We start from the raw sequence: 113581 nt of genomic DNA on the forward strand, positions 1-113581 counted from the left end.
GATGCTGGGGCACACTGATTCCATGGCCTCGTCCGACATCATCCGGCCGCCGACCGAACCGGCCCGCTCCCATCGGCGCCTGGACGCCCGGCGCAACCACGAAAGGGTGATCGCGGCCGCCCGGGAACTTCTCGCCCAGCACGGCCTCCAGATGACGGTGCCCCAGGTGGCGGAACGGGCCGGGGTCGGCCGGGCGACCGTGTATCGGAGTTACCCCACCAAGGACGACCTGATCGTCGCGATCGTCCAAGAGCAGTTCCAGCAGCTGGAGCAGCGTACGCTCGCCGCGCTCGACAGCGACGACGCCTACCAGGGACTACGCGACTACATCCCCGACCTGCTCGAACACCTCACCCGCAACCGAGGGCTCGCCGCCGCGTTCTTCGAGGGCAGGCTCGTCCCCGCCGGCCGCCTCCTGGAGCTGATCGCCCGGCTCGTCGAAGCCGCCAAACCGTCCGGCCGGATCCGTCAGGACGCCGGCGAGCTGGACCTGCGTGTCGTCCTCTGCGGAGTGATCAGGCAGCTCATCACCCTGGACCGGTGGGACCAGGCCCTGTGGCGCCGTTACGGGCACATGGTGCTCAACGCGTTCCGCCCCTGAGCGGTCCGACGAGACGCCCTCGCCGCACGAGACCGGTCACGGCCGGCGATTCGCCCCCGATCCGGCGGTCGCGGACCCCCGGCCCGGCCCACGCCATCCTTTTCGAGGACGAGCACCACATCGCGCGGCGGGGCCTCTGCCTCGCCGGTCGCGTCCACGCCGCCCCGGCCGGCGTCCCCGCAAGCGAGTGACCGTCGTCGACGGGCGCCCGGACGGTGAGAATCGGTATGGTGTCGCCCGGAAGGCGAAAGGATCACTGTGCCGTACTCTTCCCGCTACCTGTATCTCACCCGGCACGGCGAGGCCTCGCCGGTCGAGGGCGAGCTGACGGAGAACGGCCGCCGGCAGGCCGCGCTGCTCGGCAGGCGGCTTCGGGGGGTTCCCCTCTCGGCGATCCACCACGGTCCGCTGCCCCGGGCCGGCCAGACCGCACGGCTGATCGGCGAGCAGCTGGACGGCGTCCCCCTGCACGTCTCGGAGGCCGCCGGAGACTACGTTCCCTGCACGCCGGAGAGGGATGAGCTGCCGCCCGAGGCGGCCGACCACCTGCTCCGCTTCCTCGGCCTGTTCCCGGCCGAGGAGCGCGAGCGCGGCGAGGCGCTGGCCCGCGAGGCGCTGGAACGGCTGACGGGCCCGGTGGAGGGCGACGCGGACCGCCACGAGCTGGTCGTCACCCACAACTTCCTGGCCGGCTGGCTCGTGCGGGCCGCGCAGGACGCCCCGCGGTGGCGGTGGCTGGGGCTCAACCACTGCAACGCGGCGCTGACGGTCATCCGGTACGCGCCGGGCCGCCCCTCGGCCGTCCTCTTCTTCAACGACATGAGCCACCTGCCCGCCGGGCTGCGCTGGACCGGTTTCCCCGACGTGCCGCGCGTGTGAGACGCGGCCCGGCCGTGGCGGCGGCCGGTTCGGGCCTTCGGTTCCGAGTATCCGTACCGGGACAGGTCAGGTGTTCGTACCGGGACTTCGGCGGCGGCCCCGGGGCAGAGTCGGAGTCATGAGACCAGTTCGCGGCTTGGCCCGTTTCACCTCCCGGTACAGGCGGGGCACCCTCGCCTTCGTCCTCAGCGGCCTCTACGTCCTGCTCGTCATCGCCGCGCACATCGTCGCCGAGGTCGGCATGCGCCAGCCGGACAACCAGGGTCTGTCGGCGGTCATGCTGATCCTGGTGACCCTGCCGCTCTCGTGGCTGGTGATGATGATCCCCGCGGAGACGATTCCCGCCGGCGCGCATCTGCTGCTGCTCACCGCCGCCGGGCTGGTCCAGGCGTCGTTCCTGTGGTGGTTGCTGCGCGGGCCGAGGGTGACCGTGCCCCCGGCGCGGGAGAGGTGACCGTCCGCCGGCCCGGAAGAATCCGGGTCGGCGCCGGCGGACGGTCGGCACGGGGTCCGCGGACGGGGTCACGCCCTCGGACGAGTGGGTCAGGTCAGGGGTAGCTGACGACGTTGCTCGTCCCGTACGAACCGACGACGGGGGTGCCCGCCTCGTTGATCGTGCGCTCGATGCCGCCGCTGCCGTTGAGGAAGACCGTGACCATGTTGTGGAACCTGGCCCCCGGCGTCTTCGGGACCTCGATGCCGCGGTCCGCGCGGATGTCCACACCCTGGTTGAAGAAGGAGTAGACGCCCATGCCCCACGCCTCGTGGTTCCGCACCCTGTGATCGACCTTGTACGAGGCCCAGCCCTTGCCGGTCGGGCTGTTCCAGGCTTCCTGGCTCGGCGGGTCGTAGGGGATCTCGCTCTGGTAGAAGATCGTCCGGCCTCTCTCGCCGTTCCAGATCGTCTGGTACTTCTGGTAGTGCTCGACGAACAGGCCGTACGCCGTCACGTCGTCGCCGTTGACCACGACGCCCGTGTCGGCCGTGTTCTGCGTCCAGCCGATCCCGTTGCCGTGGTCGCCGCGCCACGCCCAGATGTTGTCGACGATCGTGTCGTCGCTGTTGATCACGAGACTCGTCTTCGCCTTGCCCACCCAGGGTCCGCCGATGCGGAAGAAGACGTCCTGCAGCGAGATCGGGTTCCTGGAGTGGTCCCGGCGGCTGTGACGGTCGCCGACCTCGACGAGCGCCTCGGACTCGCGCCGCCCGGCGTCGACGAGCACGCCCGCGATCCGGACGCCGTCCACGTCCTCGATCCGCAGTGCCGCGTCGCCGGTGTCCGGAGCCAGGCTGGGCATGCCCAGGCCGAGCACGACCGTGTCCTTGTGCTTGACGCGCAGCGCCCGGTCGAGGTGGTAGACGCCCGGGGTGAGCAGGAGGTGCTTGCCGCGCGACAGCTGCTGGTTGATCCTGCTCGCGCTGTCGGTCGGCTTCGCGATGAAGAAGTCGCGGATCGGCAGCGACGATCCCTGCTGCTGCCGGCCGTCGGCCCAGGTCGTGCCCGAGGTGTTCCGGCGCAGGGCCGGGACGAAGACCTGGTAGGCGCCCGCGTCGTCGACGTACAGGAAGGGCTTCTCGCGCGTCACGGGACTGGTGGGCAGCGTCGTGTAGGGCGGGTTCGGGAAACCCTCCGCGGGGGCGCCCACCACGCCGGAGAACACCTGGTTCCAGACGCCGTTGGTCCAGGCGTCGCCGAGCTGGCTGTCACGCGTCAGCCACTGCTGCTGCGAGCCGTTGATCGTGACCCCGTCGATCTTCGAGTCGGCGATGTACCCGCCGCTGGAGAAACCGCCGTTCCCGGGCTCCAGCCAGAGGGTGCCGCGGATGTGGACCCGTCGCATCGGGGACGCCTGCGACACCGCCCACTGGTTCGACCAGTCGGTCGGCGTCACGGACAGGTTCTCGGCGGAGCGCCAGAAGTTGGTGAGCGCGGAGATGCCCGCCTCGGAACTCGGGTCGGGCTGGCCGACGACCCGTACCGCGCCGTTGATGTCGACGTCGTCGGGCGACCGGCCGAGTCCCGCGACGGTGGTGTAGTAGCCGAGCTTGGCGTTGACGTCGTAGCGGCCGGGCTTGAACAGCACCGCGTACCGGTTCGTGCCCATCTCGTTGTTCTCTTGCCGCGCGAAGATCTCGTCGAGCTTGGCCTGGATCTCGGTGGCGGGTGTCGACGGGTCGTACACGAAGACGTTGGGCCCGAAATCCGGTGCTCCGCCCGGCCGCGCGGCGGCGGGGCTCGCCACGGCCACCAGCCCCATGGCGGTGAGCGCCGCCACCGAGGTGGCCAGCGCGAGGAGACGGACTGAGGAGATGCCTCTGCGTGCGCGCGACGTCGCGCGTCCATCCTGGTCACGAGCTGTTCTCATCGACCTGCCTATCGAGACCGGGCGGCGTGACGTCACCGGGATGCCGAGAGAGCGCTCTCTCGCCGCCGCCGCGCTTACGTCAAGCCTTAAACGAAGTGGTGACGTATTTCTATACGGTTAATCGCGTCTCGCGCTACGGCAGAACGACACCTTTGTCGGCTCGTTGTGGATCGGGCCGAAGCCGGGGCCCGTGTCCGGGGCGACGGCGAGCTGCCAACTGCCACGAGAGTTCGCCGCGGCGCTGACCGTTTGGGCTGCTCGTCGGCCTTCTCCGCGCTCGGGCCGCAGATGCAGGGCGCCGTCGGGTCCTGTGTGCCGGCCACGAGGACACGAGAGGTCTTCGCTGTGCGCCCGGTTCCTACGTGGTCATCGGGCGGCGACGGCCTCGGGGGCTTCTGTCTCGTCCGTGACCGCGGGAGTCGTGTTCCTGGGGCCGCGGAAGGCGATGTAGACGAACAGGACGCCCATGACGGCGGCTCCTGCCCACATGGCCTGCTGCCAGCCGTCGACGAAGGACTGCTGGGCCGCGTGGAGCAGGTCCTGGGCGCGCGGGCCGGCGTTGCCGGCCGCTTCGACAGCGTTGGCGACGCCTTGGCGCGCGGTGTCTGCGGTTCCCCGGGGGATGCCGTGCAGCCGGTCGTCGATGGCGCCGCGGTAGCCGTTGGTCAGCAGCGCGCCGAGCAGAGCGACGCCGAGTGCGGTGCCGAACTCGCGGGTGACGTCGTTCAGCGCGGAGGCCACACCCTGCTCGGCGCGCGGCAGGGAGGCAGTGATGGCAGTGGTGGACGGGGTCATCGACAGGCCCATGCCCAGTCCCATGGCGAGCAGTCCGGGCAGGATGGACAGGTAGCCGCCTTCGACGGAGACGAACAGGGCCATGAGCGTGAGACCGAGTCCGGCCAGCGCGATGCCTGCCGCCATGGTGGAGCGGGAACCGATTCCCGCGGCGAGCTTGGGGGCCAGGCCGGAGGCGGCCATCATCATGACGGCCATGGGCATCATGGCGGCCGTGGACAGCAGCCCGGACCAGCCGAGCACGGCCTGCAAGTACGGGAAGAGGACCACGCCGATGCCCGCCTGGACACCGAAGACCACCAGCAGCGTGATCGAGCCGCTGCTCAGGCCGCGCTCGCGGAACAGCCGCACGTCCAGCAGTGCGCTGTCGCGGCGGCGCAGTTCCCAGGCCACGAAGCCGACGGCGGCGAGGAGGCCGACGGCGAGGCTGATCAGGGTGGCGGGGGCGGTCCAGCCGCGTTCGGGGCCTTCCTGCAGGACGAAGATGAGACCGGTCACGGCGAGGGTGGAGAGCAGTGCGCCAGCGGTGTCGAAGTGGTGGGCCGAGGTCTCGCGGGAGTTGGGAACCGCCTTCAGGGTCATGGCCAGGGCCACGAGGATCAGGGCCACCGGCAGAGCGAACAGCCAGCGCCAGGTGGCGACGTCGACGAGGAGGGCGGAGAGGAACATGCCCAGGATGCCGCCGCCGCCGGCGACGCCGGTCCACACGCCGATCGCCTTGGCGCGCTGTTCTTCGGGGAAGGTGGAGGTGATGACGGCGAGGGTGACCGGCATGACCATCGCGGCGCCGATACCGCTGGCGACGCGCGCGGCGAGCATCACCTCCGCCGTCGGGGCCAGAGCCGAGACAACGGTGGCGACGCCGAAGACGCCCAGTCCGGTGAGGAGCATGGGCTTGCGGCCCAGGCGGTCTCCGATGGCGCCGAGCGGCAGCAGCAGCGCCGCGAGGGCGAGGGTGTAGATGTTGATGATCCACAGGACCGTGCTCTGCGAGGCGCCGAACTCCACGGCCATGTGGGTCTGCGCGACGTTCAGCCCGGACACCGAGGCGATGACCGACATCAGCGCGAGGGAGACGGCGATCAGGACCGTACGCAGCTGACGCGCGTCCGGCATGTCTTCGCCACTGGCCGGTGCGGCTTGCCGGGGCTGGGGTGTACTCATGATTTCCTCACAGAATGGGCATGCCGAGCCGGTGCCGGGCAGGGCCGGCCGGCGGGTGAAAGGGGTGGGTGGGGCCTGGCGGACGCAGGGCGGGGCGGGCCGGGCGGCCGGGCCCCAAGGGGATGTCAGGGGGCGGGCGTCTCGTCCCGTGCTGCGGCGAGCGCGGCGTCGGTGTCTGCGGCGGCCAGCACGGCGTTGATGTGGGAACCGGCCAGGGCACCGGCCGCGGCGGAGGCGCCGACCTGGGCGGAGAGATCGGTGGCGTTGCCCGCCACCCACACGCCCGGCACCTCGGTGGTGCCGGCCATGCCGGAGACGAAACGGCGGCCCATGGTGTCGGGCAGGTCCTCCATCGGCAGTTTCAGACCGTCCAGGCCCTCGGTGCGGGCCTGCATCTGCGTGGCGACCGCAAGGACGCGGCGGGCCACAACCTGCCCGTCCGTCAGGCGCAGCCCGGCGAGGGTGCCGTCCTCGCGGTTGACGACCTCCCGCACCGGGGTGTCGACGATGCGGATGCCGCGGGCGGCCAAGCGCGTGCGGGTGTCCCCGTCCAGGGGAGTGCCGTGGGTGAAGTAGGTCAGGTCCTTGGTCAACTGGCGGAACAGGAGCGCGTGGTGGACGGAGGCCGGGCCGGTGGCGAGGACGCCGATGGGCTGATCGCGCACCTCCCAGCCGTGGCAGTACGGGCAGTGCACCACACCGTGTCCCCAGTGCTGCCCGAGGCCGGGGACCTCGGGCAGCACGTCCCGCAGGCCGGTGGCCACCAGGAGGCGGCGCGCGGTGATGCCGCGGCCGTCGGCCAGGGTGAGGGTGAAACGCAGGTCCCCGTCGGCTGACGGGGCGGCCGGGGCGGCAGAGGTCACCTCGCCGAAGACGACGCGCCCGCCGTACTGGCGCACCTGCTCGCGGCCCCGCCGGAGGATCTCGTGCGGTGGGGTGCCGTCCAGCACGATGAAGCCGTGCATGGCCGCAGCCGGCGCGTTGCGCGGGGAGCCGCTGTCGATCACGACGACCGAGCGGCGGGAGCGGGCCAGCATCAAAGCGCCGTTCAGCCCTGCGGCGCCCCCGCCGATCACCACTGCGTCGACGGTCCCACCGGGCAGTGCGTCGCTCGCGTACGGAGAAGTCGTCACAGCCATGTCCTCCTGCTCTTTCGTCGTGCGCGGTCCCGGACGGTGCGGACCCTTTGCACACGACGCTAAACCGCATTGCATCTAAGGCATACAATGTTGCCTATGACGCAAGAAAGTGGAGAGCTGGACAGCCTCGTGCGCAAACGCATCCGCGCGCTGCGGGTGGCGCAGGGCTGGTCACTGGAGGAACTGGCCACCCGCGCCCACCTCAGTCAGTCCTCACTGAGCCGTATCGAAAACGGCCAGCGCCGCCTCGCACTGGACCAGCTGGTCACCCTCGCCCGCGCCCTGGACACCACGCTGGATCAGCTCGTGGAGACCGCCACCGACGACGTCATCACCAGCCCGATGATCGACAGCACCCACGGCCGGATGCGCTGGCTTCTGAAGGCCTACCCCGGCATGAGCGTGGTGCGCCAGCGCCTGACCGACCCCCCGCCCGACAACCCCGCCCGCATGCGCGCCCATCCGGGGCGCGAGTGGCTCGTCGTGCTGTCCGGCACCGCGATCCTCCTGCTCGGCCAGCGCCGTTTCCGCGTCGAGACCAACCAGGCCGCCGAGTTCCCCACGATGATGCCGCACGCGATCGGCGCCGAGGGCGGGCCCTGCGAGATCTTGGGCCTCTTCGACCATGACGCACGCCGCGGCCACCAGCGCGACGACGGCGGCAGCGACGCTCAAGGCTCTCCCGGATGACGGCGCGAGTCGCACGACCGGCTCCGCATCAGTGACCTCTTGCGCGCCAGGCAGCACCCGCGACCATCCTCTTGCGCAAACGGCAAGATGTCACGCCTCTGGCGCATAGAGCTCCTAATGTGAAGAGCATGAACCAAACACATACGCATATCTCCCACCACGGTGCTTCGCACGGCCACCACCACGAGCAGGACACCAGCGGCCAGGCGGAGATCCTCGACCTGGACGCCGAGGTCCTCGCCGAGCACACAGCCTCCATCACCGCATGGCTGCCGCTGAAGACAAGCCCGCGTCAGATCGTGGACCTGGGCTGCGGCACGGGCGCGGGCACCTTCGCCCTTCTCGACCGCTTCCCCGACGCGTACGTCACCGCCGTCGACACGTCCGTCGAACACCTTCAGCGCCTGCGCACCAAGGCGTGCGTCCGCGGCGCCGAGAAACGCGTGCGCACCGTGCAGGCCGACCTGGATGAAGCCGCCTGGCCCGACCTCGGCTCACCGGACCTGATCTGGGCATCGGCCTCGATGCACCACATGGCCCACCCTGAGCGCGCGCTGCGCACCGTCCACGACACGCTCGCGCCCGGCGGCCTGTTCGCCGTCGTCGAACTGGCCGGCCATCCCCGCTTCCTGCCCGAGGGCGCCCCCAAGGACCGGTCCGGCCTGGAAGAGCGCGTCCACGCCGCAGCCGACCGCCGCCAAGCCGAACACATGCCCCACCGCGGCGCCGACTGGGGCCCGATGCTGACCGCCGCCGGCTTCATCGTCGAAGACGAATGCACCATCGCCGTGAACATCGAGGGCGACCGCAGCAAAGCGATCGGCCGCTACGCCCTCGGGGTCCTGCAGCGCATCCACAGCGTCATCGCCGACAGGCTCTCCCCCGAGGACCTCACCGCGCTCGCCCAGCTCCTCGACGTCAGCAGCCCGCACAGCATCCTGCGCCGCGACGACCTGACGGTACGCACCGAACGCACCGTTTGGGCCGCCCGCCGTACCTGACCGCGAGGGTCTGTCGACCAAACGCCTCCGGCACAAATCCGGTAGTGACGGAGGGACCCGTCACAAGATCGCGACAAAGAGAAGCAGCGTCAGGATTCCCTCGCCGAGCTCACCCTGAGTAGCTGATCATCGAAAGTGGGCCAGAACCCGCTCTCTCGTGGCAGTTGGTAACGACGGCGAGCCGCGTCACTCCAGAGGTCACCACGATCGGCCGGTTCACAAGCGGTGAAACGCCCGCCTGAGGGTAGAGTGCGCCGTCATGAAGGCCACCCCCGGGGCGAGCCGGTGGACCAGCGGGTTCGTCAGGGCATGGGCCGCGATGCGGCACCGGTGCGGCTGGTTCGACCACCTTGTCCGGGCCGCCGTCCACTACGACCGCACCGACGCGGGCCGCCTGTCCGCGGGCATGACCTACTACGCGTTCTATGCCATCTTCGCGCTGGCCCTGCTGGCCTTCGTGATCATGGGTCACGTGCTGGACACGCCCGCCGCGATCGCCCAGGTGGAGGGTTACCTGAGCGACACGTTCCCGCGGCTGGACGTGCAGGCGCTGCGCGACGCGCGGGACACGGCCGGGGTGATCGCCTCGTTCGGCCTCCCGCTGACCGGCCTGTTCTGGATCGACTCGATGCGCTCCTCCATGCGGGCGGTCTGGGGCCTGGAGCAGTATCCGGGCGACTTCTTCCTCCGGTGGCTGATCGACCTGGCCGTACTGGTCATGCTCGGCCTGCTGTTGTCGGTCTCGCTGACCCTGTCCTTCGGCGCCCAGACCGCGCTGACCTGGCTGGCCGGGCAGACGGTCGGGGTCGAGGCACTGCCGGCGCAGTGGACGCTGTCCGCGGTCGCCTTCGTGCTCGGCATCTGCGTGAACCTCCTGCTGTCGATGGCGTTGCTGACGCTGCCTCCTCGACTGCGCCTGTCGCCGCGGCGGGTGATCGGACCGGCCCTGGTCATCACCATCGGGCTGGAACTGCTGAAGACGATCGGACAGGTCTATCTCAACTTCAGCTCGGCGAGTCCGGCGTACCAGGTCGTCGCGGGCGCGGTGGGCATGCTGCTGTTCCTGAAGCTGGTGAACGTGCTCATCCTGTTCGCCGCCTCGCACGCCGCGACCAGCGGTCACGGCACGGTCATCGACCTGACCACGCGGCGACCCGTGGGCGAGCCGCGCACGGAGGTCGTCACCGCGCCGGCGATCCCCGAGATCAGGGCGGAGTCGCCGGCGCAGGCGGAAGCGGAGACGGAGCCAGAAGCGGAGCCGCGACCGCAGGCGCAGGCACCGCCGCGCGCCAGGCCGCGCAGGTACGACTTCAGAACGCGGCGAGCGCGCTGACCTCGCCGGCGGGCAGCCGTGACCCTCCAGAAGGCCGGCGAGCCGACAAGGCCGCCCTCGCCCACCTGCCGCGCCGGCCCCGCCCGGGAGACAGCGGGACGGCTTCGGTCCCGAACCCCTCGTCCTGTCAGGGGAGCGGAGCCGGCACCACCCGTAGCGGCGATCCGACGCGCGCGGCCGCGGTGCCGAGACCGGCGGGGGCGCCGACCGGGCGGACCGTCGCGGGCGGGTAGCGCAGCTCGGACTCGTCGTAGCGGCGCGTCTTCATGTGCCACAGCAGCACGCCGGCCATCCAGTCCTGCAGCTCCGCCACGTATCCGTTGAGCGCCTCCCTGGCCTCCCCGTCGAGGTCGAAGTCGTCGCAGAGAGCCGGGAGCTCGGTGGCGACGATGTGCTCGAACTGCCGCATCCGGGACGTCATCAGGTCGTTGACGATGTCGGCGGCCTGCCGCGCGTCGCAGTTCAGGAAGTCCTGGACCACCAGGACGCAGTTGTGCAGCTCGCCCTCGAACTGGATCTCCTTCTGGTACGAGCAGAGGTCGTTGACCAGGCAGGCGTAGTCGGCGGCCGAGTCGTCCAGGCCGCGCATCGTCCGGGTGTCGTAGATCTCGGGCGGCACCGCCTGGCCGTGGGCCAGCCGCGACAGGCTCATCGTGAGGTCGGAGCCGAAGGTCCTGCGGCGCATCTCGATGTAGTCGACCGGGTCGGGGACCCGGTTCTGGATGTGGTTGGCCAGCTCCCACAGCCAGCTCTCCGTCATGTCCTCGACGGCCCGGCGGAACCCGGCGCGCGCGGCCTCCGACATGGGGGCCGCCGTACGGAACCACAGGTCGGCCAGGCCCCGCTCGATCGGGTTGACCGGCGGCGGGGTGGCGGAGAGGTCCAGCGGCATGAACGCCGACAGCCGCTCGTTGAACACCTTCGCGCCCGCCATGTCGCGGCGCGGCCCGAACACGACCGGGAAGTAGTCGTCGGCGTAGGTCCCCCAGGTGAGCCAGAACGTCGAGATGTCCAGCTCGGGACCGGGGGCGTCCGGATTGATGGCGCCGGCGCAGATGGCGAAGTCGTAGGTGTCGAGCTTGTGCTCGGTCCAGACGGCCAGGCCGGGGAAGCCGGGGAGCTGCTCGAACATCCCCATCTCGCGCGCCCATTCCACGGCGTTGCGGCGGGAGGCGTCGAGGTGGGGATTCATCCGGGCGGTGTACGGCATGTAGATCTCGGGCAGCGGCAGCGGCCCCACCTTCCGGAGGGGGACGTGGGTGTGGCTTCTGACGCCCCCCGGCCCCGTGACGCCGGGCGCCAGCCTGATGCGCGCCGCCGAGACACCCAGGCCGGTCGGCCCGCCGAGCAGGGCCGGGGCCACCGGGGCCGCCCGCGAGGCCCCGTTCATGTAGCGGCTGGAGCGCATGTGCCACTCGTGGCCGCCCGACTGCCAGTCCTGGAGCCCCTTGACGTAGGCGAGGACGTCGAGGCGGGACCTCAGGTCCAGGCCGTGCTCCTCGAAGAGCGGGGGCAGCTCGGTGAGAACGGTGTTCTCGAACTGGTGCAGCCGGGAGGTGATCAGGTCGTTGACGGCGTCGGCGGCCCGCTGGGTGTCGTAGCCCAGGAAGCGCTCGAAGACCAGCACGCCGTTGCTGAGCTCGCCCTCCTCGCCGACCTCGCGCTCGTAGGAGAAGAGGTCGTTGCGCAGGTGCACCGCGTCGGAGAAGGTGTCTCTCAGCACGCGCATCGGCCTGCTCGCGGCGACGGCGGCCGGGACCTCGGCGCCCGCCGCGTGCTCGACCAGGTTGGCCGACCAGGGGGCGCCGCCGACCTTGCGCCGCATCTCGACGTACTCGATCGGGTTGGCAACGCGTCCCGCGTTGATGTTGGCCAGCTCCCACAGGGACTCGTCGAGGAGGTTCTTCGTGCTCTCGACGAACCTGGCCCGCCAGCCGGCGGACATGGCCGGGATCGTGCGGGCCCACAGGTCGGCGAGGCCACGCTCCACCGGATTCTCCGGCTCGGGGGACGGGCCCGTGGGACGCACCGGCATGAAGGCCGCCAGCCTGTCGAGGTACTCCTTGGCCCCGGTCAGGTCGCCGCTGCGCTTGAAGGTCTCCAGGAAGTGGTCGTCGAAGAAGAACACCCACACGTACCAGTCGGTGATGAGGTCGAGCTCGGCGGCGGGGGCGTCGGGGTGGGTGTAGGCGCACAGCAGGCCGTAGTCCATGGCGTCGAGCTTGTGCTCGTCCCAGATGCCGAGCTCGGGGTCGAGAATGCCCATGGCGTGCGCCCAGGCCCTGGTGTGCTCGCGCGCGGTCTCCACGTGGGGGTTCAGCCTGGCCGGATACGGCAGGTAGAAGTCAGGGAGCTCGAAGGGTTGCATGTTCTGTCCTTCCATATCTGACTTCGACGCTTTCGGGAACGCCCTGGGCATCGGACGCCGGGACCGCGACGGAGTAGCGGGTGGGCGGATCGGCGAGACGGCCTGCCCTCCGGAAGCCTCGCCAGCCAGAACGTTACGCAATGACCACGGAGAGTGAAAGGGATTGCCATGAATACCCACGGCGCACCCGTGGCGCGCTCCGGTCCCGCCCGAGGTCCCCGAGGTCCCCGAGGTCCCCGAGGTCCCCGAGGTCAGGGTCCGGGCGTGGCCGCGGGTCTCCGGTGCGGAGCGGGGTCGGGCTCCGGGTCCCGGGACGGGTTCGGGGCCAGGGCCGGGACCGCGGTCGAAGCCGGGGCCGCGACACCGGTCCCGGACGCGCGGGAACCCTCGCCCGTCCGGCACCGGGGACCGGCGAGGGCGGGCGAGGGCGGGCTAGGGCAGGCGCGGACGAGCGGGGACGGGCGAGCGCCGGTCAGAACCGGCGAGCACCCGGCCAGGACCGGCGAGGCCTCTCGATCAGGACAGCCGATGCGCGCCGGCCGACGTTCCGGCCAGGACGGGACGTCGCACGCCGGTCGCGAGGTCACGGAGCATGTCGGCGAACGCGAGCGCCTGTTCCGGTGTCATGCGGGGCTCGGTGCCGACGTAGAAGACCACGATGTCGCCGCTCGGGGACGTCGTGGCGGTGAACGGGAGGGACGGGGAGATGACCATGATGGGAGCAATCATTGCCTGTCCCACCGACAGTTCACAGTTCATTTAGCCCCGGCTCCACACCCTCGACCCCTAATCCTCGCCCCTGCCTGCCGGGATCGGCCCGGCCGCGGTCCCGGCGGGGAGTCAACCGTCACCAACCGCGACACGAGAGACACGCAACATCAACTAGAGCTTCGGCGGGAGTATGATGCGCGGAAATGAAGTGTCGGCGACGATCGCCCGGCACGGAACGAAGTCCGAGCGGAGGTCGCCGATGGGCGCGGGGTCGTCGTTGTCGTCCCAGGAGTCGTCCCCGAGATCGTCCCAGGAGGGACCGGGCAGGACGAGGTCGGGCCGGGTGCCCGGCCAGGGGGCGGACCGGGTGCCGGGCCGGGTGTCGAGTTGGGCGAGCGAGCGGTTCGGCGACCGCGCCGACGCCGTACGCGGGCGGCTGGCCGCGTCGCTGCTGGAGGCGATGGGCAACGCGCAGGACGCGCAGAGTTCCGGGCACAGCGACAAGCGGTACACCTACGGCTTCACCATGATGGCCAGGCGCTACGAGGCGATCGCCGAGGGGCTGCGCGACGAGCCGGGTTTCCAGCTGGTCAGGCCGCACGGCTCGCCGCACCACCTGGTGGTCCTGGGCGGCAACCTGCTGCTGCCCTTCCGCTACGCCGAGGACGACCGCACACCGATCTCCGAGGCCCGCGTCAGCGACGGCCGGATCTCCTCGCTGGTGCGCGAGCTGTTCGACCGGTTCGGCCCGGCGACCTCCTACCGCCAGGAGGAGCTGGACCTGACGCTCGGGGAGGAGTCCGTCCAGCCCGCGCAGGAGGAGCTGGACCTGTCCGCCGGGGCGGACGGGCCGGCCACGGTGCGTCCCGCCCTCACCGGGCTGCCCGGCGACACCCGGCTGGTTCCGATCGCCTACGCGGGCAACGCGCAGGCCGGCCTGCTGCGGCTCTACTGGGGAGAGGCGGAACTCATCGACGAGTTCGGCAGGATCCGGTGGCTGCACCACGAGCCGATCCCGCTGACCGCCGCCTCCCCCGGGGCCGTCCGTGGCCGGTGGACGGCCGAGCCCGGTGCCGCGTCACGCTTCGACGACGGCCTCGTACCCACCCTCGCGTTGAGCACGAGGTCTCCGGTCGAGCGGAAGAGTGGCAAGATCTTCCCCGTAAGCAGCGAGGCACCCGAGGAAACCGTGGTCACCGGCGACAATGAGCAACCGTAACCAGCCCCCTCTGTTCGGCGCTCCCGGCGTCTCCGGGAGCGGCGGGCCGAGCCCGCAGGCCGTGGCGGACGCGTTCGACCAGGGACGGCTGACCCAGGCGCGACAGCTCGCGGGGATGACCAAGAAGGATCTGGCCGAACGGATCGGCGTCACTCCCGCGGCGGTGGGGCAGTACGAGACGGGCATGACCCGTCCCCGGCCCGACCTCGTTCCCCGCCTGGCCGACGCGCTCGGCGTACCGCCGGCGTTCTTCCTGCTGGGCCGGCCGCACGGCAAGCTGGACGGGTCCATGGCGCATTTCAGGAGCCTGCGCTCCACCCGCGCGCACCAGCGGGCCAAGGCCGCGGCCTTCGTCGAGCAGGTGTGGGAGCTGGCCCACGCCCTGGAGAGGCAGGTCAGGCTGCCGCACGTCGCCCTCCCCGGCTTCTCCGGCGGCGAGGTCCACTCCGGCGTGGAGCTTCCCAGCGACCCCGCCCAGGCCGCTCGCGCCCTGCGGCGACTCTGGGGGCTGGGCACCGGCCCGCTGTCGCACATCGTCCGGCACATGGAGGCCCACGGGATCGTCGTGGTCCTCCCGCCGCCCGACGAGGACGCCACCACGGTGGACGCCTTCTCCACCTCCCAGCTGCCCCGTCCGATCGTGGTGCTGACCGCCAACCGGTTCGACGACATCCACCGCTACCGCTTCACCGCCGCCCACGAGCTGGGGCACCTGGTTCTGCACGGCGACACCGCGTCGGGAGACACCCAGCAGGAGCGGGAGGCCGACGTCTTCGCCGCCGAGTTCCTGACCCCGCGCGACAGCATCCTGCCGGAGCTGCCCGGCCGCCTCGACCTGCGCAGGCTGGTCGAGCTCAAGCACACCTGGGGCGTGTCGGTCGACTCCCTGCTGTACCGCTGCCGCGAGGTCGGCCTGATCTCCGATTCGGCGGCGAGCCGCGCCTACCAGCGGCTCAAGACGCTGCGCGACCAGCCTGGCTTCGCCGCCGAGCCGATCAGCGGCTATCCCGGCGAGCAGCCCGTGCTGCTGCGCAGGGCCTTCGACCTGGCCGTCTCCGAGACCGGCCTCACCATGGCGCGACTCGCCGCCCAGCTGGCCTGGCCCGTCTCCCGGGTGCGCGAGCTGCTCGACCTGCCCGACCAGCGCCCCGCGCTGCGCCTGGTGCCCTGACTCCCCGTCCCGGCGGGCACCGGCTTCGGATGTCCGTGCCCGCCGGAAGGCGTCCAGGACCCGGCTCCGCCCCGGAGTTCCGCGTGCGGCGCGGCGAGCACCGGGGCCGCGGATCCCGGCCGGACCGCACTACTCGTCCTCGACCCGCTCCTTGATCCACTCCAGGCCGTCCTGCCAGGAGGCGAAGGCCTGGAGATAGCGGCCGTCGCGGGCATGAAAGATGTGATAGCGGAAATCTCCGTTGCTGCCCGTGCGAATCAGGTCGTAGAGATCGCCTTTGGAGCGATACCACACGCACTCGCCGTCAGCGGGACGCGAGGGCGATGCGTAGGCGAACTCACGTGTGATGGACATGGGACGGATGCTACGGACCGGCGAATCAGCAGGCAATGCCGTATCTATTTCATTCAGGGATAAAGTTCGCGCTCCCTGAGAACCCGGGAGCCCGGCGGGAAACGCGTGCGCGAGACCACCGGCACCGGGCGGGGAATCCGAGGGGCTACCGCCGGTCGGCGGACGCGGCGAGCTGGTCGATCAGCATCGCCAGCCGTCGCTCGTGGTGGTCCGCCGGAAGACGGCCGCTGCGGGTGAGGGTGACGAGACCGTGCACGGAACCCCAGGCGACCTCGGCCAGGATGCCGGTGTCGCGGCCGGCGGCGAAGGCGGCGATCGCGTCGCGGAACTCGGTGAAGGCGGCCTGGAGCGGAGCGGGGGTGTCGGGACGGCCGAAGGGCAGGTCGACGGCGAGGGTGAGCATGGCGTCGTACAGCGACGGGTTCAGGCGGGCGAAGCCGGCGTAGGCGTGAATCAGGGCGGCGAGCGCCTCGCGCGGGGTACCGGCCGTCGCGCGGGCCTTGCCCAGCTCGGCGGCGAGCTCGGCGAAGCCTTCCAGGGCGACGGCCGCCACGATGGCGTCCTTGCCCGCGAAGTGGCTGTAGAGGACCGGCTGGCTGTATTCGATACGCTCGGCGAGACGGCGCGTCGTGACCGCCTCCCATCCCTCGGCCTCGGCCAGCTCGCGAGCGACCGTCACGATCAGCCGATGGCGTCGCGCCCGCTCGCGCTCGCGGCGCTCCTGTGTGGACATCCCGCAGATGCTAGCACCGCTATCGAGCCGATCCCCGCTAGCAATAATGCCGCTCGCACATCTAGCACCGCTATGGCAAGCGATGTCCGACGGGCGGGTGCCCGGACGTGTCGCGGCCCCGGCCCGTGCCGGGCGCGTTCGCCCGGCACGGGCCGGCCGCGCTCGTCACCCGGCGGGCGGCGTGGGGGTCGGGGTCACCCGGTGGTCGGTCAGGTGCAGGTCTCCGCCCAGCGTCACGCGCAGCTCGTCCAGGACCTTCCTGGCGCCGAGCACGGTCCACAGCTCCCCGACCAGGTGCGGGTTGTACTCCGGAGCCTGGTCCATCCACTGGTCCTTGCCGGACTGGGTGACGAAGGTGCTGATGAAGAACTGGCCGACGGAGGTCTTGCAGGCTCCCGTCCGGATGTCGACCGCGTCGACCTGGATCCGGGGCTTGCAGTCGACCTTCTTGGCGAGCTGCTCGACGGTTGGGGGCGGGCCCGCGGGGGCCGCGATTCCGGCCGCGGCGGCGGGGGAGCTCACGGGCTGGTCCGCGCTGCAGGCGAGGGAGAAGGACAGGGCGAGAATCACCGTGGCGACCACCCGGGCGTTCCTGGCGACACCGGTCTGGCGCGAATGTGTCAACATCCTTCAGATACGCTCACCGGCTCCGGCGGGTTCACCGTTTCCCGGCCCGGTGTCGGCCGAGGGGAGCTTGAGGGAGCCGGGGGCCGGCGGGGCCGCGGCCCCGTCCGGTTGCGAGGTCTCGGTGTCTCGGACGCCCGCGCCCGGGGGCCGCCGTCCGTGCGCCCCGGGGATCCTCGTCCGCGCTCCCCGGGAGGAGCGCGGACGGGGGCTGGACGGTCCTACGGGACGCGCCCGACGGCTCCCACGGTGACGGCTCCGGCTCCCGGCGGGATGACGACGTCGCCGGAGTCGGGCCGCCAGTCGTAGACGGGCACCAGGCCGGGTTCGAGCATCTCCAGCCCGTCGAACAGACCTCGGATCTGGGTGAGGGTACGGGGGAAGATGCCGCCCGCGGTGGTCGTGCCGTAGACGCCGCGGCCCTGGCGGACCTGCTCCTCGGTGAGGTCGCCCGAGGTGACGTGGGAGATCACCACATGGCTGCCGGAGACCAGCCGCTTCCCAAAGGAGGCGGCGATGCCGGAGACCGCCTCGTCGTCGGCGACGAAGTGCAGGATGGACACCATGAGGACGGCGACCGGCTGGTCGAAGTCGATGCGCTCGCGGACGTCCGGGTGGTCGAGGATCGCCTCCGGCTCCCGCAGGTCCCCGGGGATCACGATGGTCTGCGCGTTGTCGGCGAGCAGCGCGCGGGCGTGGACGAGCACGATGGGGTCGTTGTCGACGTACACGATCCGGGAGTCCGGCGCCTCGCGCAGGACGACCTGGTGCACGTTCTCCTGCGTCGGCAGACCCGTGCCGATGTCGATGAACTGGCGGATCCCCGCGGCGACGAGATGCCGCACGGTGCGCCCGAGGAAGGCCCGGTTGGAGCGCGCCACGTCCTTGACGTTGGGGACGAGCTCAACGATCTTCTCTCCGGCGATCCGGTCGGAGGCGAAGTTGTCCTTGCCGCCCAGGTAGTAGTCATACATACGGGCCACACTCGGGACCGCAGGGTCGATTCCCGGCGGAGCCTGCTCGTGCTCGGTCATATCCTCGCCTTCACCACGTCTTTCCCGCATGGTAGACGAGCGACCGACACCTTTAGATCATGAACCGATATTTCGCCTGATGACTGGATAAGTCAGCTCCCAGTCATCGGACATCGCGATTCCCCTGAAACCATGGCAAGCCCGGTCAGTCCGAGAGCTCCTCGCGGAGGTCGCGCAGGAACCCCTTGCTCTCGGAGACGGAGTACGCCTGGATGCACAGGCGGTCCATGACCTGCATGTAGTGGTCGGTCTCCTCGAGCTTGTCCACGTACAGGGCGCTCGTCAGCTGCTCCATGTAGACCACGTCGGGCAGGTCCCGCTCGGGGAAGCGCAGGATGGAGAACGGGCCACCGGCCGCGGCGTGACCGCCCCGATCGAACGGCATGATCTGCAGCCTGACGTTGGGCAACTCGACGACGTCGAGCAGGTGGTCGATCTGGGCGCGCAGCACCTGGGGCCCGCCGATGGGCCGGCGCAGCACGGCCTCGTCCATCACGGCCCAGAGCGTCGGGGCGTCCGGCCTGGTCAGGCGCTCCTGGCGGGCCATGCGGAGCGCGACGCGGCGGTCGACCTCGTCCGCGGTGGCGCCGCCGTGCACGAGCATGATGACGGCCCGCGCGTATTCGGGACTCTGCAGGAGGCCGGGGATGAACTGCACCTCGTAGGTCCGGACGATCGAGGCGGCCTCTTCGAGCCCGACGTAGACCTCGAACCAGTTGGGGAGCAGGTCTCCGTACTTGTGCCACCAGCCGGGGGCGTTGGCCTGGCGGGCCAGCGTGAGCAGCGGGGCCCTTTCCTGGGTATCGGTCACCCCGTACATCGTCAGCAGGTCCGCGACATCGCGTTCCTTGAAGCCGACCCTCCCGAGCTCCAGCCGGCTGATCTTGGCGTGGGAGGCGCGGATGGCGTAGCCGGCCTGCTCGCGGGTGATGTCCCTGGCGACGCGCAGCCTCCGCAGCTGGGCACCCAGGAGAATCCGCAGGATGGTGGGGCCGCCACCGCCCGCGTACGCGAGAACGCCGCCTTGCTCGCCGCTGTCTTCCGCGGTCTGTCTGGCCATGTGGGCTCCCTGTCGCACCTCTCTACGGTGCCACAGTTTCACATATACAACGCGTTTCGCACAGCTCCGTTGCACACGCACTTGCGTATGCACTTGCAACCGCAAGTGCATACCGAGACAAATCTCCTTTCCGCCGCTTTCCCACCCGGCGGACCGTGTCCGAAATCCCCCGGCACGGCGCTACAGTCCCGACGCGAGGTCGTACGTGTTCTCGCGCATGTCGCCGTGCGCGTCGCCGCGGAAGGCTCCCCGGCTCGCGGCGGCACGGCGCGACAACATGCCACGCACGATGTCGCGCAGCTCGCTCATCTCCCTCGGCGACAGCACCCGGCTGAGACGGCGCTCGACCACGCCCCCGCTCAACGGTTCCGGCGCCCTCGTCACGTTGAGATAGCCGGACAGGAACGCGATCCTGAACAGCTTCTCCTGCGAGGGCGACTCGGCGGAGGACCGGCCGGGCACCTTGACCGGCCTCGCCGCGTCCGCCCCGTCACGGGACACCTCCAGCCCGGGAAGCAGCAGGTGGGCGGCGGCCCGTTGCAGGGCGAGCCCGTACGCGCGCATGGATCCGTCAGGCGAGAAGGAGACGATCGAGCGCCCGACCGCCTCGGCGGAGTCCGGCGACAGGTCGGCGATGCCGGTCTCCTCGCCAAGGCAGGTGTAGACGCGCACCACCTGCTCCCCCACGTACCCCGGCTGGACGTGCTGGGAGAGCGTGACGGTCACCGTGGACCCGTCGGGATTGCGCAACTCGGCGATGTCGGCCGCGTGGGTGACGTACGTGGTGGAGTGCTCGCGCTCGCACCACGAGGGGCACGAAGCCCCAGAGCGGGGGTGAAGAGTCCCGACGGAGGCCGTGATGTCGTCCATCCCAATCCTTCCAGCGTGGAGGTCCGCGTCATCGAGGGCGTGCGGGCACGACGGCGGATCGCGCCCGGCCGCGAGCCGGGACCACAGCTCGGGTCCAGCCTCGCGCCACCGGTTTCGAGGTCGCTTTCGCCAGCAGGTACGCAGGATCGGCGTGCCGGGTTCAGCCGACGTCACCCGCCCCCTCCACCGCCGTCCTCCCCCGCCGTCGCACCGCGTCCCCGCGACGGAGGTCCGGCACGGGAACGCGGGGACAGGGGGACGCGGGGACATGACCGGCCAGGACAGGAGCGGCCGGGCCAGAGAGGGATCGGCGGGCTCGGGAGGGGTCAGAAGGTGACCAGCGGATCGCCGATGAAGTCGGCGATGAAGTTGACGAAGAAGAAACCGAAGAACAGGAAGTTCAGCACCAGGATCACGTAGTGCCACCAGCGGGGACGTGCCGGGCGGGGCAACCTGGCGTTGAGGTACATGAGCATGAACGGATAGATCAGCGCGCCCAGGTTGGACATGTTGGCCGACCACTGCACCAGGCTCACCGGGAGTGCCAGGTGCAGCACGACGGCGATGACCACCAGCAGCCCGAACATGAACGGGTAGTAGAACCTGCGGGGATCACCCTCGATGAGCACCCGCAGCCGGGGGCTGGTGGCGTGGGCGGCGTCGGTCACCACCCGGACCATCGCCTCGAAGATGCCGAGCTGGGTGGAGAAGAGGATCAGCACTCCCAGGATCAGCGCGCCGACGAACATGGCCTGGCCGTATTCGTCGCCCAGGGCACTCGCCACGAACGTCGGGACGTTCTCCTGGGTCGGCCGCTCGCCGGACAGCTCGACCGCCCTGGCCATCAGGATGGTGGGCAGCAGCATCCCGAGGACGGCCCCGACGAAGAAGACGCCCCACATGTCGACCAGCAGCAGGCGGTACCAGCGGCGCCAGCGGCCCGCGTTCGCCGCGTCGTCCGGGAAGGTCACGCCGCTGGCCAGCAGCTCGCTCTTCGGCCCGCGCATCCCGGCGATGAACCCGGTCCGGTAGCCCATGCCGTAGCCCTTGTCGCGGTAGTGGCCCATGACGTACCAGTTCAGCCCGGAGGCGAGCGCGGTGAACCCGGCCAGCGCGCCGAGCTGGGTGGCGGTGATCCCCGCCGGTGGCGCCGCGGGGGTGACGAAACCGCGGATCGCGTCCCACCAGATCTCGAACGGCACCACGAACAGGTCGATGACCAGCAGCGCGACCAGGATCGTGCTGATCATTCCCCAGTTGGCGAGTTCCAGGGCCCGGCTGATCCTGCGGGCGGCGGCGGTGATGGCGAAGACGAGCAGGAGCAGGCCGATCGCCCACAGCCGGGGTTCCTCGGCTCCGGCGGGTGCGATCTCCCCGTGGACGAGCGCGTAGACGCCCTGCCCGGCGGAGGCGGCCCAGCCTCCGGCGATGAACGCGAAGATCACGACGAAGACCGAGAGCGGCACCCAGAGCTGGAAGCCGGGCGGGACCCGCCCCCAGCCGACCACCGGCGCCTCACCGGTGGCCACGACGTAGCGCGAGCACTCGACGTTGTAGAAGGTCTGCAGGATGGCCGAGATCAGGATGACCCAGCCCACCCCGACGAACCCGTACTGGCCGACGGCCTGCGGTCCCAGCAGCCACTCGCCGCTGCCGATGGAGATGCCGAGCGCGATGAGGCTGGGACCGACGGCGTACTTGAACAACTCCTTCTTGCCGAGCCGGGAGACTCCGAAGACCTCCTCGGGCTCGGGCAGGTCCGCGACGGCGAGATCCGGGCGGCTGACTCCGAGCGGATGGGACCGGGTGACTTCAGTCATGGCGATCCTCCAGGGTTGGAACCCCCCTGCTCCGACAGTGATCCTCTGACCGCACTTCGGCAAGACCCCATTCGTGATGTCCCCGCGGTCATCTCCCGGATTCCCGTGCGGTCCCCGGCGACCGGATCGCACCGAGGCGGGTGCGGGAAGACAGGGAGCCGGAGCCGCTCGACGGCCTTAACCTGCCTTTAGGGTTTCCGCAGCGTGCCGCTAACGGGAGCCCCGGCAGGCTTGGGGACATGCGAAACACGACGAAACTCACCATCGCCGCCGCCGGACTTCTCGCCGTCGTCTCCGGAGGCGGCGCAGTAGCCTTCGCCGGAACCGCGACGCCCACCCCGGCCCCCAGCGGTACGGCGACGACTCCCGTACCGGTGACCGAGACGCCCGGGGCCCGGACCACTCCCGCGACCCCCGCGCCCGGCGAGGCGGAGGCCAAGGTCAAGCGGGACGCGGCCATCAAGATCGCTCAGGACAAGGTGCCCGGCGCCAAGCTCGTCAAGGCCGAGTTCGACGGCGACAAGACTCCCACCAGCTGGGAGATCGAGCTCCTCGAGGGTGACGTGGAGCACGAGTTCGACGTCGACGCCACCAGCGGCGCGATCCTGGAGCAGGACCAGGAGACCGAGACCGCCGCCGAGCGGGCCGCCGACGACGCCGACGACGCCAACGACGCCAACGACACCGACACCGACACCGACGACCAGGACGACGACTGACGGGGTTACGACTGACGGCGAAGGAGCCCGTGACACCTCGCGTGTCACGGGCTCCGCGCTCGAACCGGCCGGACACGACGGTGGCGGCCCGGCCACGGGAGCAGGTCACTGACGCAAGGTGTCAGTGACCTGCTCCTAGCATGCGGGCACCACTGAGCAGTTCCGGGAAGGACCGATCACGGTGACGAACGACGCCCGTCACGGGCAGGCGGAGAACACCTGCTGCCCGATCCTCGAACTGAGGCGGTACACGCTGCACCCCGGCAGGAGGGACGACCTGGTCACCCTGTTCGACAGGGAGTTCGTCGAGTCCCAGGAGGCCGTGGGCATGCGCGTCGTCGGCCAGTTCCGCGACCGGGACGACCCGGAGCGGTTCGTCTGGCTGCGCGGGTTCCGTGACATGGAGTCGCGGGCCGGGGCGCTGGCGGCCTTCTACGGAGGACCGGCGTGGAAGGCCCACCGCGACGAGGCCAACGGGACGATGATCGACTCGGACGACGTCCTGCTGCTCCGCCCGTCGGCCCCGGGAGCGGGCTTCGACCTGTCGGGCGCCGCCCGTCCCGCGGCGGGCGGCGCGGCGACGGCCGGTCCCCCTGCGAGCGACGAGGCGACCTCGTCGTGGTTCACCGCGACCGTCTGCCACCCGGACGTACCCGGCGACGAGTTCGCCCGGTTCTTCGATGACCGGGTGGCGCCGCTGCTGGCGGAGACGGGCGCCGCCCCGCTGGCCCGCCTGCGGACCGAACACGCCGAGAACACCTACCCCGCATTGCCGGTACGGACCGGCGAAGACGTCTTCGTGTGGTTCTCCGCCTTCGCGAGCCGGGAACGGCACGACGAGCACGCCGCACGGCTCGCGCGTTCGGCGAGGTGGACACGGGAAGTGCTTCCCGAGCTGTCGGCGCGCCTGGTCGCTCCTCCCGAGCGGCTGAACCTGACGCCGACGGCGAGATCCCTGCTCCGCTGACCCGGGCCGCGGGCGAGACTCCATCGACCCGGGCCATGCGCGAGACTCCGCCGCCCCCAGCCGCGGGCGAGACTCCACCGACCCGACCCGACCCGACCCGCTCCGTGGGCGAGCCGCCCGGCCCGCCCACGGCGTTCGGCGCCGCCGTACCCGCCCCGGCGGTCAGCGTCGCCGTACCCGGTAGGCGAGAGCCGTGAGAGCGGCGATCCCCGCAAGCGCCGCCAGCACGTACGGGGGCCGCCACCAGGTTTCCTGCTCCACGACCGCGACGGTGGTCGTCTCCACCGGTGAGCCTCCGGCGGGCGCCGCCGCCGGAGTGGCGGCGGGCGTGGGGCCGGCGAACTCGGAGGGAGTGCCGTCGCCGACGGGGACGCCCGGCGGGCGGATCACGCCCCAGTAGTCCCGCTGCGGCTGGGCGGCGATCGACCGCTTGAGGTCCTCGGGAATCGGGGCGACCTCCAGCCGGCCGGGCACCGTCAGGGTGCCGATCCGGTGGGGTGCGAACCAGCCCTGGATCCCCTCCACCTCCCAGGTGCCCTTGGGCAGGGAGACCGCGGCGGCGTAGTGGGCGGGCTCCTTCAGCTCCACGCCGGAGAACGTGAAACTCCTCGTGCCGTCGGTGAACTTCAGCGCGACCTCGCCCAGGTCGCCGCCCTCGTACGGGTGGGTGCCGTGCTGGAGCAGCCAGAAGCCGAGGGTGTACGTCGTGTCCGGGCTCGTCACCGGGACCGGGTCCATCACGGTGAGTGCCCAGCCTCCCGCCCGTGCCGGGGCGCCGAGGGCGAGCAGGGGGACGATGAACGCCAGGAGGAAAAGGATTCTTCTCATGCGGGAGGTACACCGGCCGGGCCTGCCGGGTTCCCGCCGCCGCGCGGAGCGCCTCCCGGCCGCCGAGATCGCGGGACCGGCGAGCGGGACCGGGCGAGACGGCCAGAACCGTGGAGTCGAGGCCGGAAGCAGGGGTATGGACAGCAAATGAGCGTTCAGGAAGAACTGCGGCAGGTCGAAGAGGACCTGGAGAGACTGCGTGCCGAGGTCGCCGACATGCGAAGGCAGGTCGGGGAGGTCGGTCCCACCGACCCCACCGAGCGGTCGATGATGATCAACCAGGCCGACGAGCAGGAGATCCTCGTCGGCGAGCTCGAAGCCAGGCGCGAGGACCTCCTCAAACGCCTCGGCGGGGAGAGCGAGCGCGACCACGCGAGACCGCGCGAGACGACATAGGACGACGAGATCCACTCGGCCGAGATACCTCCACCTGCGGCTCGTCACATTCGGTTATCCGCCATTTCCCGGGGTAACCATAAGAACGAACCATCATCAGGGGGATGAAATGATCAATATGCTTCACAAGATGGGCGTGAAGTCCAGCATGATGTACGTCGCCGGGCTCGCCTCGATCGGCGCGTCGGTCGCGGCGTGGTTCACGTCGAACTCGAAGGAGCACGCGGGAGTCGACCGGGCGGACCGGTGGGGGATCTTCGTGGGCGAGTGGGCGCCGACCTTCTTCGCGATGGGAGTCGCCCTGCGTCTGGAGGAGAACCGCGAGGAGATGCGGTCCTCCGCCGAGCAGGAGTCACTCCGCGGCTCGTACACCGACACCGAGGGCAGGATTCCCTCGCGCGCGGGCGTGTAGCCCCGCCGTCGGACGATCGGAGGCAGGGCGCGTCCGAGGGACGCGTCCTGCCTCCGCGTCCGCCCGTCACCCTCGTCCGGGTTCCGGCCCCGCCCGTCCGGGCCCTGTCCCCGCCGCCGCTCCCGCCCGGCTCCCAGGTCCGGCCCCGTCCCGCTCCCACGTCCCGGTCTCGGGTTCCGTTCCGCCCGGAGACGCGTCATGACACGGTGACCAGGGCCGGGTGTCTCGGGTCGTCGACGCGGACGACCACGTCCGCGGCCTCCGCCGGGGTCACCTCCTCCTCGTAGCGCGCGTAGGCGGGCAGCGTCCAGCGCTGCTCGTCCGGGGTGCGCCGGGCGAGCGCGCCCGGTGAGAGCCGCAGATGCACGGTCAGCTCGAACGGCAGTCCCCGGCCCAGCAGCAGGGGTCCGGCCAGCAGCAGCACCCCGCCCGGGGGAACCGTGACGTAGGGCGCGCGAGTGGCCCTGTCGACGACGCTGTCCCACAGCGTGGGCAGCACCTTCCCCGACCGCCCGGGGTCGAGCGGTCTCAGGACCTCCCTGGCCAGCCCCCCGTAGTCGAACCAGTCGGCGTAGAAGGAGTCCGGGTCGGTCCGGCCGTACTCGAAGCGGAGCGAGGCCGGACGCAGGAAGTCGGCGGTGGAGACCCGGAGCACCTCCCTGCCGCGGAGCCGGAGCGGGTCGGCCAGCGCGTCGGCGAGGTTCTCCGGCCGCGCCGCCGGAGCTCCGTCGAGCGCGACGCGCACCCAGGAGTCGCGAGGTCGCGCGGCCACCCGGTCAGCGAGTTCCTCCACCAGCGACGACGGGGAGATCGGCCTTATGTTCACCCCACCATCCTGGCCGACGCGCGCCCGCCTCCGGTCAGGGCCGGTCAAGCATCATGGCCGGGTCAAGGTCGGACGTGATGCCGATCAAATATCGGTCTGTCCGGGTTGTCCTGCCGCTACGGGCGGTAACGATCCATATGGATCGACGGCTCGGCCGTGACTGGGCGTCGGCCTCCTGGTCGCGTCACGTCCATGTCGGCGCGATCCGGTAGTTGGCGTGATCTTCACGTCTTTCCGCAACCAAGATCACGGCACGTTACGCACGGAGACAGTGATGTCAGGAGGATTTCAGTGATCAAGCGCGGTAAGCCGACCAAGAACGGCCAGGTCAAGCTGACTTTCAGCATAACGGAGAGCCCGACCGTCGGAGGAGTCTCGCTGGTCGGCGACTTCAACGACTGGGACCCCTACGCCCATCCCATGCAGCGCAGGGACGACGGCACCTACCAGGTGAGCCTGATGGTCCCCGCACGGCAGCCCATCCGCTTCCGCTATCTCGCGGACGGCGGCGTGTGGTTCGACGACGCGGACGCGGACCACCACGACGAGCACGGCGGCCGGATCAACCCCGCGGACGTCGAGGAGGCGCCGGAAGGCCCCAGCGCGGCGCGCGGTACCGTCGGCAAGCCGATGCGGCAGACGCTCTCTGCCGGGCAGCCGGTCTCGGCCTCGGTGGCCGCCTCCTAGTATCTCGGTGACCGCTCGTAGGACGGGATCCCCTTCGCGGGGCAGACCGTTCCACCGTCTCCGCGATCAGTGTGACGGTCCGCCCCGTCCCCTCCCGGCAGGGACACGGAAGGGGCGGACCGCCCCGCGGGAACTCGCGGGCGAACCCGCCGGGCCCCGGGCGGGGAGACCGCTCCCCCGCGAAACCCGGCACGTGCCGTGCGGGCCGTCAGGTCTCGCGGCGGAGGCCGTTCGCCGCGAGAGCGAGCGTCGCGCCGTACACCACGTGGCCGGCGGCCATCACCGCCTGACGCCCCGGCCGGTCCTCGGGGATCGGGGGCAGGACCCCCAGTTTCGGCACCCAGCCCTGGTAGCTGACGAACCAGATCGCCAGCCCGTACGTCACCCCGAGCGTCACCGGGGCACGGCGTCCCCCGCACAGCAGGGCGAACGCGGCCCCGCCCGCGGCGCCGAAGCCGAAGTGGGCGAGCGCGCCCAGCACCCGCTCTCCCCGTTTGGGCCGGTGCCTGTGGCCCGGTAGCAGGGCGCGGACGATCCTCTTGGGCGGCTGGTCGCTCATGAGACCCGCGCGGTCTCCGGCGAGCATCACCGCGCTCATCGCCGCGGTGGCGAGGACGCCGCTCTCGGCGCCCCTGACGAGATCACGGGTCACGATCACTTCCCACCTTCCCTGAACGGCTCCCCGAGCGGCGGCCGGACCCCGCATCGGTTCCTCACGCGTGCCGGCCGAGCGCGCCGAGAGTCTCCCTGGCGAGTTGCAGTTCCTCTCTCGGCCGGACCACCAGCACGGGCACGGACGCGCCGGGCGCGCTGACCGTGCCGTCGGCGTCGAGGTCGGTACGGGCGGGCGGCTCGACACCGAGCAGCGAGAGCCTGCGGCAGACGGCCTCGCGGACCTCCGGCTGGTCCCAGCCGATCTCCCCGGTGAACACGAGCGCGTCGAGCCGGTCCAGGCTCGTCGCGGCGGCGGCGACCTCCCGGCTCACCCGGTGCTCGAACACCTCCAGAGCCAGCGCGGCGGCGGGATCCCCGGAGGCGACGAGCTCCCGGGTGTCGCCCGACTTGCCGTCCGAGAGCCCGAGCAGTCCCGACCGGTGTTCCAGGCCGTCGCGCAGCTCGTCGAGCGTGAGCCGGGAACCGGACAGCAGCCACAGCAGCATGCCGGGATCGACGCTCCCCGACCGCTTGCTCATCGGGACCCCCTCCAGCGGGGTGAACCCCATCGAGGTGTCCACGCTGCGCCCCTCGCGGACGGCGCACACCGATGAGCCTCCGCCGAGATGGGCCAGCACCACCCGCAGGGTTCCCTCGGGCCGCTCGAGCAGCTCCGCGGCCCGTCCCAGCGCCCAGGCGTACGACAGGCCGTGGAAGCCGTAGCGGCGCAGGCCGTAGCGGCTCCTCCACTCGGCGGGCAGCGCGTAGGTGGCGGCGGCGTCGGGAAGTCCCGCGTGGAAGGCGGTGTCGGGGCAGAGCACGTGCGGGACGTCGGGCAGCCTGCGCCGGGCGGCCTCGACGAGCGCGAGGGCGGGCGGCACGTGCAGCGGGGCGAGGTCGGCGTACTCCCGTACCGCCTCCAGCACGCCGTCGTCCACGACCGTCGGCTCGCGTACGGCCTCGCCTCCGTGGACGAGGCGGTGGCCGACCGCGGCGAGGCCGGTGCCGGGGGCGGCGTCGAGGAAGTCCGCGATCGCCCGCTCGGCCGCTCCGGGGTCGGGGCTCTGCTCGCTGTGCTCGGTGCGCAGGACCTGTCCGTCCCGGACGAGGTGAAGTTGGAGGCTCGACGATCCCGCGTTGACGGTGAGCACCGCCGGATCAGTGGTTCCCATCCTCCTGGCGTGCCCGGGGGTGGACGGGGCAAACGGTGCCCCGCCACGGGTCCTCGCCCGTCACTCCGCGTGGGCGTCCGAGGTGAGGGCGTCAAGGCCCGTTCGACCGCGCCGACCTGGGACGACGACGTCCGGGCCAGGTGGCGGGAACAGGCCGCGGCGTCCGGTCACCGGCCTTCCTGACCACCGGTTGTTCGTAATCTCTTGTTGAACTGTCATGAGCCACGGGCGTACGGTGGGGCCAGTGGCACCCGTCCTTCGTACGGCTCCCGACAGGGCGCTGTCGCCAACTGCCGTAGACAGCGGGGCGATATGACTCGACTATCCGTCACTGTGGACGCGCATCCACACTTCTCCGTGGTGACCCTGATCGGCGATCTGGACAAGTCATCGGCGCCTCTGCTGGAGGAGAGGCTCGCGGACTTCATGAGGCGCGGCCACGTCTGCCTCGTCGTCGACACGACGGGGCTGGGATTCTGCGACTCCACGGGCATCTGGGTGCTGCTGACGAGCCTGCGGCGCGCCTACGAGCGAAAGGGCTGGCTGCGCCTCGTCGGCGTGCACGGATTCCTCGGCCGCCTGCTCGACCTGACCAGGTTGAGAGAGGCGTTCCCCATCGACTCCACCGTCGAGGAGTCACTGCGCGAGGTCTCCGACGGGGTCGTCCCCGTCTCGCGCTGATCCCGATCGCCGGTGGCGTGCGGAGGTCCTGGCCGGAGACCCCCGGAGGGCGGGTACGGCGACACCCGCTCCCGGAGGAGGCCGCCGGTTCCGGCAGCGGGCGAGGGGGCCGCTGCCGGGCGCCGGAGGCGGATCAGTCGCGAGCGACCAGGCGGACGAACTCCTCGAACGAGAACCGGCCGTCGCCGTCGGAGTCGCCGTTCTGGTTCAGCGACCCGATGGCCTCGGCGGGCAGGGCGGGGAAGTGCTCGCGGAGCTCGCCTTCCGTGATGAACCCGTCGCCATCGGTGTCGATGGCCGCGAACGCCTGCCTGAGCTCCGCCAACCGCTCCCCGCTGGGCTCTGTCGACATGGGACCCACCTCTCTCAACGACCCGCACTTCGATCAGCAGACAACTTACGGGAGGAACCCTCCGTCCAGCCAAGCGGCCCCATATAACATGCTTTATCATCAAAAATCCCTTTTAAGGATCGGCTCGTCCTCGGCCCGCGCCTAGACTTCGGGCATGATTCGCCCCGCAACGCCGGACGACGTCCCGGCGATCATCGACATGATCCGCGGACTCGCGGAGTACGAGAGAGCGCTGGACAAGGTCGAGACCACCCCCGACATGCTCCACGAGGCGCTCTTCGGCCCCTCCCCCAGCGTGTTCTGCCACATCGCCGTCGACGGGGAGAGGACCGCCGGGTTCGCGATCTGGTTCGTCTCCTACTCGACCTGGCTCGGCACCCATGGCATCTATCTCGAGGACCTCTTCGTCCACCCCGAGCACCGGGGTGGCGGGTACGGCAAGAAACTGCTCGCCACGCTGGCGGGCATCTGCGTGGAGCGCGGCTACGGCCGCTTCGAATGGTCGGTGCTCGACTGGAACACCCCGGCCATCGACTTCTACCGGGCGATCGGCGCGGAACAGGTCGACGAATGGGACAGGTACCGGCTCTCCGGCCCCGCGCTGGAGAAGGTCGCGGCGGGAAGCACGCGGTAGCCGTACCGGGAAAAGGAACTCGTCCCGGGCCCGCCCTCACGGCGAAGACCGGCCGGAACACCCTCCCGGCCGGTCCTCCGTTCTGTCGTACGGCGTTCTCCCACCTTCCGGAGGCCCGCGCGTGAAAACCCCGCCAAGACACGCTCCGGCCGTGAACCTTTCATCTCGCGAAACCGCCGCACACCCGCCCTGAACTGGTACGACGAGCCGTTGCCGCACCACGGAGGAAACACTCCGTTTACACGCCGGGATCGGCGACCTAGAGTCCGTCTCGCGTGAGCGCCTCACCGCCATTGATCAGCGACTCGTCACCCCTCGAAAGGGAGGGTAATTCTGTGAGTAAATGGCGAAGTATGGCTGTCGCCGGTGTGGTCACGTTCATGACCGCGCTTCTTGCCGTCGTCCTCGTTCCCCTACCGGCCTCGGCGCACGGCGCCATGATGACGCCCGGCAGCCGGACCTTCTTCTGCTGGCAGGACGGTCTCTCCCCGCAGGGGAACATCGTGCCGATCAACCAGGCATGCTCGGCGGCGGTGGCCCAGAGCGGGACCAACTCGCTGTACAACTGGTTCAGTCTGCTGCGGTCCGACGGGGCCGGGCGAACCCGCGGGTTCATCCCCGACGGCCAGGTGTGCAGCGGCGGCAACCCCGGCTACAGCGGGTTCGACCTCCCGAGCCCCAACTGGCCGGTGACGCACCTGACCTCGGGCGCGTCCATCCAGTTCAAGTACAACAAGTGGGCCGCACACCCCGGCTGGTTCTACCTCTACATCACCAAGGACGGCTGGAACCCAAACCGGGCGCTGACCTGGGACGACCTGGAGAGCGAGCCGTTCCACACGGCCGACCACCCGCAGAGCGTCGGCTCGCCGGGCACCAATGACGCCCACTACTACTGGAACGCCAGGCTCCCGTCGGGCAAGTCCGGCCGGCACATCATCTACTCGGTGTGGAAGCGCTCCGACAGCGCGGAGACGTTCTACAACTGCTCCGACGTCGTCTTCGACGGCGGCAACGGCGAGGTGACCGGCGTCGGCCGGACGGGCACCGACCCGACGCCCACTCCCACCCCCACTGTGACCCCGACCCCCACCCCCACTCCCACTCCCACCGTGACCCCGACGCCCGGACCCGGCGCGTGCGCCGCCACCTACCGGATCGTCACCACCTGGACGGGCGGCTTCCAGGGGGAGGTGACCGTGAGAAACACGGGCACGGCCGCCTTCAACGGCTGGACGGCGAGATGGACGCTCAACAGCGGCAGCACGGTGAACAGTCTGTGGAGCGCCACGCACACCACATCCGGGTCCACCGTCACGGCCAAGAACGTCGAGTGGAACCGGACGATAGCGGGTGGTGCTTCGACCACCTTCGGATTCACCGGAACGGGAACCAGCGGCTCCCCCTCCGTCACCTGTAGCAGCCCCTAATGGGACGCGGTCCCCGCCGGTGCGTACCGGCGGGGACCGACGCGCGCCCGGCTCCGTCCCCGCCCCGCACCGGCGGAACGGAAAGACCACCGGGCCGCCGCGTCCGCTCCGGACCACCGCCTCCCCACGGCCGCCGCGCCCTCGCGAAAGGGCGGAAGGGAGTTTCGTGCCGCCCACCACGAAGATCGCCCCACTGCTGGGTCTCGTCTCGCTCGGAGCGGCGGTGGCCCTGATCGTGGCGGCCTGCGCCGGCCGGACGCCGGAGGGCGGGCACACCGTGGCGCATCAGCCCTCCTCGTCCTCCCACCACGCCGCCCCGGCGTCCCCGTCCGTCCGCGGAGACACCCCGGCATCCCCGGCGTCCCCGGCGTCCTCACCCCCCACGCCCGTTCACGCGACTTCCAAGCGCGACACCACCGCCAAGGCCTCCGCGAGGTGCCGGGCGACGGTCACCCTGGTGGAGTCGTGGCCGGGTGGCTACCGGGGCGCCGCGACGATCAGCAACACCACCGACCGGCCGATGCACGGCTGGTACATCCAGTGGATGCAGCCGCGCGAGGCGACCTTCAGGCAGTCCTGGAACGGCACCCACATGCAGAGCGGTCCCGTCGCGATGATCCATGCTCCTGTGGAGAAGCCGTCGCTGCCGCCGGGGGAGACCGTCTCCGACATCGGCTTCGTGGGAGCCGCCGCCACTCCCCCGACCTTCACCGAGATCACCTGCGGCTGACGGGACCGGCACGGCCCGAACAGGGCCGGCCGGTCGGTCCGGTGTCAGCGCTTGGCGTAGCGCTGCTTGAATCGCTCGACGCGCCCGGCCGTGTCGACGACCCGGCTGCGCCCGGTGTAGAAGGGGTGGCTCGCCGAGGAGACGTCGACGTCGACCACCGGGTAGACGTTGCCGTCCTCCCACTCGACGGTCTTGCGGCTGCCGACGGTCGAACGGGTCAGGAAGGCGAAACCGGCACTCGGGTCGCGGAAGACGACCGGGTGGTAGTCAGGGTGGATGCCCTTCTTCATGGCTATCTGTCCTCTCGGAACGGAACATGCTGGCGGACGATCGGGTCGTACTTGACGAGGGTGAGCCGGTCGGGGTCGTTACGTCGGTTCTTGCGGGTCACATAGGTGAAACCGGTGCCCGCGGTCGACCTCAGCTTGATCACTGAGCGCACCTCGTTCCTGGCCACGGTCGGCTCCTCTCGGGTTGACGGGTCGCACGATGCCGATGATAACGGTTTTCATTTGCTGAACATTCCCGCCCACGGGCCCCAGATCGCGACCGGCGGCCCCGGCTCCGGCCCCGTCCGGTGACGACCCGACGGTGACGTCCCGACGGTGACACCGCGCACCGGGCGCGGGCCGGCACCGTTCCCGGGCGCGGGACGACGGCCGTGCGGGCGTCACCCCCCGGTAACCTCCCGTCCATCCGCCCCCTGTTCGCTGTGATCCATGCCGTGGCCGGAAACCGAGATCGTCGGATCGGACGTCAGCCCTCCCGTCACCGTGTACGGCACGGTGGACAGGAGTCCCGACGGGGAGCTCGCCCACGAGGGCAACAGGGTTCCCGACATCGTCGCCCTGGACCACCGGCGACTGGTGGTCGCCTGGCGGGCCGGGGTGCGGGACGCGCGGGACCCGGCGCCGACCGACCAGGGCTCCATCATGTACGCCCGCTCGCAGGACGGCGGCCTGACGTGGACGGTGGGCACGCTCGCCGCCGCCACCGCGACGACCCGCTACCACTACGTGATCCTCCTCAACGACGCGGGTACGCTGTACGCGCTGCTCGGCGTGATCTCCGTCGAGCGCGACCGCGACCGGGAGGGCGAGGTCGACGGCTTCCCCACCTCGCTGGCCGTCAGGAGGAGCACCGACGGCGGCCGTACGTGGACCGCCTTCCCCGTCACCGTCGACGTGCCGGACAACGCCAGGGGCGTGGTCGTCGCGGGCAGGCCGCTGCGGTTCGGCGGTGTGTGGCTGGTGCCGTACTGGCGGCACTCGGGCGGCACGAACAAGGCGGGCGTGCTGCGCTCCGCCGACCTGGTGACCTGGACCTCCGGCGGGATCGCGGAGAACCCACCGGGGGTGGCGATCGAGGAGCCGCAGATCGCGCTCTCCCAGGACGACCCCGGGACGCTCGTGATGGTGACCCGCGCCCTGGACCTGAGGAGCGGGACCTCGGCGGCGGCACGCGACGCCCGCTACCGCTCGGGAGCGGCCCACAGCGCCACGGCGACCAGCACCGACGGCGGGCTGACGTGGTCGCCGCTGAGGCTGGACGCGGACCTGCCCAACTACTACGTCAAGACGTTCTTCACGCACGACTCGGCGGGCCGCCACCTGGCCATCTTCAACACGCTGGCCGGGCCGTTCACCGGCTCCTCGGCGAGCAAGCCCGACCAGTATCGCGAGGTGCTCTACTACAAGGTCAGGCGGCCCGGCGAGCCCTGGGAGCCGGCGCGGCTCTTCGCCGACGGCCCCCGGCTGACGAGCGGCGCGGCCCGGGGATGGGACGTCTACCCCAGCGCCGACGAGTACGAGCCCGGCCGGTTCTTCGTCGTCTGGGAGCACAACCAGACCAACATCAAGGTCGCCAGGCTCGACATCTCTCGTCCCGTCTCGCCCGCGCCCCTCGCCGCGGGCGACTGGACCACCGGCGCGAACGCGAGAGGCTGGACGCTGGGCGGCGGCGCGCGGATCGCGGGCGGCGGGCTCCGGCTCGCGAGCACCGGCACCGCGGCGTGCCGGGCGTCCTTCCCCCTCGACGCCTCCAAGGGATGCGACTTCACCCTGGAGTTCCGCGGCCGGGTGGACGACGACAGCGCGCTCGACCCGCGTACCGGCAATGGTGTGTGCCTCGGCGCGAAGGTGGCCAACGGCGCCAGGCGGCTCATGCTGACCGTCCAGCGCAGCGGGGTCTGGACGATGCGCAAGGGCTCCGCCGTCTGGGAGAAGGTCTACTCGCTGGACACGGCCGGCCGCACGGCGACCTGGAGGGTACGGGTGGACAGCGCGGGGACGGCCCGGCTGTTCAGGGACGGCGCCGACACCGGGGCGACCTGGGTGATCCAGGACAGCAGGGAGAGTCCCCAGCTCACGCACTGGGTGACCGGCACCTCCGGCGGCAACGCGGCCGGGGCGACCGTCGAGTGGACCCGGCTCACCCCCACCCTCGAGGTACTGCCCTGACTTCCCCGCTCCCCGTACGACCGCACGGTTCTTTTCCTGCTCTCAGGTGATTCATCCCTCCGGCTCTCCGGCCCTCCAGGGGGTGAGGCGGTAGCTTGGAGACCGCCATCACAGAGGAAGAGAGATCGTGACCACGTCTATTCATCAGCGGATCGCCGAAGAGCTGGGTGTGCGCGAGCGACAGGTGAGTGCGGCGGTGGACCTGCTCGACGGCGGGGCCACCGTGCCGTTCATCGCCCGCTACCGCAAGGAAGCCACCGAGATGCTCGACGACACGCAGCTGCGCACGCTGGAGGAGCGGCTGCGCTACCTGCGGGAGCTGGAGGAGCGGCGCACCGCGATCCTGGAGTCCATCCAGGGCCAGGGCAAGCTCGACGACACCCTGCGGGCGCAGATCCTGGCGGCCGACTCCAAGGCCCGCCTGGAGGACATCTACCTTCCGTACAAGCCCAAGCGGCGGACCAAGGCGCAGATCGCCAGGGAGGCGGGGCTCGAACCGCTCGCCGACGGCCTCCTGGCCGACCCGTCGGTCGACCCGCGGGCCGCGGCGGAGGCGTTCGTCGGCGAGGGGGTGGCCGACGCGGCCGCCGCGCTGGACGGCGCCCGCGCGATCCTGGTCGAGCGGTTCGGCGAGGACGCCGACCTGGTCGGCGAGCTGCGCGAGCGGATGTGGACGAAGGGCCGCCTCGTCGCGGCGGTCCGTGAGGGCAAGGAGGAGGAGGGCGCCAAGTTCTCCGACTACTTCGACTTCGCCGAGCCGTTCACCAAGCTGCCCTCGCACCGGATCCTGGCGATGTTCCGCGGGGAGAAGGAGGAGATCCTCACCCTCACCCTGGAGCCCGAGCAGGAGCCCACCGGCACCTACGAGGGCCGCATCGCGCACCACTTCGGCATCTCCGACCAGGGACGGCCCGCCGACGCGTGGCTGGCCGACACGGTCCGCTGGGCCTGGCGCACCCGCGTCCTCGTCCACCTCGGCATCGACCTGCGGATGCGGATGTGGCAGGCCGCCGAGGAGGAGGCGGTGCGCGTGTTCGCCGCGAACCTGCGCGACCTGCTGCTCGCCGCGCCCGCCGGGAGCCGCACGACCATGGGGCTGGACCCCGGGCTGCGCACCGGGGTGAAGGTCGCGGTGGTCGACGCGACCGGCAAGGTGCTGGCCACCGACACCATCTACCCCCACGAGCCGCGCCGCCAGTGGGACCAGTCGCTGGCCACCCTCGCCGCGCTGGCGAAGAAGCACGACGTGGAGCTCGTCTCGATCGGCAACGGCACCGCCTCGCGCGAGACCGACAAGCTCGCGGGCGAGCTGGTGAAGCTGGTTCCCGGGCTGACCAAGGTCGTGGTGTCGGAGGCCGGGGCCTCCGTCTACTCCGCCTCCGCGTTCGCCTCGCAGGAGCTGCCCGGCATGGACGTGTCGCTGCGCGGCGCCGTGTCGATCGCCAGGCGGCTCCAGGACCCGCTGGCCGAGCTGGTCAAGATCGATCCCAAGTCGATCGGCGTCGGCCAGTACCAGCACGACCTCGCCGAGACCAAGCTCTCCCGCTCGCTCGACGCCGTGGTGGAGGACTGCGTGAACGCGGTCGGCGTCGACGTCAACACCGCCTCGGCGCCGCTGCTCACCCGCGTCTCCGGCATCGGCTCCGGGCTCGCGGAGAACATCGTCCAGCACCGCGACGCCAACGGCCCGTTCCGCTCCCGCAAGGCGTTGAAGGAGGTCCCCAGACTCGGCCCGAAGGCCTTCGAGCAGTGCGCGGGCTTCCTGCGCATCCGCGGCGGCGACGACCCGCTCGACACCTCCAGCGTGCATCCGGAGGCGTACCCGGTGGTGCGGCGCATCCTGAAGAGCACCGGCGGCGACCTCGCGTCCCTGATCGGCAACGGCACGGCGCTGCGGGCCCTGCGCCCGCAGGAGTTCGTGGACGACACCTTCGGCCTGCCGACCGTCACCGACATCCTCGCCGAGCTGGAGAAGCCGGGCCGTGACCCGCGTCCCGCCTTCAAGACCGCGACCTTCAAGGAGGGCGTGGAGAAGCTCTCCGACCTCACGCCCGGCATGCTGCTGGAGGGCGTGGTCACCAACGTCGCCGCCTTCGGCGCGTTCGTCGACGTCGGCGTGCACCAGGACGGCCTGGTCCACGTGTCGGCGCTGTCGCACACCTTCGTCAAGGACCCGCGCGAGGTGGTCAAGCCCGGCGACATCGTCCGGGTGAAGGTGCTCGACGTCGACATCCCGCGCAAGCGCATCTCGCTCACCCTCCGGCTGGAGGACGACGTCAAGCCCTCAGGCCCCCGAGGGCCGCGCGACCAGCGCGACCAGCGCGACCAGCAGGGCGGCGGCGGGCAGCGCCAGGGCGACGGCGGCGGCAGGCGCGGTGGCGGGCAGGGCGGCGGACAGGGTCGCGGCGGGCAGGGTGCACAGGGCGGGCAGGGGCGCGGCGACCGGCAGCGCCAGGAGGGCGGCGGCCGGCAGCGCAACGCGCCGAGCGGCGCGATGGCCGACGCGCTGCGCCGCGCCGGGCTCGACGGCTCCGGCGGCAAGCGCTAGGCACCCGTCGCGCCCCCGCACGGGACACACCGCCCCGCGTGGATGCGCGGATCGGGTGCCGCGACGACCGCAGGCACCCGAGCGGCATTCGGGACCGGCAGGGCCACCGCCTTCACACGGCGGTGCCCTGCCGTCACCTCTGAGCCCTACCGTCTGGCCGGGTTCACCTGAACCGGGTCACCGTACGAATGCCAGGCGTGTGGAGCCCCCGCCGGCGACCGGTACCCGGCGCCGTGTCGCCGGCGCGGGACCGGCGGCCGGTGGCACCGGCCACGCTCACCGGGAGCGGCGGCCCCGGCGGAAGGCGGAGACGGCGAGGACGAGGCCGACGGCGAGGGTGGCCAGGCCGATCCAGAACCACTCCCGCGCACCGCTCATGGAGCTGCCGCCCACGTAACCGAGGCCCTGGAGCGCCCAGAGGCCGCCCGCCAGGACGAGCAGGACGCCGAGGCCGATCGGAAGCCAGGTCTTCATCGCTCACACGTCCTTCGTGGTGCGCGGGTCGTGGAACTCGGAGGCGAGCAGGCCGAACAGCGCCTCGTCGACGAAGGACCCGGCCACCCAGGCGTGCCCGCGGAGCGTGCCCTCGCGCCGGAAGCCGGTCTTCTCCGCGGCGGCGATCATCGCGCTGTTGGTGGCCAGCGTCTCCAGGCCCAGCCGGTTCAGGCCGCGGATGCGGAAGGCGTAGTCGCACAAAAGCCTCAGCGCGTCGGGGGCGTAGCCGTGGCCGCGCGCCTCGGGAAGCAGCGAGATGCCCAGGTGCCCGTTGCGGTTGAGGGTGTCGATCCCCCAGACGCTGCCGGATCCGAGCAGATCCCCGGAGAGGGACTGGATGGCGAAGCCGACGTTGGCCGGATCGGGCTTGCGCTGCTCGTAGTGGGCGATGACCTGGTCGATCGTCTCGGGAACCCAGGGCGCCGTGGTCGCTCCGGCCGCCGTCTCCACCTCGTCGTTCAACCGGTGGAGCGGGACCAGGTCCTCCTTGGTGATGGCCCTGAGCAGGACCCTGTCTCCACGAAGCATCAGCGAAACCCCACTGTCGATCGGCGGCGGCGCGCGAGAGGACTCGCCACCTACCGGACATCACACCATACGAAAAGTCGGAAAGAACACTGAATAACGTCACGCCGCGGATGGTCGGGACGCCGTCCCGCCACGGGCGCGGAGCCTCGCACGCGGCACCGGATCACAGGGCGCCGCGGCCGGTACGGCGCCGTGCCCTGTGATCCGGTGCCGCACGCGCCTCTCCCACCGCCGCCCCCGGATTCCCTGACAGGAGATCCTGACAGGAAGGCTTCCTGGAACGTTCCCTTCAGGGGTTCCACGGTAAACAAACTTTCCTTTTTACCACCAGTTCACAGCGTTCCGCACAAGCCGGAACCCGAAGCCGTGATGCTTTTTTTACTCCTTGTATTGACTTGAGAATGAAGGCTGGCCTAAGGTCCCGGGCAAGCGAGACCTTGCCGTGAAGGGACCCCCATGACTCGCTTCCCCTGACGCCGGACGGCGGCGGGCGTGGTGATCACGCTCGCCCCGCCGCCCTGACCACACCCCGTCACGAGTGCGGGGCGCACTGGCCGCCCCCCGCCCGTGAAGGCTCCCGTTCTCCCTGCCGTATCCGTCGCGGCAGGGCCCAGGACGCGCCGAGCAAGCGCGTGCCGCCGCAGGGCGGGCCCGCCCCCGGGCCACCGTGCGGCCGCTCGTGGAAAGCACGCTCGCCGCGTCCGGCACCACCCGCATGTCACCCCCCTGATACGGGTCGTGACGTCACGCGCGCGCGTCGCGTCCCCACCGGGGCGTGGCGTCACCCGTACGTCACTCCCCAAGACGGAAGGAAATCCGCGCATGGACACCGGACAGTCGCCTCGCCGGCGCCGTCGCATGTCGCTTCCCACCACCCTCGGCGGGATGTTCACCGTCGTCGTCCTCGCCCTCGCCGGCGTGACGACCGCGACGCCGGCCGCCGCCGCCACCGGGCAGATCACCGGCATCGGCGGCAAGTGCGTCGACGTCGCCGCGGCCAACAGCGCCAACGGCACTCCCATCCAGCTGTACGACTGCAACGGCAGCGCGGCACAGCAGTGGACCCGCGGCGGCGACGGCACCGTGCGCGCCCTCGGCAAGTGCCTGGACGTCACCGCCGCCTCCACCGCCAACGGAGCGCAGATCCAGCTGTACGACTGCAACGGCACCGCCGCCCAGCAGTGGACCTACAGCGCGGCCCGGGATCTCGTGAACCCGGCCGCCAACAAGTGCCTGGACGCCACCGGCCAGTCCAGTGCCAACGGCACCCGCCTGCAGATCTGGACCTGCACCGGCACCGCCAACCAGAAGTGGAACGCCCCGAGCGACGGCGGCAACCCGCCCACGGACCCCCCGCCGGCCGGCAAGATGGCCGGAGCCCCGTACCTCTACATGGGCTGGGGCAACCCGCCGAGCCCGGCGACGATCATGAGCACCACCGGCGTGAAGTCCTTCACCATGGCTTTCATCCTGTCCGGCGGCGGCTGCACCCCGCGCTGGGACGGCTCCAGGCCGCTGGCCGGCGGCACCGACCAGGCCGCGATCAACCAGATCAAGGCCGCGGGCGGCAGCGTGCAGGTCTCCTTCGGCGGCTGGTCGGGCAACAAGCTCGGCCCGAACTGCTCCACCCCGGCCGCCTACGCCGGCGCGGTGCAGCAGGTCATCGACGCCGTCGGCCCCGCGGTCGTCGACTTCGACATCGAGAACAACGACGAGTTCGAGAACTTCACCGTCCAGGACCGCATCCTCAACGGCCTGAAGATCGTCAAGCAGAACAACCCGAACGTCAAGATCGCCGTCACCTTCGGCACCGGGATCAACGGCCCGAGCTCGACCGGTGTCCGCCTGATCAACCAGGCCAGGGCGCTCAACGTCCCGATCGACAACTACACGATCATGCCGTTCAACTTCGGCGCCTCCAACATCTACAACGCCACCGTCAGCTCCGCCGAGGGCCTGAAGAACGCGCTCAAGGCCGCCAACGGCTGGACCGACGCGCAGGCGTACGCCCGGATGGGCATCTCCGGCATGAACGGCCTGTCCGACCAGGGTGAGCTGACCACCGTGGCGGCCTGGACCCAGATCCGCGACTGGGCCAGGTCCAAGGGCCTGACCCGCCTGGCCTACTGGGCGGTCAACCGCGACCGCCCCTGCCCCGGCGGCGACGCGGGCTCCGAGTGCAGCGGCATCTCCCAGCCCAACTGGGAGTTCACCCGTATCACGGCCGGCTTCTAGACCGTGACGCCCCCTTCCAGTCCTTCCAGCCTCCAGCGGACACCGGATCGAAAGGAACAGCCGATGACCTCCACCAGCCCGGCGCCCCTTCCCGGCCCCCGCCACTCGCGGAGCCACTCACCGGACCACTCGCAGGGCCGCTCGCGGACGCGGCGCGCGCGGCTCGGCGGCCTCCTGGCCGCGACGCTCCTCGCCCTCGGCTCCGCCACGCTCGTCCCCTCCCCGGCGGGCGCCCAGGCCACCGCCGCGCGGAGCACCGCCGCCCAGCCCGCCGCCCAGCGGGCCCTGGCGGCGCCCGCCCCCGGCCCCCTCGTGTGGTCGGACGAGTTCAACGCCGCCTCCGGCGCCGGCCCCGACACCACCAAGTGGCGCCGGGACGTCGGCGGCGGCGGCTGGGGGAACAACGAGCGGCAGTACTACACGGCCGGCAACGAGAACATCGCCCACGACGGCGCGGGCAACCTGGTCATCACCGCGCGCAAGGGCAACCCCGCCGGACTCGGCTGCTGGTACGGCTCGTGCGAGTACACCTCGGGCAAGCTGACCACCGCCGCGACCTTCACCCGCGCCTACGGCCGCTTCGAGGCGCGGATGAAGCTCCCCCGGGGCAAGGGCATGTGGCCCGCGTTCTGGATGCTGGGCACCGGAGGGGCCCAGTGGCCCGCCAACGGCGAGATCGACATCATGGAGAACGTCGGCAGCGTCCCCGGGCAGGTGCTCGGCAGCCTCCACGGCCCCGGCTACTCCGGGGGCAACCCGCTGAGCGGCAGCTACAACCTCCCCGCGGGCCAGGCCTTCGCCGACGCCTTCCACACCTTCACCGTCGACTGGGAACCCGGCGCGGTGACCTGGTACGTCGACGGCGTCCAGTACTCCAGGAAGACCCCCGCCGACACGCGGGGCAACCCCTGGGTCTACGACCACCCGTTCTTCATGATCCTCAACCTCGCCGTGGGCGGTAACTGGCCCGGCTCGCCCGACGCCTCCACCACCTTCCCCCAGCAGCTCACCGTCGACTACGTCCGCGTCTACGCCCCGCCCAGCGGCGGTGGCCGTACGGGACAGATCACCGGTATCGGCGGCAAGTGCGTCGACGTCGCCGCCGCCTCCACCGCCAACGGCACTCCCATCCAGCTGTACGACTGCAACGGCACCACCGCCCAGCAGTGGACCCTGGGCACCGACGGCACCGTGCGCGCCCTCGGCAAGTGCCTGGACGTCACCGCCGCCTCCACCGCCGACGGAGCGCAGATCCAGCTGTACGACTGCAACGGCACCACCGCCCAGCGGTGGACCTACAACGCCGCGACCCGCGATCTCGTGAACCCGGCCGCCAACAAGTGCCTGGACGCCACCGGCCAGTCCAGCGCCAACGGCACCCGCCTGCAGATCTGGACCTGCACCGGCACCGCCAACCAGAAGTGGAACGCCCCCACCTGACCGACCCCGACCGACCTGACCCGGCCTTACCCGGCCTTACCCGGCCTGACCCGGCCCGTCGCGGGCCGGAACCCTCACCCTCGGTTCCGGCCCGCGACGGGCTTCTCCCGTTCGCCGCCGCTCACGACGCGGTGACCGTGTCACCGACCGCGATCGTGCCGAGGGCGCGCGGGATGCCGAGCCGGCCGAACATGACGCCGCGATCGCCCTCGAAGACCCGGGTCCGGTAGCCGGCCAGCACCCGGAGAGGCTCGCCGTTCTTGCGTGCGGAGTCCTGGTCGACGTTGATGATGACGCAGCGCGCGCAGGGCTTGATGAACTCGATCTCGGCGGCGCCGACGCGCAGCGTGGACAACGCGTCCTCGCCGTAGGGACCGAGGCCCTCCAGCACGATGTTGGGCCGGAACCGGTCCATCGGCAGCGGGCCGTCCACGCGCCGGTTCAGGTCGTCGAGGGACTCGCGTGACAGTACGGAGAGCGGGTGGGCGTCGGCGAACGCCAGCGTGCCGCCGCCCCGCGAGGTGGGCCGGGTACCGGCGAAGCGGACCAGGCGGCAGGGCGCTCCGAGAAGGTCGGAGAACCACGCGGCGGCCACCTCCCCCTGGTCCACGCCCTGGCAGGACTTCCCGTGCACGGTCACCTCCAGCACCGGCCCGTCCACCGGCTCGTGGACCAGGGGTGTCACCGCCCCGGGCGCGCTCACGACGAGCTTCGTGCCGTCGTACGCGGGCCGCAGCGTCGCCAGCCGGGGCAGCTCCCGCTGCGACAGGTGCCGCAGGTCCGGCCGGACCAGCATGAACTCGCGGTCGTGCCGCAGCCCGGTCGGTGTCAGCTCGGCGCCGGCCAGGGAGATGCCGCCCGCGCTTTTGAGCGGGAAAACGTTCAGTTCCACAACGACGGCGACCGCGCTCTCCCCGCCGCGCGCCGAGCCCTCCCGCGCGAATCCCTCGCGCGCCGAGCCTTCACCTGGGGATTTCTTCCCCGTCCTCGCCGGGACCGCACCGTGAAAGTCGTGCACCATGTATCGGACGCTAGGACATCCACCCGGAAGAGAGGCCAGGAAGGGGCAGTATCTGACAAAATCTCGTCAGTTTTGCCGCCGACAGCCTGGCGGGAAGATCAGAGCAGGCGCCTGATGTCGCCGTACGCCCGGTAGAAACCGCCCCGCTCGGAGAAGCGGACGCCCTCGACGAGATAGCGGGCCCCGGCCTCGCGCACGCCCTTGGGGAACTGCACGTTGCGCCGCACGTCGTAGCCCTCGCTGACCACCCGCACCCGGAGCCGCTCGCCCTCGCGGAAGCACTCCACCACCACGCCGTCGCCGGTGTCGGGGACGGTGTCGAACACCACGGTCTCCAGCGCGGTGGTGGGTTCCACCACCGCCAGCCCGGCGGACGCCTTGACGTCCACGGCCTCGGGGACGGTGCCGTCCTGGGCCGCCCTGATCGCCTCCTCGGTGGCGTCGATGCAGGCCAGGGTGCCGTCGGTGGTCACGATGTAGAGGCGGTCGTCGAGATACTGCATGGAGAAGGCGGAGCCGCAGCCGGTCGCCAGTTTCCACAGGCGCTCGCCGCTCTGGTCGAAGCAGTAGATCGAGGAGTGGTTGTCACCGGCGAAGACGTACCGGCCGCCGGGGGCGGTGGCGCAGGAGAAGACCGTGGCGTCGCAGCGGTAGACCGCCTGGGAGGCGCCGTCCGACTTGCGCAGGCGATGCACGGCGGAGCGCGAGGTTCCGGCGTAGACCGAGTCGGCCTCCTGCCAGCCGAACAGCACCGCGCCGGTGAGGGGCGTCTCCCAGACCGGCGTGCCGTCGGCGGCGTCGTAGCGGGCCACCCCGGTGGAGTGCCCGTGGTAGACGGCCTCGTCGTCGCAGCGGACCATCCAGGCCGAGTCGCCCCTGCCCTTGCGCGCCCACTGGAACTCGTCCTCGTGGTCGATGGTGGTGATCCGCCCCGCGCGGTCGGAGACGCCCAGCACGCCGTCGTGGATGTCCAGCCAGTAGATGTCGACGTCCTCGGCGATCTCGTACGCGACCCTGGGGACCTTGCCGCCGAGGTCGTAGACCTTGCCGTCGTCGGCGCCCGCGTAGATCCAGAAGTCGTCGCCGACGATGCACTTGACCCCGTCGGGCAGCTTGAAGCGGCCGGTGACGGTACCGCCGTGGGTGACGGTGTAGACGTCGCCGCGCTGGTTGCCGACCCAGCAGCGCTCGGAGTCGACGAAGATGCCGAACGCCGCCGCGCCGCTGGCGAAGCGCCACAGCACCGGCGCCTGGGTGGCGGTGGAGCGGGTGCTCTCCACGCTGCGCCGGGTGACCGCGCGGCGCTGGCGCACCCCCTGGACGGCGGGGGCGTAACCCCGGCGGACCTTCTCGTTGATCTTCTTCGCGGCGGCCGCCTCGGCCTTCGCCGCGCTGGCGAACGCCGACGCCTTGGCCTGGCCCGACTCGCCGATGCGGCCGTACCTGATCGTCACCTCGGTTCCGTCGACCACGACCTCGTAGAACTTGTGCGAGCTCCCGCCGTCCTCGGACAGTTCCAGGTAAGTGCTCCGCGCGGCCATGCTCCACCTTCTCGGTTGATCGACTTTCCGGGAGCGTAGGGCAGCCGTACGACAAATAACGAAAAGTCAGGAAAAGTAGCGGCGAGGATTGTCGATCAGCATCTGGTCCACCTGCGCGTCGCTCACCCCGGCCTCCCGCAGGGCCGGGAGCACGTCGTCGTGGATGTGGCCGAAGTGCCAGTTGGGCGCGGCCAGCGGTATGCCGTCGTCCCAGGCCGCGCCGAAGTAGTCCATGAAGCACGCGCTGTCGTGGCTGAGCACCATCCGGTCGGCGTAGCCGCGCTCGCAGAGCGCGACGACGGTGGCGATCCGCGACGCCGTGGAGTTGTAGGCGTCCAGCCCGAAGCGGTCCATGCCGAGCGTCGCGCCGGTGTCGGCCAGCCGCATCAGGTGGTCGAGGTCGTTGGAGTCGCCCGAGTGCCCGAGCACGACCTTGGCCGGGTCGACCCCCTCCTTGACGAACAGGTCCAGGACGACCAGCCCGCTCCCGGTGGAGGGGTTGGTGTGCACCGTGATCGGTACGCCGGTCCGCAGGTGGGTCCGGGCGACCGCCCGGCAGATCCGCTCGACGCCGGGGGTGAGCCCCCTGCTCTCGATCGCGCACTTCAGGAACGCGGCTCTCACCCCGGTGTCGGCGATGCCCTCGACGATGTCGCGGGAGAAGTCCTCGACCATCGGCTCGGGCACGTCCATCATCAGGCCGGGGCCCCGGTGCTCGTACTGGTGCGGGACCTCGTCGAAGGAGTAGATCCCGGAGGCGACGACGATGTTCAGCTCCGGCACCTGGTCGGCCACCCGCCGCACACGCGGGATGTAGCGGCCCAGTCCCCACACGGTCGGGTCGACGACGGTCTTCACGCCTTTGGCCGCCACCGCCCTGAGCTTGGTGACGGCGTCGGCCACCCGGTACTCCTCGTCCCACCACGTGCCCCTGCCGTAGTTGTCGACGTGCTCGGGGGAGAGGACGAAGACGTGCTCGTGCATGAGGGTCCGGCCCAGGTCGGCGACGTCGACGGGACCTCTGACGGTGTTCACGACCGGCATGCGCGTCCTCCGGGGGATGGTCCGACCGGCCGGCGGTGACGTACCGAGCGGTCGCTTCCTGCGAAGGTAGGCCGGTGCACCGGGACCGTCAACCTGCCACGCGGAGCGGACCGCGCGGGAACGTTCGGCCGGGAACGGTCGGTCCGAGCGGACCGCGCGGGAACGGTCAGGCGCGGGCGGTCGCCGGGAGCGGACGGTGGACGCGGCCGTGCCTGGCACCGGCCACCAGCCCCAGCATGGCCAGCACCGCCACCTCGAACCCCACCACCAGCCTCTGGATCACCCCGGCGGGGATGTCGTCGTTGGTCAGGTCCACACCGAGCATCCGCACCACGTACGGGAGGACCACCAGGACCAGCACGCCCAGGGCGGCCAGGCTGAGCAGCCGGACCGGGCGGGCGTACGGGCTGGTCGCGTACCGCCTGGCCAGGAGCAGCCCGGCGACCGGCATCGTGAGGAAGGCCACGAACGCCGCGTACCGGTGGATGCCACCGGACATCGACAGCGGCACGCCGGGCTCGTCGGTCGGGAAGGCGCCGATCAGCAGCATGCACAGGCCCCAGGTCCCGACCAGCAGGGCCACCGCGCGATCCTCGCCGCGACGGGCCAGCATGGTCCCGATGATGGTCGCCGCGACGGAGAAGAGCGTGAGTGACAGGGGCAGCAGCCAGCCGTCCGCCTCGAACGCGTACTCGCTGATCACGGTGTGCACCGGATCGAGACCGGTGACCACGTGCAGTCCGAGCATCGTGACGGCTCCGGCGCCGATCGCCGCGTAGCCGCCGAGGATCATCGTGTGCCGCGTGAACGCCTGGCTTCCCATGCCTCAACGATGGCGACGAGCAAGATCACGGAGTATCGGAGACAGCCCTCGGCCTCCCCTGAACGGTCCCGGATGGCCCCCGGGACGGGGTAGGGCCCGCCCATCGGGGATATTTACCGCTATACGCCCCTGAACTGCGCGAAGGCCCGTAGTGGTAGGGCATTCCCCCTCAGGGTCCCGCTCCCGGGGGCTGTGCCCCGAGGAGCGGCTCGTCCGGGGCACTCGCAGCACGGTGACACGGCCGGCGGAGACGAGTCAGTACAGGGATGAGTCGGTGCGGAGGTGAATCGGTGCGGGTGCGGGCCGGCGGGAGTCACGGGAGGGTTCCGGGGTCGAAGGGCAGGCCGACGTAGTTCTCCGCGAGCGTGGTCGCCGCGGCCTCGGAGGAGGTGACGTAGTCGAGGTGGGAGGTCTGCAGGCGCCGCCCGTAGGGGTCGTCGGCGTCGAAGGTGTGCAGCAGCGTCGTCATCCACCAGGAGAAGTGCTGGGCGCGCCAGACGCGTTTGAGACAGCCGTCGGAGTACGTGTCCAGCAGTCCGGTGGAGCCCGTCGCGTAGAACTCCGCCAGGGCCGAGGTCAGCAGCCGGACGTCCGCGACGGCCAGGTTGAGCCCCTTGGCACCGGTGGGCGGCACGATGTGGGCGGCGTCCCCGGCGAGGTAGAGGTTGCCGTGACGCATGGGCTCGGCGACGAACGAGCGCATCGCCGACAGGTCCTTGGAGATGATCGGCCCCTCGGCCAGCGCGAACCCCGGGACCGTCTCCAGGCGGGCCCGCAGCTCGGCCCAGATCCTCTCGTCCGGCCAGTCGTCGAGCGAGGCGTCCGGGGGGACCTGGAGGTAGAAGCGGCTGATCTCCGGGGAGCGCATGCTGTGCAGCGCGAAGCCCCGGTCGCTGTGGGAGTAGATCAGCTCCTCGGACGACGGCGGGACCCGCGCGAGGATGCCGAGCCAGGCGAACGGGTAGTCGCGCTGGAAGACCGACAGGACGCCCTCGGGAATCGACGGCCGCGAGACGCCGTGGAAGCCGTCGCACCCGGCGATCACGTCGCAGTCGAGGCGCTCGCCCTGGAAGGTGAGGTAGGGGTCCTGCTCCAGCGAGTGCAGCGCGACGTCGGGGACGTCGAAGAGGATCTTTCCGCCGTCGGCCAGCCGCCGGGCGATGAGGTCCTTGACGACCTCCTGCTGGCCGTAGACGGTGATGGCCCGCCCGGGGACCAGCTTCTCGAAGGCGATGCGGTGCCCGGCCCCGCCGTAGCGCAGCTCGATGCCGTGGTGCGGAAGCCCCTCCGCGCGCATCCGGTCGCCGACACCCGCCTCGTTGAGCACGTCCACCGTGCCCTGCTCCAGCACCCCGGCCCGCACGCGCTGCTCGACGTACTCCCTGCTCCGCGCCTCCAGGACCACCGAGTCGATGCCCCGCAGGTGGAGCAGATGGGAGAGGAGCAGCCCGGCGGGTCCCGCGCCGACGATCCCGACCTGAGTTCGCATGCACCGAGCATTCCGTACCGTCCGCCCTCGCACACCGTCCCCTTCCGCTCAGCGGAAAACCCCACCCTGCGGGAGCGGGGGCGGGGGCGGCCGTGAACGTCCGGCGGGAACGGGAGGTACCGGAGCGGGAGGCCGGCGGCGGGAAACACCGGCGACGGGAGACACGCGGCGCGAGGCGGCCGCGAACGCTCAGCGGGGAGCGGCGGCGAGGTCGCGGGAGAGGGCGGCGGCGGCGGACAGCACGGCCGGTGCCAGCCGTCGCGGATCGGCGGTGTGCCGCCAGGTCACCAGCGACAGCGCCGCCACCACCCGGCCGCCCGCCCCCCGTACCGGCGCCGCGACCGAGCAGGTGCCCACCGACATCTCCTCCTGCGTGCGGGCGATCCCGGTCCTGCGGACCTCCTCCAGCTCGGTACGGAGCCGCGCCGGGTCCACCACCGTGTTCGGCGCGTGCGGGGTGAGCTCCCCGGCGAGCACCCGTTCCACCGTCTCCGGATCCGCGAAGGCCAGCAGGACCTTGCCGACCCCGGTCGCGTGCAGCGGCAACTCCCCCGCCACGCGCGAGACGACCGGCACGGAGGTGGGCCCGCGCAGTCGCTCGAGGTACAGTGCCCGGTCGTCGCGGAGCACCGCGAGCTGCACGTTCTCGCGGGTGGCGGCGTAGAGGTCCTCCATGTACGGCAGGGCGAGCTCGCGCAGCTCCCTCGGCTCCGCGGCCTGGGCGCCGATCTGCCACAGCAGCATCCCGACCCGGTAGGAGCCGTCGGGGAGCCGCTCCATGAACCCGCCCTCCACCAGCTCCTTGACCAGCCGGTGGCCGGTGGCGGGCGGCAGCTCGGCCCGGCGGCAGATCTCGGTGAGCGTCAGCCGCACGTCTCCCGGCAGGAACGCGCCGAGGATGGCCATGACCTTCCCGGTGACCGTGGGCGCCCTCACGCGCCCCAGCCTAGGTCCTGGCCCGCGGATCCCGCCGTGCCGCCCGTGACGGGACCCGTGACGGGACCCGAGGCGGCATCCAGGGGAGGGAACCCGGGGGCCGGAGCCTAGGGAGCGGAACCCAGGCGGGAGGCGAGGACCCCGGCGCGGGCGAGCTGCACCTCGCGCGCCTTCCTCGCGGCGTAGCCCAGCAGCGGCCTGACCCAGGCGTGCACCACGAGGATGTCCTCGACCTCGGTGCCCCCGTCCTTCTCGTTGAGGGTGAACCGGTAGTCCAGGCGCACCCCGCCGGGGCTGTCGACCTCACCCTCGACGGTCCGCGGCGTGCTCCGCAACGTCACCTTGATCATGTTGTCGTACTTGACGAGGCCGAAGAATCTGAACCGCTCCACCGAGGTGTAACGGGTCTCGGCCTCGCCCCGCTCGACGTCCTTGACGGCGACCACCATCGGCGAGAGCCCCACGTAGCTCTGCGGCTGGCTCAGATGGGCGCGGAGCGCCTCCGGGGTGTTGCGAACATGGAAAGTATTACGCAGAGTGACCTTTGGCATACCATGCCCCCGTTTTAAGATCTTTACTGGGAGACAGTAACGGGTTCGGCCATGTACCAGCGGGCATGTTGCTCACCTCGGGTGAGGGAGTCCAGCCTGCGGGGAAGCTCGCGCCGGGAGAACGGGTCGGCGGCGGCGTTGCGGATGTGGATGCCCACCGCGTAGATGTCCCTGACCTCCATGAGAGTGGAGTATCCCGGCCAGGAACGCAGGTCGCTGCCGTACGCGTCGGCGAAGGCGTCCACGTCGGCGGCGGTCAGGCCGAAGCGCCGCTGGCCGTGGTAGGTGTGGACCAGGTCCCACTCGCGGGGGCCGACCGCGACACCGTCCCAGTCGCAGAGCACCACGTGACCGTCCGTGCAGCGCAGCAGGTTGTCGATCCACGCGTCGCCGTGCAGCAACACCGGCGCGTCGTCCACGCCGAGGTCCGACCAGCGCTCCGTCAGCTCCGCGATGCGGTCGCGCAGCCAGGCCCGCTGGCAGGAGGTGAGCTCCTCGGACCGGTCCACGGCGCGGCGCACCTCGCACAGCGGGTCGACGAAACGCCGCAACGCCACCGGCGGGACCGGCAGCAGGTGCAGGCTGCGCAGGATCTCGCCCAGCTCCGTGGTGGTGGGACGGCCGCTGGCCGGAACGTAGTGCCAGAAGGTGACGACCCTGCCCTCGTGCACCACGGGCTGCTCGGAGATCTCGTCGGCCGGGCGCACCGCGGGAAACCCCTGCTCGGCGAGCCAGCGCGCCACCGCGAGGACCAGCGGCAGCCGGGTCAGCGCGTTGGGAGCGGTGGCGATCCTGACCACGATCTCGCTGCGCAGCTTGAAGACGGCGTTGCTGCGCACCCGCAGCAACTCCGCGTCCCTGTGGTCGATGCCGAGGTCCTCGCAGACCTCCCGCAGGACGGTGAACGCCTCCTCGGCGAGCGCGTTCATCAGCCGACCGGCGCCGCGCCGGTGACCAGGTCGTTCAGTCGTCGCACCGCCGCCGCCCTGTGCCTGGTCTGCGGCACCTCCGACAGCAGCGCCCGCGCGCGGTTGAGCACGATGGAGGTGCGGTGTTCCGGCGGGACCTGGAGCAGCGCCTTCTCCGCCAGGTGGCAGGCGTCGTCGATCTTGCCGTCACGGACCAGGTGCGCGGCCTGGTCGAGCAGGAGGAGGACCGGGTCGATGGCGTACGGCATCGAGGGCCCGGCGGGCCCCGGGTTCCAGTCGACGTCCTCGCCCAGTTCGATCAGGGTGCCGATCCGGTAGAACTGCAGCCGCCGCTCGGAGAAGCGGAACGCCAGGTGGTCGTGGCCCTCGGGGGGCATCCTGGCGAAGATCCGCTCCGCCTCGGCGAGCGCGATCCTGGCGGCCTTGTGCTCGCCCATCCGGGCCAGTGCCCGCGCCTCCGCCGCCGCGCCGAGCGCCGCCGGGGAACTCGGCGCGCTGCCGGCGAGCATCCTGGCCTCGCGGGCCAGTCGCACGGTCTCGGCCAGGTCGCCGTAGTAGTAGGGGAGCATCGCCTGCTGCGCCCGGACGAGAGCGCGCAGCCGCACGTCGCCCATGTCGTCGGAGGCGTTGCGCGCGGTGCCGTACCAGGCGTGGGCCTGGCGGGTGTCGCCGAGCTTCATCAGCGCGTCGGCCGACAGCAGCGCCAGCATGACGGTGGCGTTGAGCAGGCGGCGCTGGGCCATCGCGGGCTGGCGGGCCAGCGAGAGCATCCGGACGTCCGACAGCTCCAGCATGAGCCGGTAGAGCATCGGCAGCGGCGCGCTGCTGATGTACTCGCGCCGGTAGCGCAGCACCTGCTCGTCGAGCCGGTCGAGTTGCTCCTCGGAGACGGTGGCCAGGGCGAGCGTACGGTCCAGGTCCTGGCGGGTCCGCTCGACCTCGGCCAGCAGCCGGCCGGTCATCACGGACTTCGAGCCGAGCAGGGCGTGGTGGAACAGCGCCCGCCGCTCGATGTCGTCCTCGGACCGTTCCCGTTCCTCCGTCTGGTACGGCGCGCGGGCCTCGCCGCCGGAGACGACCACGACCTTGGTGCCCCCGCCGTCCTCGCAGTAGTCTCCGGCCAGACCCAGTCTTACGGCGTTCGCGCGGTACAGTCGGGCCAGTAGATCGATGGTCTGCGGGCGCGGCCGTGCCCGGTTGTTCTCCCAGGCGTTGAGCAGGTCGATGCTGGCCCGCGCCTCGCCCAGGTCCTGGCGCTCACAGAGCTCCTCCAGTTCCTGCACGGACTGCCTGGCCGACCATCCCCTGGCCAGGCGGTGTGCCTTGAGCAGGCTCGCCCCGCAGCAGCCGTGGATGGCCTGCGCGGTCTGCCAGTGGGTCCACTGCCTGGACGCCGCCTGCTCCCGCCACCGTCGCGCGCACGCGGGGGAATGCTCACCTCGGGCCACGGCGCCCCTCCCGGTCGCTGTTTACACAACATTAACAAACACGCACCTCAGCGTAAACGCGGCTGTGCGCGACGTTCCTTTTATTCGCGGTTTCTCCACGGAACATCAACGACTTTCCGGTCTATTCCACTGTTCCCGAGGGGGGTTGCGGGGGGACCGATTGCCTCAAGTGCCACAAAACCGCACTCTGCAAAGAAGCAAGTCACGAGTGTCCGCCAGGAGTGATCCGGATGATGGCAGAGCACGGCCAGGGCATCGACCACCTGCGTCGGTTGGCCGCCCAGTTGGAGGCGCACGCCTTCCAGGTGCGGCTGAGGTCGGCCGCAGGGCTTTATCCACGGCTTCATGTGATCAACCCCATGGCCCCCGCCAGGACCGAGGACGTGCTCGCCGCCCACGAGGAGGACGGCGAGTGGTGGTTCTGGCTGTCCTGGGCGGGGCGCATCGGCCACGCGGAGGACGTCGCGACGGCCGCGGAGCGTGTGGCCAGTGTTCTTCATGTGATACGGAGATAGGTGATTCTTGGGCCTGGCATGGGTAACACCCGGTGATCAAGCCCAGAATGGAGCGGCACCGTGAAAAGGATCCTGGTCGTGCAACGTCCGCGTCCGCCCCGTGAACCGGTGCCGCTCGATCTGCGCAGCCCCTCGGGTCGTACGCTCCCCTTCTGACGACCCCCGGCGATCCACATCGGGTCGCGCCTCCCCTTCGGGAACGGTTGGCGAAGAGACCTTCCCGCCGCTCCCAAGGGGAGGTCAACAGGCACGATCCTCCGTCACCTACGGGGTTGCAAGAGGCTTTCAAGCGTTCTGCAGGCGGTTCGGTAGACCTTGTGACCATGAACAGCGCCCCCTTTGCCTTCAGTGTCAGCGTGGTCGTCCCCGCCATGAACGAGGCCGAGAACCTCCCCCACGTCTTCGCGACCCTGCCGTCCTGGATCGACGAGGTGATCCTGGTCGACGGCAACTCCACCGACGACACGGTGGCCGTGGCCAAGGCCCTCCGTCCGGGACTGCGCGTCGTCAGCCAGACCCGCAAGGGAAAGGGCAACGCTCTCACCGAGGGTTTCGCCGCGGCGACCGGTGACATCATCGTCATGATCGACGCCGACGGGTCCACCGACGGCCGGGAGATCCACGCCTTCGTGACCGCGCTGGTCGAGGGCGCCGACTTCGCCAAGGGCTCCCGTTGCGCCCCCGGCGGAGGCTCGGACGACATCAGCCCGATCCGCTCGCTCGGCAACACGGTGCTGACCAAGATGACCAACCGGCTGTACGGCACCCGCTACACCGACCTGTGCTACGGCTACAACGCCTTCTGGGCCCGCCACCTCGACGCTCTCGACCTCGACTGCGACGGCTTCGAGATCGAGACCCTCATGAACATCCGCGCCGCCCAGGCCGGTCTCGTCATCCGCGAGGTCCCCAGCCACGAGCGCAGCCGCATCCACGGCGCCAGCAACCTGCACGCCGTCCGTGACGGTCTGCGGGTGCTCCGCACCATCCTCCGCGAGCGCGAGGGACGCGTCGGCGGCATCCGGCTGCGGCAGGAGCACGCCACCCACGCCACCGCCTGACCCGCGGGGAGCTCCCACGGAGATCGGGCGGACACCGGCGCACGCCGGTCCGCGCCGTCGGTGTCGCCGTGGGGTACCGGCGCCGGCGTCACCCCGCCCGCACGACGATGATCGGCTCCCCGGTCTCGTCCCCTTCGAAGTACATGATCCATATGTCGCCGGAGGCGACGTCATGGTGATCACATGGGTTCGTGACGGGTTTCGCCGTGACGGTGTACCAGGCGAACGCCTCGTTTGCCGTAGGCCTCCCCGGCCGCCTCGAGCATCGGGCGCGCCCCGTCCTCGGGTGCCCAGCAAACGGGCATCCGGCCAACGCCTGCGCTCGACGGATACACGTAGGCCACCCCGACCGTTTCCGCGGGTTCCCCGGATTTCTCGCAGATCGAGTGACTCGACGTCTGCCAGGCGCCACCACCCGTACAGGGTGTGGGCCCGTCTACGTCAAGCCCCTGCGTGCCACCGCAGTCCCTGAGGGAACCACGCCATATGGAGTCACATGTCGCGGTCTGCCGGAAGATGCCGTCCTTGAGATCCCGCAGACAGTTCGTTCTCATGGTGAGACCGAAGGCGCACTCGTTCGGGGAAAGATCCTCGTCCACGCACACGAGATACCTGTCGAGAAGGCCGGAGCAGCCGACCCTCAGCGTGTGACACGAACCGAGAACCTCGATGTACGTCGAGCAGAACGGGTCGTCGCCCCGCCTGTCGTCGCGACACTCGTAGTAGGCGTCCCGTGCCTTCACGCAGTCGAATCCACCGGCCGGGTCGAAGGTGAACGGACAGCGCGCGAACTCTCTCTCACCCGCGGCGCACACCTCGTCGGACCGGACGGGAGTTCCCGTCCGGCACGACAGATAGGACTCGAACGACGCGGCACAGGCCTTTCCGTCGTTGAAAACAGCCCGTTCTCCGAACCTGCATCCCACCTGGACGATCAACGCTTGCCGGCACAGCGTGGCGGAGGTCACAGAGGTCTTCGCCGGATGGCGCTTCACGCAGGTGTCGTATCCCGGGACCTTCGACCGGCAGTCCACCCCTCTCGGCCCGTCGCCCTTCGGGCAGACCTCTTCGGCCACGGCACCTGTGTCCGGGTCGTTCAGGGAATGCCATGACGGCTGCGCCCGCGGGACCGTCGGAGGCGTCGCGGCCGTGGAGCAACCGGCCAGGACGACAAGGGCCATGAGTGCCACCAGCACACCCCGGATCCGCGACCTCGTGACCATGCACCCTCTCGGCCGGCCCGTGCCCGGCGCCGGCACGCAGACACGGGACGACTCTGCCGGACCGTCCCACCGAGATCAAGAGGCGCCGTCGCACCCCGTACGCGCCGGAGCCTCAGGCGACCTCGAGCGCGTCGGCCACGGAGGGGAACACCTCGAACACCTGGATCAGGCCGGCGAGGTGGAGCCGCCTGGCCAGGTTGCCCTGAACGCCGGTGAGAATGACCCGCACCCCCCTGTTCAGGCCCTGGTGGCGCACCTGGAGCAGCTCGCCGATCCCGGAGGAGTCACAGAAGGTCAGGGCGGACAGGTCGAGGATCAGCATCGGCGAGGGCAGGGAGTCCCATGCCCTCCCCATCTCCTCGCGCAGCACGGACGTGTGGTAATGATCAAGCTCTCCACTCGCCCGTACGACGAGCGTCGTACCGTGCAGTCCGGATGTGGCGGTAAAGACCGTCTCCGGCTCATCTCCCATGAACATGACCAACCCTCTGACCGACCCTTTGCCCAAGCAACAGTAACTGTCCCATACGGTACGGATCGCCCTGGTGCGGAGAGGCCCGGCCGTTCACGTCGTCTCGGGAAACGCCTCCACCGCCTCTTCGACCGTGCGCCGGGTGTCGAACAGCTCCGCCACCCCCAGACGGCTCAGCCGTTGCCTCATCACGGTGGAGGGGCCGACGAGGACGAGGGAGCCCGCGACCCTGCGGACGCGGGTGAGGGCGTACATGAGCACGCCGTATCCGGTGGAGTCGCAGAAGGTGACCTCGGTGAGGTCGATCACCAGGCGCGGGTGGTCCATCGCACCCAACGCGGCGTCGGCCTGCTCCTTCAGCAGCGGGGAGGACCCGTAGTCCAGTGCCCCCACCGCGTGCAGGGCGGTGAAATGGCTGTGCTTGTCGGCTCGGACGCGGAATCTCTCGTCCCTCTCAGCCTTCGACATCGGCATCCTCTCCCGCCTAAGTCCCCGGTGCCCCAGCCAGGCGGTTCTAATCATCGCGGGCACGGCCGGACGACGAAGGCATGCGGAACAATGGTGGCATGCTGAAAGCGCGCCCGGTGGCGGTACTGGTCGTCGGAACGCTCCTGACCGCCGCGTGCGGCGCGGCCCCGGCGGCGCCCACCGCGACGCCGGCGCCGGGCGGTACGGCCTCGCGGACCCCAGCCTCCCCCGGCTCCACCTCCCCGGGCCTCACGCCGCGGGACCCCTCGGCGAGTCCGGTGGCGACCGGGGCGGTCGCCGCGTCCGCCGAGTGGACGGCCGTGGGGGGCGCGAAGCTGTCGGGCGGCACGGCGCTGCTCGACGTGGCGGCGACCGGGCCCCGCGACGCCTGGGCCGTGGGATACCAGGACAGCGCCGAGGACAGGGAGGGCACGCCCGCCGTCCTCCGCTGGAACGGGAACCGCTGGCGGGAGATGCCCCTGGGCGAGGAGGCCGGAGCCCACCACCTGGAGGGGGTCGGCGCGGCCGGGCCCGACGACGTGTGGGTGGTGGGCAACGGCCCGAGCGCGCTCGCCGCGCACTGGAACGGGCGGGCGTGGGCTCCGCACCGGCCCTTCGGGGTGGCCGAGGACTACCGGCTGTCGGACGTCACGGCGAGCGGCGGCGACGCGTGGTTCACCGCGAACGGCCCCTCCGGCGCGGTCGTCCTGGAGTGGGCGGGCGGCGAGTTCCGCAACGCGCTGAGCACCGGGGGCACCTTCGAGGCGATCACCTCCGGGGCGGGGCACGTCTGGGCGGTGGGAACGAGCGAGACCCGGACCCCGCTGGTCTGGCACGGCACGGCCGGATCGTGGGAGAGCCTGGAGACGCCTCCGATCCCCGGCGGCCGGCTCAGCCAGGTCTGGCAGGTCTCGCCGTCGGAGGTGTGGGCGGTCGGGCAGGTCTCCGCCGCCCCGGCGGCCCGGCCGGGGACGCGACCGGAGGACGGGACCGGACCGAGCGCCCAGGCGGAGACGCCGCCGGACGCCCGGGCGGGCGGCGAGGAGACGCGGCCGCTCGTCATGCGCTGGGACGGGACCCGCTGGACGCGGGTCGAGGTGCCGGTCTCCCGGGGGAGCCTGCACGGGGTCACCGCCTCCGGCCCCGGTGACCTGTGGATCAGCGGCGTCGACGCCGATCACGCCGGGCAGGTGCTCATCCTCCGCTTCGACGGCACCGTCTGGTCACGCGAGTACGGTCCGCTGTTCCGCACCTACACCACCACCCAGCAGTACGACGAGACCGACGACGTCGGCGGCACCGGCCTGACCCGGGTGCCGGGCACCGGCACGCTGTGGGCGGTGGGCTCGGTCGGCGTGGGCGACGACGAGAAGGCCTTCGTGCTCCGCCGCTGATACTCGCCGCTGATCTCGTCTCCGAGGTCGCGGCCCGGCCGCCTCGCGCGGCGCCGAGGTCGCGGACTTGGAACACACGGTGTCACTGCCGGAAACATGAGCCGCTTACTGTGCGGACATGGCGGGCTATTACTCCCAAACGCTACGACAAGGCCCTCGACGACACGACCGGGACGCCGGAGGGCAGACCTCCGCCCTGGACACCACCCGGATCCGCGCGCTCACACGACCCCTAGAACCCCTGACCCCACCCCAGACCTGCGCGCGCTTGGTAAAAAATCCGTGAAAAAGTCGGTCAGGTGACGTAGTCTCTCTCAAACTCCAACAAAGAGGGAGTATCACATGAAAAAGGTTCTTATCCTCCAAAAGCCCCGGCCGCCCCGGAAACCCGTCGCCCTGGACCTCCGTACGCCCTCAGGACGAGCGCTGCCCTTCTGAGAGGAACAGCCGGTTGACGAACCAGAGGGCCACTCCGATCACGAGCAGCACTCCCGCGCGGACGTAGACGTCCACGCCCCTGCCGGTGATCGGAAGCACCAGGACGAAACAGACCACCGCCCCCAGGACCGGCATCCAGCTCGGCGCCCGGAAGTGATCGTGGTCCACCCGGTCCTTGCGGAGAACCAGCACGGCCACGTTGACCAGCGTGAAGACGCACAACAACAACAGCACCGTGGTGTCGGCCAGGCCGCCCACGTCGCCGGTGGCGACCAGCACCGCCGCGACACCCACGGTGAAGACGATGGCCACCCACGGGGTGGACCTCGTCGGATGGACCGCCGCGAAGACCCCCGGCACGATCCCCTCACGCGCCATGCCGTAGACCAGGCGCGAGGCCATGAGCATGTTGATCAGCGCGGTGTTGCCCACCGCGAGCAGCGCGATCAGGGCGAACAACTTGGGCGGGAACGCCAGCCCGGCGACCTTGACGACCTCGAGCAGCGGGCCTGACGAGTCCGTCAGCGTCTTGGTGTCGACCAGCATGGTCGCCGTGAACGCGACCCCCATGTAGATGATCGCCGCGATGGTCAGGCCGCCGAAGAGCGCGCGGGGGAAGTCTCGCTGCGGCTCCTTGGCCTCCTCGGCGAGGTTGACCGAGTCCTCGAAGCCGAGCAGGGCGTAGAAGGCGAGGGCCGTACCTCCCAGGACGCCGAGGAAGGCGCCGTTGGCCGGGTGGAACTCCAGGGCCCGCGCCGGGTCGCCGTCACCGGACACCAGGGCGAAGATCCCGATCGCGATGATGACCAGCAGGCCGAACGCCTCGATGATCGTCAGCACCACGTTGACCTTGATGGACTCGGAGATCCCGGCGAAGTTCACCAGCGTGATCAGGCCGAGGAAGATGAACGCGCCGACGACGACCGGCAGCGTGACGAACTCCTCCAGATAGTCGCCGCCGAAGGCCCGCGCGGCCGCACTCGCCGAGGTGATCCCGCTCATCAGCACCGCGAACGCCACGATAAAAGTGACAAAGGGAATATTGAACGCTTTATTGGCATAAAGCGCAGCACCGGCTGCTTGAGGATATTTGCCGACAAGTTCGGCATAGGCGGTCGCCGTCAGCGCGGCCAGCACGAAAGCCACGAGGAAGGGCACCCACAGCGCCCCGCCGACGTGTCCGGCGACCTTCCCGACCAGGGCGTAGATGCCCGCGCCGAGGATGTCGCCCACCACGAACAGAAGGAGGACCCTGCGCCCGATGACCCGCTTGAGCGAGTGCTGACCGGAACCGGGATCGACGATCGCCTCAGCCATGCCTCGCCCTTACCCACCGCGGGGGCGAAATCACGTCAGGTCACACGAGTCACTGTTGTAAGTGCCATGAAAGTGATCCGCAAGGAACCCTGCCTACAGTTCCAACTGTCACGAAATGCAATGAAAGGCAGAAATGTTCCGCGCCCTCTCTTCCCGCCGTCTCGCCGTCGCCGCCGCCGCGGGAATCGCTCTCATATCGATGACCGCCGCCTGTGGCGCGTCGTCCGCCAACAGCGCGGTCTGCACCGAGGCCGCGTGGTCGAAGCCCTTCGCGGACTTCACCACCGCCGCCGCGGCGAGCGCCGGTGACCTCAACAAGTACAACGACGCCACCGCCAAGCTCGCCGCCGACCTCAAGGCGCTGGCAGGCACGGCCGACGGCGAGGTGGCCACCGCCCTCAACGACCTCGCCACGTCCTTCGAGTCGGTCAAGATCGACCCGAACGACCCGGCCGCGGCCGCCACGGCCGCGGGATCGCTGGCGACGAAGGCCCAGGAGGCGAGCACCAAGCTCGCCGCGGCCTGCTCCTAGGCGCTCGCTCCTGGACGAACCCGTCCACCGGACTCGTGCCCCCTGGTGACAGGAGGCACTCCGGGTACGGCCGCCGCCCCGCCTGCGGGGGGCAGTGCGGTGCGGCGGCCGTACCGACCATCTCCATCGGGTTCCATCGGGTTCCATCGGGTTCCATCGAGGCCCCTGCCGCCGCGCGGCAGGGGCCTCGCACGTTTCCCCGCCTCAGCCCCGCCTCACCCGGCCCACCCGGCCCACCCAGCCCGCCCGGCTCCGCCCCGGCCCACGCGACCGCCGGACCTCGCCCGCGCGAGGCGGGGCACGTCAGGTCCTGGCGGCGCGGGCCTGCTCGTAGCAGCGCTCGAAGCCCTCGAGCACCGCGGGCCAGGAGCTGCGGGCGGGTTCGGTCTCCCGGTTGTTCGCCGCGATCGACTCGCGCAGCTCGCGGTCGCGGACCAGCCTGGCCACTGACGCGACCAGGTCGTCGAAGCTCCTCCCGAGCAGCCCTTCCTTGCCGGGCCGCACGAAGTCGGCCACCCCGCTCTGCGCGCGTGCCACCACCGGCACCCCCGCGGCCCTGGCCTCCAGCGCCGCCAGCCCGAAGGACTCGCGGGGCGCTGGGGCGACGAACACGTCCGTCGAGGCGAGCAGCTCCCGGATCTGGTCGCGGCTGTAGCGGCCGGGGAGCGAGACCCAGCCGGTCATGCCGTTGGCCCTCAGATAGCGCTCCATCTGCGACCGGGCCGGACCGTCCCCGACGACGGTCGCCCGCATCGGCGTCTCCCCCGGCACCTGGGCACGGGCCTCCCGCAGGAGCTTCAGCAACCGGACCGGCTGCTTGCGGGGCGCGAGCCGCCCCACCGCGACGACGTGCACCGGCTCGGGCCGTACCGGACCGCCCTCCGGCTCGGGCGGCGAGGGATCCCCGCCCGGCCCGGGGCGTACGTGATCGGCCGGAGACGGCGCAGGAGACGCGGGAAGGGGCGCGGAGCGCCAGCCGGAGACGTCCAGGCCGTTGGAGACCACGTGCACCGGCACGCCGGCCCCGGCCACCGCGCGGATCGGCAGCGCGGCGGCCTCGCTCACCGCGGTGCCCACCAGCCCCCAGCGGTGCCACCCGAACAGCAGCCGCAGTCCCCGGTAGACCGCCCGCGTGACCGGGTCCCACATGCTGTGCACGGTGACGACCACGGGCAGGCCCGCGCGGGTCGCCGCCCGCACGCCCATCCAGGCGAACGGCGAGACCGCGCCCGTGTGCACGTGCACCACGTCGGGGCGCCGCGCTCTCACCAGACGGAGCAGGTGTCCCGTCCCGAACGGATGGACCGGCAGGTCGAAGGGTAGTCTCGCGACGATCCTGTGCACCCCGGGAAGGCTCTCCCCCGGGGTGGCGGTCGCCACCTCGACCTGGTGACCCGCCTCCCGCTGCATCCGGATCAGATCGGCGACCTGCACCTCGATCCCGCCGAGACGCGGCAGATAACAGTCACTGATGTGGAGGATCCTCACCGTGCCAGCGTAGACCCGCGTGAGATCATGCCTGCGTGCCCCGCGTGGGCGCGTCCGAGTCGCGCGAACGGAGTGAGCCTGATCAGCAGTGTCAAGACAGCAGTGTTCTTTCATGCCCATCCCGACGACGAGGCCCTGCTCACCGCGGGCACCATGGCGATGCTCGCCGCCGAGGGCCACCGGGTGGTGCTCGTCGTGGCGACCTCGGGAGAGCGGGGCCAGGCCGACCTCGAACCCGGTGAGGCGCTGGGCGCCGCCCGCATGGCCGAGCTGTACAAATCGGCGGCGGCACTCGGCTGCGCCCGCGTGGTGAACCTCGGCTACGGCGACTCCGGGCTCGCGCCCGGCGGCGGGGTCGCCGACGACCGGCCCGACGACGCCTTCATCGACGCCGACGCCGAGGAGGCCGCCCGGCGGCTGGCCGCCATCCTCACCGAGGAGAAGGCCGACCTGCTGACGACCTACGACCCGGCGGGCGGCTACGGCCATCCCGACCACGTCCAGGTGCACCGGGTCGGCGGCCGGGCGGCCGAGATCGCGAGGACCCCGATCGTGCTGGAGGCCACCGTCAACCGCGATCCCCTGCTGCGGGGGCTGCGGCTCGCCAGGAGGTTCTACCCGCAGCTCGACATCCGGGCCTTCGAGCGGGCGTACTCCCCCGGCGAGGTGATCACCCACCGGGTCGCGGTGCGGCGCTTCGCCCGCCAGAAGCGGGCGAGCATGGCCGCCCACGCCTCCCAGGCCACCGGGGCCGACACCCGCACGCTCGGGGTCATGCTCAAGATCCCCCAGCCTCTGTACCGTCTCGTCTTCGGCACCGAGTGGTACGTCCGCAGGGACGCCCCTCTAGGCTCCCGGCTGAGGCACCCCTTCGAAGTTCCTCCGAAAGGATGAGGTGGGGACCGGCAGACTTGGCCGGGGGTGCCGGATGAAGAGCGGGCGTGTCACATGAAGAGCAGATTGCTCCAGGTCGGGCTGTCGGTCGTGTCGCTGGCACTCGCCGCCACGCTCGTGTTCTTCATGCCCCAGGTCGTGGCGGCCCTGACGGGCAAGCACGTCTCCTGGGCGCAGATCGGCGCGCAGTTCGCCGCGCTGGGGCCCCGGGAGGTCGCGCTGATGGCCGCCGTCTGGCTGCTCAGCCTCCTCGCCTACACCTTCGTGCTGACCGCCTCCCTTCCCGGGCTGACCCACCTGCAGGCCCTGACGCTGAACGCGAGCGGCAGCGCGGTGAGCAACCTGCTCCCCTTCGGCGGCGCGGCCGGGGTGGCGATGACGTTCGCGATGACCAGGGGGTGGGGTTTTCCCACCCGGCCGGTGGTGGTCTCCACGCTGACCACCGGCATCTGGAACACCCTGTTCCGCTTCCTGCTGCCCGCGGCGGGCATCGTGGCCCTGCTGTTCAGCGGGCAGCCGCTCAGCCCCTCGGTGACCAGGGCGGGCTGGGTCGGCGTGCTGTCCATCCTGGCGCTGGTCGCCGTGGTGACCGTCGCCCTCTACTGGGACCGCGCCGCGAACGTGCTGGGCCGCGGCCTCGACGCCCTGACCCGGCTGCTGCCCGGCCGGATCCGTCCCGGCGAGCACGCCGCCTCCGGGGCGCTGGTCAGGCTGCGGGCCGACACCTCCGAGATCGTGCGGAGCCGCTGGGCCGGGCTGACGCTGGGCATGGTCTTCTTCCTCGGCTTCCAGTGGCTGATCCTCGTCGTCTGCCTGCACGCGACCGGCGCCTACCCCGGCCTGGCGCAGTCGATCGCCGCCTTCGCCCTGTCCAGGGTCTTGACCACCGCTTTGGTGACTCCCAGCGGTACCGGAATAATGGAGGCCGGAACCATCGGCGCGCTGGTCTTCTTCGGCGCTCCGCTGGACTCCGCCACCGCCGCCGCCCTGCTTTTCGGGTTCTGGACCTACACTGTCGAAATCCCCTTCGGCGGGCTGGCGCTGGGGGTGTGGACGTTCCTGCGCAGGCGCGAGAACGCCACTCCGGCCCCTGAAAAGGAGTCGATCAGCCGCTAGATTGGGAAATACCTTGTATGCGATTGGAAGGCCCACATAGCGTGGCGGCTGACATGGTGGCTTTCCGAGTTCTCGGCCCGGTCGAGGCGTATTCCGGTGAGGACGAGCTCGACCTGGGCGGGCTTCGTCAACGTGCGGTCCTGGCACGCCTGCTCGTCGCGCGCGGGCAGGTCGTTCCCGTCGACTCCCTGCTGTACGACCTGTGGGACGACGACGCGGCCAAGGGTGCCCAATCGGGTCTTCAGGTCTACATCTCCCGGCTGCGCAGGGTGCTGGAGCCGGGCCGTCCGCGCGGGGGCCCCAACCGGCTGCTGGTGACCGTGGCCTCGGGCTACGCGCTGCGCGCCGCTCCCGACCAGGTCGACGCGCTCCGCTTCGAGACGCTGGTCCGTACCGCCGGAGAGCACCTGGAGGGCGACGACCCCGCCTCCGCGCGGGCCCGCCTGGAGAAGGCCCTGGGCCTGTGGCGCGGCACCCCGTACTCCGACTTCGCCGACCAGCCGTGGGCCGAGGCCGAGGTCAACCGGCTCACCGAGCTGCGCCTGGTGGCCCGCGAGCGGCACGCCGACAGCGGCCTGCGGATGGGTCTGCCCGCCGAGTCGGTGCCCGACCTGGAGGCGCTGACCACCGAGCACCCGCTCCGCGAGGAGGGCTGGCGGCTGCTCGCCCTGGGCCTGTACCGCTGCGGGCGGCAGGGCGACGCGCTGGCGGCGCTGCGCCGGGCGCGCACGATCCTCTCCGACGAGCTGGGCATCGACCCGGGCCCGGCGCTGCGCAAGCTGGAGTCCGACATCCTGTCCCAGGATCCCGGCCTGCAACTCGCCACCCCGCCGCCGGGCAGGCAGCGCCAGCAGGTGGCCGCGGAGACCTGGCCGCCCAGGCCCACGGTGGCCCAGGTGGAGCTTCCCCCGCTGGAGCCGGAGCCGTTCGTCGGCCGCGACGCCGAGCTCGGCAGGCTGACCACCGCCGCGGCCAGGACCGGCCGGTTCACCGTCGCGATCATCAGCGGCGATGCGGGCGCGGGCAAGACCACCCTGGTCCGCCAGCTCATCAGGCGGCTGTCCGACGACGGATGGGGCATCTCCTCGGGCGCCTGTCCCGACAGCAGCGCCACGCCTCCCGGCTGGGCGTGGGTGGAGATCCTGCGCACCCTGGTGAACGCGGCCGGGCCCGGCGAGTACGCCTCGCTGCTGGCGCCGCTCCTCGACGACGCGGCCCCCGAGCCCGACGACGACCAGGCCTCCGGCGGGTTCCGGCTGCACCGGGCGGTGGGCGGCTACCTCGCCGCCGTCGCCAAGGAGACGCCGATCCTGCTCACCCTGGAGGACCTGCACTGGGCCGACGACCAGACGCTGGCGCTGCTGCGCGCGCTGCCGAGCCTCCTCGCCACCAGCCGGGTGCTGCTGGTGGTGACCTGCCGCGACAGCGAGCTGAGCGACCAGCAGGCCGACGTGCTGGCCGCGCTGGCCAGGCTCGGTCCCGTCCGGGTCGGCCTCACCGGACTCGACACCAAGGCGGTGGCCGAGCTGGTCAGGGCGACCTGCGTGCGCGAGGTCGACGAGGACGCGGTCAACAGCATCGTCGAGCGCACCGGCGGCAACCCCTTCTTCGTCCGTGAGACGGTGCGCCTGCTCGACGCCGAGGCGGTGAGCGACCGCGCGACGGCCGCCGAGGTGATCTCCGGCGTGCCCTCCGGCGTCCGCGACGTGCTGCGCAGGCGGATCTCCCGGCTGCCCGCGACCGCCCAGCAGATCCTGCTGCAGGCCGCGGTGATCGGCCGGGACGTCGACGTGGACGTGCTGGTCGACGTCTCGGGCGACGAGGAGGCCGTGGTCGACGCGGTGGAGGCGGCGCTGCTCGCCGGTCTGGTCACCGAGCCGGGCCCCGGCATGCTGCGCTTCGACCACGACCTGGTCCGCGACACCCTGTACTCCGACGCCTCCCGGCTGCGCCGCTCCCGGCTGCACGCCGCGGTGGCCTCGGTGATCGAGCGCAGGAACCCCGGCGACGTGGCCGCGCTGGCCCACCACTACGACTCGGCGGGCACCAGCGAGACCGCCGGCAAGACGGTGCACTACGCCGGGCTCGCCGCCGAGCAGGCCGAGCGGCGCTTCGCCCACCGCGAGGCGGCCACCCTGTGGGAGCAGGCCATCGCCGCCTTCGACAGGTCGGGCATCACCCACACGCCCGACAGCACCAGGGATCGGCTGCTGCTGACCCTGCGGCTGATCAAGGCGCTGGCGCTCTGCGGCGACATGGCCGCGGCCCGCAGGCGGCGGCGTGAGGCGATGGACGCGGCGCTGCCGCTGGGCAACCTGGAACTCACCGCCCGGGTGGCCGCCTCGCTGGCGGTGCCGCACAAGGGCATGGCCCGCGACTTCACCCGCACCGCCTGGGAGATCGTCGACGTCGCCGAGCAGGCGCTGGTCGAGCTGCCCGCCGGTGAGCAGTCGCTGCGGGCGAGCCTGCTGGCCACGCTCGCGCTGGAGCTGGAGGGGTCGGCCACCCCCCGGGGCGAGCAGGCCTCGCTGGAGGCCGAGGAGCTGGCCCGCCGCTCCGGTGACCCCGCCCTGCTGGCGACCGCGCTGAGCGGGCGGCTGCGCCAGTCGTACGGGATCACCCCGGTGGGCGAGCGCGAGGTCATCGGCAGGGAACTGCTGGAGGTCGGCAAGGCGACCGGGCAGATCTCGGTGCAGGCGCTGGCCCACCTGGTGCTGATGGAGTGCGCGGCCGCCTCGGGCGCGTTCGCCGAGGCCGACGCGCACGTGGCCGCCGCCGAGCGGCTGGCCAGGCAGTACGGCCTGTCCGCGCCGGCCTCGGTGGTCGCCTGGTACGCCGGGCAGCGCCTGATGATCGCCGGTGACTTCGCCGGGGCGGAGCGCGCCTACCGCGAGGCCGCCCGGCTGACCGCCAAGGCCGGGATGCTGGAGGGCCGCCAGGACCTGCCGCTGATCACCACGTTCTGCCTGCACCTGGTGAACGGGCGGGCCGCCGAGATGGTCGAGCCGCTGGCCGAGGCGCACCAGCGCGGGGCCAAGTGGACCCTCGACGCCTACGCGGTGGCCCTCGCCTCGGCGGGCCACCACCGCGACGCCAGGGCCGTCATCGCGGTGAAGACGCCCGTGCGCCCCGACTTCCTCTACGAGCTGGCGATGATCTGGCGGGCCCTGGCGGGCATGCTGCTGGACGACCGGGAGCGGATGATCGAGGCGTACGACACGCTGAAGCCGTTCGCCGACCGGATCGCGGGCGCCGGAACCGGGGTGGTGGCGCTATGGCCGGTCGCCCTGACCCTGGGCGATCTGGCGCTGCGGCTGGGCTTCACCGACGCGGTGAAGCCGCACTACGAGAACGCCCTCGCGGTGGCCGAGCGGGTCGGCGTGGGCCGCTGGGTGGAGGCGGCACAGCGCTCCCTCGGCGGCTGACGCCTCCCGGGCCGGCGCCTCCCCTGGCCGGCCTCTCCTGGGGCGGCGTTTCCCTGGGTCGGCTCCTCCCGGGGTCGGCGCTTCCCGCGGGGGCGTTTCCCAGGGGCAGACGCCAGGGAAGAGGCGCGGAGCGGGCGGATCAGCAGCTGACGAGGAACTTCTTGCTGCGCAGCGGGGCGTCGCCGGAGACCGACAGCACGACGCGGTACCAGCCGGGGTTGTTGACGATCCTGGGCTGCCACTCGACGGTCTGGCTCTCGCCACCGAAGCCGGACCCGGTGCCCAGGTAGGTCTGCCAGCGGCGGGTGCCCGGGCTCCAGCGCTCCAGGCGCCAGCCGTAGGAGACGGTGGCCCGGGGGTCGTCGTTGCCGACGACGCTCCGAACCTGGTACAGCCTGTCGCAGGGACCGAGCGCGTCGAGCACGCTGACGGTGACCGTGCCGGGGGCCGTGACCGTGCCCGCGGCGGGAACCTCGCTCGTGGCGGAGACCCGCTCCGTGGCGGCCGGGACCCGCTCCGTGGCCGGCATCGACCGCGATGACAGCTCCACCGTCCGCACCGGCGCCTGCGCCGCCGCGCCGGCCGGGATCCGGGCCTGGGTGCCGTGGGTGGCCTCCACCCCCAGGTAGGCTCCGGCAAAGGCGAGGGTGGCGACGAGCAGCTTGACGGCACTCGCGGTTCCACTCGCCACCATCGGCGCCACACTGCTACGCGGACTCATGACAGACACCTTCCTTCGTTACATCCCAGGTGTACGCCACGGCTCTTGCTCCGGAGTTGACGTCCGCTTGCAGCCGGGTCGCCGGGAAGGGCACCGGTCCGCCGGTTCAGGTAAGCCCGCCCTAATATCGAGGTAGGCAGGTGGAACGACCGTGGTGGTGATGTTCAGAGTGCGACCTGTTGTGGCGGGCATCCCCGACCCGGCCTCCGCGTCCTTCCTGGGCATGCCCCTGTGGCTCTGGGTGATCGTCGGCGGCGTGGCCCTGTTCGGCGCGTTCCAGGCCTACTACTGGATCGGCCACGTCGTGGGCTCCAGGCTCTACACCTCGCGCCTGGGTGCCAAGATCGGCCAGGAGAACATCACCCGGGTCGAGAACGTCGTCAGGAAGTGGGGCGCGCTCGCCGTCTACGCCTGCTTCTGGGTGCCGGGGCTGCGCCACACGCTGCCCTGGGTGGCCGGGGTGCTGCGGATCTCCTACCCCTGGTACGTCGTGGCCAGCGCGCTCGGCTGCCTGACCTGGGTGCCGGTGACCTCCTTCGGCCTGTACTCGGTGATCTGGGGCTGGCTGGGGCTGGCCGCGCGGTCGCCGCTCCTGGCGGGCCTGGCCGCGCTGGTGGCGGTCGCGGTGGTCGTCGGGTTCGTCCGCTGGCGCCGCCACCGGGCCGCCCGCCGCGAGGCGGAGAGACTGGCCACCGCGGCCTGAGCCGCGGGTCGTGACGGTCGCGCGAATCCGGGCACCGGGCGAGACACCGGCCGGGATCGTACGGCGGCCCCGCGTGTCGCGCGAACCCGGATGTGCCGGGTGAGATCGTTCCCGTGATCGTCCCTTCACGTCCGCACACGGCACCGATGTCAACTTTTCCATAGCCAAACCGCCAACTTCCGCATATCAACGGTGGCCTCTGTCAGCATGGCTCGCATGCATCACGGGGGAACACGCCTCATAGCCCGCGCCGCGCTGGTCACCGCGGTCACCCTGGCCACCGTGTCTCCGGTGCCCGCTCTGGCCTCGCCGTCCTCGGCACCCGCGCCGCCCGGCAGGTCTCCGGCGCACGTCCAGAGCACCGGGGCCATGGCGTCCGCCCTGGTCACCGCGCCGTCCGCGCCCCGCGCGTCCGTCCTCACCACCGCGTCCGGCGCGCTCACCCTCATCTCCGCGCCCGCGGCGGAGCGGCGCGCCGTGCCCTCGGTGCCGGGACGGGCCGCGTACCTGTACGACGCGGGCACGGGAACGGTCCACCTGAGCAGGCAGGCGGGGAAGCGGATGCCGGTGGCCAGCCTGACCAAGGTCATGACGGCGTACGTCGTCCTCAGGGAGGCGAAGCCGGACGACACCGTCACGATCCAGGCGGCGGACGTGCGGCACGCGGCGGCGAACGGCGCGACCCACGCCTCCCTGCGCGCCGGGGAGCGGCTCACCGTCAGGGACCTGCTCTACGCGGTCATGCTCCCCTCGGGGGCGGACGCCTCCCACGCCCTGGCCCGCGTCTACGGTCCCGGCAACGCGAGGTTCGTGGCGAAGATGAACGCCACGGCCCGCTCGATGGGGCTGGTCGACACCCGTTACGCCAACGCCGACGGCCTGCCGAAGCCGGCTCCCGGCCACTCCACCGCGCTGGACCAGGCGAAGCTGGCCGACCTCGCGCTGCGCGACCCGCTGCTGCGGATCATCGCGTCCACCAGGCGCCACGTCGTGGCGAAGTCCAAGGTGCACCGGGCGCACTCCTGGACCAACTCCAACAAGCTGCTCGGCAAGACACCCGGGGTCATGGGCCTGAAGACCGGTTACACCAGCGCCGCCGGATACTGCCTGTCCTTCGCCGCCGACCGCGACGGCCACCGGCTCGTGGGCGTCATCCTCGGCGAGTCCAACGCCGACCGGCGCTTCCAGAGCGCGACGCGGCTCCTCGACTGGGCGAGCGAGCAGACCCCGCCGGACCTCTGAGAACGGCGGAAGGGGCGCGCTCCCGGCGAGCGCGCGGGCCGTCCCCCGGCCGCGCCGCCATCCCGCGCGCGGAAATCCTGCCGAACTCTGAGAGAGTTTGTTCCACACGTCGAGAGGAGATGGACGGGTGGAACCCGATGGGGAGCTGAAACACCCCAGCCTGGTCGAGCTTTCGATGCGGCGGCTCCGTCACGAGATCCTCTCCGGTGCCCTCGCGCCGGGCGAGCGGCTGATCGAGGAGCAGCTCACCCAGAGGTTCGGCATCAGCCGGGCGCCGCTGCGCGAGGCACTTCGGTCGCTCGGGCAGCAGGGGCTGGTGGAGCACCTGCCCCGGCGGGGAGCCCGCGTCACCGAGCTGACCGGGGACGACGTGGACGAGCTGTTCGGGCTGCGCGACGTGCTCGAACGCTACGCGGTCGAGACCGCGCTGCCGCTCTCCGGCGCCCACGGCATGACCGCGCTGGCCGAGGCGCTCGAGGGCATGGCGTCGGCGGTACGGCTGGACGACCCGTTCAGCGAGAACGAGGCGCATCGGCGCTTCCACGTCGCGCTCGTCGCGCTCGCGGGCCACCGCCAGCTGCTGATGGCGTACGAGCCCGTCATCCTGAAGCTGCAGCTCTACATGGCCGCGAACCTGCGCAGGGAGGCCGAGCAGCGGGCTCCGTCCGAGGGGGTGGAGCGGCACCGGCGGCTCTTCGAGGCCATCGCCTCCGGCGACCCGGCCACCGCGCTCGACGCCCTGTCCCGGCACGGGGCGCGCACCTACATCGGATGAACACCTCCGCCGAGGGGCGCGTCCCGGGCCCGACGACCGGCGTCCGCATCCGGATCCCGACCGGGACCTGATCGAGCTCGGCGACCGTCCCGGCCGACGCCCGGCCACCGGGGAGGCGCGCGCCGGGCGGTGCGATCACGCTCCGGTCCGAGCCGCTAACAGAAGCGTAACCGGGCGGGAAAACCACCGACACAATTCTGTCGACAATCGACAAAAGGAGGATCCGAGGAACGGAGTCAACGTGTCCGATCCGCTTCTCGTCGAGGCCGAGCCGTACGCATACGGATTCGATCCGCGACACACAGCGCTGCTGCTCATCGACATGCAACGGGACTTCGTCGAGCCCGGGGGTTTCGGGGAGACCCTGGGCAACGACGTGTCCATGCTGCGGCGGGTCATCCCGCCGCTCCAGGAGGTGCTGGCCGCCACCCGCGCGGCGGGGATGACCGTCATCCACACCCGCGAGGGTCACCTGCCCGACCTGTCCGACTGCCCGCCCGCCAAGCTCGGCCGCGGCGCGCCGTCGCTGCGCATCGGGGACCCCGGCCCCCGGGGACGGATCCTGATCCGCGGCGAGTACGGCCACGACATCATCGACGAACTGGCCCCCGCCGAGGGCGAGCTGGTCGTCGACAAGCCCGGCAAGGGCTCCTTCCACGCCACCGACCTGGACCGGACCCTGCGGGCGGCGGACATCCGCAGCCTGATCGTCACCGGTGTCACCACCGAGGTGTGCGTGCACACCACCGTCCGCGAGGCGAACGACCGGGGTTACGAGTGCCTGGTCCTGTCCGACTGCGTGGGCTCGTACTTCGCCGAGTTCCAGCGGTACGGGCTCGAAATGATCGCCGCCCAGGGCGGCATCTTCGGCTGGGTCGCCCCCTCCGGCGGCTATCTCAAGGCACTCGAAACACGGAGCTGACCGATGACCACGACAACCGGCGCCGTCAAACTCAAGCTCCCCTGGTGGGTCGGCGGGGACACCAACGCCTTCTTCGGCCTCGGCTTCAACGTGATGGTCAACGTGCTGGTGCTGAGCGGCCTCTGCCTCGGGGTCGTCCACCTGCCCGGCTCCGACGTCTTCGGCGTCATCCTCCCGGCGATGGGCATCCAGCTCCTGATCGGCAACGTGTACTACACCTACCTCGCCCGGCGGCTCGCCCGCCGCGAGAACCGCACCGACGTGTGCGCGATGCCGTACGGGCCCAGCGTCCCGCACATGTTCATCGTCGTGTTCGTGATCATGCTGCCGACCTACCTGGCGACCAGGAACCCCCTGCAGGCCTGGGTGGCGGGGCTCGCCTGGTGCTTCATCATCGGCGTCATCGTGCTGATCGGCGCCTTCGTGGGCCCGTACATCCGCCGCTTCACTCCCAGGGCGGCGATGCTCGGCACCCTGGCGGGCATCTCGATCGCCTTCATCTCGATGCGGCCCGCCGCGCAGATGTGGGAGGCGGCCTGGATCGCGCTGCCGGTGCTGGTGATCATCATGGTCGGCTTCTTCACCGACCTGAGGCTGCCGGGCAACATCCCCGTCGGGCTCGCCGCGCTCCTCGCCGGTACCGCGATCGCCTGGATCGGCGGCTACATGAACCCCGCCGACGTGGGCGCCGCCGCCGAGAACATCGCGGTGAGCCTGCCGTCACTGAACATCGACCGCCTGCTCGAAGGGCTCGGCCAGGTCTCGCCGCTGCTGGCCACCGCCATCCCCCTGGGCATCTACAACTTCACCGAGGGCATGAGCAACGTGGAGAGCGCCGCCGCCGCGGGCGACTCGTACAACCTGCGCTCGGTGCTCCTGGCCGACGGCGCGGGCGCGGTGGTCGGCTCGATGCTGGGCTCGCCGTTCCCGCCCGCCGTCTACATCGGCCACCCGGGGTGGAAGTCCGCGGGCGGCCGTACGAGCTACTCGATGGCGAGCGGCGTCGTGATCGCGCTGTTCTGCTTCCTCGGCATGTTCGCGCTGCTCGGCGCGGTGCTGCCGGCGCCCGCGATCGTGCCGATCCTGCTCTACATCGGCCTGCTCATCGGCGCCCAGGCGTTCCAGTCGGTGCCGAAGGCGCACGCGGTGGCCGTGGTGATCGCGATCATTCCCAACATCGCCGCCTGGGCCCAGGGCTACATGGACAACGCGCTCGCCGCCGCGGGGACCAGCGCGCGGGAGGTCGGGTACGACACGATCGCGCAGAGCGGGACGGTCTACGAGGGAACGGCCCTGCTCGGCGGGGGCGCCGTGCTCGCCGGCCTGGTGCTCGGCTCGATCACGGCCTTCGTCATCGACCGGTCGTTCCTGTGGGCCGCCGGGTACGCCTTCGCCGGCGCGGCCCTGGCCTTCGTCGGCCTGATCCACGGTGAACGGGTCGAGTGGAACGCCAACGGCCAGGTCTCCCTGGGTTACCTCTTCGCGGGGCTGATCCTGCTCGCCTTCATATTCCTCAAGCCCAGGCCGTCGGACGAGGCGGCGGTCGCCGCCGACGCACCCGAGCCTGCCGCCGCGAGACCCGTCGCCGCGGGTTCGCCGGCGGCCCCCGCCACCTCGTGAGCGGTGCCCCGCGAACCGGCCGGCACCGGCTCGCGGGGCACGCCGCACGCCGACGACTCCCGCGAACCGGTCCGCGTCCCCGTGCCTCCATGCCGGGCACCGGAAACCACGTACACACAGGAAAGGCACATGCGCCCTCCGCCTGATCCGGACAGCACGCCCCACCCCACCCCGAACAGCACGGACAGCACGCTTCGCCTGGACCTGGAGAGCCTCTCCGGTCTCTACCGCTCCGGGACGGCCCGCCCCTGCGATGTCGCAGGGGAGGTGCTCGCGCGGATCGCGGCGCGGGGTGACGACCACGTGTGGATCACCCTGCGCCCGGCGGCGGACCTGCTCGGCGACGCGGCCGAGCTGGCCCGCCGCTGGCCGGACCCGGACGACCGTCCTCCGCTCTACGGCGTCCCGTTCGCGGTCAAGGACAACGTGGACGTGGCCGGGCTGCCCACCACCGCGGCCTGCCCCGCCTACTCCCACGTCCCGGGACGCGGTGCGCCGCTGGTGGAACGGCTGCTCGCGGCGGGCGCCCTCCTCGTCGGCAAGACCAACCTGGACCAGTTCGCCACCGGGCTGTCGGGCACCCGCAGCCCGTACGGCGCGTGCGAGTCGCCGCTGGTACCGGGCCTGATCTCCGGCGGGTCCAGCTCGGGCTCCGCGGTGGCGGTGGCCGCGGACCTGGTCTCGTTCGCCATCGGCACCGACACCGCCGGGTCGGGCCGGGTGCCCGCCGCGCTCACCGGAACCGTGGGGGTCAAGCCGAGCCGTGGCCTGGTCAGCACGCTCGGCGTGGTGCCCGCGTGCGCGTCGCTGGACTGCCCGAGCGTCTTCACCCGCTCGGCCGCCGACGGCCTCACCGTCCTGTCCGTCATCGCGGCCTTCGAACCCGCCGACCCCTGGTCACGCGCGCTCCCCGTCCCCGGTCCGGTGCCGCCTTCCGCGTACCCCCTGCGAATCGGGGTGCCGCGCGAACCGGAGTTCTTCGGCGACATCGCCGCCGAGGCGGCCTTCGCGGAGGCGGCGGAACGGCTCGCCGGTCTCGGTCACCGGCTCGTCCCCGTCGACCTCGACCCGTTCCTCGCCGCGGGACGGCTGCTGTACGAGGGATCGTGGCTCGCCGAACGGCTCGCCGCGGTCGGCGACTTCGTGGCCCGCAACCCCGGCGAGGTCCACCCGGTCACCCTGAAGGTGCTGTCCGGCGGCGGCGCGCTCAGCGCGGTGGACGCCTTCGAGGGGCTCTACCGCCTGCGCGCGCTGGAGGCGGAGACCCGGCGGGCATGGGCCTCGATGGACGTCCTCGCGGTCCCGACCGTGCCCACCACCTTCACCGTCGCGGAGATGCTCGAGAGCCCGATCGAACGCAACGCGATCCTCGGCCACTACACCACCTTCACCAACCTCCTCGACCTGGCCGGAATCTCCGTACCGGCCGGAACGACGACCACCGGCCGTCCGCACGGCGTCACCTTCCTGGGACCGGCGGGCTCCGACGAACTCCTCGCCGGTCTCGGCGCCACCTTCCACAGCCTGACCGGCGGCCCCGCGGTCCCCGTCCCGGGCACGCGCACACCAGAAGCTCGACCGGCCGCCTCCCTCGCCCACCCCGCCGAAGCGCGGGCGGTGCTCGCCGTGGTCGGCGCGCACCGCTCCGGCCAACCTCTGCACGGCCGGCTCACCTCCCTCGGCGCCACCGGCCTGGGGATCGCCCTGACGGCCCCCCTCTACCGCCTCTACGCCCTGGACGACGGTGACATGCCTCGCCCGGGGCTGGTCCGCTCGACCTCCGGCGGCGCCCAGGTGGAGGTCGAGCTGTACGACCTGAGCACCTCGGCACTCGGCGTCCTGCTGACGCAGACCACCCCGCCCCTCGGCCTCGGCACGATCCGGCTCTCCGACGGACGCGCGGTGCACGGCTTCCTCTGCGAGCCGTACGCCACCGAGCAGGCCCCCGACATCAGTCACCACGGCAGCTGGCCGGACTATCTCCTCTCCCTGCCGTAGTCCCGACGATCCGGCCCCCGGACCGGCGACGGCTCCGGCACGTCCGGGCCCGCGCCCGCCGAGACGCGGGCCCGGGAGACGGACCGTGCGCGAACCGGACCGGGGATCTACGGTTGGCCGTATGACTGAGCGGTTCGCGATCCTGAGCGGTTCGACCTTCGAGGAGCGGATCGGATACGCGCGGGCGGTGGTCGACGGCGACCGGGTGCACGTGTCCGGGACGACCGGCTACGACTACGCGACCATGACGATCTCCGACGACGTGGTCGAGCAGGCCGAGCAGTGCCTGCGCAACATCGAGGAGGCCCTGGCCAGGGCGGGCTGCTCGTTCGCCGACGTCGTCCGGGTGCGGTACATGCTGCCCGACCGCGAGGACTTCGAGCCCTGCTGGCCGGCCCTGCGCCGCCGTTTCGGCGAGGTCCGCCCGGCCGCGACGATGCTCGTGTGCGGCCTCGCCGACCCCCGCATGAAGATCGAGATCGAGGTGGACGCGCGCCGTCCCGCGGCACTGGTCATCGACTGACCAGCGGCAACAGGCGCATGGTCGTCGGCGGTTCCGTCCAGCCTTTGAAGGTCTTCACCAGGAACGCCTCATCCTCCGGACCGGCCCACACGGTCAGTGGCGCCCCCACCGCGAAAGCGACAAGACCGACGACCGTTCCCGTGCTGTCGCCATCAGGCCCGACCCGAAGGCACGCAAGCCAGGCGACAGCGCAGGCGGCGACGGTGAGGACGGTCGCCAGGATGACCCTGCTGCGCAGGCGCACCGCCACCTCCATGGTGAAAAAACCCGATCACCCACCGAAGATGCGACGCGCCAGAGGCAGGCAAGGGTTATTTCGTTCTGCAATCCTCTCATTTTTATAAGAAATCCACACTTCTCACACAAAGAGAATTCTTTTCCGATAAAACCCTTTGTCGCACTCTGTCAAATCAATGCCCCCGCGTCCTTTCCTGCGATATTCTTACACCGGAGGCACGGGAATTCCGGCCGGGTGGCGGAAACGTGGCAGGAATATCGCGCACGATTGAGGTGACAAGGCACGGAGAATAAGAAGTAGGCGACAAGCGAACGTCTCCACCATGCGCGTCGCCGATAAAACCAACGGAGAAAAGATGCCCCATCGCCCTCACCGTGTCCTGCGCACAGCCGGAGCGCTCATCCTTTCCGTCCCCCTCCCGACCGGAACGCATGCCGCGAGCGCGACCACGAGGGCGGGATCCGAGAACGCTCGAACGCTCCGAACGTTCGACGATCTCGAGGAGGCGACGGACCGGCACCCTTTCGAGTACTCCCTGGACGAGTTCGAGGCCGTATGGGACGAGAAGCACAACAGCTCGGGAGACGCTCCCAGATGGACGGCGGACGACTGCTCCAAGTCACCTGACACACCATCGGGGTACAGATTCGACTACGCCTGCCGACGCCACGATTTCGGTTATCGCAATTACCGGATCCAGCACCGTCTCACCGAGGAAAACCGCAAGCGCGTCGACGACAACTTCAGGAAGGACATGTATACGATCTGCGATGAGTACAGGGGCTGGGCCGCGCAGCAGGAATGCCATAGGCTCGCGGACTTCTACCACTACGCCGTCCGCCGTCTTGGGGCACAGCATCCATCGAAGTGCCGGGCCGGGGAAAACCCCAACCTGTGGAATCCCACGCTCATCTCGACGGAAAGATCGGCGCCTCTGCTCGGCAGGACGTTCGAACTACGTTTTCACTCCGGCGCCGACTGCGCGTGGGGGAGGACATCCAATGGATCCCACGGGACTCGGTCTGGGTCGACTGGTCGATCGACGGCGGCGGCACCTGGAAGCAACTGAGTGTGACCAGAATTCCCTACGGGGGGCGTCAGGTGTACACAGTCGCGCACAATCATTCCGGCTACACCATGCGCGCCTGCGGTAAAGCCGGAAACCGGCCCGACATCGCGTGCACAGGGTGGTGGTGAGCGGCGTCATCGAAGCACCTCACGGCGCCGAGATCGAACCTCGCATGAGGCCGTGACAGGCGATGGCCGCCGCGGCCACCACGTTGAGGGAGTCGACGCCCATGCCCATCGCGGCCGGGCTCATCGGAATGCAGACCGCCTCGTCGGCCTCGCGCAGCCAGCGGGAGGAGAGCCCGTCCCCCTCCGAGCCGAGCAGCAGGGCCACCCGGTCGGCCATGGGAGCCCTGTCTATGGGCGTGGCGGACTGGTCGGGGGTGAGGGCCAGCGTCCGGAAGCCCGTTCCGCGCAGTTCGGCCAGGCCGGCGTACCAGTCGGTCATGCGGGCGTACGGGATCGCGAAGACCGCTCCCATGGACACCTTCACCGAGCGCCGGTAAAGAGGGTCGGCGCAGCGCGGCGAGAGGATCACCGCTTCCACTCCCAGGGCGGCCGCGCAGCGGAAGATGGCGCCGACGTTGCCGTGGTCGACGAGGTCTTCGAGGACCAGGATGCGCCGGGGCGGTGAGCCGGTCCGTGCCACGGGCTCGCCGTCCTCGCGGTCGGACCCCGTCGCGGAACCGCGCAGGGGACGTGCCGTGAGTTCGGCGGCCTCGGGATCGGGCCCCGCCGGGGCGAGGTGACTCCCATCGCCGGGAGCGGCCCGGCCGGACAGGAGATCCTCCACCCCCGGAAGAGGAAGGCGTTCCATGGCGGCGAGGGCGCCTCGGTGGACCTGGAAGCCGGTGACGTCCTCCATGACGGCGTCGTCCACGACGTGGACCCGATCGCCGAGCGGGCCGAGGAGGTCGGCGAGGGGTTCGGCCCAGCGCGAGGTGAGGAGGACGGAGCGCACGGGGTGGCCCGCCGCGACGGCGCGGCGGATGACCTTCTCCCCCTCGGCGATGAAGAGGCCGTGCTCGGCCTCCATGCTCTTGCGCAGCTCGACGTCGCGCAGGTTGGCGTAGTCGGCCAGGTGGGGGTCGATGGCTTCAGGCACCCTCGAATACTGCCATGACCCGCCTGAGCTGCCATATCAGCGCGTAGACGAGCAGCATCGCGGAGCAGCCGACGACCACCCCCGCGCCCAGCCTCGTCACGAGCTCGGCCCCGCTGCCCGGGGGGAAGGCCACCGCCCAGGCGACCGCGCCCAGCGGGATCGACACGGCGGTGGCCAGGAGCACGGCCGCCCGCTCGCCCGCGGGCAGGAGCAGCCGCTCGGGCACCGGCCGCGGCTCCATCCCGGCCAGTCCGCGCCAGGCCCACCAGAGGACGACCACCAGGCCGATCACGGTGGAGGTGTACTGCAGCAGGCGGAACAGGGGGATCACTCCCGCCACCCGGGTGTCCAGCCAGCTCCAGCCCCACAGGGCCGAGCTGTACGAGTGGGTGAAGGAGTCCCAGAGCTTGTGGGTGAGAGCGCCCACGACGCCTCCGGCGATCACGGCGGGCAGCCGCCGCAGCCCGTACATGCCGGGGGTCAGCGAGGCGGCACGCCCGGCGAGGGTGGGAGGCAGGAGCGCGGTCAGCGGGTCGCGGAGCACCAGGTGGAAGACGGCGAGCAGCACGACGACGGCGAACGGGTCGATCGTGAGGACGCCCCTGAGGGAGTGCCAGATCATGTAGTCGGGCAGGAACGGGAAGAAGATCGGCAGGTCGGGCACCATGGCGCCCAGGGCGAGGGCCCAGGGATCGAGGAACCGGCGTATCCGCTCCGAGGAGATCAACGGCAGCACGGCTGCGACGTGACTGGGCGTGAACGGCACGGGTTTCCCTCCGACGATCTGCTGGACGGCTCAATCCTGCGACACGGCCGCCTCGTGGGAACACGCCGCTGTCACCGCGTGGAGCTTTACCACTTTCCCGCCTCACACACTTCGTGACGTATAGATTACCGAGCGCTGCCGATCGGTATCCGGAGGTCGTCGTGACCGATCAGATCGTGCTGGCGCCGCCGAGCGCCGAGTGGCTGCGTGACGCCCGCAGGGCTCGCGCGCTCTCCCTCGCCACTCTGGTCTGGCTGGGCGCCGAGAGCGTGCTCGGCATCGCCGCCGGTCTGGGGGCGCACTCGGTCGCCCTCATCGGCTGGGGCGTGTCGGCCCTGGTGGAGGCGGCGGCCAGCCTGATCGTGGTCTGGCGGTTCACCGGGGCGAGGACCGGGTCCGCGCACGCCGAGGTACGGGCCCGCAGGGCGGTGGCGATCAGCTTCTGGATCCTCGCCCCCTACCTGGTGCTGCACGTGGCGCACGACCTGAACGCGGGCCACCGGGCCGTGCCGAGCGTGCTCGGGATCGTGGTGACGGCGGCCAGCGTGGTCGGCATGCCGTTCCTGGGAATGGCCAAGCGGCGGCTGGGCGTGCGGCTGCACTCGGCGGCGACCGCAGGCGAGGGGACGCAGAATCTCCTGTGCGCCCTGCTCGCGGCGGGGGTGCTGGCGGGGCTCGCGCTGAACTCCGCCGGGTGGTGGTGGATCGATCCCGCCATGGCGGTTCTGCTGGCGGCGGTGGCGGCGCGCGAGGGTCTCAGGGCGTGGCGCGGGCACTCCTGCTGCCACTGATCGCCCTTCCCGACCGCCGCCGCAGGGCTCCCCGGCCGCCGTCCGTCGATCGCCGCGGGTGCCGCCGCCGATCGCCTTTCCCCGTCGCCGGCCATCCGGTTCCACCGGCCGCCGGTCACCTGTCTCCCGTTGCCGATCTTCCGTTGTTCCTGCCGCGTTTCTGCCGCCCGACCAGGTGATCTCCGCGACCGCCGGTCGTCCGCGGCCCGCGCGGACGCAGGGCTTCGTGATCGACACATACGGTAACAGCGGTACCGAAATGCGTTTTTTGCCCCAGTAACCATTCCCAGTACAGTTCCGTGAATATTGCGGACGACCTCCCGATAGGGTGACCCGCTAGCTCCATGACATCGACACCAAAGAGGACATCGTGGGCGGACGTCACCGGACGGATGAACTCGAGGACGGCTACACCCCGTACAAGGAACCGCAGCCCAGACGCAGGCGCGGGGGGCGTGGCAAGGTGCTGGTCCCGCTGGCCGGGTCCGTCGCCCTCGCGGTGCTGCTCGGCGTCGCCGCGTTCGTGGTCATCAACCGCGACCGCGGCGCCGGGGCGTGCGGGGGCGAGGCGCTCCCGCTGCGGATCACCGCCTCCCCGGACATCCAGCCCGCCCTGTCCCAGATCGCCGGGCGCTTCAACAAGGCGGCCCACGACGTCGAGGGCAGGTGCGCCACGGTCACGGTGACCAAGGGCGCCTCGGCGACCGTGGCCTCCTCCTTCAGCGGCGGCAAGGCCGCCGCGATGGACATGTGGATCCCGGACTCGAAGCTGTGGGTGACGAACCTGCGGGCGAGGAACCAGGAGGTGCCCGAGGCGGGCGAGTCCATCGCCCACTCCCCCATCGTCATGGTGGCCTCCGGCTCGGTGGTGCCGAACCTGAAGAAGAGCTTCGGCGAGGCCAGCTGGGGCGGCATGATCAACGCCGCCAACGTGGCCAACGTGGACGGTCCAGGCCGCAAGGTTCGCGTCCTCGTGCTGGATCCCTCGCTCAACGCCGCCGGGCTCGGCGCGCTCCTGGCCGCCGCCGGGGTGGCCACGGCCTCCGGCGCGGGCGAGGAGCAGCTGGTCGGCGCGCTCAAGAGCCTGTCGGGGTCGACGTCGACGGTCCGCGACCAGGACGCGCTGCTGGCCAGCCTCGGCGTCAAGGGCAGCAAGGCCCCGCTGGGCATCTCCTCGGAGCAGGGGGTCTGGGCGTTCAACAAGTCCAAGAAGCCCGAGGTCCCGGCCGTGCCGCTCTATCCGGCCGAGGGGACGATCAACCTCGACTACCCGGTGGTGATCACCGCCGAGGACGCCGCCGTGCGCAAGGCCGCCGAGGCGTTCCGCAAGGAGCTGGGCAGCGAGGCGTCCAGGAAGACGCTGCAGGACCAGGGGTTCCGCACCCCTGACGGCAAGGGCGGCAAGGCGATCTCCGGCTCCGACGGCTTCCAGGCCAAGGCCCCGCAGGCGATCGAGCCGCCCGACGGCAAGACCGTCGCGAGGATGTCCCAGACCTGGTCCCGGATCAAGCTGGGTACGAGGCTCATCACCCTGCTGGACGTCTCGGGCACCATGGCCCTCCCGGTGCCCGGTACCGGGCTGACCCGGATGCAGGCGATCAGCAGGATCGCCGTCGAGGGCATGAAGCTCTTCCCGGCCAAGAGCGAGATGGGACTGTGGGAGTTCTCCACCCATCTCAACGGCCAGGGGGTCGACTACCGCGAGACGGTCCCGGTCGGCCCGCTCACCGAGGACATGAACGGTGTCCTGCGCAGGGACGTGATCAACCAGAGGCTGATCACGACCCGGGCGAAGTCGACCGGCGACACCGGTCTCAACGACACCCTCGCCGCCGCCTACAAGCAGATGACCGACGAGTACCAGAGCGACAAGATCAACACGGTGCTGATCCTCACCGACGGCGCCGGCAACGACGACCCGGACGGCGGGATCAGCAACCAGCAGATCCTGAAGCGGCTCAAGGAGCAGTTCGACCCGGAGAAGCCGGTCAGCGTCCTGATCATCGCCTTCGGCCCCGACGCACCCAAGGGCAAGCGCCAGATGGACGCCCTGGCCAAGGCGACCGCCGGTGACGCGTACATCGCCAAGAACATCCTGGAGGTCAGGAAGTTCTTCCTGGAGGGCATGAAGCGCCGGCTCTGCGCTCCCAACTGCGACTGACCCTTCCTCCTCACCTTCATCCTGTACGGCTGGTGTCACATTGGCACCAGCCGTAGCAGTTTTCCCAGGTCATACCGTGTCGGCATGATATGAACCCCTTTGGTCAACCGGTTGCCGGGAGGTGGCGTCCTACGCGTGTGGGCTGGAACGGGTGAGTGGTGAAACCCGTGAACGAGCCCGTCTCGCGGGGGAGGAATGTCCGTGCCCGGATGGCCGACCGTCGGCCGAACCGACGATCAACAACTCGTTGAGGCGCTGCGGCGTGCCGACACAACGGCGCCGGCGAGCCTCTACGACTCCTATGCCGAACGTCTCAACGACTACGCCCACTCGCTGCTGGGCGACCGTGAGGCCGCCGCCGGTGCCGTGCACGCCGCCCTGGTCGCGGCCCAGGGCGGCGTGGACCGCCTGCGCGAGCCCGGCCGCCTGCGCGCGTGGCTGTACGCGCTCGTGCGGATCCGGTGCGCGGACGAGGGGCGCGACGGCCCGCGGGGGTCGGCGCCGCCGCCCGACGTCCACGACGACCCGGGCGAGCGGGAGCTGGCGGCCCTGGTCCACGAGGCGATGGCGGAGCTGAGCGGGCAGGAGCGCGAGGTGCTCGAACTGTCGCTCCGCCACGACCTCGGCAGCGGCGAGGTCGGCGCGGTGCTGGGGCTGACCTCCCGCCAGGTCACGGCGAGACTCGGCCGGGCCCGCGACCACCTGGAGAACGCGGCCGCCGCCGTGGTGCTCGCCAAGGTCGGCCGGGCGCACTGCCCCGACCTGTCGGCGATGGTGGACTCGTGGGAGGGCCCCCTCACCACGCTGCTGCGCAGGCGGCTGTCGGCCCACATCGGCCGCTGCGAGGTCTGCGTCGAGCGCAGGGATCGGCACGTCTCGGCCGGGCGGCTGCTGGACCTGGTGCCCCTGGCCTACCCTCCGCTCTCCCTGCGCCGCCGGGTGATCGAGACCTGCGTGAACCCGGAGGCGCGCGAGGACCGCGCCGCCATCGTCGCCGGGAACGGCTTCGACAAGGCCGGTTTCCCCGTCGCGGCCGAACGGCGCACGGGGGGCCGCCGGTGGGGCGGCAGGAGGGGCGCGGGCGGCAGGCGGGCACGCGACGAGAGCTCTCCCTCGGGCGGGGGGAGCACGCCCCCCGGGGGCACCCGCTCCCGGCACGCGGCGCTCCCCGCGGACACCGGGACGTCACACCCGGACGCGAGGGCGTGGCCGACCGGGACGGAGGCGCGGGCGGGACACGCGGACACCGGGACACGCTCCCCGGAGAGCGTGCCGCGCCACCCCGAGATCGGGACGGCGCCGAGGTACGTGATGGCGTCGCCGGCGGACGGCGAGCCCGGACGCGCGGCACCGTGGACGGACGCCGGGACCCCGCGCGCGTCACGGCCCGCGGACGGCGATGCGCGGCACGCGCCACCCCCCGTGGACATCGAGGCCTGGCCGGCACCGGCCGTGAGCGCCGAGGCCTGGCCGGCACCGACGACGAACCCCGACGCCTGGCCGGCACCCCCCGCGGACGGCGAGGCGTGGCGCACCACACCACCCGAGAACACCGAGGTGTCAACGGACGGTGAGACCTGGCGCACACCGCCGTACGCGAACGGCGAGGCGTGGCGCACGTCGTCTCCCGACGACGAGGTGTGGCCCGCGCCGTCCCCCGACGGTGAGGTCTGGCGCACGTCGTCTCCCGACGACGAGGTGTGGCCCGCGTCGTCCCCCGACGAGGCGTGGCCCGGGGAGTCTCCCGAGGGCGGTGAGGCCCGGCCCACTCCGCCGGCCGGTGGCACCGAGGTCTGGCCCACGTCACCGGAGGAGGCTTCCAGGGTACGACGCACGTCACCGGCGGGAGACCCCGGGGTCCGGCGTACACCGCCGCCCACCGGCGAGGGGAAGCGGAGGACGGAGGCGCCGCCCGCGCAGCGGCGGCGGCGGCGCGGGCGCAGGGGGCCGGTGCTGCTGGCGGTGGTGTGCGTGCTGGCCGCCACCGGGGCGGTGGTCGTGGTGGGCGGGCAGGACCTGGCCGGAGGGGCGTTGAGGGACCCCCAGACCGCGCCGGGGACGGAACCCGCGCTGATCACGCTGGAGCCCGGCCCCGAGCCGGAGCCCGGCTCGCCGCCGGAGGACCCGGAGGCGGAGGCCGCGCCGACGCCCACCCCGAAGCGGAGCCGGAGGACCGAGGCGCCCGCCCCCGCCGTCCCCACCGCCACCGCGGCGCGACCGGCACCGAGCCGTGCGCCCACGGCGGGGCGGCCCCGCCCCACCCGCACCGCCGCCAGGCCGCCCGCGGCCGGACGGCTGAGCGTCTCGTGTCCGGGCGACATCGGGGAGGGCGCCGGGCAGATCCGGCTCGCGGCACGCAACGCCACGGTCTCGTGGTCGGCGACCACCTCCGGCGGGCTCGACGTCCATCCCGCGCAAGGGCAGCTGAGGGCGGGCTCGAGCAGCGTGATTTGGGTCACCGCCAAGGATCCGTCGGAGAGCGGCACCGGGCGGGTCGCGTTCAGGTCCGCCGGGGGCAACGCCGGATGCGCGATTTCCTGGGAAAGCCCTGAATCCGAGGCCTCCACCCCTCAGGACGAGCCGGCTCCCGACCCGACCCCGACCCCCTCCGCCGGAGCGAGCTCCGAGGAGGCGACGGGCTGATTCCCGCATCTCGTTTTACCTAACACCGAGACTTCTCCCGTGGATCAGGTAAACCATGGACTGGTGCCGAGCGTCGGCATTGACGTCCATGTTGAGTGATTGGTCACATGAAGAGCGCGATCAGTCACGTCATTACCAACCAGGAGCTCGGAGATGTCGATCAAACGCAGGGGGCTCAAGTGGGCCCTCACTCTCGCCTGTGTCGCGGGAGCCGTGATCGCCTTAGCCGACATCGACACTCCGTTACGCTTGTTCCTTACGCCCCTGTTCCTGTTGGTCGTTCCGGGCGCCGCAGTGGTAGGACTGTTGCGTGATCGTGACCCGCTTGCGGCACTATCAGTGGGTGCGGCAGCGAGCCTGGTTGTGAACGTTCTCCTGGCCGCTGCCATGCTTACCTTTGACGCATGGTCGCCCCGTGCCGGAGTCGCGACGATTGCGGTGCTCGGCGGCTTCATATACGTACTACGCGTGTTGTATCGGGGGAGCGGGAGCTTGCAGACCGAACAGGGGGCCAGGTCAAGGTGAACATCGTCATCGTTCGCCCGGAGGACCTCGGGGAGCCCGAGATCTCACGATGGCGGGAGTTGCAGGTGGCGGATCCGTCGCTGGACAACCCCTTCCTCTCCGTGGAGTTCACACTCGCCATGGGGCGGCTGCGCGACTACGTCCGTGTCGCGGTCATCCAGGACGGCGGCAAGATCGTGGGGTTCTTCCCCTACGAGCGCCACAGCTTCGGGATCGGCAAGCCTCTCGGCGGCTTCCTGACCACCTGCCACGGGTTGATCTCGGTCCCCGGCCTCAAGCTGGACGTCCGGACCCTGCTGCGCGCCTGCAAGCTCTCCGTCTTCGACTTCGACCACCTGGTCCCCGGCCAGCCGACGTTCGCACCGTACGAGTCGGACGTGCGACCGGCTCCGGTGATGGACCTCAGCGTGGGGTTCGAGACCTACATCGAGCAGGTGAAGGCCAACTCGCCGAAGAACCTCAAGACGGTCCGCTACAAGGAGCGCAAGCTCGGCCGCGAGCAGGGCGAGATCCGCTTCGAGTGGTACTCGGCCGACCCGGGCACGCTGCGCACGCTCACCAACTGGAAGTCCGACCAGTACCGCAGGACCGGCCGGGTCGACCGCTTCGCCCAGCCGTGGATCGTCCAGTTGCTCGACGAGATGCACGCGGCGAGGTCCGAGAGTTTCGCGGGCGTCCTGACCATGGTCTACGCCGGAGACAGGCCCGTCGCCGGCCACTTCGGCCTCCGGACGGCGACGACCCTGGTGGGCTGGTTCCCGGCCTACGACACCGAGTTCGCGCGTTACTCCCCCGGCATCATGCACCACCTGCACATGGCTGAGCACGCCGCGAACTCCGGGCTGCAGCAGGTCGACATGGGCAAGGGCGGACGCGAGTACAAGAGCTGGTTGAAAAGCGGTGACCTCTTCGTCGCGGAAGGCCGCGTGTCGCGTCCCTCCCCGGCCGCCGCCGTCCACTGGATCGGCCGCACCCCCGTCAACAAGGCACGAACGATCGTTACAGATCGCCCGAATTTGTACAGGCTTGCCGATCGTGTGCTGAAGGGTTTCGGCCGTATGCGCGCCCCCGCGCAGAACCAATCAGGCACTCCGGTCGTCAAGGAACCATGGGGAGTCGGCTAGACCGCTCCCGTTCATCACCACACCACCCGCCAGGACCCTCGCATGCATCCCTCATCGCATTCGCCGTTTCCGCCGGTCGTCCCGACCGGCGAAGGCCCCGGGTCCGTCCGCCAGTCACCCCTGACGACCGACCGCCCGGAAGGACATCCGTCACAATGAGTCCCGAGATCACCAAGCACTACAACAACAAGCCACCGCTGAGGGCGGTGCCACCCATCGAGCGGTTCACCCCCATCACGCCCAACATGGCGATCTCCCCCACCGTCAGCGTCGTCGTCCCCGCCATGAACGAGGCGGAGAACCTTCCGCACGTCTTCGCCACGCTGCCGCAGTGGATCGACGAGATCGTCCTGGTCGACGGCAACTCGAAGGACGACACCGTCGCCGTGGCCAGGAGGCTGCGTCCCAACGTCCGCGTGGTGCACCAGACCGGCAAGGGCAAGGGTGACGCGCTGTCGGCGGGCTTCGCCGCCTGCACCGGCGACATCATCGTGATGATCGACGCCGACGGGTCCACGGACGGCCGCGAGATCATCCAGTTCGTGGGCGCGCTGGTCACCGGCGCCGACTTCGTCAAGGGCTCGCGGTACGCGTCCGGCGGCGGCAGCGACGACCTGACGTTCATCCGCAAGTTCGGCAACAAGACACTGACCGCGCTGGTCAACAGGATGTACGGCACCAGCTACAGCGACCTGTGCTACGGCTACAACGCCTTCTGGGCCCGCCACCTGGACGTCCTCAACCTCGACTGCGACGGTTTCGAGATCGAGACCCTGATGAACGTCCGCGCCGCCAAGGCCGGTCTCAAGGTTCACGAGGTCCCCAGCCACGAGCGCTGCCGCATCCACGGCGAGAGCAACCTGCACGCCGTCCGCGACGGCATCCGGGTGCTGAAGACCATCATCCGCGAGTGGCGGAGCAACCCGGCTCCCGTCGTTCACGAGCCGGCCACCGCCGCCCCGGCCGCCGACCAGGGCGCCGCGTAACCATGAGAAGCAGTGTCGTCATCTGCGTCTACACCGAGGACCGCTGGGAGGACATCCGGGCGGCCGTCGAGTCGGTCGAGAACCAGACGCACGAGCCGCACGAGATCATCCTGGTCGTCGACTACAACCCGGATCTCCACCTGAGGCTCAAGAAGGAGTATCCCGGCGCGATCGTGGTGGAGAACGCTCAGGAGAAAGGGCTGTCCGGTGGCAAGAACACCGGTGCGGCGACCGCCTCCGGCGACATCGTGGCGTATCTGGACGACGACGCCGTCGCGGAGCCTGGCTGGCTGGAAGCACTGGAGGAGGGCTTCCAGGACCCGACCATCGTGGGGGTGGGCGGGCTGACCAGGCCGCTGTGGGGCATCGGGCACCGGCCCGGCTGGTATCCCCACGAGTTCGACTGGACCGTGGGGTGCAGCTATCTCGGCATGCCCACGGAACGAGCCCGGATCCGCAACGTCATGGGCGGCAACGCGGCCTTCCGCAGGGAGGTCATCGGCGGTGTCGGCGGGTTCCACACCGGCATCGGGCGCAGCGTGCAGGGACGCAAACCCCGCCCGCTGGGCTGTGAGGAGACCGAGTTCTGCATCCGGCTCTCGCAGCGGATGCCGGGCTCGGGAATGCTGTTCGAACCGGCCGCGGTGATCGGCCACAAGGTGCCGCCCGTACGCTCGACGTTCGCCTACTTCCGCTCGCGCTGTTTCGCCGAGGGCCTGTCCAAGGCTCTGGTCGCCCAGAGCGTGGGAGCCGGCGACGGACTGTCGAGCGAGCGGGCCCACGCGCTGAAGGCGCTGCCGCTGGGCGCGCTGCGCGGGGTCGGCGAGGCGCTGCGGGGCGACCCGTCCGGCCTCGGCAGGGCCGGGGCGATCGTCGTCGGCCTCGCCTGGACGACCTGGGGTTACATCGTCGGCTCCCTTCGACTGAAACTGAAGCGGGTGCGTGCGTCATGATCCGCGTACCGATCCTGATGTACCACTCGGTCTCCGACCGGCCCAACGCCGAGACGAAGCCGCTGGCGGTACGCCCCTCGGCCTTCGCCGAGCAGCTGGCCTACCTGAAGGAGAACGGCTTCACGCCGCTGACGGTGGCCGACCTGGTCGCCTCGCTGCACAACAACAACGGCCGCTCCATCCCGGAGCGGCCGGTCGTGGTGACCTTCGACGACGGGTACGCCGACTTCCACAGCGAGGCGCTGCCCCTGCTCGAACGCTACGACTTCCCCGCGACGGTCTTCCTGACCAGCGGGTGGGTCCGCGACGCGGGCAAGGACGCGGCGGGCAGGCCCCTCGACACGATGCTGTCGTGGAGCCAGGCCCGCGAGGCCGCCTCGTGCGGCATGGAGATCGGCGGGCACAGCCACAGCCATCCCCAGCTCGACCAGCTGCCCGAGGACGAGCTCCGCCAGGAGCTGCGGCGCAACAAGGCCCTGCTGGAGGACAAGATCGGCTCCCTGGTCTCGACGATGGCCTACCCGTACGGCTACTCCAGCGTGCGCGTGCGGCGCGAGGTCAGGAAGGCCGGATACTGGGCCGCCTGCGCGGTGAACAACGCCATCGCCGCCGACCGGCACGACGTGCTCGCGCTGCCGCGCCTGACCGTCGCCGAGGGCACGTCGATGAAGATGTTCAGCCGGGCGGTCGAGGGAAACCAGGTCCCGCTGATCTACATGAGGGAACGAATGCTGACGAAGGGATACGCCGTCGTCAGGCGCACACGATACGGTCTGCGCCGGGTGCGCGGCCAGGCGTGAACGGCCGGGTGCGCTCCGGGGGACGCGCGATCCGCGGGGCGGGTCGCGCACCGGTGGCCGACCCGGTGTGACCGGCGGTCCCCGCTCCGTCCGGCGCCCCTTCCCCCGGGAGCGGAGGCGTCGGGAGGGGGGCCGCCCGGCTGGAGAACGGCCGCTGTACCGCTTCTTAACGATCTACGCGAAGCGCCCGGACATGACGGATCTCCGCGGTGACTCGTCACACCCTGGTCCGCGTAGCCGCCATGATGTTAGACGTGAGGCAACGGGCAGGTAATGACGTGACGACGACGGGGGCGGCGGAGACCGCCGAGGTCGGGGAGATCGATCCCACCCACCCCGCGCCTTCGGACGGAACCCGGACCGGGTCCGACGGCGAGCCCACCGGCACGGCGCCCTTCGAAGCGCCTGACGACGAGGCTCCCGGCGAGTTCCCGGACGACGAGATCGCCGAGGGCGAGGCTCCGGGCGACGAGACGTCCGACGGCGAGACGCCCGGCGGGAGCCCGTACGGCGACGGTCCCGGCGGCGAGACGTCCGACGGCGAGGAGGCTTCGGGGGGCGACCCGCGCGACGACGCGGCCGACGACGGCACGCCGCCGGATACGGACGCCGCGGATACCACGGACGCCACGGACGCGCTGGACGACGCGGACGCCTCAGAGAAGGCGGATACCGCGGATGCCGCGAGCGCCTCAGACGAGGCGGATGCTCTGGACGACGCGGACGACGCGGACGCCCTGAACGAGGCGGACGCCACGGATGCCGCGGACACCTCGGACGAAGCGGGCGACGCGCCGGATGACAGCGTCTACGGCGACGACCCGGAGGTCACCGCCGTCATCAGGCTTCCCCTCCGCCCGGTCGCCTCGCCCCCGGCCGGCGTCTCCGAGGACGAGACGGCCGAGACGGCCGAGACGGCCGAGACGGCCGAGACGGCCGAGGCCCCGCCCGCGCCCACCGGGGACGAGGACGAGGACAGATTCGAGACCACGGCGGAGATGCGCCTGCCCGGCCGGGCCGCGCCACTCCTCAAGCCCGCCTCCACCACTCGGAGGCCCTCGGAACCCTCGGAACCCTCGGAACCCTCGGAACCCTCGCCGGCCGCGGGATCCTCAGCGTCCTCGCAGCCCTCTGACTCCGGGGAGTCCGCCGGGCGTCCTGGCGGAGAGCCGCGGGGAAGGTCCGCCGGGGCGCCCAGGCAGCCCCTGGAAGTCTCCAAGCCCCTCCCCGAGGTCACAGAAACCCCAGCGGCCCACCAGGCCCCACAGGGCACGCAGAGGAGCTCGGGGACCGGTTCCGGGGCGGGACAGGGGGCCGGGAAGGGAGCGGGGAAGGCGGCACCGGCGACCAGCGCCATGCCTCCGTCCGCGGCGACCGCCGCCGGGGCCCCGTCCGCGACGCCCGCCGCCAGGCCCTCACGCCTGCAGGCCGTGATGCAGTCGGCCATGGTGTGGCTGCCGCCGGTCCTCACCATCGAGGGTCTGATCATGTACGTGCTGGCCCTGCGCGTCGCGCCGGGCCCGCTGCGGGGCGTCGACCTGAACGACATCGACGGTGTGGGCCTGATCTCGGCCATGCCGCCGACCGCGTTCGCCGCGATCCTGCTGATGCTCGTCGCGTTCTTCGTCACGATCGCGCAGAACACCGACCGCAAGTTCCTGCTGCTCTTCCAGATCGCGGCGATCACCTTCGCGTTACACGGGGCGGCCGCCCTGATCGAGGACGAGGCCAGGTTCCACACGGCCTACGTCCACGCGGGCTTCGTGGAGTACATCAACCGCACCGGCGAGTCCTCCGCCCTTCTCGACGCCCGCCTGGCGTGGCCGGGGTTCTTCGCGCTGGTGGGGTTCATCACGAAGGCCGCCGGGGTCACCGACCTGACGACGATCATGCGGTGGACGCCGCTGCTGTCGAACCTGCTGTACCTCCTGCCGTTCGTGCTGATCCTGCGCCAGGTCGTCGCCACCACCCGGGCCCGCTGGTTCGCCGCGCTGCTGTTCGTCATCGTGCAGTGGATCGGCCAGGACTACTTCTCCTCCCAGGGCTTCACGTACGCGATCTACCTGGCCTTCGTGGCGATCGTGCTGCGCTGGTTCGGCAAGGTGGAGCCCCGCGAGAAACCGATGCCGGCCAAGGGGTTCGTCCGGCGGCTGCTGGCCCGCCTGGACGGGCTGACGCCGGGCGAGCTGCCGCACTCCACCGGCGTCTACGACCGGGCCATCATGCTGATCGTGCTGATCGGCCTGTTCGCGACCGCGACCGCCTCGCACCAGATCACGCCGTTCATGATGCTCGGCGCGCTGACCGGCCTGATCCTGCTGCGGCGCTCCTCGCTCAGCTGGGGGCTGCCCTTCTTCCTGGGCCTGATGGTGCTGGCGTGGATCAGCTACCAGACGGTCGCCTTCTGGAGCGGGCACATCGACCAGCTCTTCGGCGGTCTGGGCCGGATCCTGGAGAACCTCCAGAGCAACACCGGCGACCGGATCGACGGCAGCGACCCCAAGCACGCGCTCGTCCTGATGGCCCGCCTGGGCATCTGCGGCGTCATCCTGACGCTGGCCGCCGCCGGCCTGTTCCGCCGCCTGCGGCGCGGCGTCGGCGACCGCGCGGCCCTGCTGCTGCTGTGCATCCCGGTGCTCGCCCTCGGCCTGCAGAACTACGGCGGCGAGATCGGCCTGCGCATCTACCTGTTCGCGCTGCCCGGCGCCTGCATCCTGGCCGCGTACGCCTTCTTCCCGAACCTCCCGGCGGGCACCGAGGACGCGCCGGAGGAGACGGTGCCGATCCGCAAGCGCAACATCCGGTTCAACCCGGAGCTGACGCGGCGGATCTCGTTGCTGCTGGCCGCCGGGTGCGCCATGGTGCTGGCGATGGTCTTCCTGGTCGCACGGTACGGCAACGAGCAGTTCGAGCGGGTCTCCGCCAGCGAGGTCGCGGCGATGCACTACGTCTACGACCACGACAAGCCGAGCGCCCGCGTCCTCTACCTGGTCCCGGTGGTCGGCGAGGAGGTCACCCCGAGCATCCCGTGGGGCGAACGCGACTTCGACAAGATCTCCTACCAGCAGGTGCTGGTGGACAAGAACCCGGCGCAGCTCTCCACGGTGATCGACAAGCTCCGGGTGTCGCCGCCCAACACCTATCTGGTGGCCACCCGCGGGCAGGCCGGATACCTGCAGCTCAACCACGGCTTCCCGACGGACTGGGCGCCGAGGTTCCGCGCCGCGCTCGACGCCCACAAGGAGCTCAAGCGGGTCTTCAACGGTGAGGACGCCGCCGTCTACACGCTCAAGACCTACCCCGAGGGGGCCGAGATCCCCGAGCCGGGAGCGCCGACCGGCGGCAGTGACCCGACCTCTCCGTGGACGCCGATCGGCCTGGGCGCGCTGGGCGTGACGTGGATCGCGCTGTTCGGCTACGAGGTGTTCCGCCTGCGTGGCCGCGATCAGGCGTCCAGGACGAGGAGGCGCATCCTGCTCGTCGCGGTGCCCGCGTTCGTGCTGGCCGTAGGGGTGATCGTGGAGAGGTTCATCGTCATCGGCTCCTGACCTCAGCAAAGGACAAAGTCTCTCGGCGGACGATCGGGGCGCGCCATACTGAGCACCGTTCGCCGGGGGGCGCACGTCTCGAACTGCTCGAAGGACGGTCAGATGCTCGCAGAGGAACCCCGTGGCCGGGCGGGGGCCTCCACCGAGGTCACAGGACGGCGGATCGCGGCGGTCGACGCGCTGCGCGGTTTCGCGCTGTTCGGCATCGTGGTGGTCAACATCACCTATCTCGCCTCGGGATACCGGATGGCGGGGCTGGCGGCGCCGTCGTTCTCGGCGCCGCTCGACTGGGAGGTGCGCTGGGTCGTCTCGGTGCTCTTCGAGAACAAGTTCTATCTGATGTTCGCCTTCCTGTTCGGCTACAGCTTCACCCTCCAGATCGACTCGGCCCACAGGTCGGGGGCGGCTTTCGTCCCCCGGTTCCTGCGCCGCCTGGGCGGGCTGTTCCTGCTCGGCCTGGCCCACGGGATCCTGCTGTTCCCCGGTGACATCCTGGCGACGTACGCGATCGTGGGGCTGGTCCTGCTGGCGGTGCGGCGGATCACCCCGCGCACCGCGATGATCGCCGCGCTCGCGATGACGGTGGCGCTGGCCGTGGGGGTGCTGCTGCTGGCCGTGCTGGCGGCGCTGGGCACCGACGCCTCCGAGGCCGTGTCGGAGAGCGCGGCGCAGGCCGCCGTGTCGGACCGGGCCCTGCACGGCTCCGCGTCAATGATCATCAACGAGCACCTGCACAAGCTCGCCAAGATCTTCGTGTTGCGGGTCTTCTTCCAGGGGCCCACGGTGCTCGCCGCGTGCCTGGTCGGGCTGGCCCTGGGCAAGCTGCGGCTGCTGACCGACCTGTCCGGGCACACGGCCACGCTGCGGCGGCTGCAGTGGGCGGGGTTCACCGCGGGGCTCGCCGGGGCGCTGGTCTACGCGCACTCGACCTGGTCGGGGGGCGGGCACGCGTACCACATGGTCGGCCAGGCGGTGAACCTGGTCACCGCGCCGCTGCTGGCCGCCGCCTACGCCGCCACCCTGCTGCGCCTGCTGCCCGCGGTGCCGCGGCTGGCCGGGGCGCTCGTGGCGCCCGGCAGGCTGGCGTTGACGAACTATCTGGGACAGTCGCTGATCAGCTCGCTGATCTTCACCGGCTACGGGCTGAGCCTGGTCGACCAGGTCAGCCCGTTCCATGTGGTGTCGATCGGCGTCGGCATCTTCGCGGTGCAGGCCGTCTGGAGCCGGTGGTGGCTGCGCCGCCACCGCTACGGGCCGGTGGAGTGGCTGCTGCGCTGGTTCACCAACCGGCGCAGGCCCGCCCGCTCCCCGGGCGGCGACGTCTAGACGTCGCCGGCGTCGCTAGGCTCCCGCGCGCTCGCTCCATTTGACCTCGTACGGCTTGAGCTGGAACTGCTTGCCGTCCACGACGGTGACGGCGTCCGCGGCGGTGGTGTTGACCATCACGAGCTGGCGCTCCTGGGCCAGGACCCGCACCTTCGCGTTCGAGGAGGTCACCGCCTCCAGCGGGACCCCGAGGGGGAACCACTTGGTGAAGCCGCTCATGATGCCCGCCATGGGCATCTCGACACCGGTGGTCGGGTGCCACAGGCAGCCGGGGCAGGCCTGGTCGTCACCGGTGGACTTGCGCTGGGGGTTCCAGAAGAGCGAGGTGGTGACGCCGCTGGTGGCGAACTCCATCATCGCGGCCGTGTGGACGGCGATGCGGCGGTCCTCTTCCCAGTCGCTGTTCATGGGCTCGACGTACCACTCGGCCCACCAGACCGGCAGGTCGCCGCTCTTCTCCCGGAGCCATCGGGTGAGGGCGCCGAACTTGCCCAGGGCGGTGAACTCGTCGGGGAAGGCCCCGGCCTCCTTGGTCACCGAGGCGCCGTCGACGACGATGAAGTCGGCGCCCTTCTTGTTCTCGATCCAGTACTCGACCGCCTCCAGGTCGCGCTGGACGATGCTCCCCCACGGGCCCTGGATCTCCGCCCCCTGCTCGGGGGTGCTGGTGCTGCCGACCGACACGTAGGGACCGCCGACCTTGATGTTCTTGTCGACGGCCTTCAGCGCGTCGTAGACCTTGTTGTAGAACTCGGTGTAGCCCTCGATGTCCCAGCGGTTCTGGGCCGTGTTCCAGAAGCCCTTCAGCTCGTTCCACACCATGAAGTGCTTGACGGTGGGATAGCGCCTGGCGACGGTCGCGGCGAGCTTGGCGTAGTCGTCGAAGTGCTCGGGCCGCGGCGCGGTCTCCAGCTGCGTCCAGTCGGTCCTGCCCGAACTGCCGCCCTTCATCCAGTCCGGCGAGCAGCACAGCGTGATGATCGGGATGGACTGGGAGCCGGACATGAACCTGATCCGGCGGTCGAGGTCGCGGAAGTCGTTCCTGCCCGGCGCCGGTTCGGGGTTGCCCGCGCCCCAGCCCATGATGTGCTGGTTCTGCAGCATCGGGACCCGGCTGAGCATGTGGGAGGCGGCCTCGGTGACCTCGCTGCCCTCGTTGTCGGCGCTGAACTCCGTGTGGGTGATGCCCCAGCGCGGCCAGTCCTGGACGACGGGGGGTGCCTCCAGCACGGGCGCCGCCTGAGTCGGGGCCATGGTCATGGTTTGTCCGCGCGGAACGTCCGGCTTGGCGGCATAGGCGATGATGCCGACCACGAGTGCCGCCGTCACGACCAACGCTCCCAGTGCGACCGGCCAGGCCGGGCGCCGTCGCTGGTGCCGTCCGTTAGTCGGTATCACCGATTTCCTCGATCCTCGCAGGTCAACGAATGTAGCGTTCCATAGCGGCGTCGGACGTGACGGTGCCCCGGCATGGTTCACAGGCAAGCGTTACCGGCCGCGCCGCCAGCGTATCCGCGGCGGCTTGCATGACGCTTGAAACTTCTACGGTAGTTGCCGTCCGCCCGTGCGCCCACCCGGCCCTGCCCCGGCCGCGGATCCCGGCGCCGGCGGCGCGAGCGCGGGGACCACCGGGCGGCCGTTCAGCCGCCCAGGACCCTCAGGGCCCGGTCGACGAGCGTGGGGACGGCCGCGCCGATGTGCTCGAAGCCCTCGCCGACGGTCTTGCCCTGCCTGAACCTGGCGTGGATGCCCTCCACGATGACGGCGAGCTTGTAGTTGCCGAAGGCCACGTAGAAGTCCAGGTCGGACAGGTCGGCGCCGGAGACCTTGGCGTAGTGGGCGGCGAACTCGCGGGCGGTGAGGAAGCCCGGGGCCACGGTGACGCCCGCCGCGACCGGGACCGAGGCGCGCTCCTCGTCACCGGGGTCCTGCCAGTAGGTGAGGGTGAGGCCGAGGTCGGCCAGCGGGTCGCCGAGCGTGGACATCTCCCAGTCGACGACGGCGAGGATGCCGGGATCCGGAGAGAGCCGTACCAGCGTGTTGTCGAGCCGGTAGTCGCCGTGGACCAGCGTCGAGGCGGAGCGCGCGGGCAGGCGTTCGCGCAGGCGGGCCACCAGGCGGTCGTACGCGGGCAGCTCGGCGGTCTTCGACCGCTCCCACTGCTGCCCCCAGCGCTCCAGCTGGCGGGCCATGTATCCCTCGGGACGCCCGAAGTCCCCCAGCCCCACCCTCTTGTAGTCGATCGCGTGGATGGCGGCGAGCACCTCGGCCAGCCGCTCCGACAGCCGCCGGGTCTGGACGGGGGTGAGCCCCAGGGCGTCCTCCCGGGTCCGCACGGCCGCGCCGTCCACGTGTCCCATGAGATAGAAGGGCGCCCCGATCACGTCATGGTCGTCGCAGAAGGCGACCGGTTCGGGCACGGGGACCGAGGTCGGCGCGAGCGCCGAGATCACCCGCCACTCGCGCCGCATGTCGTGGGCGGTCGGCAGCACGTGCCCCAGCGGGGGGCGGCGCAGTACCAGGCGGCGCCCGGAGGTCTCGACGACGTACGTCAGGTTGGATCTGCCGCCCGCGATCATGGAGACCCCGGTAGGCTCACCGACGCCCGGGACATTGGCCGCGATCCATCCGACAAGGCGTGGCCAGTCGATGCCAGGGGTGCTCATGGCCAACCATTAGAACGTCACTCGGGTCAGCGGCGCCAGCCGGGGTCGCCCAATGAGATTCCGAAACGTTGCGGTCAACACCACCCGAGCTGCGTTCTGTCCTTTATCGTTACATTACGTGCCTACCAGCATGCTTGGGCTTTGCGACATCCTTCATTGGATGACGTAGGGGACCCCGCACATCCCAGTAGGAGCTCATGCGCGTCTCAATCGTTCAGCCCCGTGACCTCGGCCCAGCCGACATCGACCGATGGAGAACCCTTCAAGGCGCCGACCCCGCCTTCGACAACCCCTTCCTGTCTCCTGAGTTCACCGTCACCGTTGGCGCGCTCCAGGAACGCGTCCGGGTGGCGGTGCTGCACGACGGGCCGGACGTGGTCGGGTTCTTCCCCTTCGAACGCCATCCGATGGGCATCGGCATGCCCGTCGCCGCGGGCCTGACCGATGCACAGGGGCTGGTGCACGCCAAGGACGTGGAGATCGACGCGCAACGGCTGATCAGGGAGTGCGGCCTGGCCGTCTACGAGTTCGACCACCTGATCGCCGGGCAGCCGCTGCTCCAGCCGGGGCACTGCAGACACCCCTCGCCGATCATCGACCTGCGTGACGGCTACGAGCCGTACATCGAGACGATCAAGGTGACCTCCGGCAAGACCTACCGCTCGACGGCGTACAAGAGCCGCAAGCTCCAGCGCGACGTCGGGCCGCTCCGGCACGACTACGCCACCACCGACCTGGCGCCGCTGCGCACGCTGCTCGGCTGGAAGACCGAGCAGTACCGCCGCACCGGCCGCACCGACCGGTTCGCCCGGCCGTGGATCGTGGAGCTGGTCGAGCGGTTCCTCGCCACCGACACCGAGCACTTCGGCGGGGTCCTCGACATGCTGTACGCGGACGGCAAGCCGGTCGCCGGGCACTTCGGGCTGCGCACCGCCACCACCCTCGCGGGCTGGTTCCCCGCCTACGACACCTCCTTCGCGAAATACTCCCCCGGCCTGATCCACCACCTGGCCATGGCCGAGAAGGCCGCCGAGGCCGGGATCCAGGTCATCGACATGGGCCGCGGCGAGAAGGAGTACAAGGAGAAGCTCAAGAACGGCGAGTACGAGGTCGCGGAGGGCCGGATCGCCCGGCTGAGCCCCGGCGCCGGGCTCCACTGGATGCTGCGCGTGCCGGTGCGCAAGGCGCGCGGCACGGTCCTGGCCAGCCCGCTGCTGCGCACCACCGCCGACCGCGCCCTCAAGACGTACGGCCGCCTGAGGACGTCCATGCAGGCGTGAGCCGGTTCGCCGCCGCGGTGTGGGAACGGTCCCACGCCGCGGCGGACCCGGTGACCGGTCGCCCCGCAGGACGCGCGGCCGTCCCCGTACCCCGCCGGGCGGCCCCGGCGACGGTCGCTCCGCGACAACGCGCGCGGCCGTTCCCGCGATCCGCCGGGCGGCCCCGGGGACCGGTCAGCCGATCAGCTCGGCGACCACCGAGAGACCTCGCCTGAGGTCGGCCCGCGACGCGGAGCCGTAGCCGATCACCAGGCCGTGCCGCAGCCGCGGCCCGTAGTAGTGGCGGGCCATCGAGTCGAGCAGCACGCCCCGGGCGTGGGCCGCCTCGACCAGGGGCTCGACCGCGTCCTCGGGCAACTCCACCATGACGTGCAGGCCCGCGGTGTCGCCCGTGACCCTGCCGGAGCCGAGGATGTCGACGACCGCGGCGCGGCGGCGCGCGTACTCCAGGCGCGTGCGGCGCAGGTGCCGGTCCAGGTCCCCCTTCTCCAGGAGCGCCGCCACCGCCTGCTGGGCCGGGCCGCTCGTGCGGTCGGCCAGGGCGTCCCTGGTCACGGCGAGGGCTTCGACGAAGCTCGGGCGGGCGACCAGCCAGCCGACGCCGATGTCGGGTGACAGGGCCTTGCTCAGGCTGCCCAGCAGCACCACCCGGCCGGGATCGAGACCGTGCAGGGCGGGCAGCGGGGCGACGTCGTAGCGGAACTCGGCGTCGTAGTCGTCCTCCACGACGATCGCGCCGGTGCGGCGGGCCCAGGTGAGGAGACGCTCCCTGCGCGGGATGGGCAGGCGCCCGCCGAGGGGGTACTGGTGGGCGGGGGTGGTGTACAGGACGCGCAGGTCGCCGGGGAGATCGTCCACGATGACGCCGTCCTCGTCGACCGGGCAGGGAACGAGCTCGGCGCCCCGCCCGGCGAAGACGTTCCTGGCGACGCGGTAGCCGGGCTCCTCGACGCCCGCCCGGTCACCGGGCCGCAGGAGGGTGGCGGCGATCAGGTCGAGCCCGTTGCCGGTGCCCCGGGTGACCATGATGTTCTCCGGCCCGACGGGGATCGCCCTGGTCCTGCGGAGGTGCTCGGCCAGCGCGGCACGCAGCCTCGGCAGGCCTCGGGGGTCGGGATCGCTCTCCGGCGGCAGGTCGGCCGCCCCTCGCCAGGCCCTGCGCCAGGCCGCCCTGTCGTAGTCGTGGACCCACGGCTGTCCCGGACGCAGGTCGATCATCCCCCGCCCGCTCCCGTGCCCGTGTCCGCTCCCGTTCCCGTTCCCGCCGACCGGCGACGGAACGGGCGCCGCCGGAACGGGGGCCCTCCCCTCGGCGGGAACCGCCATGTCGGCCACGTAGGTGCCCGAGCCGTGGCGCCCCTCGAGCCAGCCCTCCGCGTACAGCTGCTGGTAGGCCTCCGTGACGACGGTGCGGCTCACCGCGAGCTGGCGGGCGAGGGCCCGGGTGGAGGGCAGGCGCTCTCCGGAGGAGAGGGCGCCGCCGCGCATGGCGTCCCTGAGACGGTCGCCGAGCTGGACGGCGAGCGCCGTACCGGCCTCGCGGTCCACCGATACGGGCAGGTCGACGGAGGAGCGCGGCAAAGTGGTCTCCTGTAAGCGTGTGAAAGTGGACGTGTTCTTTATATCCACTTCTTCCTAGGTTAGTGCCATGCTCCCCACGCTCCCCACGCTCTCCACGACTCCCCGCACCACCCTCAACCGCGCGAAGGACAGGGGCCGGACCTCCCGGGAGGACCTGTACGCGGTGCTGGACGCCGGGCTGGTCTGCCACCTGGGCGTCCTGGTCGGCGGCTCCCCGATGGTGGTCCCCACCGGCTACGGCCGGATCGGCGACACCCTCTACCTGCACGGTTCCACCGGCGCGACCTCCCTGCGCAACGCGGACGAGGTCTGCGTCACGGTGACCCACGTGGACGGCGTCGTGCTCGCCCGCTCGTCCTTCCACCACTCGCTCAACTACCGTTCCGCCATGGTCTACGGCCGCCCCCGCCGGGTGGTGGACGCCGAGGAGCGCCTGGCCGGGCTGCGGGCGATCACCGAACAGCTCGCCCCCGGCCAGTGGGACGCCACCCGCAGGCCCACCGGCAAGGAGCTCGCCGCGACCATGGTGCTCGCCCTCTCCCTCGCCGAGGCGTCGGTGAAGGTGCGCCAGGGCCCGCCGGTCGACGACGAGGAGGACTACGGGCGGCCGATCTGGGCCGGGGTCCTGCCGCTGCGCCAGGTCTGGGGCACGCCCGAGCCCGATCCCGCGCTGAGCTGGGACCTGGCCGTACCCGAGCACATCGCGTCGCGAACCATGCCCGTTCGGTAAGCCTCTCCGGCAAACCCGTCCCACGCGCCACGCGTCTCCATACCGAGGCCCCTATCCGGCCCCCGAACCATGGAGGCGGCCATGACGGCCATCGGCTGGACACCCCCCGGCTACACCGAGCTGCGCGAACTCGGCGCGGGCGGCGGCGGGCGGGTGGTCCTCGCCCGTCACGACGAGTCGGGCACCCGGGTGGCGATCAAATACCTGGCCGAGTGGCTCAGGGACGACCCGGGCTTCCTCGCCCGCTTCCGCGAGGAGGCCAGGCTCCTGGTGGAGCTGGCGGACGAGAACGTGGCCCGGCTGTACGAATACGTCGAGGTGCCCGGCGGCGCCGCCATCGTGATGGAGGCCGTCAACGGCGTCTCCCTGCGCGAGCTGCTGCGCGAGCACGGCTCGACGGGGCCCGAGGCGGCGCTGACCGTGCTCAAGGGCTCGCTGGCGGGGCTGGCCACCGCTCACCGGGCCGGGCTGGTGCACCGCGACTACAAGCCGGAGAACGTGCTCGTCGAGACCACGGGCATCAGCAAGCTGGTCGACTTCGGCATCGCCGTGCGGGCGGGAGAGGGCGGCCGGGCCGCGGGCACCCCGCCCTACATGGCTCCCGAGCAGTGGGCGGGCGCCCCCGCCTCCCCCGCCTGCGACGTCTACGCCGCGACGGCGGTCTTCTTCGAGTGCCTGGCCGGGCACCGCCCGTACCGCTCCGGCGAGCGGGTGGTGCTGATGCACCAGCACATGACCGCGCCGATCCCGGTGGAGGAGGTCCCCGAGCCGGTCAGGCCCCTGGTCGCCAGGGGCATGGCCAAACGGCCCGGTGACCGGCCGGCCGGCGCCGGGGAGTTCCTGGCGGAGCTGGAGAGCGTCGCGGTCGCGGGCTACGGGCAGGACTGGGAGGAGCGCGGGCGGGCCCGGCTGGCCGCCCTGGTGGCGCTGCTTCCCCTGCTGTTCCCGCCCGCCGCCCCCGGCCCGGTGGCCGGGACCACGCTGTTCAGGACGGTGCTGGACACGCTGCGGTCGAAGTCCGCCGGGGTGGCGGCGGGCGCCGCGGGGGTGATGCTGGTCGCGGGCGGCGCCGGCGTGTACGCCCTCACCTCGGGAGGGCCCGAGCGGCCTCGCACGATCGACGTGGTCGCCGCGACGCCGCCCCTGCCCCCCTCGCCCGGCACGCGGGGCCAGGTGTCGCCGTCCCTGCCCGCGCCCTCCTCCGCGGCCTTCTCCCCTCCCGCGTCCGCGGAACCGGTCCCGTCGTCCGGACCCACCGGGGAGAGCGTCCCCTCCGCCGGCCCCACCGCCGGGGAGACGAGCGCTCCCCCCGCCACCGGCACGCCCGGCGGGCCGACGCCCCGGCCGTCCTCCCTCCCGCCGACGCCGCCGACGCCGCCACCGTCCTCCCCTCCGACGCCGACGACCGGCCCCTCCACCGCGCCGCCCGAGGTGGGGGTACGCCGGGTGGAGGTGGTGCGGGCCCGTGTCAACGCGCGGGGCGCGGCCCTGGTCGCGGTCTCGGTCGACACCGCGAACGCCCGGCAGGTACGCCTGCGCGTGGTCTTCCGCGCCGGTCAGGCCGTGCGGAGGACGGTCGTGCCGCTGTCGGGCGCGACGAGCTACTCGCGTACGGTCAGGTTCGGCTTTCCCCGGGTGGGGTGCGGGGCCGCCTGGAACGTGGTGGTGACCGGTCTCCCCTCGGGCCGCGCGAGCGGCGCGAGCGGTGAGACCTCCCCGTGCGCCGGGCCGACGCGCACCCCGAGGCCGGCTCCGACGGCGCCCGGGACGGGCGCGCCCACCTCCAGGCCCACGCAGAAGCCCACTCCGAGGCCGACGGTCACCCGCACCACTCGCCCCGGACCGCAGGTGACGGTCACCCGCACCGCGCGGGCCACCGCGAAACCGTCGGCCACCCGCAGCGCAAGACCGAAAATGGGTATTTCGGTCATACCTTCCTCGCCGGGGGAATCGAGCCGCGCGTAGCGGATAACCACTGATCAGCTCCGTACTGTGAGACTGATTCGCGGTTAATGAGCGGAATGCCGCTATCTATCGCTAGGCTACGGTCCGTCTGTTATGGGTGGGGGCCCAGACAACTGAGGAGACCGTTATGTACGGCACGCCATCGGCCTGGCGAGTCCCCGGATACACCGAGATCCGCGAGTTGGGCGCCGGTGCGGCCGGGCGTGTGGTGATGGCTCGGCACGACGCCGACGGCATCATGGTGGCGATCAAGTACCTGTCCGACGAGCTCAGGAGCGACGTCGGGTTCGTGGCCCGCTTCCGGCACGAGGCACGGGTGCTCAACACCCTGAGCAGCCCGCACTCCGTCCGGCTGTACGACTACGTCGAGACCGGCGACGGCGCGGCCATCGTCATGGAACTGGTCAACGGCGTCGCCCTGCGGGCGCTGCTGCGCTCGGAGGGGCCCACCGGCCCCGAGGCCGCGCTGCTCGTGCTCAAGGGCTCGCTCCTGGGACTGGCCGCCGCGCACTCGGCGGGTGTGGTGCACCGCGACTTCAAGCCCGAGAACGTGATGGTGGAGGCCGACGGGAGGAGCAAGCTCGTCGACTTCGGCATCGCGGTCCGCTCCGGCGACGGCGACACCCCCGCGGGCACGCCGCCCTACATGGCTCCCGAGCAGTGGGTGGGCGGCCCCGCCGGGCCCGCCACCGACGTCTACGCCGCCACCGTCGTGTTCTTCGAGTGCCTGACCGGCACCCGCCCCTTCCGGGCCACGAACATCGCCGCGCTGGCCCGCCAGCACCAGGTGACGCCTCCGCCGATCGAGGAGGTGCCCACCGCCCTGCAGGGGCTGGTCGAGCGCGGTCTGGCCAAGCACCCTGCCGACCGGCCGCCGACCGCCACCGCCTTCCTCACCGAGCTGGAGGCGGTGGCCGCCGACGCCTACGGCCCCGACTGGCAGGAGCGCGGCCGTCGCCGCCTGGCCGGGATCGCCGGGCTGCTGGCCGCGATGTTCCCGCTGGACGTGCCCGTCCCCGGAGCCGACACCTCGCTGGCCATGACCGAGCTCGACGGCGGCGACGGCGGCTGGGAGAAAACCTCCTCGATCAGCAAGCTGAGCGTCAAGATCCTCATCGGCGTCGGCTGTATCGCGGTGATCGGCGGGCTGACCGCGGTGCTGGTCGGCTCGGGCGACTCCACGGAGATCCAGTCACAGAGTTCCGTCACCTCGCAGAGCCCGACCCCCTCGGACCCGCTGGAGACGCTCATCCCCGGGGACGAGACCGACGAGACCGACGAGCCGGTGGAGGAGTCGCCGTCCGCGGCCACGCCGACGCCTTCGCCGACCCCGACCCCGAGCACCGCCGCCACCTCGGGCCTTCCGCCCGTGGCGCCCACCGCGACGTCGGCGGCCACGACGCCCACGCCGTCGGTGAGGCCCACCAGAAGGCCCACCACACGGCCGACGAGGAAGCCGACGCAGCAGCCGGCGCCGACTCCCACCTCGGAGGAAAGCGCCACCCTGGACGGTCCCCGCGACACCGGCCGTCCCACGACCAGGCCGCCGTCCGCCACCCCGACCCGGCCGACCGCGGCCCCGACCCGGACGACGGAGCCGACCACGGAGCCCTCCCCCACCGTGACGGACCCCTCGTCGCCGGGCACCTCGCCCTCGAACACCGAGCCGCCTCCGCGCCTCACCGCGTCGCCCCTGCCGCCCGTGGAGGCGACCCCGGCCGCTTTCCTCGCGCTGGGCCTGGTGACGAGCGGTGCCGTACCGTTCACACTGGCCGTCAAGCGCGGCATGGCGGGACGGCACCGGAAACGCCGGTAGACAGGGGAACGATCGCGATATGAGCACCGGGGGAGGCGCCGCCGGGTTCCGGCTGACCGGTCGTACCTGGGCGGACGACCTGGGAATCTGGTCGTCGGCCGTCGCGGCCGACGGGCGGCCGGGGAGCGCGCTCAGGTTCGATCCCCGGCTGGTCGCCGATCCCGCGGCGCGCGAACGGCTGGTCGCGGCCGTGGTCGCCGACCGCAGGCTCACCCAGAGCGGCACGACCGGGCTGGTCCCGATCGCCGACCTCATCACGGCCAGGGACGAGGTCTGGCTGATCACCTCGGAACCGGTCAGCCCGACGGTGGGCGACCTGCTGTCGTCCGGCTCGCCCGGGTCGCCCCGGCCCGACGCGGGCAGCGCGGCCACCGTCCTGGTGGAGACCGCGCAGGCGCTGCTGGCCGTGCACGCCTCCGGGCTCGCCCACGGGGAGCTGCACCCGGGCACCGTGGTGATCGCCTCGGACGGGTCGGCGCTGCTCGCGAAGCGAGGGCTGGCCGACGCCCTGCTCGGCCGCCCTCCCGCGCCGGAACGCGACGTGGCGGCTTGGGCGTCGCTCGCCCGGGGCCTGGCCGCGACCTGGGCCTCGGCCGACCGCGGGGCCGCCGGGCTGCTGGAGAGGGTGGCGGCGACGGCCTCCATCAGGGGGCTCGCTCCCGCGCGCGACGCGCTGCTCGCCGGGCGGGACGTCCTGCCGTCCGGGTTCACCACCCGCGACAGGCTCGTGGCCACCCTGCACCGGTGGCCGGGGCACGAGGCGCCCGCTTCCGGCGGGCATCCGGCCCCCGCGCGGCCCGCCCCCGACGAGGGGGACATCGTCACGCTGCTGCACGTCCCGAAGGCCGATGATCCGCGCGCCACTGGGGCCGGCGACCGGCGCGGCGCGGGGGGTGACGAGCGCCGGCCCGAGGACGTGGTCATGCGGTTCGGTCCCGGGGTGCCGTCGGAGACCACGGCCGCCCAGCTGTGGCGGGCCGGCCGGGACCAGCAGCAGACCGAGTTGCCGTCCGGCAGGCTCGCCGCCGCCACGGCTCCCCGCGCGCGGCGCAGGCGCGGCCGTACGGTCCTCGCCGCGGCGATCCTCGCGCTGATGGTCGTGGGCGCGCTGGCGATCTGGCTGTTCCGGGGTCCGGCGACACCGCTGGAGGTGACGAAGGTGGACGTCAGCGCCCCGAGGAAGGCGCAGGGGTGCGACACGACGGTCAAGATCACCGGCGTGCTGTCCACCAACGGCGCGGGCGGTGAGGTCCGCTACCAGTGGAAGCGGAGCGACCGCAAGGAGCCGATCGCGCAGACCGACCGGCTCGCGTCCGGGGACACCTCGCACGAGGTGAGCCTGGAGTGGACGGTCAAGGGCGAGGGAAATTTCAAGGGAACCGCCACCCTGATGCTGCTCGCTCCGGTCCCCGAGGGGAAGAAGCTTCAGGACAGAGCCACCTTCACCTACAAATGTTCATGAGTGATCACCAAGGTCCACAATGCGGCATAAAGCCGTTCTTACTACTCTGGCGGCCATGACCACGCAGACCCCCTCCGGCTGGTATCCCGACCCCTACGGCTCACCGCTGTTGCGGTGGTGGGACGGCAACCAGTGGACCGACGCCACCCATCAGACGGACGCTCCCGCAGGGCAGGGCGCGGCGCCGGGACCACAGACCGGCCCCTTCCTCCAGCCGCACTCCGCGGGACCCGGCCCCGGGCGGACAGGGCCGCATCCGACCGGGCTCGGCCCCCAGCAGATGGGGCCGCGCCCCGCGCCGGAAGGACCCCCCGGGGCAGGTTCCCCCGGCCCCTCCGGCCCCTCCGGCCAGTGGTCCGGTCCGGCCACGCACCCGCAGGCCACGCAGGTGCCGTCGGGCACGGGACAGCCGCAGTGGGGCGGGCCGCCGAACGGCCACACGGCGCAGATGCCCCTCCCGCCGTACGACGGCTACCCGTCCGGGCCGCCGCCGCGCAAGAGCGGCCCTCTGCCGTGGATCCTGGGCGGCGGCGGCGTGCTGATCCTGATCGTCGTGATCGTGGTCGCCGCGATGTACCTGATCAGCCCCGAGCGCGGGAACACCGCGGGCGGGCCCACCGGACTCCCCACACCGCCTCCCACGGCGACCCTGGAGCCCAGCCAGGAGCCGACTCCCGAGGCGACGCCCGCGCCCTCGCAGAGCGCGCCGCCCCCGCCCCAGGCCGTGGACGGGCGCGTCACGGACCCGGTGACCGGCCTGTCGTACGAGATGCCCGGCGAGCCGTGGGAGGTGCCTCCCAGCGTCGGCGGCGGGCTCGGGTTCGTCTGGACCAGCGCGGCCGTCGCCGTCGCCCAGGAGAACTTCGACGGCAGGGGCGGCAACTGGCTCGGCAACGTGCTGACCGGAGAGCTTCCCGACCAGTACGGCTACCAGGGCGTCGACAGCATGCGCTCGGTCGCCACGACGCTGCTGCAGGTCGTGGAGCCCGCCTTCTACGCTCCCCCGCACCGCCGGAAGATCGTCGAGGACAAGGCCGTCAAGGTCAGCGGCAGGGACGCCTGGCTGTTCGTCTTCGACCTGGACTTCTCCGAGCAGTCGAAGGCCAACGGCTGGAAGTGGAAGCGGGAGCGGGCCGCGTTCGTGATCGTCGATCGCGGCGAGGGCAGGCGTCCGGCGCTGGCCTACGTCTCCGTACCGGACAATCTCGACCTATCCGTGGCAGACAAGGTGATCAAGTCATTCAAGCTCTCGTGAAGTGAGTACTACCCTGAGGGCTATGAGTGACCTGCTGGTCTGGATCGACTGTGAGATGACCGGGCTCGACCTTGGACGTGACGCGCTTGTCGAGGTGGCCTGCGTGGTCACCGACGGCGAGCTGAACCAGCTCGACGAGGGGGTGGACGTGGTCATCAAGCCCCCGCCCGAGTCCCTTGAGCAGATGTCGGAGGTGGTGCGGGAGATGCACACCGCCTCCGGCCTGCTGGACGCGCTGGGGGGCGGTGTCACGCTGGCCGAGGCCGAGTCCATGGTGCTCGAGTACATCAGGGGCCACATCCGGGAGCCGAAGAAGGCCCCGCTGTGCGGTAACTCCATCTCCACGGACCGGTCGTTCCTCTCCCGCGACATGCCGGCCGTGGACGCGTTCCTGCACTACCGGATGATCGACGTCTCCTCGGTGAAGGAGCTGGCCCGGCGCTGGTACCCCCGGGTCTACTTCGCCTCGCCCGAGAAGCAGGGCGGCCATCGGGCGCTGGCCGACATCGTCGAGAGCATCCGGGAGCTGCGCTACTACCGCGCGGCGGTCTTCGTGCCCCAGCCGGGCCCCGACTCCGCCACCGCCAGGGAACTGGCCGAGGGCGTGTCCACGCACAGAGCTTGAGCGTTTCACGAGAAACCCGGTACGAAACGACTCCCAAAGACCGCTACACTTTTCATGTGCTGCTGCGGCGGCAATGGTGGGCGTAGCTCAGTTGGCAGAGCGCTAGGTTGTGGTCCTAGATGCCGGGGGTTCAAGTCCCCTCGCTCACCCCACGAGAACGGCCGGTCCCCAGGGACCGGTCGTTCTTCATTTCCAGCCTCATTACCCACCAAAAGTGGATATTGCAGGTTATGCTCGCTGCTATCGCTACGCCGTTAGGATCGGGGGTTTCGGCGACCTGACCGTGTTGCAGCCACGGAGGCCGGATGAGAGTCGACGATGCCCCGTTCGACGCAGAGCCCAGAGTCGTGACGGGTCTGAGCAGGCGTGAGACCGAGGTCATGGAACTGATCGCGACGGGTCGCTCCAACGGGCAGATCGCCCAGCACCTGTTCCTGAGCGAGAAGACCGTGAAGAACCACGTGAACCGGATCTACGCCAAGCTCGGCGTCGACTCGCGGGTCACCGCGATCGACCTGTGGCTGGAACGGGCGGCCCGCGAGGAACCTCAGCCCCACTAGCCCGGCGCGGGGAACCCCGGTACCGCTAGGCGGAGAGGCGCAGGCAGCGGGAGGCCTCCAGGGCACGGGCGATGGCGGACGTGCCCTCCCCCAGCTCCTCCGAGGTGATCGAGAGCGCCGGTCGCAGCCGTACCGACCGCTCGCCGCACGGCAGGACCAGCACGCCCTCCTCCTCCCGCAGGCGGGCCACCAGGAGATCGCGCTCCACCGCGTCCGGCAGGTCGAAGGCGCACATCAGGCCGCGCCCGCGCGCGTTCTCCGCCAGGTCGGGGTAGCTCTCCTGGATCTCCCGCAGCGCCGCGAGGAGCTCGGCGCCGAGCCTGCCCGCGCGCGGGATCAGGCCGTCGCGCTCCACGATCTCCAGCATCCGGCGGGAACGGACCATGTCGACCAGCCCGCCACCCCAGGTCGAGTTGATCCTGCCGCTGACCTGGAACACGTTGCCGGGCACCGTGTCGACCCTGCGGCCCGCCATGATCCCGCCCACCTGCACCTTCTTGGCGAAGGCCACGATATCGGGGCGCAGGCCCAGCTGCTGGTACGCCCAGGGGGTGCCGGTGGTCCCCGCGCCGGTCTGCACCTCGTCCATGACGAGGAGGGCGTCGTGCTCGTGGCAGAGCCGTTCCATCGCGAGCAGGAACTCCGCCCGCATGTGGTTGTCGCCGCCCTCGCCCTGGATGGGCTCGGCGATGAAGCAGGCGATGTCGTGGGGGTGGCGCTCGAAGGCCGCCCGCGCCGCGGCCAGGGACCTCTCCTCGGCCGCCTCGACGTCGCCGAGATGGATCGCGGGCACCTCGATCCTGGGCCAGTCGAACTTCGGGAAGCGGTCGGTCTTGATCGGGTCGGTGTTCGTCAGCGAGAGCGTGTAGCCGCTGCGCCCGTGGAAGGCGCGGGTGAGGTGGAGAACCTTGGTCCCGAGCTCCGGGGAGCGCCCCCGCGAGGCGTTGAGACGGCTCTTCCAGTCGAAGGCGCACTTCAGCGCGTTCTCCACGGCGAGGGCGCCGCCCTCCACGAAGAACAGGTGCGGCAGCTCGGGGTCGCCGAGCACCCGGGCGAACGTCTCGGCGAAGTCGGCCAGGTGGGTGGTGTAGAGATCGGAGTTGGCGGGCTTGTTCGCGGCGACCCTGCCGAGCAGCGCCAGGAACTCCGGATCGTCGTCGAACGGGTTCACCCCGAGGGGCGCCGAGGCGAAGAAGGTGTAGAAGTCCAGATAACTTCGGCCGGTGTGGGCGTCGACGAGGCGAGACCCCCGGCTCCGTTCGAGGTCCAGCACGAGCCGGTAGCCGTCGACGAGCAGATGACGGGCGAGACGGCCATGAACGTCCATGTACCCTCCACGGTGGTCCGAGAAGATGATCCCCCGTCATTGACACATCTACACGGAGACGTTACGCGCTAGATCCGATTCTTGTGAAGATTTTCTTGCGTACGCGCGACCAGGGCACGGATGTCCGAGCGCGGGACAACGCGGTCCGGGCGCGGGACCGTACGCCCGGAGCCGGGGCGGGACCCGGACTCGGACCCGGACTCGGACCCGGAGCCGTGCGACCCGGTCTCCCCGGATGACCGTCTCCCTTCCCGAAGATCACCCCTCTCGAGCCCACAAACCGGTTAAATCGGCCTATCGTGCGATAAGGCCGTACGACCGCCAGGAGGAAGCCCGATGTCCCTTCGCGAATCCGCAGCCGACATGCGGGACGAGCTGGTCCGCCTCCGGCACGCCCTGCACCGGGAGCCGGAACTGGGCCTCGACCTGCCACGCACGCAGGAGAAGGTGCTGACGGCACTGTCGGGCCTGCCCCTGGAGATACGGCTCGGCGAGAGGCTGAGCTCGATCACCGCCGTGCTGCGCGGCTCCCTGCCGGGCCCGACCGTACTGCTCAGGGGTGACATGGACGCCCTGCCGGTCACCGAGCGGGGCGACGCCGCGGTCACCTCGCGGATGGCCGGGCGGATGCACGCCTGCGGCCACGACCTGCACACCACCATGCTGGCGGGCGCGGCGCACCTGCTGGCCGCCGGGCGCGACCGGCTCGCGGGGAACGTGGTCTTCATGTTCCAGCCCGGCGAGGAGGGCCCCGGCGGCGCGAAGATCATGATCGACGAGGGCGTGCTGGACGTGACGGGCGAGCGCCCGGTCGCGGCCTACGCCCTGCACGTGATCAGCTCGATACTCCCCCAGGGCGTCTTCGTGACCCGGAGTGGCCCGATCATGGCCGCCGTGGACAGGTTCACGGTGACCGTGCGCGGCGCCGGGGGCCACGGCGCCTCCCCGCACCGCGCCAAGGACCCCATCCCCGCGGCGTGCGAAATGGTCACCGCGCTGCAGACCATGGTGACGCGCGGGTTCGACGTGTTCGACCCCGTGGTCGTCACCGTCGGCAGCTTCCACGCGGGCAGCGCCGACAACGTGATCCCCGAGGAGGCCCGCTTCGAGGCCACGGTCCGGTCGTTCTCCGCCACCGCGCACGCGCGCGTCCAGGAACGGGCGGTGACCCTGGTGAGGGGCATCGCGGCGGCACACGGGCTGGAGGTGGACGCCGACTACGAGGTGAGCTACCCGGTCACGGTCAACGACGGCGCCGAGGCCCGCTTCGCCGGCGAGGCCATCCGCGAGGTCTACGGCGAGCGGCGCTTCGTCGAGGCTCCCCAGCCGTTCACCGGCTCCGAGGACTTCTCGTTCGTCTGTGACCAGGTGCCGTCGGCCTTCGTGGCACTCGGCGCCTGCCCGGCGGACGTCGATCCGGGCAGGGCCGCCTACAACCACGCCCCCGAGGCCAGGTTCGACGACGCGGTGCTGCCCGACGGCGCCGCGCTCTACGCCGAGCTCGCGACCCGCCGCCTCACCCTCGCCGCACGCTGAGCGAACCGGGCGGGGCGGGCGCGAAGCGTGCCGGGCGCGGGACGAGTGGACCGGGCGCGGGATGACACGGGCCGGACGGGCCGGACAGGCCGGGCGGTACGGGGCCCGTCGGCGCGTCACACCGCCGCGTAGACCACCAGCGAGACCGCCGCGTACTGCGCCAGGTAGGCGGCGACGGTGAAGGCGTGGAAGACCTCGTGGAAACCGAACCAGCGGGGAGAGGGGTCGGGCCGGCGCATGCCGTACACGACCCCGCCCGCCGTGTAGAGCACCCCGCCGAGGAAGAGCAGGACCACCGCGGCCACCCCCGCGCCCTCCACGAGCTGGGGCAGCACGAAGGCGGCCGTCCAGCCGAGGGCGATGTAGAGCGCGGTCGAGAGCCATCGAGGGGCGGCGGTCCACAGCACCCGGAAGAGGACCCCGGCGGTCGCGCCGGTCCAGATCACGCCGAGCACCACCGCGCCGGCCGCCCCGTCCAGGGCGAGCAGCGCGAACGGCGTGTAGGTGCCCGCGATGATCAGGTAGATGTTGGCGTGGTCGAGGCGCCGGAGCACCTCCTCCGAGCGCGGGGAGAGCGTCCCGCGGTGGTAGGTGGCCGAGATGCCGAAGAGCAGGCCGGAGGTGATCGCGTAGATCGCGGCGGCGAGCCTCGCCTCCAGGGTGGGTCCCAGGGCGACGAGGACGAATCCCGCGACGAGCGCCACGGGCAGCGCCCCGGCGTGCAACCAGCCCCGAAGACGGGGTTTGACGGACTCTGCGAGCGTTTCGGCAAGGATCGGGGCCATGAACCTACGCTAGCGTAAGTTACGCATCCGTAGGTTGTGATCTGTCCTACATGGCGTCAACCGGTCGCGGCTGCGCATATGGTTTCCCCTTCGGGTTCACATCAGGGAAAAGAGGACCGGACCGATGGGCAGGCGGGAAGCGCGGGAGCCGATGCCGGGACGGTATCCGGTGACCTTCGGCGAGGTCGATCTCCTGCAGGACCTCGACCGGCCCTCCGGCTGGGTCGTCTCCAAGGACGGCGTGCCGCAGTCGTACGTCGACCTCGACGACGCCACCTACCTCGACTTCGAGTACGTCCGGCTGATGGCCGACGTCATCGACCTGCTCGACGAGGGTCCGCTGGACGCCGTGCACGTGGGCGGCTGCGCCTGCACCCTGCCCCGCTACGTCGCGGCGACCCGTCCCGGCTCCCGGCAGGTCGTCGCCGAGCCGGACGAGGGGCTCGTCCAGCTCGTCAGGGACCAGCTCCGGCTGAAGTCGGTACCCCGGCTCAAGGTCAGGATCCTCGACGGCCGCACCGCCACCGCCGGGCTCGGCGACGCCTCGGCGGACCTGCTCGTGCTGGACGCCTTCAGCGGTGCCACGATGCCGATCGACCTGGCCACCTCCGAGTACATGGGGGACGTCGCCCGCGTCCTGCGCGCGGGCGGCACCCTGCTGATCAACGTCGCCGACGGCAAGGGGCTGGCCTTCACCCGCCGGGTGCTCGCCACCGTCCGCGGCACCTTCCCCCAGGTGGTGCTGCTCGCCGAGCCCGGCGTCATGCGGGGACGCCGCTTCGGGAACCTCATCGTCGCCGCCTCCCGCGTGCCCCTGCCCGTCTCCGGCCTGACCCGGAGGGCCGCGGGCGGGCTCACGCAGGCCCGCTGCGTGCACGGCGAGGACATCGTCAATTTCATCGCCGGAGCCCGCCCGCTGAACGACGGCGACGCCGTGGTCGTCCCCGTCCCCCCGCCCGCGGTCTTCGGCTGACCCACTCGCCGTCCCCTTCGGCTTGGCCCCTCAGCCCGGCACGGGAACCCAGGCGCCGACCAGGGTGCCCTCGCCGGGCGTCGAGGAGACGTCGAGGCCACCGCCGAGCGCGGCCATCCGGTCGGCCAGCGCGCTCAGCCCCCCGCGGCCGGGCTCGCCCCGCTCGAAACCCCTGCCGTCGTCGGAGACCGCGGCCCGCAGGCGCCCGCCGGACCAGGCCAGCCGCACCTCGATCCTGGAGGCCTCGGCGTGCTTGAGCGCGTTGGCGACGGCCTCGCTGACCGTGAAGTACAGGGCCCCCTCGATCTCGTCGGGGAAGCGCCGCGAGCGGAGCGCCGGATCGACCGTCACGGTCGTGGCGACCGGCAGCCGCGAGCAACGCTCCTCGACCGCCTCCGCCAGGCCGCCCTGGCTGAGCACGGACGGGTGGATGCCCGCCGCCAGTTCCCGCAGGTCGACGAGGGTCTGGCGGGCCTGCTCACGCAGGAGCGCCAGGCTGCCGGGGCCACCGCCGGTGGCGCGGGCCAGCTCCAGTCCCGCGATCAGCGCGATGAGCTGCTGCTGTGCCCCGTCGTGGATGTTGCGCTCGATCCGCCGCCGCTCGGCCTCCTGGGCGTTGACCAGGCGTGCCGCCAGTCCCGCGCTCTGGATCGCCAGCCCGACCGGCACCGCGAGCGAGCCGAGCAGCCTGCGGTCCTCGGCGTTGAAGCGCCCCGCGACCTTGGGGCCGCAGGCGATGTGCCCCAGCCCCGCCGGGACCGTGAGCACCGCCTCCCCGTCCTCCCGGCCCGCCACTACCCGCGTGCCGTCCGCGAGCGCCACGGCGGCCCACCGCGTCTCCAGGCCCGCCCGTACGGCCTCCGCCAACCTTCCCAGCTGCTCCACCGGGTCCGCCTCCTCCAGGCCCGGCCCGAGCTCCGTCAGGAGCTCGTCCACCGTCGGCCTGAGGTCGAAGACCAGGAAGAACCTGGAGCCCCTGACCGCCATCCGGATGTCGAGCAGGTTGTGGCGGAACACGACGGTGGCGATCACCGCGGGCAGCGCGGCCACCGCCGTCACGGCGCCGACCCAGCTCACCGCCTGGCCACCCTGCCCGAAGATCATTGTTGTCACGGAGCCGCCCAGGGCGGCCACCATCCCGAGGATCATCCAGCGGAGGCGGCGTCGCTCGACGAGGGTGCCGCGCCGCCGGCGCAGTACGAGGGAGGCCAGCACCGACAGCGCCACGAGGAAGACCACCAGCTGCCCGAACCCGCCCACCAGGGCGGCGAGCAGCCCGGCCGTGCCCTCGAGCCCCAGCGGGTTGCCGTACGAGAAGGCCGAGGCGTAGACCTCGTCGGGACTCAGCAGGATGCCCAGCCAGTGCAGGAGGATCGCCACCCCCGCGATCCAGGCGACCGGGCGCCAGCGCGGCGAGGGCAACCTGCCGTCGGGGAAGATCAGCGGGATGAACACCCAGCTCAGACCGTAGAAGCCGGAGAACAGCGAGGTCAGCAGCGCGCCGGCCACGGCGAGGGGACCGTGAGCGTCGCCGTACGCCACCAGGACGCCCACGCCGAGGCAGCCGAGGCCGAGGCAGGCGGCGGTGGCCAGCAGCAGCCAGCCGTAGGGGTTGTCGGGACGCCTGACCGCGATGAGCAGGCCGACCGAGGGCAGCAGCGCGCAGGCCACGACGAACAGCCACTGGCTGAACGGCACGGGCATACCGGCCTCCAGCACGCCGCCCGCGACCATCCCGGCCACCGACACCGCGGCCATGGACACGGCGAGGGCGCGGACCGGGGCGGACGCCGACGTGCCCGACGGGCCCGGCGGTGATGCGGGCGCCGGAGCGGTTCGAGAGGCCGTGGACGTCATGGGACGTAGGGTGACCTGCCGCGGGCTCCGCCGTCCAGGGGGTTGTCCGCACGTCCGGTGCGGTTCGCCGCACCGGCGGGACGGAGGACCGCCGGGTGTCACGAGCCGGGAACGCTTCCTAGTTTCGGATGAGGGCCATCGGGGAGATGGCCGCAACGCCGGAGAACATCCCGAGGAGCATCTCATGCGGTTGCCGTTCCGATCGAAGCGCCTGCTCGCCGTCGCCGTCGCCGTCACGGCCGTTCCGATGACGGCCCTGCCACTGGCCGTCCCCGCGTCGGCGGTCACGGCGGGGGCGGTCACGGTGGAAGCGGTCACAGCCGAGACGGTCACGGCGGGAAGACCTTTCGCCGAGCCGGAGATCCCGGACAGCCC

The 113581-nt window shown here is 71.3% G+C and carries 102 protein-coding genes and 1 tRNA gene (2 of these 103 cut by a window edge); 58 read left to right on the forward strand and 45 right to left on the reverse strand.

The window, feature by feature from the left end; genetic code table 11:
* From ACTOQ3_RS00570 to ACTOQ3_RS00585, 4 genes are all read left to right on the forward strand, one after another.
* Positions 1-18, forward strand: the end of a protein-coding gene (locus tag ACTOQ3_RS00570; protein ID WP_440081344.1) for a carboxymuconolactone decarboxylase family protein. 597 nt of this gene lie to the left of the window's left edge; only the last 18 of its 615 coding nucleotides appear in the window; its start codon lies beyond the left edge, outside the window; its stop codon occupies positions 16-18.
* Between the two features lie 4 nt (positions 19-22).
* The gene (locus tag ACTOQ3_RS00575; RefSeq protein WP_440081345.1) at positions 23-601 is read left to right on the forward strand and encodes a TetR/AcrR family transcriptional regulator; all 579 of its coding nucleotides are present in this window, start codon (positions 23-25) and stop codon (positions 599-601) included.
* A gap of 258 nt (positions 602-859) precedes the next feature.
* Positions 860-1480: a histidine phosphatase family protein gene (locus ACTOQ3_RS00580; RefSeq protein WP_440081346.1), complete on the forward strand. Its 621-nt coding sequence runs from the start codon at positions 860-862 to the stop codon at positions 1478-1480.
* A gap of 118 nt (positions 1481-1598) precedes the next feature.
* Positions 1599-1934 (forward strand): SCO4225 family membrane protein, encoded by a 336-nt coding sequence (locus ACTOQ3_RS00585; protein ID WP_440081347.1) that lies wholly within the window; start codon positions 1599-1601, stop codon positions 1932-1934.
* Positions 1935-2028: 94 nt separating this feature from the next.
* On the opposite strand, the gene ACTOQ3_RS00590 is transcribed toward ACTOQ3_RS00585, so the two are convergent.
* The 3 genes from ACTOQ3_RS00590 to ACTOQ3_RS00600 form a co-directional block, all read right to left on the reverse strand.
* Complete coding sequence (locus ACTOQ3_RS00590) at positions 2029-3846, reverse strand: adenylyl cyclase (RefSeq protein WP_440081348.1); 1818 nt, start codon at positions 3844-3846, stop codon at positions 2029-2031.
* A 366-nt stretch (positions 3847-4212) separates the two neighbouring features.
* A complete protein-coding gene (locus tag ACTOQ3_RS00595; RefSeq protein ID WP_440081349.1) occupies positions 4213-5757 on the reverse strand; it encodes an MFS transporter in 1545 nt (514 codons plus the stop codon).
* 173 nt (positions 5758-5930) lie between these two features.
* A complete protein-coding gene (locus tag ACTOQ3_RS00600; RefSeq protein ID WP_440081350.1) occupies positions 5931-6938 on the reverse strand; it encodes an NAD(P)/FAD-dependent oxidoreductase in 1008 nt (335 codons plus the stop codon).
* A 102-nt stretch (positions 6939-7040) separates the two neighbouring features.
* Between ACTOQ3_RS00600 and ACTOQ3_RS00605 the strand changes: the two genes are divergently transcribed.
* The 3 genes from ACTOQ3_RS00605 to ACTOQ3_RS00615 all read left to right on the forward strand — a co-directional run bounded on the left by ACTOQ3_RS00605 (position 7041) and on the right by ACTOQ3_RS00615 (position 9968).
* Complete coding sequence (locus ACTOQ3_RS00605) at positions 7041-7634, forward strand: helix-turn-helix domain-containing protein (RefSeq protein WP_440081351.1); 594 nt, start codon at positions 7041-7043, stop codon at positions 7632-7634.
* A 128-nt stretch (positions 7635-7762) separates the two neighbouring features.
* Positions 7763-8635 (forward strand): class I SAM-dependent methyltransferase, encoded by an 873-nt coding sequence (locus tag ACTOQ3_RS00610; RefSeq protein WP_440081352.1) that lies wholly within the window; start codon positions 7763-7765, stop codon positions 8633-8635.
* Positions 8636-8894: 259 nt separating this feature from the next.
* The gene (locus tag ACTOQ3_RS00615; RefSeq protein ID WP_440081353.1) at positions 8895-9968 is read left to right on the forward strand and encodes a YihY/virulence factor BrkB family protein; all 1074 of its coding nucleotides are present in this window, start codon (positions 8895-8897) and stop codon (positions 9966-9968) included.
* Positions 9969-10095: 127 nt separating this feature from the next.
* Here the strand turns inward: ACTOQ3_RS00615 and ACTOQ3_RS00620 are convergent, their stop codons facing one another.
* Entirely contained in the window at positions 10096-12336 is a 2241-nt protein-coding gene (locus ACTOQ3_RS00620; RefSeq protein ID WP_440081354.1) for a family 2 encapsulin nanocompartment cargo protein terpene cyclase, read from the reverse strand.
* A 516-nt stretch (positions 12337-12852) separates the two neighbouring features.
* On the reverse strand, positions 12853-13065 hold the full coding sequence (locus ACTOQ3_RS00625) for a hypothetical protein (protein ID WP_440081355.1): 213 nt from the start codon (positions 13063-13065) through the stop codon (positions 12853-12855).
* 190 nt (positions 13066-13255) lie between these two features.
* Here ACTOQ3_RS00625 and ACTOQ3_RS00630 point away from each other — a divergent pair, with 190 nt between their 5' ends.
* Positions 13256-14266, forward strand: a complete 1011-nt coding sequence (locus tag ACTOQ3_RS00630) for a hypothetical protein (protein ID WP_440081356.1) — start codon at positions 13256-13258, stop codon at positions 14264-14266.
* Entirely contained in the window at positions 14253-15437 is a 1185-nt protein-coding gene (locus ACTOQ3_RS00635) for a helix-turn-helix domain-containing protein (protein ID WP_440081357.1), read from the forward strand. Before ACTOQ3_RS00630 ends, ACTOQ3_RS00635 begins: the two co-directional genes overlap by 14 nt.
* A gap of 129 nt (positions 15438-15566) precedes the next feature.
* On the opposite strand, the gene ACTOQ3_RS00640 is transcribed toward ACTOQ3_RS00635, so the two are convergent.
* The 7 genes from ACTOQ3_RS00640 to ACTOQ3_RS00670 form a co-directional block, all read right to left on the reverse strand.
* A complete protein-coding gene (locus ACTOQ3_RS00640; RefSeq protein ID WP_440065842.1) occupies positions 15567-15791 on the reverse strand; it encodes a hypothetical protein in 225 nt (74 codons plus the stop codon).
* Positions 15792-15936: 145 nt separating this feature from the next.
* Positions 15937-16524: a TetR/AcrR family transcriptional regulator gene (locus ACTOQ3_RS00645; protein ID WP_440081358.1), complete on the reverse strand. Its 588-nt coding sequence runs from the start codon at positions 16522-16524 to the stop codon at positions 15937-15939.
* Between the two features lie 165 nt (positions 16525-16689).
* Positions 16690-17151: a hypothetical protein gene (locus tag ACTOQ3_RS00650; protein ID WP_440065840.1), complete on the reverse strand. Its 462-nt coding sequence runs from the start codon at positions 17149-17151 to the stop codon at positions 16690-16692.
* A gap of 218 nt (positions 17152-17369) precedes the next feature.
* The gene (locus ACTOQ3_RS00655; RefSeq protein ID WP_440081359.1) at positions 17370-18212 is read right to left on the reverse strand and encodes an SAM-dependent methyltransferase; all 843 of its coding nucleotides are present in this window, start codon (positions 18210-18212) and stop codon (positions 17370-17372) included.
* 115 nt (positions 18213-18327) lie between these two features.
* Positions 18328-19242, reverse strand: a complete 915-nt coding sequence (locus ACTOQ3_RS00660; RefSeq protein WP_440081360.1) for a helix-turn-helix domain-containing protein — start codon at positions 19240-19242, stop codon at positions 18328-18330.
* Between the two features lie 180 nt (positions 19243-19422).
* Positions 19423-20112, reverse strand: a complete 690-nt coding sequence (locus ACTOQ3_RS00665; protein WP_440081361.1) for a hypothetical protein — start codon at positions 20110-20112, stop codon at positions 19423-19425.
* Positions 20113-20438: 326 nt separating this feature from the next.
* Entirely contained in the window at positions 20439-21932 is a 1494-nt protein-coding gene (locus tag ACTOQ3_RS00670; protein ID WP_440081362.1) for an Nramp family divalent metal transporter, read from the reverse strand.
* A gap of 239 nt (positions 21933-22171) precedes the next feature.
* Between ACTOQ3_RS00670 and ACTOQ3_RS00675 the strand changes: the two genes are divergently transcribed.
* Entirely contained in the window at positions 22172-22651 is a 480-nt protein-coding gene (locus ACTOQ3_RS00675) for a PepSY domain-containing protein (protein ID WP_440081363.1), read from the forward strand.
* Between the two features lie 181 nt (positions 22652-22832).
* Positions 22833-23618 carry an NIPSNAP family protein gene (locus ACTOQ3_RS00680; RefSeq protein ID WP_440081364.1) on the forward strand — a complete coding sequence of 262 codons (786 nt, stop codon included), beginning with the start codon at positions 22833-22835 and terminating at the stop codon, positions 23616-23618.
* 162 nt (positions 23619-23780) lie between these two features.
* Here the strand turns inward: ACTOQ3_RS00680 and ACTOQ3_RS00685 are convergent, their stop codons facing one another.
* Positions 23781-24446 (reverse strand): hypothetical protein, encoded by a 666-nt coding sequence (locus tag ACTOQ3_RS00685; protein WP_440081365.1) that lies wholly within the window; start codon positions 24444-24446, stop codon positions 23781-23783.
* A gap of 147 nt (positions 24447-24593) precedes the next feature.
* Here ACTOQ3_RS00685 and ACTOQ3_RS00690 point away from each other — a divergent pair, with 147 nt between their 5' ends.
* Positions 24594-24842 carry a hypothetical protein gene (locus ACTOQ3_RS00690; protein ID WP_440081366.1) on the forward strand — a complete coding sequence of 83 codons (249 nt, stop codon included), beginning with the start codon at positions 24594-24596 and terminating at the stop codon, positions 24840-24842.
* Positions 24843-24951: 109 nt separating this feature from the next.
* Positions 24952-25254 carry a hypothetical protein gene (locus tag ACTOQ3_RS00695; protein ID WP_440081367.1) on the forward strand — a complete coding sequence of 101 codons (303 nt, stop codon included), beginning with the start codon at positions 24952-24954 and terminating at the stop codon, positions 25252-25254.
* Between the two features lie 196 nt (positions 25255-25450).
* Here the strand turns inward: ACTOQ3_RS00695 and ACTOQ3_RS00700 are convergent, their stop codons facing one another.
* Positions 25451-26080, reverse strand: a complete 630-nt coding sequence (locus tag ACTOQ3_RS00700) for a uridine kinase (RefSeq protein ID WP_440081368.1) — start codon at positions 26078-26080, stop codon at positions 25451-25453.
* 291 nt (positions 26081-26371) lie between these two features.
* Here ACTOQ3_RS00700 and ACTOQ3_RS00705 point away from each other — a divergent pair, with 291 nt between their 5' ends.
* Positions 26372-26767 (forward strand): isoamylase early set domain-containing protein, encoded by a 396-nt coding sequence (locus ACTOQ3_RS00705; protein WP_440081369.1) that lies wholly within the window; start codon positions 26372-26374, stop codon positions 26765-26767.
* A gap of 208 nt (positions 26768-26975) precedes the next feature.
* Here ACTOQ3_RS00705 and ACTOQ3_RS00710 read toward each other — a convergent pair whose 3' ends face one another.
* Both ACTOQ3_RS00710 and ACTOQ3_RS00715 read right to left on the reverse strand, forming a co-directional pair.
* The gene (locus tag ACTOQ3_RS00710; RefSeq protein ID WP_440081370.1) at positions 26976-27419 is read right to left on the reverse strand and encodes a DUF6789 family protein; all 444 of its coding nucleotides are present in this window, start codon (positions 27417-27419) and stop codon (positions 26976-26978) included.
* A gap of 61 nt (positions 27420-27480) precedes the next feature.
* The gene (locus ACTOQ3_RS00715) at positions 27481-28593 is read right to left on the reverse strand and encodes an acetate/propionate family kinase (protein ID WP_440081371.1); all 1113 of its coding nucleotides are present in this window, start codon (positions 28591-28593) and stop codon (positions 27481-27483) included.
* A gap of 333 nt (positions 28594-28926) precedes the next feature.
* Between ACTOQ3_RS00715 and ACTOQ3_RS00720 the strand changes: the two genes are divergently transcribed.
* Positions 28927-29274 carry an STAS domain-containing protein gene (locus tag ACTOQ3_RS00720; protein WP_362687222.1) on the forward strand — a complete coding sequence of 116 codons (348 nt, stop codon included), beginning with the start codon at positions 28927-28929 and terminating at the stop codon, positions 29272-29274.
* Between the two features lie 133 nt (positions 29275-29407).
* On the opposite strand, the gene ACTOQ3_RS00725 is transcribed toward ACTOQ3_RS00720, so the two are convergent.
* Entirely contained in the window at positions 29408-29626 is a 219-nt protein-coding gene (locus tag ACTOQ3_RS00725; RefSeq protein ID WP_440081372.1) for an EF-hand domain-containing protein, read from the reverse strand.
* Positions 29627-29780: 154 nt separating this feature from the next.
* On the opposite strand from ACTOQ3_RS00725, the gene ACTOQ3_RS00730 reads away from it, so the two are divergent.
* The 3 genes from ACTOQ3_RS00730 (at position 29781) to ACTOQ3_RS00740 (ending at position 32420) form a co-directional block, all read left to right on the forward strand.
* Positions 29781-30260 (forward strand): N-acetyltransferase family protein, encoded by a 480-nt coding sequence (locus ACTOQ3_RS00730; RefSeq protein WP_440081373.1) that lies wholly within the window; start codon positions 29781-29783, stop codon positions 30258-30260.
* Positions 30261-30640: 380 nt separating this feature from the next.
* Positions 30641-31690, forward strand: coding sequence for a lytic polysaccharide monooxygenase auxiliary activity family 9 protein (locus ACTOQ3_RS00735; RefSeq protein WP_440081374.1), 1050 nt, complete (start codon positions 30641-30643; stop codon positions 31688-31690).
* 166 nt (positions 31691-31856) lie between these two features.
* Positions 31857-32420 (forward strand): cellulose binding domain-containing protein, encoded by a 564-nt coding sequence (locus tag ACTOQ3_RS00740; protein ID WP_440081375.1) that lies wholly within the window; start codon positions 31857-31859, stop codon positions 32418-32420.
* A gap of 44 nt (positions 32421-32464) precedes the next feature.
* Here the strand turns inward: ACTOQ3_RS00740 and ACTOQ3_RS00745 are convergent, their stop codons facing one another.
* Together ACTOQ3_RS00745 and rpmG are read right to left on the reverse strand one after the other, a co-directional pair.
* Positions 32465-32710 (reverse strand): type B 50S ribosomal protein L31, encoded by a 246-nt coding sequence (locus ACTOQ3_RS00745; RefSeq protein WP_440081376.1) that lies wholly within the window; start codon positions 32708-32710, stop codon positions 32465-32467.
* Positions 32711-32712: 2 nt separating this feature from the next.
* Positions 32713-32877: a 50S ribosomal protein L33 gene (gene rpmG / locus ACTOQ3_RS00750; protein WP_329084587.1), complete on the reverse strand. Its 165-nt coding sequence runs from the start codon at positions 32875-32877 to the stop codon at positions 32713-32715.
* Positions 32878-33139: 262 nt separating this feature from the next.
* Here rpmG and ACTOQ3_RS00755 point away from each other — a divergent pair, with 262 nt between their 5' ends.
* Both ACTOQ3_RS00755 and ACTOQ3_RS00760 read left to right on the forward strand, forming a co-directional pair.
* Positions 33140-34879 (forward strand): sialidase family protein, encoded by a 1740-nt coding sequence (locus ACTOQ3_RS00755; protein WP_440081377.1) that lies wholly within the window; start codon positions 33140-33142, stop codon positions 34877-34879.
* A 127-nt stretch (positions 34880-35006) separates the two neighbouring features.
* Positions 35007-37427: a Tex family protein gene (locus ACTOQ3_RS00760; RefSeq protein WP_440081378.1), complete on the forward strand. Its 2421-nt coding sequence runs from the start codon at positions 35007-35009 to the stop codon at positions 37425-37427.
* Between the two features lie 276 nt (positions 37428-37703).
* Here ACTOQ3_RS00760 and ACTOQ3_RS00765 read toward each other — a convergent pair whose 3' ends face one another.
* Complete coding sequence (locus ACTOQ3_RS00765; protein ID WP_440081379.1) at positions 37704-37901, reverse strand: hypothetical protein; 198 nt, start codon at positions 37899-37901, stop codon at positions 37704-37706.
* A gap of 3 nt (positions 37902-37904) precedes the next feature.
* Positions 37905-38450, reverse strand: coding sequence for a GNAT family N-acetyltransferase (locus ACTOQ3_RS00770; RefSeq protein ID WP_440081380.1), 546 nt, complete (start codon positions 38448-38450; stop codon positions 37905-37907).
* Positions 38451-39272: 822 nt separating this feature from the next.
* Here ACTOQ3_RS00770 and ACTOQ3_RS00775 point away from each other — a divergent pair.
* Both ACTOQ3_RS00775 and ACTOQ3_RS00780 read left to right on the forward strand, forming a co-directional pair.
* Positions 39273-40685, forward strand: coding sequence for a ricin-type beta-trefoil lectin domain protein (locus ACTOQ3_RS00775; RefSeq protein WP_440081381.1), 1413 nt, complete (start codon positions 39273-39275; stop codon positions 40683-40685).
* Between the two features lie 63 nt (positions 40686-40748).
* Entirely contained in the window at positions 40749-42125 is a 1377-nt protein-coding gene (locus tag ACTOQ3_RS00780; protein ID WP_440081382.1) for a ricin-type beta-trefoil lectin domain protein, read from the forward strand.
* Between the two features lie 121 nt (positions 42126-42246).
* Here ACTOQ3_RS00780 and ACTOQ3_RS00785 read toward each other — a convergent pair whose 3' ends face one another.
* From ACTOQ3_RS00785 to ACTOQ3_RS00825, 9 genes are all read right to left on the reverse strand, one after another.
* On the reverse strand, positions 42247-43146 hold the full coding sequence (locus ACTOQ3_RS00785) for an MOSC domain-containing protein (RefSeq protein ID WP_440081383.1): 900 nt from the start codon (positions 43144-43146) through the stop codon (positions 42247-42249).
* A gap of 98 nt (positions 43147-43244) precedes the next feature.
* A complete protein-coding gene (locus ACTOQ3_RS00790; protein WP_440081384.1) occupies positions 43245-44687 on the reverse strand; it encodes a WGR domain-containing protein in 1443 nt (480 codons plus the stop codon).
* Between the two features lie 66 nt (positions 44688-44753).
* A complete protein-coding gene (locus ACTOQ3_RS00795; protein WP_440081385.1) occupies positions 44754-45731 on the reverse strand; it encodes a phosphotriesterase family protein in 978 nt (325 codons plus the stop codon).
* A 166-nt stretch (positions 45732-45897) separates the two neighbouring features.
* A complete protein-coding gene (locus ACTOQ3_RS00800) occupies positions 45898-46554 on the reverse strand; it encodes a DUF998 domain-containing protein (protein ID WP_440081386.1) in 657 nt (218 codons plus the stop codon).
* Between the two features lie 313 nt (positions 46555-46867).
* Positions 46868-48043: a 4-hydroxybenzoate 3-monooxygenase gene (locus ACTOQ3_RS00805; RefSeq protein ID WP_440081387.1), complete on the reverse strand. Its 1176-nt coding sequence runs from the start codon at positions 48041-48043 to the stop codon at positions 46868-46870.
* A gap of 189 nt (positions 48044-48232) precedes the next feature.
* Positions 48233-48979, reverse strand: a complete 747-nt coding sequence (locus ACTOQ3_RS00810) for an IclR family transcriptional regulator (protein ID WP_440081388.1) — start codon at positions 48977-48979, stop codon at positions 48233-48235.
* A 107-nt stretch (positions 48980-49086) separates the two neighbouring features.
* Complete coding sequence (locus ACTOQ3_RS00815; RefSeq protein ID WP_440081389.1) at positions 49087-49530, reverse strand: SRPBCC family protein; 444 nt, start codon at positions 49528-49530, stop codon at positions 49087-49089.
* A 23-nt stretch (positions 49531-49553) separates the two neighbouring features.
* The gene (locus ACTOQ3_RS00820) at positions 49554-50459 is read right to left on the reverse strand and encodes a phosphotransferase enzyme family protein (RefSeq protein ID WP_440081390.1); all 906 of its coding nucleotides are present in this window, start codon (positions 50457-50459) and stop codon (positions 49554-49556) included.
* Entirely contained in the window at positions 50459-51907 is a 1449-nt protein-coding gene (locus tag ACTOQ3_RS00825) for a helix-turn-helix domain-containing protein (protein ID WP_440081391.1), read from the reverse strand. The genes ACTOQ3_RS00820 and ACTOQ3_RS00825 overlap by 1 nt, the downstream gene beginning before the upstream one ends.
* 230 nt (positions 51908-52137) lie before the next feature.
* Here ACTOQ3_RS00825 and ACTOQ3_RS00830 point away from each other — a divergent pair, with 230 nt between their 5' ends.
* Both ACTOQ3_RS00830 and ACTOQ3_RS00835 read left to right on the forward strand, forming a co-directional pair.
* On the forward strand, positions 52138-52422 hold the full coding sequence (locus ACTOQ3_RS00830) for a hypothetical protein (protein WP_440065807.1): 285 nt from the start codon (positions 52138-52140) through the stop codon (positions 52420-52422).
* A gap of 323 nt (positions 52423-52745) precedes the next feature.
* Entirely contained in the window at positions 52746-53483 is a 738-nt protein-coding gene (locus ACTOQ3_RS00835; RefSeq protein ID WP_440081392.1) for a glycosyltransferase family 2 protein, read from the forward strand.
* Positions 53484-53662: 179 nt separating this feature from the next.
* Here ACTOQ3_RS00835 and ACTOQ3_RS00840 read toward each other — a convergent pair whose 3' ends face one another.
* The 3 genes from ACTOQ3_RS00840 to ACTOQ3_RS00850 form a co-directional block, all read right to left on the reverse strand.
* Complete coding sequence (locus ACTOQ3_RS00840) at positions 53663-54559, reverse strand: hypothetical protein (protein ID WP_440081393.1); 897 nt, start codon at positions 54557-54559, stop codon at positions 53663-53665.
* Between the two features lie 259 nt (positions 54560-54818).
* On the reverse strand, positions 54819-55184 hold the full coding sequence (locus ACTOQ3_RS00845; RefSeq protein ID WP_440081394.1) for an STAS domain-containing protein: 366 nt from the start codon (positions 55182-55184) through the stop codon (positions 54819-54821).
* 87 nt (positions 55185-55271) lie between these two features.
* Positions 55272-55646: an STAS domain-containing protein gene (locus ACTOQ3_RS00850; RefSeq protein ID WP_440081395.1), complete on the reverse strand. Its 375-nt coding sequence runs from the start codon at positions 55644-55646 to the stop codon at positions 55272-55274.
* A gap of 98 nt (positions 55647-55744) precedes the next feature.
* On the opposite strand from ACTOQ3_RS00850, the gene ACTOQ3_RS00855 reads away from it, so the two are divergent.
* Positions 55745-57040: a hypothetical protein gene (locus ACTOQ3_RS00855; protein ID WP_440081396.1), complete on the forward strand. Its 1296-nt coding sequence runs from the start codon at positions 55745-55747 to the stop codon at positions 57038-57040.
* A gap of 414 nt (positions 57041-57454) precedes the next feature.
* Here the strand turns inward: ACTOQ3_RS00855 and ACTOQ3_RS00860 are convergent, their stop codons facing one another.
* Positions 57455-58795: an APC family permease gene (locus ACTOQ3_RS00860; protein ID WP_440081397.1), complete on the reverse strand. Its 1341-nt coding sequence runs from the start codon at positions 58793-58795 to the stop codon at positions 57455-57457.
* Between the two features lie 133 nt (positions 58796-58928).
* Here ACTOQ3_RS00860 and ACTOQ3_RS00865 point away from each other — a divergent pair, with 133 nt between their 5' ends.
* On the forward strand, positions 58929-59327 hold the full coding sequence (locus ACTOQ3_RS00865) for a hypothetical protein (protein WP_440081398.1): 399 nt from the start codon (positions 58929-58931) through the stop codon (positions 59325-59327).
* Between the two features lie 303 nt (positions 59328-59630).
* Here ACTOQ3_RS00865 and ACTOQ3_RS00870 read toward each other — a convergent pair whose 3' ends face one another.
* Positions 59631-60815 (reverse strand): glycosyltransferase family 4 protein, encoded by a 1185-nt coding sequence (locus tag ACTOQ3_RS00870; protein WP_440081399.1) that lies wholly within the window; start codon positions 60813-60815, stop codon positions 59631-59633.
* Between the two features lie 102 nt (positions 60816-60917).
* Between ACTOQ3_RS00870 and ACTOQ3_RS00875 the strand changes: the two genes are divergently transcribed.
* From ACTOQ3_RS00875 to ACTOQ3_RS00885, 3 genes are read left to right on the forward strand one after another with little or no spacing between them, the layout of a single operon-like run.
* On the forward strand, positions 60918-61709 hold the full coding sequence (locus ACTOQ3_RS00875) for a PIG-L deacetylase family protein (protein ID WP_440081400.1): 792 nt from the start codon (positions 60918-60920) through the stop codon (positions 61707-61709).
* Positions 61710-61763: 54 nt separating this feature from the next.
* Complete coding sequence (locus ACTOQ3_RS00880; RefSeq protein ID WP_440081401.1) at positions 61764-62825, forward strand: lysylphosphatidylglycerol synthase transmembrane domain-containing protein; 1062 nt, start codon at positions 61764-61766, stop codon at positions 62823-62825.
* Positions 62826-62878: 53 nt separating this feature from the next.
* Positions 62879-66250, forward strand: a complete 3372-nt coding sequence (locus ACTOQ3_RS00885) for a BTAD domain-containing putative transcriptional regulator (protein WP_440081402.1) — start codon at positions 62879-62881, stop codon at positions 66248-66250.
* Positions 66251-66389: 139 nt separating this feature from the next.
* On the opposite strand, the gene ACTOQ3_RS00890 is transcribed toward ACTOQ3_RS00885, so the two are convergent.
* A complete protein-coding gene (locus tag ACTOQ3_RS00890) occupies positions 66390-66971 on the reverse strand; it encodes a hypothetical protein (RefSeq protein ID WP_440081403.1) in 582 nt (193 codons plus the stop codon).
* Positions 66972-67131: 160 nt separating this feature from the next.
* On the opposite strand from ACTOQ3_RS00890, the gene ACTOQ3_RS00895 reads away from it, so the two are divergent.
* The 7 genes from ACTOQ3_RS00895 (at position 67132) to ACTOQ3_RS00925 (ending at position 74754) form a co-directional block, all read left to right on the forward strand.
* Positions 67132-67674, forward strand: coding sequence for a DedA family protein (locus ACTOQ3_RS00895; RefSeq protein WP_440081404.1), 543 nt, complete (start codon positions 67132-67134; stop codon positions 67672-67674).
* 216 nt (positions 67675-67890) lie between these two features.
* Positions 67891-68916 carry a D-alanyl-D-alanine carboxypeptidase family protein gene (locus tag ACTOQ3_RS00900; protein WP_440081405.1) on the forward strand — a complete coding sequence of 342 codons (1026 nt, stop codon included), beginning with the start codon at positions 67891-67893 and terminating at the stop codon, positions 68914-68916.
* Positions 68917-69043: 127 nt separating this feature from the next.
* A complete protein-coding gene (locus tag ACTOQ3_RS00905) occupies positions 69044-69691 on the forward strand; it encodes a GntR family transcriptional regulator (RefSeq protein WP_440081406.1) in 648 nt (215 codons plus the stop codon).
* 241 nt (positions 69692-69932) lie between these two features.
* Positions 69933-70613 (forward strand): cysteine hydrolase family protein, encoded by a 681-nt coding sequence (locus tag ACTOQ3_RS00910; RefSeq protein ID WP_440065790.1) that lies wholly within the window; start codon positions 69933-69935, stop codon positions 70611-70613.
* Positions 70614-70616: 3 nt separating this feature from the next.
* Positions 70617-72233 (forward strand): hypothetical protein, encoded by a 1617-nt coding sequence (locus ACTOQ3_RS00915; RefSeq protein WP_440081407.1) that lies wholly within the window; start codon positions 70617-70619, stop codon positions 72231-72233.
* Between the two features lie 129 nt (positions 72234-72362).
* Positions 72363-74231: an allophanate hydrolase gene (atzF, locus tag ACTOQ3_RS00920; RefSeq protein ID WP_440081408.1), complete on the forward strand. Its 1869-nt coding sequence runs from the start codon at positions 72363-72365 to the stop codon at positions 74229-74231.
* A 121-nt stretch (positions 74232-74352) separates the two neighbouring features.
* Positions 74353-74754: a RidA family protein gene (locus ACTOQ3_RS00925; RefSeq protein WP_440081409.1), complete on the forward strand. Its 402-nt coding sequence runs from the start codon at positions 74353-74355 to the stop codon at positions 74752-74754.
* On the opposite strand, the gene ACTOQ3_RS00930 is transcribed toward ACTOQ3_RS00925, so the two are convergent.
* Positions 74744-74998, reverse strand: coding sequence for a hypothetical protein (locus ACTOQ3_RS00930; RefSeq protein ID WP_440081410.1), 255 nt, complete (start codon positions 74996-74998; stop codon positions 74744-74746). The genes ACTOQ3_RS00925 and ACTOQ3_RS00930 overlap by 11 nt on opposite strands.
* A gap of 316 nt (positions 74999-75314) precedes the next feature.
* Between ACTOQ3_RS00930 and ACTOQ3_RS00935 the strand changes: the two genes are divergently transcribed.
* Positions 75315-76061, forward strand: coding sequence for a phospholipase (locus tag ACTOQ3_RS00935; protein ID WP_440081411.1), 747 nt, complete (start codon positions 75315-75317; stop codon positions 76059-76061).
* A 147-nt stretch (positions 76062-76208) separates the two neighbouring features.
* Here the strand turns inward: ACTOQ3_RS00935 and ACTOQ3_RS00940 are convergent, their stop codons facing one another.
* Together ACTOQ3_RS00940 and ACTOQ3_RS00945 are read right to left on the reverse strand one after the other, a co-directional pair.
* Entirely contained in the window at positions 76209-77165 is a 957-nt protein-coding gene (locus ACTOQ3_RS00940) for a TrmH family RNA methyltransferase (RefSeq protein WP_440081412.1), read from the reverse strand.
* Positions 77158-77931 (reverse strand): DUF4184 family protein, encoded by a 774-nt coding sequence (locus ACTOQ3_RS00945; RefSeq protein ID WP_440081413.1) that lies wholly within the window; start codon positions 77929-77931, stop codon positions 77158-77160. Before ACTOQ3_RS00945 ends, ACTOQ3_RS00940 begins: the two co-directional genes overlap by 8 nt.
* A gap of 161 nt (positions 77932-78092) precedes the next feature.
* Here ACTOQ3_RS00945 and ACTOQ3_RS00950 point away from each other — a divergent pair, with 161 nt between their 5' ends.
* The 9 genes from ACTOQ3_RS00950 (at position 78093) to ACTOQ3_RS00990 (ending at position 92788) form a co-directional block, all read left to right on the forward strand.
* On the forward strand, positions 78093-78722 hold the full coding sequence (locus ACTOQ3_RS00950) for a cation transporter (protein WP_440081414.1): 630 nt from the start codon (positions 78093-78095) through the stop codon (positions 78720-78722).
* A gap of 370 nt (positions 78723-79092) precedes the next feature.
* Positions 79093-80883: a substrate-binding and VWA domain-containing protein gene (locus tag ACTOQ3_RS00955; RefSeq protein WP_440081415.1), complete on the forward strand. Its 1791-nt coding sequence runs from the start codon at positions 79093-79095 to the stop codon at positions 80881-80883.
* Between the two features lie 201 nt (positions 80884-81084).
* Positions 81085-83526 (forward strand): sigma factor-like helix-turn-helix DNA-binding protein, encoded by a 2442-nt coding sequence (locus tag ACTOQ3_RS00960; RefSeq protein WP_440081416.1) that lies wholly within the window; start codon positions 81085-81087, stop codon positions 83524-83526.
* Positions 83527-84047: 521 nt separating this feature from the next.
* On the forward strand, positions 84048-85175 hold the full coding sequence (locus ACTOQ3_RS00965; protein WP_440081417.1) for a GNAT family N-acetyltransferase: 1128 nt from the start codon (positions 84048-84050) through the stop codon (positions 85173-85175).
* A gap of 155 nt (positions 85176-85330) precedes the next feature.
* Entirely contained in the window at positions 85331-86161 is an 831-nt protein-coding gene (locus tag ACTOQ3_RS00970) for a glycosyltransferase family 2 protein (RefSeq protein ID WP_440081418.1), read from the forward strand.
* A gap of 2 nt (positions 86162-86163) precedes the next feature.
* Positions 86164-87114: a glycosyltransferase family 2 protein gene (locus ACTOQ3_RS00975; RefSeq protein ID WP_440081419.1), complete on the forward strand. Its 951-nt coding sequence runs from the start codon at positions 86164-86166 to the stop codon at positions 87112-87114.
* Entirely contained in the window at positions 87111-87914 is an 804-nt protein-coding gene (locus ACTOQ3_RS00980) for a polysaccharide deacetylase family protein (RefSeq protein ID WP_440081420.1), read from the forward strand. Before ACTOQ3_RS00975 ends, ACTOQ3_RS00980 begins: the two co-directional genes overlap by 4 nt.
* 278 nt (positions 87915-88192) lie before the next feature.
* Entirely contained in the window at positions 88193-91462 is a 3270-nt protein-coding gene (locus ACTOQ3_RS00985; RefSeq protein WP_440081421.1) for a hypothetical protein, read from the forward strand.
* Between the two features lie 102 nt (positions 91463-91564).
* Positions 91565-92788, forward strand: coding sequence for a DUF418 domain-containing protein (locus tag ACTOQ3_RS00990; protein WP_440081422.1), 1224 nt, complete (start codon positions 91565-91567; stop codon positions 92786-92788).
* Positions 92789-92803: 15 nt separating this feature from the next.
* On the opposite strand, the gene ACTOQ3_RS00995 is transcribed toward ACTOQ3_RS00990, so the two are convergent.
* Positions 92804-94117: a GH39 family glycosyl hydrolase gene (locus ACTOQ3_RS00995; protein ID WP_440081423.1), complete on the reverse strand. Its 1314-nt coding sequence runs from the start codon at positions 94115-94117 to the stop codon at positions 92804-92806.
* Positions 94118-94428: 311 nt separating this feature from the next.
* The gene (locus ACTOQ3_RS01000; RefSeq protein ID WP_440081424.1) at positions 94429-95454 is read right to left on the reverse strand and encodes a phosphotransferase family protein; all 1026 of its coding nucleotides are present in this window, start codon (positions 95452-95454) and stop codon (positions 94429-94431) included.
* 197 nt (positions 95455-95651) lie between these two features.
* Between ACTOQ3_RS01000 and ACTOQ3_RS01005 the strand changes: the two genes are divergently transcribed.
* The gene (locus ACTOQ3_RS01005) at positions 95652-96734 is read left to right on the forward strand and encodes a GNAT family N-acetyltransferase (protein WP_440081425.1); all 1083 of its coding nucleotides are present in this window, start codon (positions 95652-95654) and stop codon (positions 96732-96734) included.
* A gap of 174 nt (positions 96735-96908) precedes the next feature.
* Here the strand turns inward: ACTOQ3_RS01005 and pdxR are convergent, their stop codons facing one another.
* On the reverse strand, positions 96909-98315 hold the full coding sequence (gene pdxR / locus ACTOQ3_RS01010; RefSeq protein WP_440081426.1) for a MocR-like pyridoxine biosynthesis transcription factor PdxR: 1407 nt from the start codon (positions 98313-98315) through the stop codon (positions 96909-96911).
* Positions 98316-98382: 67 nt separating this feature from the next.
* Here pdxR and ACTOQ3_RS01015 point away from each other — a divergent pair, with 67 nt between their 5' ends.
* The 8 genes from ACTOQ3_RS01015 (at position 98383) to ACTOQ3_RS01050 (ending at position 106728) form a co-directional block, all read left to right on the forward strand.
* Positions 98383-99045 (forward strand): pyridoxamine 5'-phosphate oxidase family protein, encoded by a 663-nt coding sequence (locus tag ACTOQ3_RS01015; protein ID WP_440081427.1) that lies wholly within the window; start codon positions 98383-98385, stop codon positions 99043-99045.
* Between the two features lie 81 nt (positions 99046-99126).
* The gene (locus ACTOQ3_RS01020; protein WP_440081428.1) at positions 99127-101010 is read left to right on the forward strand and encodes a protein kinase domain-containing protein; all 1884 of its coding nucleotides are present in this window, start codon (positions 99127-99129) and stop codon (positions 101008-101010) included.
* Between the two features lie 127 nt (positions 101011-101137).
* Positions 101138-102826: a protein kinase domain-containing protein gene (locus ACTOQ3_RS01025; RefSeq protein ID WP_440081429.1), complete on the forward strand. Its 1689-nt coding sequence runs from the start codon at positions 101138-101140 to the stop codon at positions 102824-102826.
* 19 nt (positions 102827-102845) lie between these two features.
* Positions 102846-104288 (forward strand): hypothetical protein, encoded by a 1443-nt coding sequence (locus ACTOQ3_RS01030; RefSeq protein ID WP_440081430.1) that lies wholly within the window; start codon positions 102846-102848, stop codon positions 104286-104288.
* Positions 104289-104343: 55 nt separating this feature from the next.
* Entirely contained in the window at positions 104344-105543 is a 1200-nt protein-coding gene (locus ACTOQ3_RS01035) for a DUF2510 domain-containing protein (protein ID WP_440081431.1), read from the forward strand.
* Between the two features lie 22 nt (positions 105544-105565).
* The gene (gene orn, locus ACTOQ3_RS01040; protein WP_362687439.1) at positions 105566-106168 is read left to right on the forward strand and encodes an oligoribonuclease; all 603 of its coding nucleotides are present in this window, start codon (positions 105566-105568) and stop codon (positions 106166-106168) included.
* A gap of 76 nt (positions 106169-106244) precedes the next feature.
* A tRNA-His gene (locus ACTOQ3_RS01045) sits at positions 106245-106320 on the forward strand.
* Between the two features lie 153 nt (positions 106321-106473).
* The gene (locus ACTOQ3_RS01050; RefSeq protein WP_362687442.1) at positions 106474-106728 is read left to right on the forward strand and encodes a helix-turn-helix domain-containing protein; all 255 of its coding nucleotides are present in this window, start codon (positions 106474-106476) and stop codon (positions 106726-106728) included.
* A 25-nt stretch (positions 106729-106753) separates the two neighbouring features.
* Here the strand turns inward: ACTOQ3_RS01050 and lat are convergent, their stop codons facing one another.
* On the reverse strand, positions 106754-108055 hold the full coding sequence (gene lat, locus ACTOQ3_RS01055; RefSeq protein ID WP_440081432.1) for an L-lysine 6-transaminase: 1302 nt from the start codon (positions 108053-108055) through the stop codon (positions 106754-106756).
* 336 nt (positions 108056-108391) lie between these two features.
* Here lat and ACTOQ3_RS01060 point away from each other — a divergent pair, with 336 nt between their 5' ends.
* The gene (locus tag ACTOQ3_RS01060; RefSeq protein ID WP_440081433.1) at positions 108392-109591 is read left to right on the forward strand and encodes a M20 metallopeptidase family protein; all 1200 of its coding nucleotides are present in this window, start codon (positions 108392-108394) and stop codon (positions 109589-109591) included.
* Positions 109592-109707: 116 nt separating this feature from the next.
* Here ACTOQ3_RS01060 and trhA read toward each other — a convergent pair whose 3' ends face one another.
* A complete protein-coding gene (trhA, locus tag ACTOQ3_RS01065) occupies positions 109708-110376 on the reverse strand; it encodes a PAQR family membrane homeostasis protein TrhA (protein ID WP_440081434.1) in 669 nt (222 codons plus the stop codon).
* 124 nt (positions 110377-110500) lie between these two features.
* Between trhA and ACTOQ3_RS01070 the strand changes: the two genes are divergently transcribed.
* Entirely contained in the window at positions 110501-111349 is an 849-nt protein-coding gene (locus ACTOQ3_RS01070; RefSeq protein WP_440081435.1) for a spermidine synthase, read from the forward strand.
* A 30-nt stretch (positions 111350-111379) separates the two neighbouring features.
* Here ACTOQ3_RS01070 and ACTOQ3_RS01075 read toward each other — a convergent pair whose 3' ends face one another.
* Positions 111380-113206, reverse strand: a complete 1827-nt coding sequence (locus tag ACTOQ3_RS01075) for an ATP-binding protein (RefSeq protein ID WP_440081436.1) — start codon at positions 113204-113206, stop codon at positions 111380-111382.
* A gap of 184 nt (positions 113207-113390) precedes the next feature.
* Between ACTOQ3_RS01075 and ACTOQ3_RS01080 the strand changes: the two genes are divergently transcribed.
* Positions 113391-113581, forward strand: the beginning of a protein-coding gene (locus ACTOQ3_RS01080) for a serine hydrolase (protein WP_440081437.1). The gene runs 1219 nt beyond the window's last position; 191 of the gene's 1410 nt are visible here — the first part of the coding sequence; it begins with the start codon at positions 113391-113393; its stop codon lies off the right edge, out of view.

It is taken from the genome of Streptosporangium sp. LJ11 (assembly GCF_051918945.1).
Classification (GTDB): Bacteria; Actinomycetota; Actinomycetes; order Streptosporangiales; family Streptosporangiaceae; genus Streptosporangium.

What these genes read in the sequence shown, in the direction of transcription:
- ACTOQ3_RS00620 (WP_440081354.1), bottom strand. Translation starts at nt 12,336, where the DNA reads ATGCAACCCTTCGAGCTCCCTGACTTCTACCTGCCGTATCCGGCCAGG.
- lat (WP_440081432.1), bottom strand. Translation starts at nt 108,055, where the DNA reads ATGGACGTTCATGGCCGTCTCGCCCGTCATCTGCTCGTCGACGGCTAC.
- ACTOQ3_RS01000 (WP_440081424.1), bottom strand. Translation starts at nt 95,454, where the DNA reads ATGAGCACCCCTGGCATCGACTGGCCACGCCTTGTCGGATGGATCGCG.
- ACTOQ3_RS00975 (WP_440081419.1), top strand. Translation starts at nt 86,164, where the DNA reads ATGAGAAGCAGTGTCGTCATCTGCGTCTACACCGAGGACCGCTGGGAG.
- ACTOQ3_RS00795 (WP_440081385.1), bottom strand. Translation starts at nt 45,731, where the DNA reads ATGCCGGTCGTGAACACCGTCAGAGGTCCCGTCGACGTCGCCGACCTG.
- ACTOQ3_RS00605 (WP_440081351.1), top strand. Translation starts at nt 7,041, where the DNA reads ATGACGCAAGAAAGTGGAGAGCTGGACAGCCTCGTGCGCAAACGCATC.
- ACTOQ3_RS00715 (WP_440081371.1), bottom strand. Translation starts at nt 28,593, where the DNA reads ATGGGAACCACTGATCCGGCGGTGCTCACCGTCAACGCGGGATCGTCG.
- ACTOQ3_RS00685 (WP_440081365.1), bottom strand. Translation starts at nt 24,446, where the DNA reads ATGAGAAGAATCCTTTTCCTCCTGGCGTTCATCGTCCCCCTGCTCGCC.
- ACTOQ3_RS00745 (WP_440081376.1), bottom strand. Translation starts at nt 32,710, where the DNA reads ATGAAGAAGGGCATCCACCCTGACTACCACCCGGTCGTCTTCCGCGAC.
- ACTOQ3_RS00835 (WP_440081392.1), top strand. Translation starts at nt 52,746, where the DNA reads ATGAACAGCGCCCCCTTTGCCTTCAGTGTCAGCGTGGTCGTCCCCGCC.
- ACTOQ3_RS00695 (WP_440081367.1), top strand. Translation starts at nt 24,952, where the DNA reads ATGATCAATATGCTTCACAAGATGGGCGTGAAGTCCAGCATGATGTAC.
- ACTOQ3_RS00970 (WP_440081418.1), top strand. Translation starts at nt 85,331, where the DNA reads ATGAGTCCCGAGATCACCAAGCACTACAACAACAAGCCACCGCTGAGG.
- ACTOQ3_RS00780 (WP_440081382.1), top strand. Translation starts at nt 40,749, where the DNA reads ATGACCTCCACCAGCCCGGCGCCCCTTCCCGGCCCCCGCCACTCGCGG.
- ACTOQ3_RS00925 (WP_440081409.1), top strand. Translation starts at nt 74,353, where the DNA reads ATGACTGAGCGGTTCGCGATCCTGAGCGGTTCGACCTTCGAGGAGCGG.
- ACTOQ3_RS00865 (WP_440081398.1), top strand. Translation starts at nt 58,929, where the DNA reads ATGTTCCGCGCCCTCTCTTCCCGCCGTCTCGCCGTCGCCGCCGCCGCG.
- ACTOQ3_RS00805 (WP_440081387.1), bottom strand. Translation starts at nt 48,043, where the DNA reads ATGCGAACTCAGGTCGGGATCGTCGGCGCGGGACCCGCCGGGCTGCTC.
- ACTOQ3_RS00635 (WP_440081357.1), top strand. Translation starts at nt 14,253, where the DNA reads ATGAGCAACCGTAACCAGCCCCCTCTGTTCGGCGCTCCCGGCGTCTCC.
- ACTOQ3_RS00770 (WP_440081380.1), bottom strand. Translation starts at nt 38,450, where the DNA reads ATGCTTCGTGGAGACAGGGTCCTGCTCAGGGCCATCACCAAGGAGGAC.
- ACTOQ3_RS00725 (WP_440081372.1), bottom strand. Translation starts at nt 29,626, where the DNA reads ATGTCGACAGAGCCCAGCGGGGAGCGGTTGGCGGAGCTCAGGCAGGCG.
- ACTOQ3_RS00855 (WP_440081396.1), top strand. Translation starts at nt 55,745, where the DNA reads ATGCTGAAAGCGCGCCCGGTGGCGGTACTGGTCGTCGGAACGCTCCTG.
- ACTOQ3_RS00900 (WP_440081405.1), top strand. Translation starts at nt 67,891, where the DNA reads ATGCATCACGGGGGAACACGCCTCATAGCCCGCGCCGCGCTGGTCACC.
- ACTOQ3_RS00645 (WP_440081358.1), bottom strand. Translation starts at nt 16,524, where the DNA reads ATGTCCACACAGGAGCGCCGCGAGCGCGAGCGGGCGCGACGCCATCGG.
- ACTOQ3_RS00845 (WP_440081394.1), bottom strand. Translation starts at nt 55,184, where the DNA reads ATGTTCATGGGAGATGAGCCGGAGACGGTCTTTACCGCCACATCCGGA.
- ACTOQ3_RS01025 (WP_440081429.1), top strand. Translation starts at nt 101,138, where the DNA reads ATGTACGGCACGCCATCGGCCTGGCGAGTCCCCGGATACACCGAGATC.
- ACTOQ3_RS00815 (WP_440081389.1), bottom strand. Translation starts at nt 49,530, where the DNA reads ATGCCAAAGGTCACTCTGCGTAATACTTTCCATGTTCGCAACACCCCG.
- ACTOQ3_RS00690 (WP_440081366.1), top strand. Translation starts at nt 24,594, where the DNA reads ATGAGCGTTCAGGAAGAACTGCGGCAGGTCGAAGAGGACCTGGAGAGA.
- orn (WP_362687439.1), top strand. Translation starts at nt 105,566, where the DNA reads ATGAGTGACCTGCTGGTCTGGATCGACTGTGAGATGACCGGGCTCGAC.
- ACTOQ3_RS01015 (WP_440081427.1), top strand. Translation starts at nt 98,383, where the DNA reads ATGCTCCCCACGCTCCCCACGCTCTCCACGACTCCCCGCACCACCCTC.
- ACTOQ3_RS00765 (WP_440081379.1), bottom strand. Translation starts at nt 37,901, where the DNA reads ATGAAGACCTGGCTTCCGATCGGCCTCGGCGTCCTGCTCGTCCTGGCG.
- ACTOQ3_RS00625 (WP_440081355.1), bottom strand. Translation starts at nt 13,065, where the DNA reads ATGATTGCTCCCATCATGGTCATCTCCCCGTCCCTCCCGTTCACCGCC.
- ACTOQ3_RS00610 (WP_440081352.1), top strand. Translation starts at nt 7,763, where the DNA reads ATGAACCAAACACATACGCATATCTCCCACCACGGTGCTTCGCACGGC.
- ACTOQ3_RS00675 (WP_440081363.1), top strand. Translation starts at nt 22,172, where the DNA reads ATGCGAAACACGACGAAACTCACCATCGCCGCCGCCGGACTTCTCGCC.
- ACTOQ3_RS00790 (WP_440081384.1), bottom strand. Translation starts at nt 44,687, where the DNA reads ATGGCCGCGCGGAGCACTTACCTGGAACTGTCCGAGGACGGCGGGAGC.
- atzF (WP_440081408.1), top strand. Translation starts at nt 72,363, where the DNA reads ATGCGCCCTCCGCCTGATCCGGACAGCACGCCCCACCCCACCCCGAAC.
- ACTOQ3_RS00755 (WP_440081377.1), top strand. Translation starts at nt 33,140, where the DNA reads ATGCCGTGGCCGGAAACCGAGATCGTCGGATCGGACGTCAGCCCTCCC.
- ACTOQ3_RS00595 (WP_440081349.1), bottom strand. Translation starts at nt 5,757, where the DNA reads ATGCCGGACGCGCGTCAGCTGCGTACGGTCCTGATCGCCGTCTCCCTC.
- ACTOQ3_RS01020 (WP_440081428.1), top strand. Translation starts at nt 99,127, where the DNA reads ATGACGGCCATCGGCTGGACACCCCCCGGCTACACCGAGCTGCGCGAA.
- ACTOQ3_RS00850 (WP_440081395.1), bottom strand. Translation starts at nt 55,646, where the DNA reads ATGTCGAAGGCTGAGAGGGACGAGAGATTCCGCGTCCGAGCCGACAAG.
- ACTOQ3_RS00785 (WP_440081383.1), bottom strand. Translation starts at nt 43,146, where the DNA reads ATGGTGCACGACTTTCACGGTGCGGTCCCGGCGAGGACGGGGAAGAAA.
- ACTOQ3_RS01070 (WP_440081435.1), top strand. Translation starts at nt 110,501, where the DNA reads ATGGGCAGGCGGGAAGCGCGGGAGCCGATGCCGGGACGGTATCCGGTG.
- ACTOQ3_RS01005 (WP_440081425.1), top strand. Translation starts at nt 95,652, where the DNA reads ATGCGCGTCTCAATCGTTCAGCCCCGTGACCTCGGCCCAGCCGACATC.
- ACTOQ3_RS00670 (WP_440081362.1), bottom strand. Translation starts at nt 21,932, where the DNA reads ATGACTGAAGTCACCCGGTCCCATCCGCTCGGAGTCAGCCGCCCGGAT.
- ACTOQ3_RS00980 (WP_440081420.1), top strand. Translation starts at nt 87,111, where the DNA reads ATGATCCGCGTACCGATCCTGATGTACCACTCGGTCTCCGACCGGCCC.
- ACTOQ3_RS01075 (WP_440081436.1), bottom strand. Translation starts at nt 113,206, where the DNA reads ATGACGTCCACGGCCTCTCGAACCGCTCCGGCGCCCGCATCACCGCCG.
- ACTOQ3_RS00735 (WP_440081374.1), top strand. Translation starts at nt 30,641, where the DNA reads ATGACCGCGCTTCTTGCCGTCGTCCTCGTTCCCCTACCGGCCTCGGCG.
- ACTOQ3_RS00990 (WP_440081422.1), top strand. Translation starts at nt 91,565, where the DNA reads ATGCTCGCAGAGGAACCCCGTGGCCGGGCGGGGGCCTCCACCGAGGTC.
- ACTOQ3_RS00730 (WP_440081373.1), top strand. Translation starts at nt 29,781, where the DNA reads ATGATTCGCCCCGCAACGCCGGACGACGTCCCGGCGATCATCGACATG.
- ACTOQ3_RS00775 (WP_440081381.1), top strand. Translation starts at nt 39,273, where the DNA reads ATGGACACCGGACAGTCGCCTCGCCGGCGCCGTCGCATGTCGCTTCCC.
- ACTOQ3_RS00800 (WP_440081386.1), bottom strand. Translation starts at nt 46,554, where the DNA reads ATGGGAAGCCAGGCGTTCACGCGGCACACGATGATCCTCGGCGGCTAC.
- ACTOQ3_RS00820 (WP_440081390.1), bottom strand. Translation starts at nt 50,459, where the DNA reads ATGAACGCGCTCGCCGAGGAGGCGTTCACCGTCCTGCGGGAGGTCTGC.
- ACTOQ3_RS00860 (WP_440081397.1), bottom strand. Translation starts at nt 58,795, where the DNA reads ATGGCTGAGGCGATCGTCGATCCCGGTTCCGGTCAGCACTCGCTCAAG.
- ACTOQ3_RS00895 (WP_440081404.1), top strand. Translation starts at nt 67,132, where the DNA reads ATGTTCAGAGTGCGACCTGTTGTGGCGGGCATCCCCGACCCGGCCTCC.
- ACTOQ3_RS00665 (WP_440081361.1), bottom strand. Translation starts at nt 20,112, where the DNA reads ATGGACGACATCACGGCCTCCGTCGGGACTCTTCACCCCCGCTCTGGG.
- ACTOQ3_RS00660 (WP_440081360.1), bottom strand. Translation starts at nt 19,242, where the DNA reads ATGGCCAGACAGACCGCGGAAGACAGCGGCGAGCAAGGCGGCGTTCTC.
- ACTOQ3_RS00650 (WP_440065840.1), bottom strand. Translation starts at nt 17,151, where the DNA reads ATGTTGACACATTCGCGCCAGACCGGTGTCGCCAGGAACGCCCGGGTG.
- ACTOQ3_RS00880 (WP_440081401.1), top strand. Translation starts at nt 61,764, where the DNA reads ATGAAGAGCAGATTGCTCCAGGTCGGGCTGTCGGTCGTGTCGCTGGCA.
- ACTOQ3_RS01050 (WP_362687442.1), top strand. Translation starts at nt 106,474, where the DNA reads ATGAGAGTCGACGATGCCCCGTTCGACGCAGAGCCCAGAGTCGTGACG.
- ACTOQ3_RS00590 (WP_440081348.1), bottom strand. Translation starts at nt 3,846, where the DNA reads ATGAGAACAGCTCGTGACCAGGATGGACGCGCGACGTCGCGCGCACGC.
- ACTOQ3_RS00915 (WP_440081407.1), top strand. Translation starts at nt 70,617, where the DNA reads ATGACCACGACAACCGGCGCCGTCAAACTCAAGCTCCCCTGGTGGGTC.
- ACTOQ3_RS00585 (WP_440081347.1), top strand. Translation starts at nt 1,599, where the DNA reads ATGAGACCAGTTCGCGGCTTGGCCCGTTTCACCTCCCGGTACAGGCGG.
- ACTOQ3_RS01030 (WP_440081430.1), top strand. Translation starts at nt 102,846, where the DNA reads ATGAGCACCGGGGGAGGCGCCGCCGGGTTCCGGCTGACCGGTCGTACC.
- ACTOQ3_RS00640 (WP_440065842.1), bottom strand. Translation starts at nt 15,791, where the DNA reads ATGTCCATCACACGTGAGTTCGCCTACGCATCGCCCTCGCGTCCCGCT.
- trhA (WP_440081434.1), bottom strand. Translation starts at nt 110,376, where the DNA reads ATGGCCCCGATCCTTGCCGAAACGCTCGCAGAGTCCGTCAAACCCCGT.
- ACTOQ3_RS01060 (WP_440081433.1), top strand. Translation starts at nt 108,392, where the DNA reads ATGTCCCTTCGCGAATCCGCAGCCGACATGCGGGACGAGCTGGTCCGC.
- ACTOQ3_RS01035 (WP_440081431.1), top strand. Translation starts at nt 104,344, where the DNA reads ATGACCACGCAGACCCCCTCCGGCTGGTATCCCGACCCCTACGGCTCA.
- ACTOQ3_RS00575 (WP_440081345.1), top strand. Translation starts at nt 23, where the DNA reads ATGGCCTCGTCCGACATCATCCGGCCGCCGACCGAACCGGCCCGCTCC.
- ACTOQ3_RS00615 (WP_440081353.1), top strand. Translation starts at nt 8,895, where the DNA reads ATGAAGGCCACCCCCGGGGCGAGCCGGTGGACCAGCGGGTTCGTCAGG.
- ACTOQ3_RS00885 (WP_440081402.1), top strand. Translation starts at nt 62,879, where the DNA reads ATGGTGGCTTTCCGAGTTCTCGGCCCGGTCGAGGCGTATTCCGGTGAG.
- ACTOQ3_RS00935 (WP_440081411.1), top strand. Translation starts at nt 75,315, where the DNA reads ATGCGCGTCGCCGATAAAACCAACGGAGAAAAGATGCCCCATCGCCCT.
- ACTOQ3_RS00890 (WP_440081403.1), bottom strand. Translation starts at nt 66,971, where the DNA reads ATGAGTCCGCGTAGCAGTGTGGCGCCGATGGTGGCGAGTGGAACCGCG.
- ACTOQ3_RS00830 (WP_440065807.1), top strand. Translation starts at nt 52,138, where the DNA reads ATGATGGCAGAGCACGGCCAGGGCATCGACCACCTGCGTCGGTTGGCC.
- ACTOQ3_RS00655 (WP_440081359.1), bottom strand. Translation starts at nt 18,212, where the DNA reads ATGCGGGAAAGACGTGGTGAAGGCGAGGATATGACCGAGCACGAGCAG.